We start from the raw sequence: 114273 nt of genomic DNA on the forward strand, positions 1-114273 counted from the left end.
TGGAGATGGGCGGACGATTTGCGGGTGGGGGCGAGGCGGCGTCGCCACAACCGGGCCGGTCGCGCGGACAATCGCGGCCCTGCGCCGCGACGGTCCACGCAACCGTCACGTCACCCGCCCGCGGCCTGGGCGCCTGACGCCCCTGGCAGCGTCTCCACCGCGCGCGAGGCGGCCCGGGCGGCGGCCCTCAGCGCGTCGGGCTCGAAGCCGGCGAAGCCGACCACGAGGCCGGGGCGCGCGGGCGGCGCGAAGCTCGCGCTGGCGAGCGGGCGGGAGGAGAGGCCGGCCGCCTCGGCCGCCGCATGGACCCGCGCCTCGTCCGCGCCCGGCGGCGCCCAGGCGATCAGGTGCAGCCCCTGCTCCGGCGCGCGGACCGCGAAGGGGCCGCACGCGAACCCCTCGACCAGGGCGTCGCGCGCGGCCCGCAGGCGCTTGCGCGCGCGCCGCAGGTGGGCGGCGTAGTGACCTTCGGCGAGGAAGGCGGTCATCACCGCCTGGGAGAGCGCGGCGGGGTAGCGGTCGATCGCGTCGCGCAGCGCCAGCGCGCGGGGGGCGAGGTCGGGGGGCAGCACCGCGAAGCCCAGCCGCAGACCCGGCGCGATCGCCTTGGAGAAGCTCGCGAGGTAGATCACCCGCCCCGCCCGGTCCATACCCTGCAGCGCCGCCAGCGGCTGGCCGGTGTAGCGGAACTCGCTGTCGTAATCGTCCTCGAAGATCCAGGCGCCCGTGCGCGCGGCCCAATCGAGCAGCGCGAGCCGCCGGGGCATGGTCATGGTCACGCCGGTGGGGAACTGGTGGGAGGGGGTCACGTAGGCGGCCCGCGCTCGCGCGCGCAACGCCTCGGCCCGCGCGACGTCGAGGCCCTGGTCGTCGACCGGCGCATGCGTCAGCTCCAGCCCCGCGGCCTCCAGGCAGCGGCGCGCCATTGGGTAGCAGGGATCCTCGATCCACGCCGGGTCGCCGGGCCGCAGGGTGGCGCGCACCGCGAGGTCGAGGGCCGCCTGCGTGCCGCCGGTGACCAGCACCTGCTCGGGCGCGACGCTCATCCCGCGGGCCGTGCGAAGGTAGGCCGCGATCTCGACCCGCAGGGCGAGGTCGCCGCGCGGATCGCCGTAGTGGAGGAAGCTGTCCGGCGGCCGCTCCAGCGCGCGGCGATAGAGGCTGCGCAGCACCTGCATCGTGCGCGCGTCGGCCGTGCCGCTGCCCAGCTTGCCGGGCTGCGGGCGGGGCGGCGCGGGCTCCCGCCGCGGGGCGGCGGCGTCGGCGGGGGCGGCGGGCACGGCGTGGGCGACGAAGGTGCCCGCGCCCTGGCGCGCCTCGACGAAGCCCTCGGCGGCGAGCTGCTCGTAGGCCGCCACCACCGCGCCCCGCGCCACGTCCAGCCGCGCGGCGAGCTCCCGCGTCGGGGGCAGCTTGCCGCCCGGCGGGAAGCGGCGCGCCTCGATCAGGCGGCGCAGCTCGGCGTAGACGGCCCGGGTCCGCGGCCCCTCCCCCGGGGCGATGGGGGCGAGGGCGGACCAGTCGGGCGAATTGGTCTGTCGTTTCGGCATGGGAATGGACCTTTCGCGGACCATTCTGCCGGGCGAAGAGGCGGCGAGCAACCGGAGATCCCGCCATGAACGAACAGACCCTCCCCGAGGCCGCCTATCCCGTCGACGTCCGCAACCGGGTGAAGCGCCGCCACGACCGGGGCGCCTACGATCACGCCTCGGTCCACGCGGTGCTGGATGCGGGGATGCTGGCCCACGTCTCCTACGTGATCGACGGCCAGCCCTACTGCACCCCCACGATCCACTGGCGGGAGGGGACGCGCCTCTACTGGCACGGCTCGTCGGCCAGCCGGATGCTGCGCGCGCAGGCCGGCGGCGTGCCGGTCTGCGTGACGGTGGCGATGCTGGACGGGCTGGTGATGGCGCGCACGGGCATGAACCATTCGGCCAACTACCGCTCGGTCATGTGCTTCGGCGAGGCGGCGCTGGTGGAGGGCGCGGAGGAGAAGTCCGCCGCCCTGCTGGCGATGATCGACCGCTACTTCCCGGGCCGGAACGCGACGCTGCGCGAGTTCTCGGCGCAGGACATCAAGGCCACCAAGGTGGTGGGGATGGAGATCGCGGCGGCCTCTGCCAAGGTTCGCGCCGACCTCAACCACGACGAGCCCGAGGACCTGGATAACCCCACCTGGGCCGGCGTGATCCCGGTCTCGACGGTGATCGGCGCGCCGGAGCCCTGCCCGCACAACGGGCCAGAGGCGATCCGCTCGGGCCTCGACGCCTATGCGCCGGGACGGCGGCTGGACGAGGCGATGGTCGAGCTCGCCCATCTCTACGAGGGCGCCGCGCGCTGAGGCGCCGGCGGAGCGGGGCCGCCCGGCCCCGCGCCGCCGCGGCCGGCCCTTCGCGCGGGGGCCCGGGGGCGGGAAAAACCGTGGCGGGCGGGGCGCCTGCGGGACGAAGCGCAGGCGGGATCGTATCCGAACCGTGACGCGCAAACGCGCAAGTCGATTGCACAAATTTTAGGCGATCCGGCGCTGCGCCGGCGTCGGTCCGCCGATCCGGCGCCGGCGCGGGCGCCTGTTCCGCAGGCGCCTTCCACGAGCGCCGGGCGGCATCGTCGCCGCCATGCCCGCCCCGCAGGCGCCCGCCGTCGAAGGCCGGAGGCCGGGCCAGGCCTCGGCGCCCCTCGTTCACGGAACCGTCAGGCGGGCGCTACGTCACCCCGCCCGTTCCCGTCGCCCGGAGCGCCCGCGCCGGGCGACGGGAACGGCGCGCCGGGCCGGCCATTCCAAGCGTCGAATATCCATGCCGCAGGCCCCTCCCGCGAAGTTGGCACGCGCCTTGAATGAGGAGGGGTCGATGCAACCTGTCGCAATCACTACCGGGGACGCAGGATGAAGCTGATCATCGCCGTCATCAAACCCTTCAAGCTCGAGGAGGTGCGCGAAGCGCTGACCTCGTCGGGCGTGCAGGGGCTCATGGTCTCGGAGGTCAAGGGGTACGGGCGTCAGTCCGGCCACACCGAGATCTACCGCGGCGCCGAATATGTCGTGAACTTCGTGCCGAAGATCAAACTCGAGATCGTCGTGCCCGACGCCGCCGTCGACAAGACGGTCGAGACCATCGCCTCCACCGCCAAGACCGGAAAGATCGGCGACGGCAAGATCTTCGTCCTGGACGTCGAGCAGGCCCTGCGGGTCCGCACCGGCGAGACCGGCGAAGACGCGCTCTGATCGCGGCAAGGCCAAGCAGACAAAGAGGGATCGAGAAATATGAACCGACGCTTTCTTGAAACCGCGGGCCTCGCGCTGGGCGCGACCGCGCTGGTCGCGCTGCCCGCGCTGGCCCAGGACGCGGAGCCGGCCGCGGGGGCCGTGCCCGAGCAGTCCGTGTGGGTGTTCAACACGCTGCTGTTCCTCGTCGCCGGTTTCCTGGTGATGTTCATGGCCGCGGGCTTCGCCATGCTCGAGGCCGGCCTGGTCCGCACCAAGAACGTGACCATGCAGCTGACCAAGAACGTCGCGCTGTTCGCGATCGCGGCGATCTTCTACTACCTGATCGGCTACAACCTGATGTACCCGCTGGGGAACTGGTCGATCGGCTCGGACGAGACCGGCGGCTACCTGGGCGCCTTCGGCGTCGCGGTGATGGAGGCCGTGGGCATCGGCGCCGACGGGGCGGACGACCTCTCCTACGCTTCGACCGGCTCGGACTTCTACTTCCAGCTGATGTTCTGCGCGACCACCGCCTCGATCGTCTCGGGCACGCTGGCCGAGCGCATCAAGCTGTGGCCGTTCCTGATCTTCACCATCGTCCTGACCTCGCTGATCTACCCGATCCAGGCCTCGTGGAAGTGGGGCGGCGGCTTCCTGGACAGCCAGTACGGCTTCCTCGACTTCGCCGGCTCGACCGTCGTGCACTCGGTGGGCGGCTGGGCCGCGCTGGCCGGCGCCCTGGTGCTGGGTCCGCGTCTGGGCAAGTACAAGGACGGCCGCGTCACCCCGTTCCCGGGTTCGAACCTGCCGCTGGCCACGCTGGGCACGTTCATCCTGTGGCTGGGCTGGTTCGGGTTCAACGGCGGCTCGCAGTTGGCCATGGGCTCGATCGGCGACGCCGCGGACGTGTCGCGCATCTTCGTGAACACCAACACCGCCGCCGCCGGCGGCGCGGTGGCCGCGCTGATCCTGACCCAGGTGGTCTACGGCAAGATCGACCTCACCATGGTGCTCAACGGCGCCCTGGCGGGCCTGGTCTCGATCACCGCCGAGCCGCTGACCCCCACGCTCGGCATGGCCACGATCATCGGCGCCGTGGGCGGCGTGATCGTCGTCTTCGCCGTCCCGATGCTGGACCGCATGAAGATCGACGACGTGGTCGGCGCGATCCCGGTGCACCTGTTCTGCGGCATCTGGGGCACGCTGGCGGTGCTGATCACCAACCCGGACGCGACCTTCATGGGTCAGATCATGTCGATCATCATCGTGGGCGTGTTCGTCTTCGTGGTGTCGCTGGTGATCTGGTTCGTCCTGAAGATGGTGATGGGCATCCGCGTCTCGGCCGAGGACGAGATCGCCGGTCTCGACAGCGCCGAACTGGGCATGGAGGCCTACCCCGAGTTCGGCAAGGGCTCCCAGATCTCCTGATCGGGCCCTGCCCGCCGGGACGGCGCCTGCGCCCGTCCCGGCCCCCAAGATCGCGGGAGGCGCGCGCAACGACGCCTCCCGCTCCGGATCCTCCCCGGGGCGGCCCGTGTCGCCCGACCTTCGCCCGGCGCTTCGGCGTCGGGCTTTTTTTGTCCGCCGCGCGGGATTTCGCGCGGCCGCCGGGGCGTGGCGCGCACGCGGACGTTGACCGGCAGGCCGCGACGCGGAACAACCCGGGGATGACCCAACGCGTTCCCCGTCCGCGCCGCTTCTCCCGCCGTCGTTCCGGCGCCTGCGCCCTGCCCCTGCTGGCGATGCTGGCGGGCGTCGCCCTGCCGCCGCCCGCGGCGACGGCGCAGGACGCGGCCACCAGCCGGGGGCTGCCGGGAAGCTCGGGCGGGGTGACGGTGCGCCGGGGCCTGCAGACGCAGCCCGGCGGCGGGCCGGGGGCCCATGTCGCGCCGGCGCCGCCCGCGGGGCCGGGCGTGCGGACGGGACCCGGCGCCGGCTTCAGCGCGCCGGGGTCCAGGGCGCTCCTGAACCTCGACGCCGCCGTGCCCTGCGTGCAGGCCGCCCGGCCCGACATGTCCAAGGCGATCCTGTGCTACCGCCCCCTGCTCGAGGCCTGCGACGCCCAGGTCGGGGCCGAGGCGCGGCTCGACTGCAACCGGCGGGCGGAGGCGGAGTGGACCGCGCTGTCGCGCCGCTACGCCGACCAGCCGATGACCCGCCTGCTGGCCGGCGCCTTCGACCCGTCGGCCTGCGAGGCGTTCTCGCCCCCCGACGCCGGCCAGTCGCGGGAGGAGGCGCGCCTGCAATGCCGGATCACCGCCCGCGCCACCCAGACCATCTACGGCCATATCGAGAGCCTGTGGGGCTCGCTGGGACGGGGACTGTGAGGCGCCCGGCGTTGACCGCGACCGCCGCCCGGGCGCATGCTCGCGCCATGATCGCCCGCGCCCCCCTCCGCCGCCTGCTCCTCGCGCTCCTGCTCGCGACGCCCGCCGTGGCGTCGGCGCAGGCGCCGGAACGTCCCTTGCAGGGCTGGGCCGTGGTCGACGCCCTGCCCGCAGGCGAGACGCTGAACGTGCGCGCCACGCCCTCAGGCGAGGCCGAGGTGCTGGGCGCCCTGGCCGAGGGCGCGCTGGTCGTGGCCTCCGGCGAGCGGGCCGAGAGCTCGGTCCCCTGGCTGCGCATCGGCTCGGGCGAGCTGCAGGGCTGGGTGGCCGAGCGCTTCCTGCGCGCCGCCCCGATCCGCACGCTGGACGGGACCACGCCCGTCGCCGGCGCCTGCGGCGGGTTCGAGCCGATGTGGTCCCTGCGCTGGAGCGCGCTGGAGATGACCTACGAGCGCATCGACGCCCCGGCGATCTCCCGCCCCGTCACCCGGGTCGTGGCCGCCGAGGGCCGCCCCTACGCGCTGCTGGAGGCCGGCGCCGATCCCGCCGAGCGCTGGCTGTTCCGCTACGAGGACGCCCAGTGCATCGACACGCCCCTCGACACCCCCGTCTGGGGCCGCGGCACCCTGATCGTGACCGAGGGCGGAACCACCCGCTGGCTGACCGGCTGCTGCCGCCCCGCGCCGGGGGCGCTGGAGGCGCGCTGAGGGCGCAGGCCTCGCGGCCGACGCCGGTTCCCGACGCTTCATGTGACGTTCACGTCATCGGCCGCCACGTCGTCTCGTCGCCCCGGACGATCCCCCGTTGACGCTCCCGTCGGGGCGTCGCAGGCTCGGCCGCGGGAACAAGATCACTTCAGGGAGACCCCATATGTCCCGCAAGACCCTCGCCGGCGCGTTCGCCGCCGCGGCGATCGCCCTTTCGGCCGGCGCCGCCGCGGCCGAGGACCTCAAGATCTGCGTCGAGGGCGCCTACCCCCCGTTCTCCGAAACCACGGCCGACGGCCAGGTGGTGGGCTTCGACATCGACATGGCCAACGCCATGTGCGCCGCGATGGGCGTGAGCTGCGAGATGGTGAAGACCGACTGGGACGGCATCATCCCCGCCCTGATCGAGCGCAAGTGCGACGCCATCGTCGCCTCGATGTCGATCACCCCGGACCGCGCCAAGGTCATCGACTTCTCGGCAAAGTACTACAACACCCCCGCGGCCTTCGTGGCCAAGGAAGGCACCGACATGACCACCACCCCCGAGGGGCTGGCGGGCAAGACCGTGGGCGTGCAGCGCGGCACCATCCACCAGCAGTTCATGGAGGGCGAGTTCCCGGACGTGGAGCTGAAGCTCTACGGCACCCAGGACGAGGCCTATCTCGACCTGCAGTCGGGCCGCGTCGACGCGCTGGTGGCGGACTCGATCGCCATGGACGAGGGCTTCCTGAAGACCGAGGCCGGCACGGGCTACGCCTTCTTCGGCGACACCTACTCGATCCCCAAGTACCACGGCGAGGGCGCGGGCGTGGGCGTGCGCAAGGGCTCGGACCTGGCCGGCAAGTTCACCGACGCGATCGCCAAGATCCGCGAGTCGGGCGAGTATGACGAGATCCAGAAGAAGTACTTCGACTTCGACGTCTATGGCGGCTGATCCGGGCCGTCGCGCGGCCGCCCCTGCGGGGGCGGCCGGCTGAGCGCATGGACAAGCTTCTCGACTACCTGCCGCTCCTGATGGGGGGCGCGCTGACGACCGTGGCGCTGGCGGTCTGCTCGGCCCTGCTCGCGACCTCGCTGGGCCTGCTGGGGGCCTGGGGCAAGGTCGGGGGCGGGCGGATCGCGCGCGGCGCGGTCTTCGTCTACACCACGCTCGGGCGCGGCATTCCCGACCTGGTGCTGATCCTGCTGGTCTATTTCGGCGGCCAGCGGCTGATCAACGACGTCGGCGAAGGCCTGGGCCTGCCGTTCATCGAGATCTCCAAGTTCTGGGCCGGCGTGGCCGCCATCGGCATCCTCTACGGCGCCTACCTGACCGAGACCTTCCGCGGCGCCTGGATGGCGGTGCCCCGCGGCCAGGCCGAGGCCGCCCGCGCGCTGGGCATGCCGCTGCGGGGCGAGTTCCTGCGCGTGACCGGCCCCCAGGCGCTGCGCCACGCCCTGCCCGGCTACGGCAACGTCTGGCTGGTGCTGGTGAAGTCCACCGCGGTCGTGTCGGTCATCGGGCTCGACGACCTCGTCGGCCTCGCCGACAAGGCGGGCAAGTCCACGCGCGAGCCGTTCCTGTTCTTCGTGGTGGTGCTGCTGGTCTACCTCGCGATCACCGCGGTCTCGGACAAGCTGCTGGCGCGGGCGGAGCGCTGGGCCAACACCGGCCAGGACCTCGGGCGCGGCGACGGGCCCGGCAAGGGCGGCGCGGGCCTGCCGCCCACCCCCGCGCAGGAGGCGGCCGCCTGATGGACCTGTCGCTCCCCCTCCAGCACTGGGACATGTTCCTGCACGGGGTCTGGGTCTCGATGCTGCTGACGGTGCTGTCGGTGGCCGCGGGCTTCCTGCTGGCCCTGCCCGGCGCGCTCGCGCAGCAGCGCCGCTCGCGCCTCGCCTTCATCCCGCGGGGCTACGCCTATTTCTTCCGCGGCACGCCGCTGCTGGTGCAGACCTTCCTGATCTACTACGGCCTGGGCCAGTTCGAGTGGGTCCGCGAGTCCTGGGCCTGGGTCTTCCTGAAGGAGGCCTGGTGGTGCGCGCTGATCGCCTTCTCGCTCAACTCCGGCGCCTACCAGACCGAGATCCTGCGCGGCGCCTTCGCGATGACCCCGAAGGGCGAGCTGGAGGGCGCCAAGGCGCTCGGCCTCTCCGAGCGGCAGACGACCTGGCTGGTGCTGCTCCCCTCCTCCCTGCGCCGGGCGCTGCCGCAGTACGGCAACGAGGTGGTGTTCCAGCTGCATTCCTCGGTGGTCGCCTCGGTCATCACCATCCAGGACATCCTGGGCGCGGGGCGCACGCTGAACGCGCGCTACTACGTGGCCTACGAGGGGTTCGTCACCGCGGCCGTGCTCTACATGGCGTTGACCTTCCTGCTGGTGGGCCTGTTCCGCCTGCTGGAGCGGCGCTACCTGCGCCACCTGCTGCCGCCCGAGGAGCTCAAGAAGCTGCAGAAGGGCACGGCGGCGGGCGCCGCCTTCGGAACCGCGCGGGTCTGAGGCGCGTGACGTTGCGTCCCGCGCGGCGGACGCGGGGTCTTCTCGCCCGCCCCCCCTTGCGACTCCGCCCTGCCACGGCTATACGCAGCGCCGGAATTGACTGATCAAGACGGCCGCCCCCGCGGCGCCGCGGGAGAAGAGACGATGAAGATCAAGAACTCGCTGCGGTCCCTGAAGCAGCGCCACGCCGATTGCCGCGTCGTGCGCCGGAAGGGCCGCGTCTACGTGATCAACAAGACCCAGCGCAAGTTCAAGGCCCGCCAGGGCTGAGGGCTGCGCGCCCCGCGTGCGACGCGGGGGGTCTTGCAGGGATCTGGAGGGGGCCGCGCCGGCAAGGCGCGGCCCCCTTCGTCATGTCCGCTCGCCCGCGGCTCCGCGCCAGCAGGGCGATTCCCCGCCCGTCCGACTCGGCGCTTGGCGGGGCCGCCATGCTCAACGCTCTGTGAACATCGCGCCGGATTCGGCGAGGGATTCCGTGGGCTTGCCTAACAGCTTCTGACGATTCCCCGCCCCGCGCGGCCCCGGTTCGCGCTTGGGCGCAGGGCGGCTCTGTGGGAAATCGAGACGCCGCGGCCCCTTGGGAATTCGCGTCGAATTGCGCTGCCGAAAATCGTGTCTTTGACCGCTCGAAAACCGCGCCGGGCGATATTGGCCATGTCGAAGGCGAGACCCTTCGGCGGGCGGAGCGGCCAGGGGTGGACGCAAGGCCCGGACGGCGCGGCGAAGCGGCCGGGGGTGGGCGCGACGCCGCGAGACGGCGCGGGAGAGGCGGCCAGGGGTGGGCGCGGCTCCCGATCCGGCAAGACCCGGACCCGGCCTGCGAGGAGCGGGCGCAGGCCATGGGACCGGGAGCGTGGAGCGAGGGCCGCGGCGTATCGCGGCCGGGGTGGGCGAGACGAGCGTAGGACGAAGGCCCCCGCGTATCGGCGGCCGGAGCGGAGCGGGCGGAGGCGCGGGGTTTCGCGGTCTTCGTCGGGGTGACGAGCGTGCAGGACGATCCGGGGCGTGCCGCGTGCAGGTTCCGCAGGCCCAAGGATCGAAGCGTAAGGCGTGAGCGAGGCCCGGCGTGCGTGTGACGGGCGACCCTTCGGCGAGACGGCGAGCGTATCGCGGGCCTGGCGTTCAGGCCCGGCCGGGCGCCGGAGACGGGGCGGGACGTGCCCGCCCGAGGCGTAGCGGATGGCCCGGGGTGGGCGCGTATCGAAAGGAGCGGGAGATGATTTTCCCGATCGCGGCCTTCGACCCGGAGGCCTGGTTCGACCGGCTGGTCGCCGCCCTCGCGGGCGAGCCGACCCGCCGCCAGGGGCGGGAATGACCCCCGCCGCGAAAGCCGGCCGCCGCGCGTGAGCGCGGCGGCCGCAAGGCGTCCGTAAAGGCGCCGCCCGTCGCCGGCGGCAAAGACGAGGCCCCGGGTCGAGCCCGGGGCGCCTGCGTAGCCAGCGAGGCGCCCGCACCCCCAATGTCGCCGCCTGGGGCGCGCGCCCAGGAGGCGGGCGGCGCGCCCGGACGACGGTCAGTCGTAGCTGCGCGCGTCCTCGATCACCTTGCCGTCGTTGGGCAGGCTGCCGGGGGCGACCAGCTCGACGCGGCCCTTCAGCTTGAGGACCGAGGCGACGCTCTCGGCGACCCGGGCGGCGAAGCCCTCGCCCTCCACGGTCTCGACCTTCACGGTCATCGCGTCGGCCTCGCCCTCGCGGGTGGCGATCACGCGGACCTTGGCGATCTCGGGGTGGCGTTTCGCCAGCTCGGCCACCTGCTCGGGGCGCACGAACATGCCCTTGATCTTGGTGGTCTGGTCGGCGCGGCCCATCCAGCCCTTGATGCGCATGTTGGTGCGCCCGCAGGGCGAGACGCCCGAGAGCACCGCCGACATGTCGCCGGTGGCGAAGCGGATCAGCGGGTAGTCGCGGTTCAGCGTGGTCACCAGCACCTCGCCGACCTCGCCCTCGGGGACCGGGTCGCCGGTGCCGGGGCGCACGATCTCGACGATCACGCCCTCGTCCACGATCATGCCCTCGACGGCGCCGTCCGGCCCCGGGCTCTCGTAGGCGACCGAGCCGAGGTCGGCGGTGCCGTAGCCCTGCAGGCAGGCGATGCCGCGGTCGGCGTATTCCTGGCGCAGGGAGGGGAACAGCGCCCCGCCCCCCACGCAGGCCTTCTTCACGGAGCTCACGTCCAGCCCCATCTCGGCCGCCTTGTCGAGGATCACCTTCAGGTAGTCCGGCGTGCCGGTGTAGGCGGTCACCCCGCAGTCGGCCATGGCGCGGGCCTGCAGCTCGGTCTGCCCGGTGCCGGCGGGCAGGACCGAGGCGCCCACGGCACGCGCCGCGCTCTCGAACATCATCCCCGCGGGGGTGAGGTGGTAGGAGAAGCAGTTCTGCACCAGGTCCCCCTTGCCCACGCCCGCGGCGTGAAGCTGCCGGCCGCCGCGCCACCAGTCATGGGCGTCCCCGCCCGGCTCGTAGATCGGCCCGGGGCTCTGGAACACGTGGCGGATGCCGGTGGGGGTGACGGCCGCGAAGCCTCCGAAGGGCGGCGTCTCGGCCTGCCTGGCGGCGAGCTCGGACTTGCGCAGCACCGGCAGCTTCGCCAGCGCCGCCCGGTCGCGCACGTCCGAGGGGTTCACGCCGGCCAGATGCGCGGCCATGGCGGGGGCCTTCTCCAGCGCATGGCCGATCACCGCGGGCAGGTCGCGCGCGAGGTCGGCGGCGCGCTGGTCGGCCGAGCGGGTTTCGAGGTCGTCGTAGTAGCGGCTCATATCGCGTCTCCCGTGGGGGGAAGGGTCAGGGGCGGTCCCATGGCGGCTGGAGGCCCAGCGGACGCTCCATCTGGAACATGCCCTCCTCGGCCCAGCCGTTGCGGCGGAAGCCGAGGGAGAGGTAGAGGCGTTCGGCCCGCAGGTTGCCGGTCGAGACGTTGAGCGTCATGCGCTCCGATCCCGGCAGCAGCGCGCGGCCGGCGGCGGCGGCGAGGCGGACGAGCGGACGGGCGAGCCCCTCGCCCCGGCGGGCGGGGTCCATCACCAGGAAGCACAGGTGGACCGCGTCGTCGTTGGGGCGCAGGCCGAAATGGGCGAAGGGGACGCCGTCCTTGTCCGCGTAGAAGAACGCGGGGCTGGGGCGGGTCAGCAGCTCCTCCCACTCCTCCGCGTCGAAGGGGAAGCGGGCGAAGGGATGGGCGAAGGCCATGTCCTGCGCGTCGGCGAACCAGCCCGCCAGGGGCGCGAGCGCCACGGGACGGTTGCGCCGCCACACCAGGCCCTCGGCCTCGCCGCAGGGGATCGGATCGCGATCGGAAAGCGCCGCCAGAGCCATCGCCGTCAGCCCCGCGCCCGGCGGGCGGGACCGCGGAGGCGGCGATCGAGGGCGAGGCGAAGCGGGCGGCGGGACATCGGGGGATCTCCGGCGGAGGCGGGGGTCGGGACGCGGGGCGCGCGGCGGCGCGCCTAGTCCTGCGCCGCCGACTCGCAGTCCTTCCATAGCATCGTCCGGGACAGAGCACGCTCGCCATCCTGGTATCGCGCGCCCTGGGCGAGCTGCGCCTCGGCCAACACCGCCTCGTAGTCGCCCAGCGGACGGCAGGCGTGGGCGCGGATCGCCTCGGCGTCGCACAGGCCCTGGTCGTAGCAATAGGCGGCGGCGCGCAGATGCGCCTCCAGCGGGGCGAGATCGGCGGGAAGGGTCGCGCTCCCCTGCCCCGCGATCGCGCTCTCCAGCGTGCGCAGCGCGCCGGCCACGGCGGGCGAGGCCGCCTGGCTGAGGATCGCGAGCGTATGGGCCGGCGCCACGCCCGACGTCTCCGACGAGGACGCATCGTCGTCGGGGATCAGGAGGAAGAGCTGGACGTTCGCCGCCAGCAGGCCCGCGAAGACGACGGCCGCCATGGCCCAGCTCGCCGCAGGCGTTCCCCGGCCCGGTCCCGCCCGGCGTCCGCCGGCGCCGCCCGCTTCGCCGCCCGCCCGCGGCGCGGCCACGCCCTGGGGGCTCGCGCCGAGGCGACTGCGGCGCAGCAGCCTGCCGCCCGTCATCGGCTCAGCTCAGCCAGCGCTTGCGGCGGCGGTAGGAGCGCACATCGCGGAACGACTTGCGGCCCTGGTCGGACATGCCGAGGTAGAACTCCTTCACGTCCTGGTTCTCGCGCAGGGCCTTCGCCTCGCCGTCCATCACCACGCGCCCGCTCTCGAGGATGTAGCCGTAGTGGGCGTAGCGCAGGGCGACGTTGGTGTTCTGCTCGGCCAGCAGGAAGGACACGCCCTCCTTCTCGTTGATCGACTTCACGATCTCGAAGATCTGCTCGACGAGCTGGGGCGCGAGGCCCATCGACGGCTCGTCCAGAAGCACCGTCTCGGGGCGGGACATCAGCGCCCGGCCGATGGCGCACATCTGCTGCTCGCCGCCCGAGGTGTAGCCGGCGAGCGAGGTGCGCCGCTCCTTCAGGCGGGGGAAGTAGGTGTAGACCATCTCCAGGTCGCGGGCGATCTCGGCGCGCCCGCCGGTGCGGGTGTAGGCGCCGGTCATCAGGTTCTCTTCGACCGTGAGATGCTCGAAGCAGTGGCGGCCTTCCATCACCTGGATGACGCCGGACTTCACCAGCTCGGCCGGATCGCCCGCGGCCACGTCGCGGCCACGGTAGAGGATGCGGCCCTTGGTGACCTCGCCGCGCTCGGACTTCAGCAGGCCCGAGATCGCCTTCAGCGTGGTGGTCTTGCCGGCGCCGTTGCCGCCCAGCAGCGCGGTGATGCCGCCCTTGGGCACGGTCAGCGAGACGCCCTTCAGCACCAGGATGACGTGGTTGTAGATGACCTCGATGTTGGAGACGCGCAGCAGCGGCTCGCCGGGCGCGGGATCGGCCTTCAGGTCCTGATCCGTGGTGGCCACGGCGGCGGCGGCTTTGGCTTCCGCGAGGGCGGCGTCGGTCATCGTCGAAGCGCTCCGGCTGGGACGGCCGCGGGCGCGGATGCGCGCGGGCGGCCGGGAAATTCATCGGGGGGGTGGGCGGGGGCCCGAAGGCCCCCGCCCCGCATTTCAGGCCGCGATCACTGGCAGGTGCGCGGGGTGATGTTGTTCTCGGCGGCGAAGGCCATCGAGTCCTCTTCGATCAGCGGGCCCACGACGTCGTTGTCCGGCGTCATGAAGTCCGAGACCAGGCTCCAGGTCTTGTCCTTGGCGTTCCACTGCTGGATCGCGCCCATGTGGGGCGCGCCGTGGTCCTCGCACGAGGCCTGGAGGGGCTGGGCGAACTCGGGCAGGCCGATCTCGGCCCACCGCTCGGCGGTGATGGTCAGCGTCTCGTAGGCGTCGCGCATGTCGGCGGCGGTGATGTTCGACTTGCCCGTCGCCTCCTGGGCGGCCTTGATCGCCTCGGTCACGATGACCGCCGCGTAGACGCCGCGGTTGTAGCCGACCTGGCCGATCGTGGTGCCGTCGCCGGCGGCCAGGCCCTTGTCGTGGACCATGGTCTTGATCTGCTCGAAGGCGGGGAAGTCGGCGCCGGGCTTGTGCCAGGTGATCGACTTGTAGCCGTCAGCGCCGGCGCCCGCGGGCAGCACGTCCGCCTCGGAGCCCGACCACCACACGCCGATGAACTTGTCCATCGGGAAGCGGATGTTGGCGGCCTCCTGCACGGCGACCGAGTTCATCACGCCCCAGCCCCACATGAAGACGTAGTCGGGACGCTCGCGCCGGATCTGAAGCCACTGCGACTTCTGCTCCTGGCCGGGGTGGTCGACCGCCAGCAGGGTCAGCTCGTAGCCGTGCTTCTTGGCCAGCTCCTCCAGCGTGCGGATCGGCTCCTTGCCGTAGGCGGAGTTGTGGTAGACGAGCGCGATCTTCTTGCCCTCGAGCGACCCGCCCTCCTGCTCCATGGCGTATTTCACCATCATGGAGGCGGCGTCCCAGTAGGTGCCGGGCATGATGAAGACCCACTCGAACACCTTGCCGTTCACGGCCGAGGTGCGCCCGTAGGCCATCGAGTGGACCGGGATCCCGTCGGCCGAGGCCTTGGGGATCAGCTGGTAGGTGATGCCGGTCGACTGCGGGATGAACACCAGCGGGTTCTCGCCCTTGAGCGCCTCGTAGCACTCGACGCCCTTCTGGGTGTTGTAGGCGGTCTCGCACTCCATGACGTTGATGCGCTCGCCGCCGACGCCGCCGTCGCGCTCGTTGAGGAGCGTCATGTAGTCGGAGAACCCGTCGGCGTAGGGGATGCCCGAGGGCGCGTAGGGGCCGGTGCGGTAGTTCAGGGCCGGAACGTTCAGATCGGCGAGCGCGGGGCTCGCGGCGATCATCGCGGCCGCGGCGAGCGCGGCCAGGCGGGACAGTTTCATGCGGTTAGCCTCCCTAACTGTCGGAATTCGATCTCCCCGCCCCGTGGTCCGGGGTCTTGGCGGTCTTGCCGGTCCGCCGTCGCCTCCCAGGACGGCGGACCGGAGCGTTTCCCCATGGCGTCCGCTCAGTGCGGGAAGGGCCACAGGCGCAGCTTCTCCTTCATCAGGCGCCACAGCTGCGCGAGGCCGTGCGGCTCCAGGATCAGGAAGGCCACGATCAGCCCGCCCACGATCAGGAACTCGAAATGCGTCGCGATCGTGGTCGACCAGCCGAGGCCGCCGACCATGACGTTCTTCAGCAGCACCGGCATCATGATCATGAAGGCCGCGCCCGCGAAACACCCGAAGATCGAGCCCAGGCCCCCGATGATGATCATGAACAGCACCAGGAACGACTGGTTGATGCCGAAGGCCTCGGTCGGCTCGGCCGCGCCGAGGTAGACCGAGAAGAACAGCGCCCCCGCGATGCCCACGTAGAAGGAGCTGACGGCGAAGGCGGTCAGCTTGGTGCGCAGCGGGTTCACGCCGATGATCTCGGCGGCGATGTCCATGTCGCGGATCGCCATCCACTGCCGCCCGACGCGCCCGCGGGTGAGGCTGCGCATCAGCCAGGCGAGGCCGAAGACGAAGACCGCGCAGAACAGGTAGGCGCTCCAGGCCGGCACCTCGGCCCCCGTCACCTCGACCCCCAGGACCGAGCGCGGCGGCGCGGTGATCTGGCCGGTGGCCGAGTAGTTGAAGAACCACGGCACCTTGTTGAACAGCCACACCAGGAAGAACTGCGCGGCGAGCGTGGCGACCGCGAGGTAGAACCCCTTGATGCGCAGCGAGGGCAGCCCGAACAGCGCCCCCACCGCCGCCGTCACCCCACCCGAGAGCAGGATCACGAAGAAGATGTTGAGCTCCGGGAAGGCGGTCATCAGCTTGTAGGAGGCGTAGGCCCCCACCGCCATGAAGCCGCCCGTGCCGAGCGAGACCTGCCCGCAGTAGCCGGTCAGGATGTTGAGGCCCATCGCGGCGATGGCGAAGACCAGGAAGGGGATCATCACGGACTTGGCGAAATAGTCGGTGATGAACAGCGGCAGGATCAGGAACGCCACCACCAACACGACGTAGTAGCGCCAGCGGTCGAAGGCGATGGGGAAGGTCTGGGCGTCGTCGACGTAGGACGTCTTGTAGTCGCCGGCCTCACGGTAAAGCATCGGTCTAGACCCTCTCGATGATCTTGTCGCCGAACAGGCCCTGGGGACGGAACACCAGGAAAATCAGCGCGAGCACGTAGGCGAACCAGTTCTCGGTGGCGCCGCCGACATAGGGGCCGATGGCGAACTCGAAGAGCTTTTCGCCCACCCCGATGATCAGGCCGCCCACGATGGCGCCGGGGATCGAGGTGAAGCCGCCCAGCATCAGCACCGGCAGCGCCTTCAGCGCGATCAGCGACAGCGAGAACTGCACGCCCGACTTCGCGCCCCACATCGCGCCCGCGACCAGGGCCACGAAGCCCGCGATGGCCCAGGTCACCACCCAGATGAACCGCAGCGAGATGCCCACCGACAGCGCCGCCTGGTGGTCGTCGGCCACCGCCCGCAGGGCGCGGCCGATGCGCGTGTACTGGCTGAAGGCCGTCAGCGCGACCACCAGCGCCACCGCCACGCCCGCCGCGATCAGGTCGAGCTTGTCGATGTACATCCCGTAGAAGCCCGAGTCCTCGGCCGCCCAGCCGATGGTCATGTCCTCGATCCAGAAGCTGCCGCCCTGCGGCAGGCCCAGGTCCAGCGCCTTGATGTCCGAGCCCCACATCAGGTCGCCGAACCCCTCGAGGAAGTAGGCGAGGCCGATGGTGGCCATGAACAGGATGATCGGCTCCTGGTTCACCAGGTGCTTGAGGATGATCCGCTCGACCAGGATCGCGAACAGCAGCATCACCGCCAGGGCGAAGAGGATCGCGAGGAAGGTCGGCATCTCCCAGCCGAAGCCGTGGATCTCGGTGCCCAGCACCGCGTTGATCAGCTCGGCGAAGGGCACCTGCCCGTTCTGGAAGCCGACCAGCGTCAGCGCCGCGAACAGGGCCATGACGCCCTGCGCGTAGTTGAAGATGCCCGAGGCCTTGAAGATCAGAACGAAGCCAAGGGCGACGAGCGAATACATCACGCCCGTCAGCAGCCCGTTCACGATCACCTCGATCGTGTAGAGAATTTCGGCGCTCATGCCGCGAACCCCTCCCTGTTGGATCGCGTCGATGGAATGGGTTCAGTCGTGGCTCACGCCCAGATAGGCGTCGATCACGTCCTGGTTGGCGCGCACCTCGTCGGGGGTGCCGTCGCCGATCTTGCGGCCGTAGTCCAGCACCACCACCCGGTCGGCGATGTCCATGACCACGCCCATGTCATGCTCGATCAGGGCGATGGTGGTCCCGAACTCGTCGTTCACGTCGAGGATGAAGCGGCACATGTCCTCCTTCTCCTCGACGTTCATGCCGGCCATGGGCTCGTCGAGCAGCAGGAGCTTGGGCTCGGCGGCGAGCGCCCGGCCCAGCTCGACCCGCTTCTGCAGGCCGTAGGGGAGGCGGCCGACGGGGGTCTTGCGGATCGCCTGGATCTCGAGGAAGTCGATGATCTCCTCGACCCGGCGGCGATGCTCGACCTCCTCGCGCTGGGCCGATCCCCACCACATGCAGTGCTGCCAGAAGTTCGTCTTCATCATGGTCATGCGGCCCGTCATGATGTTGTCGAGCGTCGTCATGCCCTTGAACAGAGCGATGTTCTGGAAGGTGCGGGCGATCCCCTGCTGGGCGATCTCGTAGGGCTTCATCGGGCCGCGCTTCTGCCCGTGGAAGAAGATCTCGCCTTCCTGCGGGTGGTAGAAGCCGTTGATGACGTTGAGCATCGAGGATTTCCCGGCCCCGTTGGGGCCGATGATGGCGCGGATCTCGTGCTCTTTGATGTCGAAGGAGATGTCCTTGATCGCCGTCACGCCGCCGAAGCGCAGCGTGATGTTCTTCATCTCCATCACCGTGCCGCCGATGCGCCGCGGCTCGATGCCGTGGGCCTGTTCCTGGCGGGCGTAGGCGGCGTCGTCCGACGCCGCCTCGGCTGCATGAATGCTCACTCGCGCCTCCCTTCGCGAGCGGCCGATGGACCCTCCCGTCCGATCAGCCGCTGCCGTTGATGCACTCGCCGACGCCGATCGGTTCCTCGACGGCGGCGAAGAAGAGGAAGGCGTTTCCGGCGCCCGCCTCGATGACGATGGACACGTTCACTCCCGGGCGGGTCTCGCCGCGGGTCTTGATCTTGCGCGCGTAGATGCGGTTGTCCCCGAAGGGGCAGGCCACGTCGCGGAACGTGCGGTTGTCGGTGTTGTTCTCGATCCAGCTCTCGAAGGACGAGATGGCCGCCGCGACGTCGATCGGGACCGTGGTCGCGGTGGTCAGCGGAAAGGCCACCCGGCAGCCGAGGTAGGTCTCGGTCCCGGCCTGATGCTCCATGTGCACCAGGATCGGCATGCCCGCCGCGTTGGTCCAGGCGATCCCGGCCGAGCGGACGTCGATCCGGTTGGCGGTCAGGGCGGGCAGCGGCACCAGGCTTCCGGTGACGATCTGGGCGGCGCGCATGATCGGCTCGGCGCAGCGCGCGAAGGCGAAGTCGTACCAGTCGTCCTCGATCTGGCCGGCGGCGGCGGGCGCGGCCAGACCCAGCGCGGCCGCGCCGGCGACGCTCAGCGCAAGGACCAGCCGTCGCAGGCCCCCGCGCGCGGTTCCGATGGTTTCGGGGCGCATCTCGTTACTCCGACACAGGCGGCGGAAGGTCCGCCGCGTACGCAAACGCGACCTCCGAAGCCCCCCGCCGGCCTCGGCCCCCTCCCGGTTCCGATCCCGGCCCGGGGCGCGCCCGGACGTCATGAACGCGAAGTTTACGCTATTCCCTGAATTTGAAAAACGACTGATTGCGCCGCACTCCGCGGGGCGCGCCGCTGCGGAAAGGGCCGCGCGCGGCCCCCCGCACGCGGTTGCGCGCAGCCCGCGCGCGCCGTCCCCCCGGGGGGAGACGGCCGAAGCCGCGGCGCGATGGCTCATTCGGCGGCGACCTTGTGGGCCGAGGGGAAGACCTTGGCGTCGCGGATCTTCAGCGTGCCGGTGATCGCGCCCTTGCGCCCGTCCTCGTAGGTCACCTCGACCGAGGCGAAGACCTCGTCCGAGCCGTCGTAGAGCGCCTCGATCAAGGGCGCGTAGCGCTCCTCGACGATGCGGCGGCGGACCTTGCGGGTGCGGGTCATCTCGCCGTCGTCGGCGTCGAGCTCCTTGTGCAGCACCAGGAAGCGATGCACCTGGCAGCCCGAGAGCATGTCGTCCTGCGCCAACGAGGCGTTCACCTCCTCCATGTGCTCCTGGATCATGTCGTAGACCTTGGGATGGCCCGCGAGCTCCTGGTAGGAGGCGTAGGAGATGTTGTTGCGCTCGGCCCAGTTGCCCACCGCCGAGAGGTCGATGTTGATGAAGGCCACGCAGCGGTCGCGATCGGCGCCGAAGACGACCGCCTCGAGCACCGAGGGGAAGAACTTCAGCTTGTTCTCGACGTACTTGGGCGCGAACAGCGCGCCGGAGGCGAGCTTGCCCACGTCCTTGGCGCGGTCGATGATGCGCAGGTGGCCGGTGCCTTCCTCGAAGAAACCCGCGTCGCCGGTGGCGACCCAGCCCTCGGCGTCCTTGGTGTCCGCCGTCGCCTCGGGGTTCTTGTAGTATTCCTGGAAGACGCCGGGAGAGCGGTAGTAGATCTCCCCCGTCTCGCGGATCTGGATCTCCACCCCCGGGGCGGGCACGCCCACGGTGTCGGCGCGCACCTCTCCATCCGGCTGGATGGTGATGAAGACCGAGGCCTCGGTCTGCCCGTAGAGCTGCTTGAGGTTGATCCCGAGCGAGCGGTAGAACTGGAAGATCTCCGGCCCGATCGCCTCGCCCGCCGTGTAGCCCACGCGCACGTTCGACAGGCCCAGCGCGTTCTTCAGCGGCCCGTAGACCAGCAGCTCGCCCAGCGCGTACTTGGCCTTGTCGCCCGAGGAGACCGGCTTCCCGTCCAGGATGTCCGCGCCCACCTTGCGCGCATGCGCCATGTAGTGGTCGTAGAGCTTCTTCTTGGTGGCGCCCGCGTCCTCCATCCGGATCGAGACGTTGGTCAGCAGCGTCTCGAAGATCCGGGGGGGCGCGAAGAAATAGGTCGGCCCGATCTCCTTGAGGTCGGACAGCATCGTGTCCGGGCTCTCGGGGCAGGAGACGCAGAAGCCCGCGACGTAGGCCTGGCCCATCGAGAAGATGAAGTCCCCGACCCAAGCCATCGGCAGGTAGGCGAGCACGCTGTCGGTCTCGACCAGCTTGTCGAACTCGACCGTCGCGCGGGCGGTGACGATGATGTTGTCGTTCGACAGCACCACGCCTTTCGAGCGCCCGGTGGTGCCCGAGGTGTAGAGCATCACGCAGGTGTCCGGCCCGGTCTGGGCGGCGCAGATCGCGTCGATCTTCGGGCCCAGCTCGGCGGCGGCGGCCCGGCCGGCGGCCACGACCTCGGTCATCGGGTGCAGGGCCGTGTGGTCGTATTTGCGCAGGCCGCGCGGGTCGAGATAGATCATCTGGCGCAGGTTCGAGGCCTGCTCCATCTCCATCACCTGCAGCAGCTTGTCGACCTGCTCCTGGTCCTCGACGATGGCGAAGGCGGCGCCGGAATGGTCGAGCACATAGGCCATCTCGTCGGCGGCGGCGTCGGAATAGACCGGCACCGGGATCGCCCCGCACATCTGGCACGAGACCATCGACCAGTAGAGCTGCGGGCGGTTCTTGCCCACGATCGCCACCCGCTCCCCGGGCTGGAGCCCGAGGCCCATCAGCCCCATGGCGAGCGCACGGGCCTCCTCGCGCAGCTCCTTCCAGGACCAGGTCTGCCAGATGCCGTACATCTTCTCGCGCGCCGCCGGCTTGTCGCCGCGGGTCCGCGCGTTGTGGTCCAGGAGCTTCGGAAACGTGTCGAGCGCGCCGTTCGGCGCGGGCGAAGTGCTCACCGGCGATGTCCTCCCTACGATCCGCCGCGGTGCGCGGCGGGTCACACCTCCCTGAATGCGCTCTTGTCGTCCGTCGACGGGGTTGCGGCCGGGTCTCCCAATCCGGTCGCGGTCGGCGGGGCGGCTCTACGGCCGCGCAACATTCGAACGCTGGCGAATCTCATACGGCAAGCAGCCGGGCGACGCCAGACCCGGACCGGCCCAAAACGCCCCTGCGGCGGCATTTCACGCAAGTTTCTTGCGGTTCCTTCGCAGCGGAAATGCTCGGCGCCTGAAACGGTTGCAGGGCGTGCGCCCGGGGGCGGGCCGGGCGGTGCCGCCCTGCCCCGCCCGGCGCCCGACGCTCACTTGGTGCCGAACATCCGGTCGCCGGCATCGCCCAGGCCCGGCACGATGTAGCCCTTCTCGTTGAGCTTCTCGTCCAGCGCGGCGGTGACGATGCGCACGTCGGGATGCGCCTCCTTCATCCGGGCCACGCCCTCGGGCGCGGCCAGCAGGCACAGGAAGCGGATGTCGTGGGCGCCGCGCTCCTTCAGCAGGTCCACCGCCGCGGCCGAGGAGTTGCCCGTCGCCAGCATCGGGTCGACCACCAGCACCGGGCGGTCGGCGAGATCGGCGGGCACCTTGCAGTAATACTGCACGGGCTTGAGCGTCTCCTCGTCGCGGTAGAGGCCCACGAAGCCGACGCGGGCGGCGGGCGCGAGCTCGAGGATCCCGTCGAGCAGGCCGTTGCCCGCGCGCAGGATCGAGACCAGCGCCAGCTTCTTGCCCGCCAGCACCGGGGCGCGCATCTCGCACAGCGGCGTGTCGATGACGATCGAGGTGGTGGGCAGGTCCTTGAGCGCCTCGTAGCCCAGCAGCAGCGAAATCTCGCGCAGCAGCTGGCGGAAGGAGGCGGTCGAGGTCGACTTCTCCCGCATCAGGGTCAGCTTGTGCTGCACAAGCGGGTGATCGACGACGGTGAGATGCTCGGACGCTGTAAGGTCGGACATGGGGCGCGCTCCTGCGGACTGGCTCGGGTCTACATGCCAGCCCGCGCGGCCCCCGTCCATCGCGCGGCCGGACGCGGGGGTCAGGCGTCGCGCCGCCGGACGGAGCCGCGCCGGGCGCGGCGCATTGAAATGCGCCCTACAGGCGGGCGGCGAGCTCGGCGCGGGTCGCCTCGTCGCAGAAGGCGGCGGCGAGCGCGTCGCGCGCGATGGCGGCGAACTCCGCCTCCCCCCAGCCGAAGGCCGAGGTCAGCTCGACGTATTCGCGCGTCATGTCGGTGTGGAAGAAGGGCGGGTCGTCGGTCGAGACCGAGGCCTTCGCCCCCATCGCCCGGAGCTGGCCGATGGGATGCTCGCGCCAGTCGCGATAGGTCATCAGCGCGACGTTGGAGCCGGGACAGGTGGCGAGGTGGATCTCCTCGTCGATGATCCGGGCGAGCAGCGCGGGATCCTCGATCGCGCGCACGCCATGATCCACCCGGTCGAGCTTCAGCGCGTCGAGCGCGTCGCGCACGCTTTCCGGCCCGCAGGCCTCTCCGGCATGGGCGGTCAGCTTCAGCCCGCCCTCGCGGGCGATGTCGAAGGCGGGGGCGAAGTCGGCGGGGTGGAACAGGCGCTCGTCCCCCGCGAGGCCCAGGCCCGTCACGCGGGGGTGCGCGCAGTCCACCGCCAGCCGCGCGGCCTTCGCGGCGCGCTCGGGGCCCAGGTGGCGGATGGTGGTGGCGATGAAGTTGGCCTTGATGCCGACCGCGGCCTCCGCCGCCTCGGCCCCCTCGGTGATGGCGGCGAGGTATTCGGCCCAGCGCGCCGGATCGCCCTGCGCCACGTGGTCGGAGGAGATCGCGAGCTCGGCGTAGATCACCCCATGCTTGGCGCATTCGCGCAGCACCGCCTCGGCGAGCTGGCGGTGATCCTCGGGCGTCGTGAACAGCGCGGCGACCCGGTCGTAGGCGCGCAGGAAATCGGAGAAATCCTCCCAGGCGTAGCCGCCGTCGGGGGCGAACATGCCGGCGGTGTCGATCCCCTTGCGGGCCGCGACCTCGCGCGCCAGCGCGGGCGGGGTCGCGCCCTCGATATGCAGGTGAAGTTCGATCTTGGCGGTCATCTCGGACTCTTCCGTGACAGGGTTACAGGAACGACGCCCCGTGCCGGCCGGGCGCGAGGCCCAGGTGCGCGGCCAGCGTCTCGGCCACGTCGGCGAAGCGGACCACGCCGTGATTGCCGGGCGAGAGCTCCGGCCCGGCGCAGAGCACCGGGACCCGCTCGCGCGTGTGGTCGGTGCCGGTCCAGGTGGGGTCGTTGCCGTGGTCGGCCACCACCATCAGCAGGTCGCCGGGCTGCAGGAGGGCCAGCGCCTCCGGCAGGCGGGCGTCGAAGGCCTCGAGGTGGCGGGCGTAGCCGGCGGGGTCGCGGCGGTGTCCGAAATCGCTGTCGAACTGCACGAAGTTCGCGAAGACGAAGTCGCCGGGCCGGGCGTCGCGGATCGCGCCGCAGGCCAGCGTGAACAGCGCCATGTCGTCGGGACCCTTCAGGTTCTCGGGCACCCCCTGCCCTGCGAAGATGTCCTGGATCTTGCCGATCCCCACGGTGCGCCCGCCGGCGGCGACGACGCGGTCGCACAGCGTCGGCTCGGGCGGGGGCACGGCGTAGTCGTGGCGGTTCGGGGTGCGCTGGAAGGTCTTCGCGTCGGCGCCCGTGAAGGGGCGCGCGATCACCCGGCCCACCCGCAGGCCCATGTCGTCGAGGATCGCCCGCGCGTCGGCGCAGAGCGCGTAGAGCCGCTCCAGCCCGAAGGCCTCCTCATGGGCGGCGATCTGCAGGACGCTGTCGGCGGAGGTGTAGACGATGGGCCGGCCGGTCGCCACGCTCTCCTCGCCCAGGCGCGCGATGATCTCGGTGCCCGAGGCATGCTCGTCGCCCAGGATCCCCGGCAGCTCGCCCGCCTCGATCAGCCGCTCAACGAGGGCGCCGGGGAAGGCGGGCCGCGTGTTGGGGAAGTAGCGCCAGTCCTGCGAGAGCGGCGCGCCCGCCAGCTCCCAGTGGCCGGTGATCGTGTCCTTGCCGGCGGAGACTTCCTCGCCGGCGGCGAAACAGGCCGCGGCGCCCTTGCTCAGCCCCGGAGGCACGGCGCCCGAGGCGACCTCGGCCGCGTCGCCGATCCCCAGCGCGCAGAGGTGGGGAAGCGAGAGGGGGCCGGAGCGGCCCTGGTCCGCGCGCCCCTCGGCGCATTCGCGGGCGATGTGGCCCAGCGTGTTCGCGCCCTCGTCCCCGAAGGCGGCGGCGTCGGGGGCGCCGCCGATGCCGACCGAGTCCATCACGAACAGGAAGGCGCGGGCCATCAGGCGTCCCCCGTCACGTCCGCAGGCCCGATGCGGCCGAGGATCGCGTCGGGAACCTCGGGCGCGCCCTCGCCCACGCTGTAGGCCGCGATCACCCGCTCCGCCGCGCGGCGGGCGTCGTCGTGGCTGCGGGCGTGGACGCGGGCGAGCGGAAAGTCGCCGTCGACCACCGCCCCGATGGGCGCGCAGTCCGACAGGCCCACGGCCGGGTCGATCGCATCCTCGGGCTTGCGCCGGCCGCCGCCCAGCTCCACCACCGCGTTGCCGAGCGCGCGGCCGTTCACCGCCTGCACGACGCCCTCGGAGGGGGGCGGGATGTCGAGGACGACGGGAGCGTCCTCGAGATACAGGGAAAAACTCTCCACGAAGTCGTTGGGGCCGCCGAGGGCGGAGACCATGCGCGCGAAGGTTTCCGCCGCGCGGCCGTTCTCGAAGACGCGGGAGATGCGGGCCTGCCCGTCCTCGGCGTTCGCGGCGATGCCCGACAGGGCCAGAAGCTCGCCCCCCAGCGCCACGGTCACGTCCCACAGGCGCGGGTCGACCTCGGCCCCCGTCAGGAAGCGCACCGCGTTGGCGACTTCGAGGGCGTTGCCGCAGGCCGTCGCCAGCGGCTCGTCCATGTCGGTGATCAGGGCGGAGGTCGAGCAGCCCGCCCCGTTGGCGACGCCGACCAGCGAGCGGGCCAGCGCCTCCGCCTCCTCGCGCGTCGCCATGAAGGCGCCGGAGCCGCATTTGACGTCGAGCACCAGCGCGTCGAGCCCGGCGGCCAGCTTCTTCGACAGGATCGAGGCGGTGATCAGGTCGAGGCTCTCGACCGTCCCGGTCACGTCGCGGATGCCGTAGAAGCGCTTGTCGGCGGGGGCGATCTCGGCGGTCTGGCCGATGACGGCGCAGCCGACCTCGCGCACCACCCGCTCCAGCGCCTCCGGGCCCGGGGCCACGTCGTAGCCGGGGATCGAGCCGAGCTTGTCGAGCGTGCCGCCGGTATGGCCGAGGCCTCGGCCTGAGATCATCGGCACGTAGACCCCGCAGGCCGCCAGCGCCGGCGCCAGCATCAGCGAGACGTTGTCGCCCACGCCCCCGGTGGAGTGCTTGTCGGCGACCGGCCCCGGCAGGTCCCATTTCAGGACCTCGCCGGAATCGCGCATCGCCTCGGTCAGGACCACGCGCTCGGGCAGGCTCATGCCCTGGAAATAGATCGCCATGGCCAGCGCCGCGACCTGCCCCTCGGAGACCGCGCCCGAGGTCAGGCCCTCGACGAAGAAGCGGATCTCCTCGGCGTCCAGCGCCTGGCCGCCGCGCTTCTTGAGGATGACTTCCTGCGGCAGCATTCAGTAGCCCTCGGCGGCGACCACGGGGGCGGCGCCCTGCAGGGTCGCGAGCAGCGCGTCGAGCAGGCCCGAGGCGCCGAAGCGGAAGGTCTGGGGGCTCGCCCAGCCCTCGCCCATGATGCGGTCGGCGATGTCGAGATAGGCCCAGGCCTCGGAGGTGGTGCGGATGCCCCCCGCCGCCTTGAAGCCGATCGAGCGGCCGGAGTCCGCGATCGCGCTCAGCAGGATCTCGGCCGCGCCGAGCGTCGCGTTCACCGGCACCTTGCCCGTCGAGGTCTTGAGGAAGTCGGCGCCCCCGTCGATGGCGACGTCGGCGGCGCGGCGCATCAGCTCGGCGCTCTCCAGCACCCCGGTCTCGAGGATCGCCTTCACCGGGGCGTCGCCGGCCGCGCGCTTCACCCGCTCGATCCGCGAGCGCACGGCGCTGTCGCGGCCCTCCATCAGCTCGCGGTAGGGGATCACCATGTCGATCTCGTCGGCGCCCTCGAAGACGGCGTGGCGCGTCTCCTCCATCGCCTCCTCGTCGGTGGCCTCGCCGGTGGGGAAGACCACCACGGTCGCGATCTTCACGTCGGGGGCCGCGATCTCCCGCGCGAGGCGCGCGAAGCGGGGCCAGACGCACAGCGCGGCGACGGTCCCGTGGGGCGTGACGGCGCGCGCGGCGAGTTCGCGGATCGCGTCCTCGTCGCAATCGTCGTTGAGGTTGGTCAGGTCCAGGCAGCGCAGCGCCAGGCGGGCGGCGTCCTGTTCGGCGAGAAGGTCGGTCATGCGAAGCTCCGCACGAAGGCGCGGACCAGGGCGCGGAAGCGCGTCTGGGCCTTGGCGGCCTCCGATTTCGTTTCGGCGTGGGAGAGCGGCTTGCCCGTCATCCCCGCCCCGTAGTTGGTGATGACCGAGACGGCCGCGACCTCGAGCCCGAGGAACCGCGCCAGGATCGTCTCGGGGACGGTGGACATGCCCACCGCGTCGGCGCCCAGGATGCGCGCGGCGCGGATCTCGGCCGGGGTCTCGAAGCTGGGGCCCGAGAACCAGGCGTAGACGCCTTCGTTCAGGTGCTCGTCCGCCGCCTTCAGCCGGGCGCGCAGGTGGGGCGCGTAGGCGTCGACCATGTTCACGAAGCGGTCGTCCGTCGCCTCGCCGATCAGCGGGTTCAGGCCCGAGATCGACATGTGGTCCATCAGGCTCATCAGCGATCCCGGCGGCATCTCGTCCCGGAGCGAGCCGGCGGAGTTGGTCAGCAGCAGCGTGTCGGCACCGAGCGCCTTCACCGTCTCGAGCGCGGGGCGCATCACCGCGGCCTCGCCCTTCTCGTAGTAATGCGCGCGGCCCGAGAGGAGCGCGACGCGCACGCCCTCCAGCTCTCCGATCACCAGCGCGCCGGCGTGGCCCGAGACGCCGGAGACGGGGAAGTCGGGCAGCTCGGCGAAGGGGAAGCTCGTCGCGTCCTCCAGCTCCTCGGACAGCGCGCCGAGGCCGGAGCCGAGCACGAGCCCTAGGCGCACCGGCGCCCGGCCGGCGCGGTCGCGGATGATGTCGGCGGCTCGGGTCATGGACGCTCCTCGGCGCAGGAAGGTGTCGGCGGGCCCCGGAGCCCGGGTCCCGTGCCATCTAGGCTTCGCGCACCCGGCGCGCCAGTGCAATCGCGGATGGCCGAAGCGTCGAAGGGAGCGGTCGGCGGACCCCGGGAGGCCCCGGGTCAGGCCCCGGGCGCGTCCTGGCCTTTGCTGGCGAGTCGAGAGCCGGCGGGCGTAGGGCGCATTTCAATGCGCCGCGACGCGCTCCCCCCGAAGCCTCCGCCGCGGAACGACCCGAGCGGAGGAAGGCGCATTGAAATGCGCCCTACGGGTCGAGGGCGAAGCCTGCGGGCAGGAGTTCGGCCAGCGTCCAGCTCGCGCGGATGCCCTCGGCGTTGGCAGAGTGGACCACGGTGTCGGGGCGCCCGAACTCCGCCAGCCGCTGGCGGCAGCCGCCGCAGGGGGTGAGCGGGGTCGAGAGCTCGCCCGCCACCACCACCTCGACGATCACCCGATCCTCGGGGCGTTCGGCCGCCATGATCATGTGGCCGATGGCGGTGGTCTCGGCGCACCAGCCCTCGGGGAAGGACTGGTTCTCGATGTTGGCGCCCGAGAAGATCCGCCCCGACTGCGTGCGCAGCGCCACCCCCACCGCGAAGTTCGAGAACGGCGCGTAGGCCTTGGCGCGGGCCGCGAGCGCGGCGCGGAACAGGTCCTCGGGTCCGGTCATCGCGCCCTCATGCGTGGATCGAGGCGGGGGTCAGCCCCTCGACCTCCAGGATCTTCCAGTCGCCCCGGTGCACATGCATCGCGGTGGGCTGGTCGACCAGCTTCCAGTGCTTCGGCCCGAACGTGTCCGTCAGGTGCATCGTCGCGATGGAGAGGACCCCGAAATGGCAGGCCAGCGCCGGCTTCTTCGCGCCCGAGGCGCGGATCGCCTCCAGCGCGGGAACGAGCCGCGCCCAGACCTCGTCCATCGTCTCGGACCATGGCGCGCGGTAATGGCGGTTCTCCATGATCCGGGGCGCGTGGTCCTTCATCGCCTTCATCGCGGTCGGCGAGATCTGCCATTCCTGCAGCCGGCCGTCCACGACGATCTCCAGCCCGGCGGCCTTCGCGAAGGGGGCGATCGTCTCCTGGCTGCGGCGGTAGGGGGAGGCGAAGATCGCGTCGATCCCCTCCCCCGCCAGCCGCGTCGCCAGGCGCTCGGCGTCGGCCGCGCCCTTCGCGGTCAGCGGATCGCACAGGCCCTCGCCCGACTTCTCGCAATGGCGCAGGATCACGAGGTCCATCTCGCGCAGGCCGGGATCGGGGGGAAAGGCCATCACCGCTCCTTCACATAGGGCGTGCCGCCGGCCTTCGGCGGGATCGCCTTGCCGATGAAGCCCGCCAGCAGCACCACGGTCAGGATATAGGGCAGCGCCTGGATCAACTGAACCGGCGCCTCGCCGATCAGCGGCAGGTCCTTGCCCTGCAGGCGGATCGCGGCGGCGTCGAGGAAGCCGAACAGCAGGCAGGTGCCCATCACCTGCATCGGGCGCCACTTGGAGAAGATCAGCGCGGCGAGCGCGATGAAGCCCTTGCCCGCGCTCATGTCCTTCACGAAGCCCGCCGACTGCGCGATGGCGAGGTAGCTGCCCGCGAGCCCGCACAGCGCGCCGGCGCAGACCATCGCGAGATACCGCAGCCCGGCGACCGAGATGCCGGCGGTGTCCACCGCCGCCGGGTTCTCGCCCACCGCGCGCAGGCGAAGGCCGAAGCGGGTGCGGTAGAGCACCCACCACGAGAAGGGCGCGGCCAGGAACGCCACGTAGACCAGCAGGTAGTGGCCCGAGAGCAGCTCGGAATAGATCGGGCCGATCACCGGCACGTCGCGCAGGGTCTCGGCGAAGGGGAAGGTGATCGTCTCGAACCGGCCGTCGCCCATCAGCGGCGGGGTGCGCCCGCCCTGCTGGAACCAGCTCTGCCCCAGCAGCACGGTCAGGCCGGCGGCGAGGAAGTTGATCGCCACGCCCGAGACGATCTGGTTGCCGCGGAAGGTGATGCAGGCCGCCCCGTGGATCAGCGCGAAGCCGATCGAGACGATCATCCCCGCCAGCGCCCCCAGCCAGGCCGAGCCGGTGACCGCCGCCGTCGCCGCCGCCGCGAAGGCCGCCGCCAGCAGCTTGCCCTCGAGCCCGATGTCGAAGACGCCCGAACGCTCGGCGTAGAGCCCGGCGAGCGCGGTCAGCAGAAGCGGCGTCGCCAGCCGCACGGTGGAGTCGAGGATCAGGATGACGTCGAGGAACATCTCAGGCCGCTCCCGCCCCGGCCGCGCCGGGCCGGCGCGCGAAGAAGCGCGCCACCACCGGGCGGAACATGAATTCCAGGGCGCCCGCGAACAGCACCACCAGCCCCTGGATGACCACGATCATGTCGCGGGTGATGGCGGGCATCTCGAAGCTCAGCTCCGCGCCGCCCTGGTAGAGCACCCCGAAGAGCAGCGCCGCCAGCGCCACCCCCACCGGGTGCGCCCGCCCCATCAACGCGACCGCGATGCCCACGAAGCCCGCGCCGCCCGCCAGTTCCAGGAACAGCCGGTTCTGGTCGCCCATCACCGGGTTGAGCGCCATCATCCCCGCGAGCCCGCCCGAGATCATCATGGTGATGACGGTGATCCTGACCGGGTTGATGCCCGCGTAGACGGCCGCGGTAGGGTTGGCGCCGAAGGTGCGGATCTCGTAGCCCAGCTTGGTGCGCCAGATCAGCAGCCACACGCCCACGCACGACAGCAGCGCGAGGAAGAACGACAGGTTCAGCGGCGCGCCCCCGATGTTCTGGCCGAAGAGCTCCATGAACCAGCCGATCTTGGGCAGGCGCCCGGCCTCGGCGAAGGTCCGGCTCTCGGGCGCCATGGTGCCGTCGACCTTCAGGACGTTGACCAGCAGGTAGACCATCAGCGAGGCCGCGAGGAAGTTGAACATGATCGTGGTGATCACGATGTGGCTGCCGCGCTTGGCCTGCAGGTAGGCCGGCACGAAGGCCCACCCCGCCCCGAAGGCCGCCCCCGCGCAGATCGCCAGCGGCGCGATGAGCCACCAGGGCATGACCGTGTCGAAGGCCAGGCACACCAGCGCCACCCCCAGGCCCCCGATATAGGCCTGCCCCTCGCCCCCGATGTTGAACAGCGAGGCGTGGAAGGCGACGGCGACGCAGAGCCCGGTGAAGATGAAGTTGGTGGCGTAGAACAGCGTGAAGGCGATGCCCTCGCCGAAGCCGAAGGCCCCGTAGAGGATATGCTCGACCGCCTCGACCGGGTTCTCCCCGATCAGCATCACCACCCCCCCGGCGACGAGGAAGGCCACGATCAGGTTCAAGATCGGGATCAGGCCGAGATCGACCCAGCGGGGGAGTTGGGCGTTCATTCCACCGCCTCCGTTAGGGAGACTTGGTAGTCTTTCAAGGTCTGCCCTCCTTCCTTCAGACGCCACGCGGTTCTGCCATTCGCGTTGCGCGCATAGATGACCGCAGCCGCTTGGCTGGGGCTCGAGAACGCCACGTCGCGGGTGAAGAGCAGCAGCTTGCCGTTGGTCGCAGGATCGGGAGCGAGGGAGCCGTCTGCGACGAGGGCATCGCGAAGCGTCTCGACGGGGTTGGAAGCATGATCCGCATGAGCGTCAGCGGTCGAGCCTGCGCGAACCACGACTTCGCCGTCCATCAGAACCGCGTCCGCCTCCATTCCCCGCTGAACGGCCCGAAGGCGGAGTTCCAGAGCCGCCGGACTGCCGGCCATTTCGTTGGAAGGACCTGCTGCGTCACGGCTAGTCGCTTCGCTCAGCCGGGTGGTGGCCGAAGGCCTCAACACATCGTATCCAAGTACGGGAAGGATTATCTCCACCTGCGAGAGAAAAAACTCCATGTCGGACACATCGGACTCGGGCAGCACGCCCTGCGTCGGCTCGGTCCGGTTCAAAATCTCGGCCCGGCCTGCTCGCCTGGCCACGTCGGTGATCCTGTTCTCGAGATAGCGAGCATGCGCTTTCGTGAGGTTCTGGTCTTTGCTGGTAAGCAAACAGAACGTCTCGAAAAAGTCCTTATCGTCGTCCTTGTTGTGCTGCGATAGCCGCTTCCCGACATCGTCAGACTCGCCGACATAGACCTCCCTGCGCCCAGATGCGTCGAGAGGATCACCGAACAAAATATAGACCCCCGTCCGCTTCGCCTCCTGACGCTTCAGCACTTCCGGCAACCGTTCGCGGGGCGCACTCAGAGCATGGCCGGACCAGTTCATGATTTCCGCTGTGACGACACCCTTTGAACTCCCATCCACCAGGAACATCCGAACCGTCCGACCGAGGGGCGTCACGCCGCGTCCTCCTGCTCCACGCCGCTCATCAGCAGGCCGATCTCGCGCTCGTCGGCGCCCTCGGAGAGCTCGCCCATCACGCGGCCGTCGAACATCACCAGGATACGGTCCGACAGGGCCCGGATCTCGTCGAGCTCGACCGAGACCAGCAGGATCGCCTTGCCGGCGTCGCGCAGCTCGATCAGGCGGCGGTGGATGGCCTCGATGGCGCCGACGTCGACGCCGCGGGTGGGCTGGCCGACGATCAGGACGGCGGGGTCCTGCTCGATCTCGCGCGCCAGCACGATCTTCTGCTGGTTGCCGCCCGAGAAGTTGGCCGTCTTCAGGTCCGGGTTCGGCGGGCGGACGTCGAAGTCCTTCATGTGCTGCTCGCAGGCCTTGCGGATCGCGCCGCGGTCGAGCAGCAGGCCCGGCGCGTAGCGCTCCTGCCCGTGGTAGCCCAGGATCACGTTCTCCTTGGCCGAGAAGGCGGTGACGAGGCCCATGCGGTGGCGGTCCTCGGGCACGTGGGCGAGGCCCATGCGGCGCAGCTCGGCGGGGTCGGCGACCGTGCGCTCGTGCCCGCAGACCTCGATGGCGCCCGAGGCGAGGGGTCGGATGCCGGCGATGGCCTCCAGCAGCTCCGACTGGCCGTTGCCGGCGACGCCGGCGATGCCCACGATCTCTCCGGCGCGCACGTCGAAGGAGACGCCGCGCAGACGCTCGACGCCCAGGCCGTCGATCACCTGGGCGCGGTCGACCCGCAGGCGCACCTCGCCGGGGTTCGCGGGGCCCTTCTCGACCCGCAGCAGGACGCGGCGGCCGACCATCAGCTCGGCCAGCTCCTCGACCGAGGTCTCGGCGGTGCGGCGGGTGGCGACCATCTGGCCCTGGCGCATCACCGAGCAGCTGTCGGTGATCGCCATGATCTCGCGCAGCTTGTGGGTGATGAGGATGACGGTCTTCCCCTGCGCCTTGAGCTGGGCGAGGATGCGGAACAGCTGGTCCGCCTCGTCGGGGGTCAGCACGCCGGTGGGCTCGTCGAGGATCAAGATCTCGGCCCCGCGGTAGAGGGCCTTGAGGATCTCCACCCGCTGCTGCTGGCCCACGGGCAGGTCGCCCACCACCGCGTCGGGATCGACGCGCAGCTGGTATTCCTTCTCGAGCGCCACCAGCTCGCGCCGCGCCGCGGCCCGGCCGCGGTTGAGGAGCGCGCCCCCCTCGGCCCCGAGCATCACGTTCTCGAGCACCGTGAAGGGCTCGACCAGCATGAAATGCTGGTGGACCATGCCGATGCCCAGCGAGATCGCGGCCTGGCTGTCGGGGATCGAGACCTTGCTGCCGCCCACGAAGATGTCGCCGGAGTCGGCCTGGTAGAAGCCGTAGAGGATCGACATCAGCGTCGACTTGCCGGCGCCGTTCTCGCCGATGATGCCGTGGATCGTGCCCGGCTCGACCTTCAGGGCGATGTCCTTGTTGGCGTGGACCGGGCCGAAGCTCTTGTTCACCCCGACCAGCTCGATCGCCGGCGCCCCCGTGGTCGTCGCGGTCATCCGCGGCCCTCCCTCGCCTCGTCCCGCGGCCCGCCCGTCGGGGCCGCGGCCCTCGCCGCCGCGGTCGTCCCCGCCGCCGTCACTGCACCGGGCACGGCCCGTCCACGGTGCTGTCGTGGACCTTGATCTCGCCGCGCGCGATCAGGTGGGCGGCCTCGTTCGCCGCCTTCTCCATCTCGGGAGAGATGAGGTCGCGGTTGTGTTCGTCCAGCGCCCAGCCGATGCCGCCCTCGGCGATGCCCAGCGAGACGACGCCGGGCTTGAAGCCGTCCGCGCCGGCGCGGAAGGTCTCGTAGACGGCGACGTCGACCTTCTTGAGCATCGTGGTCAGCACGTGGCCCGGATGCAGGCCGTTCTGGTTGGAGTCGGTGCCGATCCCCAGCACGCCCGCGTCGGCCGCCGCCTGCAGCACCCCGATGCCGGTGCCGCCGGCGGCCTGCATGATGACGTCGGCGCCCTGCTCGATCTGGGTGCGGGCGATCTCGGCCCCGCGGGCGGGATCGGACCAGGCGGCGGGCGTGTCGCCGGTGTAGTTGACCAGCACCTCGACCGTGGGGTCGGCGGCCCGCGCGCCCTGGATGTAGCCACAGGCGAACTTGCGGATCAGGGGGATGTCCATGCCCCCCACGAAGCCCAGCTTGTGGGTCCGGGAGGCCATCGCCCCCAGCATCCCCACCAGGAAGCCGCCCTCGTGCTCGCGGTAGACCATCGAGCGGATGTTGCCGCCGGTGACCGCCATGTCGACGATGGCGAAATGGGCGTCGGGAAACTCCGGCGCCACCTTGGCGAGCGCCGCGGCATGGGTGAAGCCGATGGCCACGATCGGGTCCTTGCCGTCGCGCGCGAAGGCGCGCAGCGCCTGCTCGGACTGGGCGGGGCTGTCGATCTGGAACTCGGCGAAGCTCTCGTCGGTCTTCTCGGCCCAGGCGCGGGCGCCGTTCCAGGCGCCCTCGTTGAAGCTTTTGTCGAACTTGCCCCCGGTGGAATAGATCAGCGCCGGCTCCGCCTGCGCGTCGGCCCCGCTGAGGGCGAAGAAGGCGACGAGGCCCGCGGCGACGAGACCGGCGAGCACCGCGTCGCGCTGCGCACGGGGCGGCGGCGGAGAGGGGGGCCGCGTCACGGCCCCGATCAGAACCGGCGCGACAGGCGCGAAGACGCGGCCGACGCGGGGGCGTCTCGATCCAGCGTTCATGGCATTGATCCGAAGCTGCGAGGTCGTCCTGGGGGGCGACCGGCGGGGCTGCGCCCGCCGGTCGAGGTCGTGTCGCCGATCAGTACGGGCAGGCGCTGTCGGACATGTAGTCGTGCACCTTCACGTCGCCGGCGATGATCTTGGCCTTGGCGGCCTCGACGGCGTTCAGCATCTCGGTCGAGACGAGCGAGGCGTTGTTGTCGTCCATCGCCACGCCCACGCCGTCCTCGGCCAGGCCGAAGACCTCGAAGCCCGAGGTCCACTCGCCGTTCTTGACGTCCATGAAGGTGTCGTAGACGGCGACGTCGACGCGCTTGAGCATCGAGGTCAGGACCGAGCCCGGCACCAGGCCGTTCTGGTTGCTGTCCACGCCGATGGCGAGCTTGCCCTCGTCGGCGGCGGCCTGGATCACGCCGATGCCGGTGCCGCCGGCGGCGTGGTAGACCACGTCCGCGCCCTCGGCGAACTGCGACTTGGCGAGCTCGGTGCCGCGGGCGGGGTCGTTCCAGGCGGCCGGGGTGGTGCCGGTCATGTTGGCGAGCACCTGGGTGTCGCCGACCGAGGCGACGCCGCCCTTGTAGCCGCATTCGAACTTGCGGATCAGGGGGATGTCCATGCCGCCGATGAAGCCGACCTTGCCGGTTTTGGAGGCCATCGCCGCCATGATGCCCACGAGGTAGGAGCCCTCCTCCTCCTTGAACACGATCGAGCGGACGTTGGGCTGGTCGACGACCATGTCCACGATCGCGAAGTGGCTGTCGGGGAACTCCGGCGCCACCTTCTCGAGCGCGGCGGCGAAGGAGAAGCCGATCGCCACGATCGGATCCGCGCCGCGCTGGGCGAAGCGGCGCAGGGCCTGCTCGCGCTGGGCGTCGTTCTGGATCTCGAACTCCTGGTACTCGATCCCGGTGTCGGTCTTGAACTTCTCGGCGCCCGTGTAGGCGGCCTCGTTGAAGGATTTGTCGAACTTGCCGCCGTGGTCGTAGATGACCGCGGGCTTCAGCTCGGCCTGCGCGGCCACGACGCCGAGCGCAAGCGCGGAGGCCGCGGCGAGAAGGGTGCGGATCATTCCTGGTTTTTCCTTTGCCTCGCGGGCCGCGGACGGCCCTCCTGTCGGTGTGCGCGGGTCCCGCCTGCTCCGCCCCCCCGGGCGCGCCTGCCGCCGAACGTGGACCGGACCTCGCTGCGACGCACACGGTCGCGCGGATTCGAAACGCTTGCAAGAGCGGACGCGGTGTCGTCCGCGCCGGGAAAACGTTGCGCCGGACAGGTTCGCGCACATTCCGGCCGCGGATGCCGGACCGCCGGCGCGACGCGGAGCAGGTGACGCCACGGCCGGCCCGCGTCTAGGATCGCCCCGGCCGGCGCGCCCCGCGCCGTCGAGAGGGAGACCGCCGATGACCCCCAGCCCCGCCCGACGCCAGTTCAGCAGACCCGGGGCGGCGCGCCTCGCGGCCGCCCTGCCCCTCGCGCTCGCGCCGCTTCTCGCGGGGCCGGCGAGCGCCCAGGACGCCTATCCCCCGCTGGAGCCGCTGCTGAGCACGGAGGTCGACGTGCTGGGCGCCCCCATCGCCTGGCCCGAGGGCAAGGCGCAGACCACGGCGGCGATCGTGACGATGAAGCCGGGCGAGGCCACGGGCCTGCATCGCCACGAGGCCCCGATGTTCGCCTGGGTGATGCAGGGGGAGATCACCGTCTCCTACCAGGACGCGGCGAAGACCGTGCGCACCTACCGCGCGGGCGAAGCGATCGTCGAGGCGCATGAGGTCCCCCACCGGGGCGTGAACTCCGGCGAGGTCCCGGTGCGCATCCTGGTGGTGTTCTCGGGGGCCGAGGGGCTGGCGAACACCGTCTCCCTGCCCGACTGAGCGCGACCCCTGGCGCGGGCGCCGCGGGAACCCGCGCGCCCGGGGCCGGCCCGCCGCCCGCGGCGCGGCCCGGCGTCGGCGCAGGCCGCGGGCGCCCCCCCGGCGCCGGGCGCCCCCGCGCCGGGCGCCCCCACGTCACGCTCGCCTTTCGCGGGAAACGTTTCCGTGCGGGTCAGCGCCGGTGTATCCTGCGCGCCGAACCAGGAAGGGCCGGCCACGAAGCCGGCCCCCGCAGGCGCCAGGGAGGAAGCCATGCTCAAGATCGCCGACGACGCGCTCGCCGCCGCGGAGGAGGAGGCGCGCACGACGCCGCTCGAGGATTTCGACGTCTCGCGCTCGTCGCTGTTCTCGGCCGACGTCCACCGCCCGTTCTTCGCGCGCCTGCGCCGCGAGGCCCCGGTGCACCTGTGCCGGCAGAGCGAGTTCGGCCCCTACTGGTCGATCTCGTCCTACGAGCAGATCATGAAGGTCGACACCGACCACCGCCGCTTCTCCTCGCTGGGCGGCATCTCGCTGGGCGACCGCAACGCCGAGTTCAACCCGCGCAGCTTCATCTCCGAGGACGCGCCCGTGCATCCCAAGTGGCGCAAGCCCGCGATGCCGGCCGTGGGCCCCGACCGGCTGGGCGAGCTGGAGGCGCTGATGCGCGGCCGCATCGCCTCGGTGCTGGACGAACTGCCGGTGGGCGAGGAGTTCAACTGGGTCGAGAAGGTCTCGATCGAGATCACCACCCAGATGCTCGCCACCCTCTTCGACTTCCCGTGGGAGGAGCGCCACCTGCTGCCGTTCTGGTCGGACGTGGTGACCTCGAACCCCGGCATGGGCAACAACACGCTCGACGAGATGGAGCGGCGCAAGATCCTGCTCGAGTGCCTCGCGGCCTTCCAGGGCCTGTGGGCGGCGCGCAAGGACGGCCCGCCGGCGATGGACTTCATCTCCTTGATGTCCCAGCACCCGGACACGAAGGACCTCGCCGACGATCCGTTCACCCTGCTGGGCAACCTGATGCTGCTGATCGTGGGCGGCAACGACACCACCCGCAACTCGATCTCCGGCGGGGTGCTGGCGCTGAACCGCTACCCCGACCAGTACGCGAAGCTGACCGCGGACCCCTCGCTGATCCCCAACATGGTCTCCGAGATCATCCGCTGGCAGACGCCGCTCGCCTACATGCGCCGCACCGCGCTCGAGGACGTGGAGCTGGGCGGCCAGACCATCCGCGAGGGCGACAAGGTCGTGATGTGGTACGTCTCGGGCAACCGCGACGAGGCGAAGTTCGAGGACGCGGACGAGTTCGACATCACCCGCAGGAACGCGCGCAACCACGTCTCCTTCGGCTACGGCGTGCACCGCTGCATGGGCAACCGGGTGGCCGAGATGCAGCTGCGCCTGGTGTGGGAGGAGATCCTCAAGCGCTTCTCCCGCGTCGAGGTGGTGGGCGAGCCCGTGCGCGTGACCTCCAACTTCGTGCTCGGCTACGAGGAACTGCCGGTGGTCCTCCACCGCTGACCCCGAACGGGAGGGCGTCGCCCGCGCGCCCCGCCCTCCCCCCTCCTGCCGCGCCGCCTGCCCCAGGCGCCCGGCGCGACGCCCGCAGGCCCGCGCAAAGCGCCTGTTCTTCGGAGCCGTCCGTCGCTGATGCCGATCAGAGCGAGTCGGCGGGAGGGGTCAGGGATCGCGAAGCGACCCCGCGCTTGCGCGGGCTTGTCCTTGACCCCTCCCGCCGACTCGCTCAGGCATCTTCAGCGATGGACGGATCCGAAGGACAGGCGCGGCCCTGTTCTTTGGTGAGCTCCCGAAGCGGCCTTCCGGGCGCGAACGCGCCCCCGCGCAGCGGCCAGCCGACGAGCCCCGCCTCGGAGGCCCCCGCCCGCCCCGGGCGCGCCACCCGCCTCTTGCCCCGCCGCCCCCCCGGCCCTACACATCCGCGCGAAAATGCGCAGGCCCGAGGTCCGCGCAACGCCGCCCTGGCGAGACGCCGCGACACGACACGGAGTGCTGCACGCATGATTTCCGGCAACCAGATCCGGTCCGACTTCCTGGGCTTCTTCGGGAGCCGCGACCACCAGGTCGTGCCCTCCTCGCCCATCGTGCCGCGCAACGATCCCACGCTGATGTTCACCAACTCGGGCATGGTCCAGTTCAAGGACGTGTTCACCGGGCTGGAGACGCGCCCCTATTCCCGCGCCACCACCTCGCAGAAGTCGGTGCGCGCGGGCGGCAAGCACAACGACCTCGACAACGTCGGCTACACCGCCCGCCACCACACCTTCTTCGAGATGCTCGGCAACTTCTCCTTCGGCGACTACTTCAAGGACGTCGCCATCGAGCAGGCCTGGACCGTCTCGACCCAGGTCTTCGGCCTGCCGAAGGAGAAGATCCTCGTCACCGTCCACGCGACCGACGACGAGGCCGCGGAGCTGTGGAAGAAGATCGCGGGCCTGCCCGACGAGCGCATCATCCGCATCAACTCCGACGACAACTGGTGGCGGATGGGCGACACCGGCCCCAACGGCCCGTGCTCGGAGCTCTTCTACGACCACGGCCCCGAGGTCTGGGGCGGCCCTCCGGGCTCCCCTGAAGAAGACGGCGACCGGTTCATCGAGTTCTGGAACCTCGTCTTCATGCAGTTCGAGACGCATGCCGACGGGTCCTCGACGCCGCTGCCCAAGCCCTCGATCGACACCGGCATGGGGCTCGAGCGGGTCACGACCATCCTGCAGGGCAAGCACAACAACTACGACACCGACCTGTTCACGCCGATCATCCAGGCCTCGGCCGACCTGACCGGCCAGGCGGCGGACGGGCCGATGGTGACCTCGCACCGGGTGATCGCCGACCACCTGCGCTGCGCGAGCTTCCTGATCGCCGAGGGCGTGCTGCCCACCAACGAGGGCCGCGGCTACGTCCTGCGCCGCATCATGCGCCGCGGCATGCGCCACGCCCACATGCTGGGCGCGCAGGACCCGCTGATGCACCGGCTGGCCCCCGCCCTGATCGACCTGATGGGCGGCCACTACACCGAGCTGCGCGAGGCCGAGGGCCTGATCAAGGAGACGCTGCGGGCGGAGGAAGAGCGCTTCAAGGCCACCCTCGACCGCGGCCTGAAGCTGCTCGACGCCGAGATAGAGGGTCTGGCCGAGGGCGAGAAGCTGCCCGGCGACACCGCCTTCAAGCTCTACGACACCTACGGCTTCCCGCTGGACCTCACCGCCGACATCCTGCGCGGCCGCGACCGCGAGGTCGACCAGGACGGCTACGACATGGCCATGGCCGAGCAGAAGGCCAAGGCCCGCGCCGCCTGGTCGGGCACCGGCGACGCCGGCAACCTGAAGGTCTGGTACGACATCCGCGACCGCGCGGGCGCGACCGAGTTCCTCGGCTACGCCGACACCCGCGCCGGCGCCACGCTGGTGGCCCTGGTGAAGGACGGCCAGGAGGTCGAGGCCGTCTCGGGGACCGAGCCCTTCGAGGCCGTCTTCAACCAGACCCCGTTCTACGCCGAACAGGGCGGCCAGCAGGGCGACCGTGGCGAGGCGATCACCGCCAAGGGCGTGAAGATCGAGATCACCGACACCCAGAAGCGGGCCGACGGGGTCTACGTCCACGTCTGCCGCATCGTCTCCGACGACGCCCATGTGGTGAGCGCGGGCGAAAGCGCGACCCTGCAGGTCGGCCGCGACCGGCGCGAGGCGCTCTGCGCCCACCACTCCGCCACCCACCTGCTGCACGAGGCGCTGCGCCGCCGTCTGGGCGACCACATCTCCCAGAAGGGCTCGCTGGTGGCGCCCGACCGTCTGCGCTTCGACATCTCCCACGGCGGGCCGATCTCGGCCGAGGAGATGGCCGACATCGAGCGCGAGGTGAACGCCCGCATCCGAGCCTGCAGCGCGGTCGAGACCCGCGTGATGCCCATCGACGAGGCCCGCCAGTCCGGGGCCCGCGCCCTCTTCGGCGAGAAATACGGCGACGAGGTCCGCGTGGTCTCGATGGGCGGCACCGACGCCGGCGAGAACCACCCCTGGTCGATCGAGCTCTGCGGCGGCACCCATGTGAAGAACACCGGCCAGATCGGCTTCTTCAAGGTGCTGCGCGAGGAAGGCGCCGCCGCCGGCGTGCGCCGGATCGAGGCCGTGGCCCACGAGGCCGCCGAGGCCTTCGTCGCCCGCCAGTCGGCCATCGTCGCCGAGGCCGGCGCCGCCCTGCACGCCACCCCCGACGAGATCGCCGGCCGCATCGAGGCGCTGACCGCCGAGCGTCGCGCGCTGGAGCGCGAGCTCGCCGAGACCAAGAAGAAGCTCGCCACCGGCGGCGGGGCCGCGGCGGTCGAGATGATCGGCGACGTCGCCCTGACGCTGCGCGAGGTCGAGGGGCTGAACCCCAAGGAAATGAAGTCCGCGGTGGACGAGCTCCTCGCCCAGGCCCCCGGCGTCGCGGCGCTGGCGGCGAAGGCGGACGGCAAGGGCTCGATCGTGATCGGCGTCTCGCGCGCCTTCACCGACCGCATCGACGCGGTGACCCTGGTGCGCGCCGCGGCCCCCTGCGTGGGCGCCAAGGGCGGCGGCGGCCGGCCCGAGATGGCCCAGACCGGCGGCCCCGACGGCGAGGGCGTGCCCGCCGCGCTGAAGGCCGTGGAAGAGGCGGTGCGCGCCGCGCTCGCCTGACGCAAGGCCGTCTCGCACGGCTGACGAGACTCCCTGAAGCGCCCCGCCGTTGCAGAATGGCGGGGCGTTCATCTTTTTGAATACTTCCTGAACAAATCCGCTGGACGCCGGGGCGCCGCGTGCGCAACGTCGCGGCGATTGACGCCGCATTTTCCAGGAGAGTCGCCGCATGACCGATATCGTCAGCGAGGGTCCGTTCACCGACGACAACATCGCGCCGGGCGTCCAGACGCTCGGGCGCATCGACACCGAGACCGACGCCGACTGGTATCGCTTCGTCGGCAAGCTCGACGTCGACTACACGCTGTACGTCGCGCAATGGACATTGGACGGCGATGCGCTCCCCAGCGCCACGATCGTCATCTACGGCCTGGGAGAGACCGGCGCGGAGCCCCTTGCGACGGGCGCCGTGAACCAGGGCATCAGCTTCTCCCCGGAGAGCGCCGGCGAATTCTACGTCGCGGTCGAGGGCGACGGCGCCGTCGGCGACTTCCGCGTGCTCCTGCTTTCGACGGAGAAGACCTACAAGGGCACGGCCGGCGACGACGCCATGTATGGATCCGACGCGGACGACGTGATGAAGGCGGGCGCCGGCGACGATGAGATCTACAGCAACCCCGGCGACGACAAGATCCTCGGCGGCGCCGGCGACGACACGATGCTGGGGGGCCTCGGCGACGACCTGCTGATCGGCGGCGGCGGCGATGACACCATCCACTTCCGCCCGGGCGACGGCCATGACCGCATCAAGGGCTTCGGCGGCGGCGACCAGGTGAACCTCGCCGCCTTCGATTTCTCGAAGAAGCAGTTCAAGAAGCTCCTCAACAAGATCGACGACCACGGCAAGCACGCGGAGCTTGAGCTGGGCGACGACTCGCTGACCTTCCTCAAGCGCGACGCGGACGACCTGCACCTGTCCGACTTCATCCTCTGATCCGTCGCCGTGCGATCCGACCGTGCGCCCGGTTGGCAACCGGGCGCGCGCATGCTCATCTCCCCTCCCGCAGGCACGGCCGCAGGAGACAGGACGATGACCGACGATTTCTTCCCCCCCGACATCATGGAGCTGGCGGCCGAGGTGCTCGACGCGGCCAAGGCCAAGGGCGTGATGATCGTCACCGCCGAAAGCTGCACCGGCGGGCTGATCTTCGGGGCGCTGACGGCGGTGGCGGGCTCGTCCTCGGTCGCCGAGCGCGCTTTCGTCACCTACTCCAACCACGCCAAGATGGAGGTCCTGGGGGTGCCGAAGGCCGTGCTGAAGGAGCATGGCGCGGTCTCCGACGCGACCGCGGCGGCGATGGCCTCGGGCGCGCTGGAGCGGGCGCGCGCCCAGCTCGCGGTGGCGGTGACGGGGGTGGCGGGGCCCGGCGCCTCGGGGCCCAAGCCCGAGGGGATGGTCAGCTTCGCGGTCGCCGACGCCTCCGGCGCGCGGCCCCACACGATGCAGTTCGGCGCGCTCGGCCGCGGCGCGGTGCGCGCGGCGACCGTGCGCCATGCGCTGGCGATGCTGAAGGAGGCGCTCGGCTGAGGCCCGCGCCGCCCGCCCCGCGGCGCCCCGCCGGGCCTGCGCCGCGGGCGGGCGGCCTGCGAGGGGCGGGCGCGGGGCGCGGCGCCCCCGGGTCGTCGGAAGATCAGCCCTGCGGGCCGTAGAGCGCGGCGGCCCGCTGCTCGAAGGCGCGCACGATGCGCTGCATGGCCTCGTTGAAGACCACGCCGATCAGCTTCTGCAGCACCATCGACTTGAACTCGAAGTCCACGAAGAAATCGACCTCGCAGCTCCCTTCGTCCACCGGGGTGAACTTCCAGTGGTTGTTGAGGTAGCGGAACGGGCCGTCCAGGTAGGCGACGTCGATCCGCTTCTCGTCCGGGAACAGGTCGACCCGGCTGCCGAAGCGCTCCCGGAACACCTTGAACGAGATCACCAGGTCCGCCTCGATCTGCTCCGCCCCGTCGCCGCCCTCGGGCAGCGGCTCGCGCTTGCGGATGCGGCAGGCGGAGCACCAGGGCAGGAACTCGGGATAGGCGCGCACGTCCGCGATCAGCGCGTACATCTGGTCGGCGCTGTAGGGCATCACGCGTTTTTCGGCATGCGTCGGCATGGACCGCAGTCCTAGTTGCCGCCGCGGTCCGAGAGAGGGGGGCGGATCGTCGCGGCGGGCCGGCGCGCGCCGCCCCTGCCCCTGCGCGAGGATTTGCGCCCGGCCCCCGCCCCGCGTAGCGTGCGCCCCGCGCGAGCGAGGAGCGAGACATGACCCAGAGCCAGACCGGCGCCGAGGCGACCGGCCAGCGGACCCAGGCCGGCCCCGACGGCAAGCCCTACGTGATCGACCAGCTGATCTCGGCCAAGGCGATCGCCGCCCGGGTCGAGGCGATGGCCGACGAGATCGAGGCCCATTTCGCGGGCACCGAGAAGCTGATCGTCGTGGGCCTGCTGCGCGGCTCCTTCGTGTTCATCGCCGACCTCGCGCGCGAGCTGGACCTGCCGCTGGAGGTCGACTTCATCGAGGCGTCCTCCTACGGCAACGCCATGTCGTCCTCGCGCGAGGTGCGCATCCTCAAGGACCTGCGCGGCGAGATCGAGGGGCGCGACGTGCTGGTGGTCGAGGACATCGTCGACACCGGCTTCACGCTCCACCACGTCCTGCACATGCTGCGGGCGCGCAAGCCGCGACGGCTGGAGGTCTGCGCCCTGCTCGACAAGCCCTCGCGGCGCGAGGCGGACGTGAAGGCGCGCTTCGTGGGCTTCACCATCCCCGACGAGTTCGTGGTGGGCTACGGCATCGACTACGCCCAGCGGAACCGCAACCTGAGCTTCATCGGCAAGGTCCGCTTCGTCTGAGGGCCTCTCCGCGACGGGGGCGCTTCAGATCGGCATCCCGGTGCGCCGGCACAGGCGCACCGCAGGCCCCGCGAGCGCGAGGGAAAGCGCGACCGTCGCCAGGAACTCCCCCGTCGGGGAGAGGTCCGCGAACAGGCGCAGCTGCAGCAGGATGCCCGCGTGGATCAGGTAGACGGCCGTCGCGTAGTCCGCGAGCCAGGCCGTCGGCGTGGTGCGCGGGGAGCGCAGGACCAGCGCGGTCAGCGCGACCGAGACCGCCGGCAGCCCCAGCAGCAGGTCGAGCGGGCGGTCCGGCGGGATTGGGGTCAGGAGGGCCTCCGCCAGCACCGCGGCGAAGCCGAGCGCCAGCACGGCCCCCAGCGCCGGCCCGCCCGCGCGGCGCGGCAGGTCGACCTCCGCCAGGATCCAGCCCGCGGCCATGAACGGCAGGCCCGCGAACAGCGCGTTGCGGTAGATCCAGAGCTGCGCCTCGTGGGTCGTCTCGACCCCGAAGACGAGGAAGGTCCCCCCCGGCAGCTCCGGCGCCGTGATCACCGCGTATTGCAGCGCCCAGCCCGCCAGCAGCAGCGCCGCCGCCAGCAGGCCCAGCGCGCGCGGCGACAGGCGGCGGCTCAGGAGCAGCAGCGCGACGCCGGCCTGCGCCGCCGCCGCGAGATACCACAGGTGCCACCAGCCCAGCGCAAGCCGGGCGAGCCCGGTGGCCAGGCCCCCGGCGTCGGGGGCCAGGTCGAAGATCCACCAGGTCGCGTAAAGCACGCTCCACGCCGCGTAGATCGCGCCCAGGCGGCGCAGCCAGCGCCGGCCGCCGTCGGGGCGCGCCGCGGCCGCGTGCAGGAACACGCCGCTGAGCACGAAGAAGGTGGGCACCGCGATTCGGGTCACGCCCTCGCGGAACAGGTGCGCGCCCGCCGGCCAGATCTCGGTCAGCGGATAGGCGTGGATCCCGATCACGAGGAGGGCGAGGACCACCCGCAGCCGGTCGACGTCCAGGTTCCGCTCGGCCGCCACGCGCGCCCTCCCCCCGGCGCCTGCCGCGACTCGCCCGCGGGCGGGACGCCGCGCGCCGCTTTCGGCCCGCCCCCTCGGCGCGCCTCGTCCCCGCCTGCATCGCCCGCCGCCGCAGGCGCGTCAACCGCCGGAGAATTCCCTGTTTTCGGCCGGATTCCGCCCCGCGCGGCCCCCCGTTCGATTGCCCTTCTCCCCCCCGGTCGCTACAACGTCGGGATCAAGAGCAGAGCGACGGCAGGAACCCTTTGACCGACACTCCGGAACCGCCCGAGGACGCCCCCGAAAACGGGCCCGAGAACGGCGGCGAGCCCCCTCGCCGGCCCGCCTACGACGGCCCCGTGATCGCCGTCGAAGAGGAGATGAAACGCTCCTACCTCGACTATGCGATGAGCGTCATCGTCAGCCGCGCGCTGCCCGATCTGCGCGACGGTCTGAAGCCGGTGCACCGGCGCATCCTCTACGCGATGCACGAGACCGGAAACACGCACGACAAGCCCTACCGCAAGTCCGCGCGCCCCGTCTCCGACGTGATGGGCAAGTATCACCCGCACGGCGACGCCGCGATCTACGACGCCCTGGTCCGCCTCGCGCAGGACTTCTCGATGCGCATGCCCCTGTTGGACGGACAGGGCAACTTCGGCTCCATGGACGGGGACAAGCCCGCGGCCATGCGCTACACCGAAGTGCGCATGCAGAAGATCGCGCTGTCCATCCTCGACGACATCGAGAAGGACACCGTCGACTTCGTCGCCAACTACGACGGCCAGGACCGCGAGCCGACCGTCCTGCCCGCGCGCTTCCCCAACCTGCTGGTCAACGGCGCGGGCGGCATCGCGGTGGGCATGGCCACCAACATCCCGCCCCACAACCTGGGCGAGGTCATCGACGGCACCCTGGCGCTGATCGACAACCCGGATCTCGAGATCTCGGACCTGATCGAGTACATCCCCGGGCCCGATTTCCCGACGGGCGGCCTGATCCTCGGCCGCGGCGGCGCGCGCAAGGCCTATCACACGGGCAAGGGCTCGGTCCTGATGCGGGCGAAGACCCGCATCGAGGAGATCCGCAAGGACCGCTACGCCATCGTCGTGGACGAGATCCCCTACCAGGTGAACAAGGCCACGATGATCGAGCGCATCGCGGAGCTCGCCCGCGACAAGCGCATCGAGGGCATCGCCTCGGTCGCCGACGAGTCGGACCGGCAGGGCATCCGCGTGGTGGTCGAGCTGAAGCGCGACGCGACGCCCGACGTCGTGCTCAACCAGCTGTTCCGCTACACGCCGCTGCAGACCTCCTTCGGCTGCAACATCCTGGCGCTGAACGGCGGCCGGCCCGAGCAGCTGGACCTGAAGAAGATCCTCGCCAGCTTCATCCAGTTCCGCGAGGACGTGGTGGCGCGCCGCACGGCGTTCGAGCTTCGCAAGGCCCGCGACCGCGCCCATATCCTGTGCGGCCTCGCCGTGGCGGTGTCGAACGTGGACGAGGTGGTGCGGATGATCCGCTCCTCCCCCGACCCGGCGACCGCCCGCGCCCGCCTGATGGAGCGCGACTGGCCCGCGCATGAGATCGCGGAATACCTGCGCCTGATCGACGACCCGATCTACAAGGTCGGCGACGACGGCACCTATCGCCTGTCGGAAGTGCAGGCCCGCGCCATCCTCGACCTGCGCCTGCAGCGCCTGACCGCCATCGGCGTGCAGGAGGTGACCGACGAGCTCGAGGAGCTGGCGGCCAAGATCCGCGAGTATCTCGAGATCCTCGGCTCGCGCGAGCGCATCCTCGACATCATCCGCGAGGAGCTGCGCGAGGTTCAGCAGGCCTTCCCCTCGCCCCGCCGCACCCAGTTCGTGGACTACGACGGCGAGCTCGACGACGAGGACCTGATCGAGCGCGAGGACATGGTCGTCACCATCACCGCGCAGGGCTACATCAAGCGCACGCCGCTGGTGGACTACCGCTCCCAGGCGCGCGGCGGGAAGGGCCTGTCCTCGATGTCCACCAAGGACGAGGACGTGGTGACCACGCTGTTCGTGGCCAACACGCATACGCCGCTCCTGATCTTCACGACCGACGGCATGGTCTACAAGCTCAAGACCTGGCAGCTGCCCTCGGGCGGCCGGGCGGCGCGCGGCAAGGCGATCGTCAACGTGCTGCCGATCTCGCCCGGGACCGGCATCGCCGCGGTGATGCCCGTCGACAAGCCCGAGGCCGAGTGGGAGAACCTGCAGATCGTCTTCGCGACCTCGGCGGGCGACGTGCGGCGCAACGCGCTGAGCGACTTCACCAACGTCATGCGCAACGGCAAGATCGCCATGCGCGTGCCCGAGGGGGTCAGCCTGGTCCGCGCCCATATCTGCGACGAGGGCTTCGACTTCTTCCTGGTCACGGCGATGGGCAAGGCGATCCGCTTCCCCGTCACCGAGGTCCGCGTCTTCAAGGGCCGCGAGTCCACCGGCGTGCGGGGCATCAAGCTCGCCGACGGGGACCGCGTGGTCTCGATGGCGGTGCTCCGCCACTTCGAGGCGACGCCCGAGGAGCGGCAGGCCTACATCAAGTGGAAGCGCGCCACCGCCCAGGCCGACGCCGAGGAGCCCGGCGACGAGAGCGACGAGGAGGCCGTGGCCGACGTCGCCATCTCGGCCGACCGGATCACCGAGATGTCGGCGGCCGAGGAGATCATCCTCACCATCACCGAGCGCGGCCAGGGCAAGCTGAGCTCGTCCATGGACTATCCCACCCGCGGCCGCGGCGGCCAGGGCGTGGGGGCGATGGACAAGGCGCAGCGCGGCGGGCCCATCGCGGCGGCCTTCCCGGTGCAGATGGACGACCAGATCATGCTGGCGACCGACAAGGGCCAGTCGATCCGCTGCCCGGTCAACGGCATCTCCCTGCGCTCGCGCACCGCGGGCGGCGTGCGGGTGCTCAACGCGGCCCCGGACGAGACCGTGGTCTCGGTCGCCTGGATCGCCGAGGCGAACGAGCCCGAGCCGGAAGCGCCCGGGGGTCCCGCCCCCGACGCCGGCGACGGCCCCGCGCCGCAGGCGCCCTCGGACGAGGATTGATCCCCGCGCCGAGCCGCGGATCCGAAACGCAGAACGCCGCCCGACATCCGTCGGGCGGCGTTTTTCTTTCGCGGGCTTCATGCGGGGGCCACGCGCGCTCCCTTCGCTCAGGCGGCGAACGGGCGGCGCGGACGGGCCCCGGGGCTTCCCCGGAGCCGCGCCCTTTCCGCGTGCGCCGCGATCTTGACGCCGGCCTGCGGCGTCCGTCGCGGCGTCGGCGTCAGATATGCCCCAACAGCACCAGGATGATCACGATCACCAGGATCAGCCCCAGGCCGCCCGACGGCCCGTAGCCCCACCCGGCGCTGTAGCCCCAGCGCGGCAGCGCGCCGATGAGGATGAGGATCAGGACGATGATCAGAATAGTGCCCAGCATGGTCGCCTCTCGTCTTGGTCCGCCGGCGTCGGCGCGCAAGGCGCCGGCGGGCGCGCGACGTCGCGCCCGGTCCGGGGAGGTTCTGCATTCGCGTCGGTCCCGGGCCGCGACCCGCGACGCCCGAAGACGGCGCCTGTCGCGGCGGTGAAGGTCAGTTAGCGCGGTTTTGCGAAGGCCAAACGATTGCGGCCGAGATTCCACGGTTGCGGCCGGCCCGCCCGCATTCGGCCGGAATCGACCGCCGCGGACACCTTGAATCCGCCCGCTTTCCGGCGGCCGCTCGCGCCCCGAGCGCAGCGAGTCGCCCGATCCGCCCCCGCCCTGCGTTTCCCCTTCGTCAGCTAATCGCCCGGATCGAAATAATTCGTTTCCATGCGTCGGCCTTTCCCGATTCCGCCTGCCGCTCCAGATTCCCCGGCGGAAGGCGGCTCGGACCGGGCCGCCCAGCATCTTGAAAGGACTGCGCCATGAGGCTCGACCTCCCCTGGCTCGCGCCCGTCGCCCGGGTTCTGCTCGCCCTGATCTTCATCGTCTCGGGCTTCGGCAAGCTGATGGATCCCGCCGGCGCGGCCGGCTACATCGAATCCGGCGGCCTGCCGGGCGTGCTGGTCTGGCCGACCATCGTGGTCGAGCTCGGCGGCGGCCTGCTGCTGGCGCTGGGGCTTTTCGCCCGCATCTCGGCGCTGGTGCTGGCCGGCTTCTCGGTGGTGGCGGGCGTGCTCTACCACTTCCTCCCCGGCCAGGGGATGGAGGGGATGGAGGCGATGATGCAGCAGATCATGTTCATGAAGAACCTCAGCATCGCCGGCGGCATGCTGCTGGTGACCGCGATGGGACCCGGGCCCTATTCGCTGTCGAAAGGCGGGCTCTGACCCCCGCTTGCGCGCCCGCGCCGCCGCAAACCGGCGCGCGGGCGCTTCCCTGCCGGCGCGCGGACGTGTAGACCCCGCGCCATGACCCAGATCGACCCCATCCACGTCGTCGGCGGCGGCATGGCCGGCTCCGAAGCCGCCTGGCAGATCGCCGCCATGGGCGTGCCCGTGGTGCTGCACGAGATGCGCCCCGACCGGAAGACCGACGCCCACCAGACCGACGGGCTGGCGGAGCTGGTCTGCTCGAACTCCTTCCGCTCCGACGATCACGAGACCAACGCCGTGGGCCTCCTGCACTGGGAGATGCGCCAGGCGGGCGGTCTGATCATCGGGGCGGGCGACCGCAACTCCCTGCCCGCGGGCGGCGCGCTCGCTGTCGACCGCGACGCCTTCTCGGCCGAGGTCACCGCCACGCTCGAGGCGCACCCGCTGGTGACGATCGAGCGCGGCGAGATCCCCGGCCTGCCGCCGGCGGAGTGGGATTCGGTGATCGTCGCGACCGGGCCGCTGACCTCGCCGGCGCTCGCCGATGCGATCCGCGGGCTGACCGGGGACGACGGGCTCGCCTTCTTCGACGCCATCGCCCCCATCGTGCACGCCGACAGCGTCGACCTCTCCAAGGCCTGGTTCCAGTCGCGCTACGACAAGGGCGAGACCGAGGAGGAGCGCACCGCCTACCTCAACTGCCCGATGTCGCGCGAGCAGTACGAGGCCTTCCTCGACGCCCTGCTCGCCGCCCCCAAGACCGAGTTCAAGGAGTGGGAGGGCACCCCCTATTTCGAGGGCTGCCTGCCGATCGAGGTGATGGCCGAGCGCGGCCGCGAGACCCTGCGCTACGGTCCGTTGAAGCCGGTCGGCCTGACCAACCCCCACGACCCGACCGTGAAGCCCCACGCCATCGTGCAGCTTCGCAAGGAGAACGCGCTGGGCACGCTGTTCAACATCGTGGGCTTCCAGACCAAGATGAAATACGCGGCCCAGACCGAGGTGTTCCGGATGATCCCGGGCCTCGAGGAGGCGCGCTTCGCCCGCCTGGGCGGCATCCACCGCAACACCTTCCTCAACTCGCCCCGCCTGCTGGACGGGCGGATGCGCCTGAAGGCCGACCCGCGCCTGCGCTTCGCGGGCCAGGTGACGGGCGTCGAGGGCTATGTCGAGAGCGCGGCCATGGGCCTGCTCGCCGGCCGCCTGGCGGCGGCCGAGCGGCTGGGCGTCGCGCTCGACACGCCCCCGCCCACCACGGCCATCGGGGCGCTGCTGAACCACATCACCGGCGGGGCCGACGCCTCGACCTTCCAGCCGATGAACGTGAACTTCGGCCTGTTCCCGCCGCTCGACGCCCCCCTGAAGGGCGGCCGGCGCGGCAAGCGGGACCGCGCCCGCGCCTATGCCGAGCGCGCCAAGGCGCACTGGGTCGACTGGCTGGGCCAACGCGCGGCGGCCTGAGGCCTGTTCCGGGGGGCCGCGCAGGCCCCCCGAACCGGTCCAATGCCGACATCATTTGACGCTTTCGTCTCGCCGCCCCATCATCGGGGCGGGAGGAAGGCCGATGACCCGAGACTATCCGACCGCTGAAGCCGCGTTCCGCAGCGACGTCTACGAGTTGCGGGATTCCGCTGCCACGCAAGCGCTCTACCGCGACTGGGCCGAGAGCTACGACGCCGACCTGGCCGCCAGCGGATACGCCGCGCCCGCCCGCTGCGCCGAGGCGCTGGCCCGCGTGGTCGAGGATCGCGCCGCGCCCCTGCTCGACGTCGGCTGCGGCACGGGCCTGTCGGGCGAGGCCTTCGCGGCGGTGGGGTTCACCACGCTCGACGGCTCCGATTTCTCGCAGGAGATGATGGAGGTGGCGGCGCGCAAGGGCGTCTACCGCGCCCTGCTGCTGAGCGACCTGAACGATCCCCTGCCCGTCGACCCCGGCGCCTACGCCCATGTCGCGGCGGTGGGCGTGTTCAGCCCCGCCCACGCCCCCGCCAGCCTGATCGACCAGGTGGTGCGGCTGCTGACGCCCGGCGGCTGCTTCGTCTTCACGCTCAACGACCACGCCCTGTCGGACCGCAGCTACGAGGGCCGCCTGCGGGAGTGGTGCGACAGCGGCCAGGTGGAGCTCGCGTTCAAGAAGCACGGGCCCCACGTGCCGGGACAGGGCCTCGGCTCCACCGTCTACGTGCTGAAGCGGCGCTGACGCGCCGGAGAGCGGGCCCATAGGCGCCCTGCGGGCGGGCTTGGGCCCGTCGCGGGCGCGTTCGCCCGGACGACCGCCGGAGGCGCCCCGGGGCGTTCAGAAGCCGCCGAAGAGCACCTTGCGCGCCAGCCGGCCGCGCCGGGCGAATTCCGACGGGATCGCCTGAGCGAAGACCTCGAAGCCCGGACGGGCGGCGGGGCGCAGCGTCTCCTCCGCCCGCCAGGCGCCGAGCAGCGCGGGACGGATCGCGGCGGCGGGGCGGAGCGCGCGGGCCTGCGAGAGCTTCTCCAGGCCGTCGGCGGCGATGGCGCGCAGCGCCTCGCGGAGCTCGGGCGGGGTGATCCCCTCGGCCAGCGTGTTGCGCTCCAGCTCCCCCTCGGTCGGGATCGGGTCGCCGCCGCGGGCGTAGAGCGCGGGCAGCGCCCGGATCAGCGCCGCCGCCCCCGCCGCCCAGCCGGCGAGGCGGGCGGCGCGGTCGTCGCGCGCCTCCAGCTCGCCCCCCGCGCAGATCCCCGCGGCGAGGCGCATCAGCGCCCCGGCGGTGCCGTCCACGTAGGCGTCGAACAGCGCCCGATCCCCGATCGAGGGCCCGTGCGTATCGTAGGAGCGCGCGTCCAGCAGCGCCTCGAACAGGTCCCGCGGCAGGCGGGCGCCGGCGACGGCCTCGGCCAGCGGCTCGACCACCTCGTGCCGGCGGGGAGCGGCGCCGTCGTAGATCTCGGCGATCGCGTCGCGCCACCATTGCAGGCGGATCTCGCCCAGCATCGGTTCGGAGACGACCGAGGGGATCCGCGCCACCTCGAGGTTGAAGGCGTAGAGCGCGAACAGCCGCCCCGCGGCCGGCGGCGGCGCCAGGCGCGCGGTCGCCCAGCGGTCGCGGTCATGCTCGCGGACGAGGGATTCGCAGGCGGATTCGAAAGCGGGCTCGGTCATGCCCGTCCAGTGGCCCAGCCGCGGCCCCGGCGCAACGGGGGGGCGTCCTTCCGCGGTCCTCCGCAGGGCGCAGGACCGCGCGTCGCGGGGGCGATCCGGCCGGGGCGCGCCGGGCGCCCCCGCCGGGCTCACGCCGCCGCGCCGGCGCCCTGCCCCGGCGCGCGCGACTGGCCCTCGGCCCCGTCGCGGATCAGCTTCCACTGGATCGCGTCCAGCAGCGCCTGGAAGGAGGCGTCGACGATGTTGGGCGAGACGCCCACCGTCGACCAGCGCCGCCCCTCCCCGTCGGTCGAGTCGATATGCACGCGGGTCACGGCCTCGGTGCCGCCCGAGGTGATGCGCACCTTGAAGTCCACGAGCTTCAGATCCTCGATGAAGCTCTGGTAGCGGCCGAGGTCCTTGGCCAGCGCCCGGCTGAGCGCGTTCACCGGGCCGCGGTCGTCGTCGGTGGCGAGATCGCGGGACTCGGAGACGGACATGATCCGCTCCCCGTCCACCACGCAGACCACGACGGCCTCCGACACCGTGATCGCGTCGCCGCGGGCGTTGATCCGCTTCTCGACCATCACCCGGTAGCGCTCGACGTCGAAGAAGCGCGGCAGCAGGCCCAGCTCCTTGCGGGCCAGCAGCTCGAAGCTCGCCTGGGCGCCGTCGTAGGCGTAGCCGGCGTCCTCGCGGGCCTTCACCTCCTCGAGGATGCGGCCGAGGCGCGGGTCGCCCTTCTCCACCGTCAGGCCCATGTCGAGCAGGCGCTGGCGCAGGTTCGACTGGCCGGCCTGGTTGGACATCGGCACCACGCGCTCGTTGCCCACCACCTCCGGGGGCACATGCTCGTAGGTCGACGGGTCCTTCAGGATCGCGCTCGCGTGCAGGCCCGCCTTGTGGGTGAAGGCGGCCTCGCCGACGTAGGGCGCATGCCGGTTGGGAGTGCGGTTGAGGATGTCGTCGAGCATCCGGCTGGCGCGGGTCAGCTTCGGCAGGTCCTCGCGCTTCACCCCGGTCTCGAGCGTGTCGGCATAGGGGGCCTTCAGCAGCAGCGTGGGGATCAGCGAGGTGAGGTTGGCGTTCCCGCAGCGCTCCCCCAGCCCGTTCAGCGTGCCCTGGATCTGGCGCGCGCCGGCGTCGACGGCGGCCAGCGACCCGGCCACCGCCATGCCGGTGTCGTCATGGGTGTGGATGCCCACGTTGGCGCCGGGGATGCGCCTGCAGACCGCGGCGACGATCTCCCCGATCTCCGCCGGCAGCGTGCCGCCGTTGGTGTCGCACAGGACCACCCAGCGGGCGCCCCCTTCCATCGCCGCCTCGAGGCAGCTGAGCGCGTAGTCGGGGTTCGCCTTGTAGCCGTCGAAGAAATGCTCGGCGTCGAACAGCGCCTCCCGCGACAGGGCGCCCAGGTGGCGGACCGAGTCGCGGATCGCGTCGCGGTTCTCCTCCAGCGTGACGCCGAGCGCGGTTTCGACCTGGTAGTCGTGGGTCTTGCCCACCAGGCAAACGGCCGGCGTCGCGGCGTTGGTCACCGCGGCCAGCACGTCGTCGTTCGCGGCCGACCGCCCCACCCGCTTGGTCATCCCGAAGGCGGTGAAGGTGGCGCGCTTCAGCCCCGGCGCGCGGGCGAAGAAGTCGCTGTCGGTGGGGTTGGCGCCGGGCCAGCCCCCCTCGACATAGTCGAGCCCCAACGCGTCGAGCGCGCGGGAAATGCGGATCTTGTCCTCGATCGAGAAGGTCACGCCCGAGGTCTGCTGACCGTCGCGCAGGGTCGTGTCGAAGAGGAAGAGCCGCTCGCGGGTCATTTCAGGGCCTCCAGCGCCGCGGGGTCGAAATCGACGCCGCGTTCGGCGGTCGTGCCGCCCTTGCCGGTCTGCACCACCAGGCCGGCCTGGTTCATCAGCGCGCGCAGCGCATCCGCCGCGGCGAAGTCCTTCGCCGCCCGGGCCGCGTCCAGCCGGGCGCAGGCGTCGGCGATCACCGCGTCATGGTCCTGCGCGTCGCCCTGCCCCGCGCCCTCGGCGAAGGAGAGGCCAAAGCCCAGGAACACGGCCGTGTCGACCACCTGCTGCAGGTCCTCGACCTCGGACTCCGGCCGCGCCAGGACCTCTCCCGCGAACCGGTGCAGGGCGCGCAGGGCGCCGTGGGTGTCGAGGTCGTCGCACAGACGCTCGATCACCTCCTCCAGCACGTCGGGATCGTCCGCGTCGGGCGAGACGCCCGCGCGCCGCGCCCGATCCGCGAGCCGGTTCAGGCGGTTCAGGATCGCGCGGGCCTGGTCGACCACGGCCTCGGTCCAGTCGAGCTCGTCGCGGTAGTGGGCGTTGAGCAGGATGGCGCGGATCACGTCGGCGGGAATCTCGGCCAGCTTGTCATGCGCCGTGAAGAAGTTGCCGAGCGACTTCGACATCTTCTTGCCGTCCACGCGGATCATGCCGTTGTGCAGCCAGACCTCGGCGAACCCGTGGTCGGGCGCGGCGCAGCAGGACTGGGCGATCTCGTTCTCGTGGTGGGGGAACATCAGGTCGGCGCCGCCGCCGTGGATGTCGAAGTCCTCGCCCAGCAGCTCCTTGGACATGGCCGAGCACTCGATGTGCCAGCCCGGGCGTCCGCGGCCCCAGGGGCTGTCCCACCCCGGCTGCTCGGGGCTAGAGGGCTTCCACAGCACGAAGTCCATCGGGTTCTTCTTGTAGGGCGCGACCTCGACCCGGGCGCCGGCGATCATGTCCTCGACCGAGCGGCCCGAGAGCTTGCCGTAGGCGGGATAGCTGTCGACCGAAAACAGCACGTGGCCCTCGGCCTCGTAGGCATGGCCGGAGGCGACCAGGGTCTCGATCATCGCGACCATGCCGGGGATGTGGCCGGTGGCGCGGGGCTCGTGCGTGGGGCGCAGGACGCCCAGCGCGTCCATGTCCTCGTGATACCACTCGGTCGTCTCGGCGGTCAGCTTCGCGATCGCCTCGAGCGGGGGCATCTCCGGGTAGAGCTGCGCGGCCCGGTCGTTGATCTTGTCCTCGACGTCGGTGAAGTTGCGCACGTAGTCGACCCGGTCGGCGCCGTAGACCAGGCGCAGCAGGCGAAACAGCACGTCGAAGACCACCGCGGGGCGGGCGTTGCCGATATGGGCGCGGTCGTAGACCGTGGGGCCGCAGACGTACATGCGCACGCGCGGGCTCTCGGCGCCCAGGCGCCAGTCGCGGGGGGTGAAGGGGGCCTTCTCGCCGGTCGCGGAATTCCGCAGCTTCAGCGGGTGGTCGGTCATGTCGGCCTCGCGGTCGCGCGTGGATGCAGCGGGGCCCGCGGCCGGCCGTTGGTCTTTCTTGGATCGGGGAAAGAGCGAACGCCGCCGCGGACTGTCGTCAGCGGGTAATGCAGATCCCGATGCAGATCGGGGCGGTGAGGGGCGTCGCGGTCATGGCCGGGTGTATGAACCCTGCGCGGGCGCATGGCAAGCGCCCTTTGCGCCGCCGCGCCGCCGACCTCGCCTCGCCCGCGCCGCCTGCTGCCCCTGCCCCCGGGGGCCGGCGCAATCCCGGCCGCGTCCATGCCCTACGGGCCCCGGCGGTGCCGCCGGGCGAGCCGGCGCAGACGCCGCGACCGCCAGAGCCGGCGCACGCGCCGATCCAATGGTCTGGCCCCGGGGTCCGGGGAGCGCCTGCCCCCTCCCCGTCCTCGCCGCACCAGGGCGCATGCGGACCCGTTCCCGCGTCCCGCCCGCGGCCCGGACGCCCGCCGCTCAGTTGGCCGCGGGGGCCGAGGCGCGGTCGGCGGCGGGGCCGCCCTGGCGACGCTCCATCAGGCGGCGCGCCTCCTCCAGCGGCATCGGGCGGCCGAAGTAGAAGCCCTGCGCCTGTTCGCAGCCGTGCCGGCGCAGGCGATCGAGGTGGGCGGCCTCCTCCACCCCCTCGGCCATCACCGGCATGTTCAGGGCGCGCGCCTGCAGCAGCGTCGCCTCGACCATCGCGGCGGCGGCCGGGTCGCGGTCCATCGCGTCGATGAAACCGCGGTCGATCTTGAGCCGGTCGAAGGGGAACGAGCGCAGCGCGCCCAGCGAGGCGAGCCCCGCCCCGTAGTCGTCCATCGCCACGCGCACGCCGGCGGCCTTCAGCTCGACCATCACCTCCAGCAGGCGGCCGTGGTCGGCGATCAGGCTCGCCTCCGTCAGCTCGATCTCCAGCCGGTCGGGGGCGAGGCCGGCGGCGAGCAGCGCGTCGGCCACCTGCTCGGCGAAATCCGCCTGGGTGAGCTGGGCGGGCGAGGCGTTGACCGACACGCCGTACTCCTGCGGCCAGCGCGCCGCGGCGCGGCAGGCCTCGCGCAGCACCCAGGCGCCGATGGGGCGGATCAGGCCGGTCTTCTCTGCCACCGGCACGAAGTCGCCCGGCAGCACCAGGCCATGACCGGGCCGCCGCCAGCGCAGCAGCGCCTCGAACCCGGTGATGCGCCCGTCGGCGAGCAGCGCCTGGGGCTGGAACCAGAGCTCGAACTCGCTGCGCTCCAGCGCCTCGCGCAGTTCCATGGCCAGCGCGGAGCGGGCGCGGCCGGCCTCGTCCATGCGCTGCTCGTAGAAGCGCGGCGCCTCCCCCGCCTCGCCCTTGGCGCGGTAGAGGGCGAGGTCGGCGCGCGACTGCAGAAGCTCGGGCGTGTCGGCGTCGTGGGGAAAGATCGCGATCCCCAGCCCGCAGCCGACCGAGAGCGAGAGCCCCTCCCAGTCGACGGGGGTGCGCACGGCGGCCATGATGCGCTGGGCGAAGAGCTCGGCCTCCTCCCGGTCGGCGAGGCCGGTCTTGAAGGCGACGAACTCGTCGCCGCCGGCGCGGGCCACGAACTCCCCCGGTCCCATCGCCGCGGCGAGCGCATCGGCCACGCCGCGCAGCAGCGCGTCGCCCGCGGCATGGCCGTGCACGTCGTTGATCGGCTTGAAGCGGTTGAGGTCGATGGCGGCGAGCGCCAGGCGCGCGTTCAGCGCGCGCGAGGCCTCGACCGCGCGGGCGAGCTCGTCGCGCAGGCAGGCGCGGTTGGGCAGGTCGGTCAGCGGATCGTGCAGCGCCATGTGCCGGTAGCGCGAGCGCGCCTCCTGCTCGGCGGAGCGGTCGATCAGGACGAAGGCCGCGCCCAGCACCAGGACGATCGCCGTCAGCGTCACCACCAGCAGCGCCACGCCCAGGTCGTCGAGCATCCCCTGGGGGATGGCGACGCCGGCCTCGTGGCGGAATTCGGCGACGTTCAGGCCGATCCCGAACATGCCCGCGATGCAGACGATGAAGATCGCCGCCCCCTGCCAGGGCGCGCGGGCGCCCCGGCGGGCGCGCAGCGCGGCCGAGGCCAGCGCGCAGACCGGCGCCGCCCAGATCAGCAGGGCCGCCACCATCTCGGGCCGCCAGATCGTGCGGCCCTCGGCGGCGACGGAGGCGATGTTGGAGATCTGCACGCCCGCGGTCAGCAGGCCGTAGCCGACGCCGACCAGGATCGCCGCGCCCAGGCCTCGGCGCCCGAAGGCGAACTGCAGCAGCGCCACGCCCCCCGCGACCGCGGCCACGAAGGACAGGATCACGATCGTCGGATCGTGCCCGTGCGGGGCGCCCTCGATGTAGCCCAGGCTCAGCAGGGTCTGCATAGCCCAGATGTCGGCGCCCGAGGTGATCCCCGTCAGCACCAGCCACCAGCGCCGCCGCTCCCGCGATTCGGAGCAGGCGCGCAGGTAGAACCGGACCGACAGCGCCACCCCCGCCGCGCCGACGAGCAGCGCGGCGGCGATCATCGCCGGGTCGTGATGGGAGCCGCCGCTCTCAAGCATCGGGCCGTCTTCCGTCCTGAACCGCCCCCGGCCTAGACGAGGCGGGTGAAGAAAGACCGAACGGCGGGAGCGGAGCGGGCCTGCGCCCCTCGCGGCGTGACGGATCGGAGGCGCCCCGCGCATGCCCCGCGGCGGGGATCGCGTACGGAACCGCCGCGGACGCGATGCGGGACGGCATCCGCGGCTCAGCCGGCGGCGCGGCGGGCGGGCGGCCCGCCGTCGGTCGCGACGCCGGCGCCCGGCGGCGGGAGGGCGAGCGTCTGGGGCGCGGTCGCCTCGCGATCCGCAGGCGCTGCGCCGGAAGGCGGCGGAGCGGCGGCGTCCGGGACCGGCGCGGCGCGCCCGGGCATGCCCATGCTCCGGCGCACGGCCTCGGCCTCCATCGGGCGGCCGAAAAGGAAGCCCTGCCCCTCGGCGCAGCCTTCCTCGCGCAGGAAGCGCAGCCCTTCCTCGGTGGAGACGCCCTCCGCCAGCACCGGGATCGCCAGCGCCCGGCCCAGCAGCAGGGTCGAGCGCACGATGGCCAGCGACTGGGGATCGCGGCCCAGGCTCTCGACGAAGCCGCGGTCGATCTTGATCTTGTCGAAGGGGAAGCTGCGCAGCGCCGCCAGCGAGGCGTAGCCGGCCCCGTAGTCGTCCATCGCCACCCGCACGCCGAGGGCCTTCAGCTGGCCCATCACCGCGCGCAGCTGGGCGTGGTCGGCGATCATCGAGGCCTCGGTCACCTCCAGCTCCAGCCGCTCCGCCGCGAGGCCGGAGACCAGCAGCGCGTCGCGCACCAGCTCGACGAAATCGGACTGGGCGAGCTGCGAGGGGGCCACGTTCACCGCCACCCCCACCGGATCCGCCCAGCCCGCGGCCTCGCGGCAGGCGGCGTGCAGGACCCAGGCGCCGATGTCGCGGATCAGGCCCGTGCTTTCGGCCACCGGGATGAAGGCGTCGGGGGGGAGCAGCCCGCGCGCGGGGTGACGCCAGCGGATCAGCGCCTCGTAGGCGAAGACGCGCCCGTCGCCGAGCGCGGTCTGGGGCTGGTAGCGCAGTTCGAACTCGTCGCGCTCCAGCGCCCGGCGCAGTTCCATCGCCAGCGCCGAGCGGTCGCGCGAGGCCTCGTCCATGCGCCGGTCGTAGAAGACGATCTCGTCCCCCGTCTCCTTCTTGGCCCGGTAGAGCGCGAGGTCGACGCGGGTCAGCAGCGCGCCCGCATCCTCGCCGTCGCGCGGGTGCAGGGCGATGCCCAGCGAGGCGCCGACGCCCAGGCTCGCGCCCTGCCAGTCGATGGGGGCGACGATGGCGTCGTGCAGGCGGCGGGCGAAGCGCTCGGCCTCCTCCCGGGTGCAGGGATGCTTGAGGGCGACGAACTCGTCCCCGCCGGTGCGCGCGAAGATCTCGCCCGGGGCCAGCGCCGCCTCGACCCGGCGGGCGATCCCCTGCAGCACCGCGTCGCCGGCGGCGTGGCCCTGCACGTCGTTCACCGGCTTGAAGCGGTCGAGGTCGACGCCCACCACCGCCAGCAGCGCGCCGCCGTGGCCGATGCCGTCGGCCTCCCGCTCCGCCCGCGCCTCGGCCAGGCGGCGGTCGAGCTCGGTGGTCAGCAGGGCGCGGTTGGGCAGGCCGGTCAGCGGATCGTGCAGCGCCAGGTGGCGGAACCGCGCCTCCGCCGCGCGGTTGGAGGCGAGGTCGATGGAGGAGAACAGGAAGGTGGTCGCCGCGCTCAGCGCCGAGAAGGCGAGCACCATGTAGCCCAGCGAGGCCCGGTCCACGAGCCCCTCGGGGATCGGCAGCCCGGGCTCGGGCGCGAACACGGGCGCGAAGGCCGCGAACAGGTTCAGCCCCACGATCGAGACATGCAGCGCGATCGTCCCCTGCACCGTGCGCCGCGCCCCGGCGGGGCCGTTCAGGCGCAGCCCCGCCCAGCCGAGCCCCCCGAGCGCGAAGGCCGCGGAGAGCGCCGCCGGCAGGGGATCGAGCGAGAAGCGCCCCGCGGCATGCAGCGACGCGAAGACCGTGGCGTAGACCGCCAGCACCGCCGCGCCGGAGCCCGCCCCGATCAGCGCGCCCTGCAGACGGCTGCGCTCCCCCTCCACGCCCGCGTTGAACGCGGCCGTGAAGAGGATCACCGAGACGAGCAGCCCCAGCGCCAGCGGCGCCACGTCGTAGGAGACCGCGACCGGCGCGCCGTCCGCCTCCTGCCAGCGGCGGCCCAGCGAGATCAGCAGCGTGCTCGACCACCCCATGACCCCGACGGTGGCCCCGACCAGGGTCTGCCACAGGCGCCGCCGCTCCCGCGGTTCGCCCTGCATGCGCACGAGGAATCGCGACACGGCCATGGCGTTGAGCGCCACGAACAGCAGCCCCCCGCCCAGATAGAGCGGGTCGAAACTGCCCAGAGCTTCGCCCAGTCGGACGATCATGCCGCCTCTCCCGCATGCCTCGCGGCTCCGCGGTAAGGGAAAGGCGTGAACAAAGCGGAAATGGGCGGGTCCGCAGGGCGGCTCGGCGTTGACCGTCCGGGCCTCGGGCGGCTAGATGCCCCGGCGCATCGGCAGGGCCCCTTAGCTCAACTGGATAGAGCAGCGGACTTCTAATCCGCAGGTTCCGGGTTCGAGTCCTGGAGGGGTCGCCAACCGCGGCGCGCGGTCACCTGCGCGCCGCGCGCCGGAGCCCGACGGCGAGATTCGCCAGCGCCAGCAGCCCGCTCGCCGCCAGCACCACCGACGGACCCGCGGGCGCGTCCCAGGTCCAGGAGGCGCCGAGCCCGCCCAGCACCGAGGCCGCGCCGATCAGCGCCGCCGCCGCGGCCATGCGCTCGGGCGTGGGGGAGACCGCGCGGGCGGCGGCGGCGGGGATCACCAGAAGCGCGGTGATCAGCAGCGCCCCCACCACCTTCAGCGCCGCGGCCACCAGGAAGGCCAGGGCCAGCATCAGGATCAGCCGCTCGCGGTCGGGATCGCGCCCCTCGGCGGCGGCGAGGTCGGGGGAGAGCGTGGCGCTGAGCAGCCCCGTCCAGCGCCAGGCGAGCAGCGCCAGCGCGGCCGCGGCGCCCCCCACGATGGTCCACAGGTCCGCGCGCGAGACCGCGAGGATGTCGCCGAAGAGATAGCCCATCAGGTCCAGCCGCGCCCCCGGCAGGAAGGCCATCGCCACCAGCCCCCCGGCGAGCGCGGTGTGCGCCGCCACCCCCAGCAGCGTGTCCGCCGCGTAGGAGCGCCCGGAGGCGAGCGAGACGCCGGCGGCGGCGGCCGCCGCCACCGCCAGAACGCCCGCGAAGACCGGGATCTCGAGCGCCAGCGACATCGCCACGCCCAGGATCGCGGCATGGGCGATGGCGTCGCCGAAATAGGCCATGCGCCGCCAGACCACGAAGCAGCCCAGCGGCCCCGCCGCCAGCGCCGCCGCCACCCCCGCGACGCCCGCGCGGACCAGGAAATCGTCGAGCAGGCTCATCGCGCGGCCCCCTCCCCCACCGCCGTCGGCGCTGGGTCGTGGGGATGGTCATGCGCGTGGTCGTGACCGTGGCCGTGCCCATGCGCATGATCGTGGTGGTGGTCGTGATCGTGGCGGTAGAGCGCCAGCGCCCCGCCGGTGCCGTAGCCGAACAGGGCCCGGTACTCGGGCGCCGCGGCCACCACGGTGGGCGTGCCCTCGCAGCAGACGTGGCCGTTGAGGCAGATCACCCGGTCCGAGGCCGCCATCACCACGTGCAGGTCGTGGCTGACCATCAGCACCGCGCAGCCCAGCTCGTCTCGCAGCTCCGCCACCAGCCGGTAGAAGGCCGAGGCGCCGGGCTGGTCGAGGCCGGTGGTCGGCTCGTCCAGCACCAGCAGCTCCGGCCGGCGCAGCAGGGCGTGGGCCAGCAGCGCCCGCTGGAACTGGCCGCCCGACAGCTCCGAGAGCTGGCGGCGCGACAGGCCCGTGGCCCCGGTGCGCGCCAGCGCGGCCTCGCGCACGGCGCCGTCGCGCTCGCCCGCCAGCGCCAGGAAGCGGTCGACCGTCATCGGCAGCGTGCGGTCGAGCGCCAGCGACTGCGGAACATAGCCCACCCGCAGCCCCTTGCGCCGGCGCACCGCGCCCGCGGCGGGCTTCAGCGCCCCCGCCAGCGCCCGCGCGAGGCTGGTCTTGCCCGAGCCGTTGGGCCCCACCAGCGTGACGATCTCGCCCGCGCGCAGGCTGAGGTCGACGTCGCGCAGCACCTCGACCCCGTCGTAGCGGATCGAGACGCCCTTCGCCTCGACCAGCGGCTCGGCCGACGGTTCGGTCTCGGGGCGGGAGAGGGGGGCGAGGACGCTCATGCCTCGCCCTCCCGGTGGCGGCAATCGGGGCACACGCCCTCGACCTCGACCACCGTGCGCTCGACCTCGAAGCCCAGGTCCCGCGCGGCGTCGGCGACGGAGGCGGCGGCCGGGGCGGCCGAGGTCTCGGCCACCCGCCGGCAGCCGCGGCAGATCATGAAGGCGGGCGCATGGGCCGCGGGGCCCGCGTCGCCGGGATGGGCGCAGGCGACGAAGGCGTTGAGCTTCTCGATCCGGTGGGCGAAGCCGTTGGCCACCAGGAAATCCAGCGCGCGGTAGGCGACGGGGGGCTGGGCGGGATGCCCCCCCTCGCGCAGCCGCTCGAGCACGTCGTAGGCGCCCAGCGCCTCGTGGGAGGCGAGCAGGATCTCGAGCACCCGCGCCCGCGCCGGCGTCAGGCGCAGCCCGCGCTCGGCGCAGGCGGCCTCGACCGCCGCGCGCGCGTCGGCGACGCAGCGGCGATGGTCGTGGCGCCGGAAGGCCGCGGGCGCGGGCTCGCGCGGGGCGGCGGGGGCGGAGGGGGTCTGATCGCTCATGCGTTACACTATAACATTTCACTTGTTATGTTGTAACGGCCTTGCTACCTCCTGCCGCACGAACTGGCAACCGCCCTCGCGACCGGGCGGTCGCATCCCGCCCGGCGGCGGGCGAACAAGACGCGCCCGGCGACGGGCGACCACGACACGCCCGGCGGCGGGCGATCAGAACACGCCCGGCGACGGGCGGGAAAGGGCGAGAGGCATGAAGGCGATGCGCTGGGCGATGGCGGGGATGCTCCTGGCGGGCGGAGCGGCGGGGAGCGCGGGCGCCCAGACGGCGCCGCGCGTGGTGGCCGACATCCCGCCCGTGCAGTCCCTCGCGGCGATGGCGATGGCAGGCGTGGGCGAGGTCGAGCTGATCGTGCCGCCCGGCGCCTCGCCCCACGGCTTCACCCTGCGCCCCAGCCAGGCCGGCGCGCTGGAGCGGGCGGACCTGGTGATCTCCATCGGCCCGGCGCTCGCCCCCTGGCTCGACGAGGCCGCCGACGCCCTGGCCCGGCCCGAGGCGGTGCGCCTCGACCTGCTGGACCTGCCCGGGACCCACGCCCTGCCCTTCCGCGAGGCGGCGGTCTTCGCCGGCGGCCACGATCACGACGACGACCATGCCGCGCATGACGAGGACGGCCACGACGACCATGACCCCGCCGACGCGGCGCACGCCGGGGAGCATGAGGGCGAGGGGCATGACGACGCCGGGCATGACGGCCACGACCATCACGGCCTCGACCCGCACGCCTGGCTGAACCCCGACAACGCGCTCGTCTGGCTCGACGCCATCGCGGATGCGCTGGCGCGCATCGACCCGGCCCGCGCCGAGACCTACGCCGCCAACGCCGCCGCCGGCCGCGCCCGGATCGAGGCCGCGGCGCGCACGGCCGAGGAGCTGCTGGAGCCGGTGCATCACCGCCCCTACGTCGTCTTCCACGACGCCTACCGTCATTTCGAGGAACGCTTCGACATGCCCGCCTCGGCGGCCGTGTCGCTGGGCGACGCGGCCTCGCCCGGCGCGCGCCGGGTGGCCGAGGTGCGCGAGGCGATCGAGACGACCCGGGCGCTGTGCGTCTTCGCCGAGCCGCAGATGCCCGCCCGCCTGATCGACTCGGTCGCGGGCGACGAGGTCCGCCGCGGCGTGCTCGACCCGCTGGGCGCCACGCTGACCCCGGGGCCGGAGCTCTACCCCGCCCTGATCGAGGCCATGGCCAAGAGCCTGCTGGAATGCCTGGGCGACCGCGCCTGAGGCCCCCAGACGTTGAAACGCAGAACGCCCCGGACCGAGGTCCGGGGCGTTCGCGCATCCAGGGCCGCGGCGGGCCGGATCAGAAGCCGTATTCGGCCTCCCACACGTAGTCCGCGTAGTTCTTGATCGAGCGGTCGGAGCTGAACCGCCCCATGCCGGCGATGTTGATCGCCGACTTGCGCAGCCAGTCGCGCCGGTCCTTCCAGGCGTCGTCGATGCGGCGCTGGACGGTCCAGTAGCTGGAGAAATCCGCCGTCACCATGAACCAGTCGTGGTGGCGCAGCGTGTCGGCGATGCCCCGGAAGCGGCCGGGATCGTCGGGCGAGAACACGCCCCGCTCGATCTGGGTGATGACGCGGGCCAGCCGCTCGTCCGCCTCGATGGCGGGGCGGGAGTCGTAGCCCCGCTCGCGCATCGCGTGGACCTCGTCGGCGGTCTTGCCGAAGATGAAGATGTTCTCGGGTCCCACCGCCTCGCGGATCTCGACGTTGGCGCCGTCGAGCGTGCCGACCGTCAGCGCCCCGTTCATCGAGAGCTTCATGTTGCCGGTGCCCGACGCCTCCATCCCCGCGGTGGAGATCTGCTCGGACAGGTCCGAGGCGGGGATCAGCCGCTCGGCCATCGAGACGTTGTAGTTGGGCGGGAACACGATCTTCAGCCGGTCGCCGATCGCCGGATCCTCGTTGATCTTCCGGCCGATGTCGTTGATCAGCTTGATGATCAGCTTCGCCTGCTGGTAGCCCGGCGCGGCCTTGCCGCCGAAGAGCTTCACCCGCGGCGTCCAGTCCTTGCCGGGATTGTCGCGCATCTCGTTGTAGAGCGCCGCGGCCTCGAGGATGTTGAGCAGCTGGCGCTTGTATTCGTGGATGCGCTTGATCTGCACGTCGAACATGGCGTCGGGGTCGACGCCCACGCCGGTATGCTCCAGCAGCCAGTTCGACAGGGCGGCCTTGTTGATCCGCTTGGCGTCCCACAGCGCGTCCTGGAACGAGCGCTGCGTGGCGTGCGGGCGGATCCGCTCGAGCTTGTCGAGGTCGGTGATCCAGCCCTCGCCCACCGTCTCGTTCAGCAGGTCGCGCAGGCGCCCGTTGCAGGTGTTGATCCAGCGCCGCGGGGTGACGCCGTTGGTGACGTTCACGATGCGGTCGGGGTGCAGCTCATGCAGGTCCTTGAAGACCGTCTTCTTCATCAGGTCGGTGTGCAGGGCCGAGACCCCGTTCACCTTGCACGAGCCGACGAAGGCGAGGTTGCCCATCCGGATCTCGCCATGGTCGATGATCCGCGTCGCCTCGGGGCGGTCGGGGAACTCCTGCTCATGGCGGCGGTTGATCTTCTCGATGATCTGCAGGTGGCGCGGCAGCACGCGGGACATCAGGTCCCACGACCAGCGCTCCAGCGCCTCGGGCATCAGGGTGTGGTTGGTGTAGTGCAGCGTCCCGCGGGAGACCTCGAACGCCTCGTCGAAGCTCAGCCCGTGGCGGTCGATCAGCAGGCGCACCAGCTCCGCCACCGCGATGGCGGGATGGGTGTCGTTGAGCTGGATGGCGACCTTGTTGGGCAGCTCCCGCACGTCCTGGTGATCGGAGACGAAGCGGCGCAGCAGGTCGCGGACCGAGGCGGCGGTGAAGAAGTATTCCTGCTTCAGCCGCAGCTCCTTGCCCTGCGGGGTGGTGTCGTCGGGGTAAAGGACGCGGGAGATGGTCTGCGCCAGGATCGCCGGCGCGGCCGCGCCCACGAAGTCGCCGCGGTTGAAGCGGTCGAGCTCGAACAGCCGCTCGGGCTTGGCGGACCACAGCCGCAGGGTGTTGGTCCAGCGGCCGCCCCAGCCGGGAACGGGCGTGTCGTAGGCGGCGGCGATCACCACCTCCTCGGGCTCCCACTCGGCCGCGTCGCCCTCGCCCTGGCGGACCGAGCCGCCGAAGCCGATGCGGTGCTGCACCTCGCGGCGCTGGAACTCCCACGGGTGGGCCTGGCGAAGCCACTCCTCGGCCTCCTCCACCTGCCAGCCCTCGTGGAAGCCCTGGCGGAACAGGCCGTGATCGTAGCGGATGCCGTAGCCGTGGGCCGGCAGGCCGACGGTGGACATCGAGTCGAGGAAGCAGGCCGCCAGCCGGCCCAGGCCGCCGTTGCCGAGCGCCGCGTCGGGCTCGTCGTCGAGCACCTCGCGCCAGTCGATGCCGTGCTTCTCGACGGCCTTGCGCGCCATCTCGCCCAGCCCGAGGTTGTCGATCGCATCCTCGAGCAGGCGGCCGATGAGGAACTCCATCGACAGGTAGTAAACGCGCTTGCGGTCTTCCTTGTAGACCTGGCGGACGCTGTCGAACCAGGGCGCGACGACCATGTCGCGGATCGCGTGCGTCAGCGCCAGCCGCCAGTCCGAGAGCGTCGCGGTGTCCGTGGTCTTCCCGATCGTGAAGGTCAGGTGGTTGAGAACGGCGTCGGCGAGCTCGTCGGCGTCGGTGGGGCGCGAGACGGCGTGGCGGAAGTTCATGGCCTGGTCCCTGTGCTGCTCGAACGAGGCTATTGCACGATAGATTGACGAAGGGCAACGAACAGGGGGCGGGTTCGTCGCAGGTTCAACTCGATCGCTCGAATTCTAGGCGCTGAGCAAGGGCCCGCAGCACCTCGGCGCCGCCGATTTCGGCAGCGGCGACGGGGTGGCGGCGGCGCCAGTTGGGGGCCTCGGTGGTGGTTCCGGGCACGTTCTGGGGCTCGCGCACGCCGAAGGCGTCGTCGATCTGCACCGCCATCAGCGCCGAGGATCCGCGGGCCAGAAGCGCATGGATCGCCTCGCGCAGCGCCGCGTCGGCGAGCGCGGGCGGCGCCTCGGGGTCCAGGCCCTCGGGCAGCAGATCCTCCTCCGCCAGCAGGCGGCACATGGCGACGCGGCAAGCCGCGCGCTCCTCGCGCACCGCCTCGGCCCCCTCGGCGTCGATGTGGCCCAGCGACAGGCGCAGGTCGGCGTCGTCGGCCGCCCACCAGCCCGCGAGCGTGGGCGTGTCGTGGGTGCCGAAGGCCGCGAGGCTCGCCTCGGCGAAGTCCTTCGGGTTGCGATAGCCGTGCGGCCCGCCCTCGAACTGCAGGATCGCGCAGCCGTGCAGGTTCGACTCGGCCAGGCTCTCCCGCAGCCCGTCGGGGACGGTGCCCAGGTCCTCCCCCACCACCACGCAGCCATGGCGCGCGGCCTCGATGCGCACCAGCGCCATCAGCATCGCGGTGGGGTATTTCACGTAGCCGCCGGGCGCGCCGTCCTCGGGAACCCAGAAGCAGCGGTCGAGGCCGATGACGTGGTCGATGCGCACCGCCCCCGCCGCCCGCATGGCCGAGCGCAGCATCTCCCGGAACGGCGCGTAGCGCAGGCGGCGCAGGCCCTCGGGGCTGTAGGGGGCGAGGCCCCAGGCCTGCCCCTGGCTGTTCAGCGCGTCGGGCGGCGCGCCGAGACTGACGCCGCGGGCGAAGGCCGTGGGGTTCGCCCAGGTCTCGGCCCCGCCCGGGCGCACCCCGACGGCGATGTCGAGGTAGAGGCCCAGGGCCATCCCCGCCTCGGTCGCCGCGGTCTGGGCGGCGGCGAGCTGCGTCTCGGCCAGCCATTGCAGCCAGGCGTGGTAGCGGATCGCCTCCGCATGGCTCTCGCCGAAAGCCGCGACGGCGGGCGAGGCGGGGTCGCGCAGCGCCTCGGGCCAGGCGCGCCAGTCGTCGCCGTGCAGCTCCGACAGCGCCTCGTAGACGGCGAAGGCGACGCGGTGGGCGCCGGGATCCGACAGCCAGTCGTCGAACGCCTCCGCCCCCGGCGCGCCGGGATGGGACCAGGCGGCGTCGAAGAGCGCGCGCAACGCAGGCTCGCGCTGGCGGGCGTGAAGCTCGGGGTCGGTCAGCGGCTCGGGCGCCCAGGCGGCCAGCGCCTCGGCCGCGCCCTCCGGCAGCAGGTCGGGCGAGAAGCCGGGGACCAGCCGCGGCGCCACCCGGCGCGCGTCGAGCGCCACGCGGGTCGAGGGCGAATAGGGGCTGGTCCCGCGATAGGCGACGCCCAGCGCGTGGATCGGGTTCACGCCGAGGAAGGCCGCCCCCAGCCCGGCGGCGGAGGCGGCGGCCTCCGCGAGATCGGCGAAGTCGCCCTCGCCCAGGCTCCGCGGCCCGGTCAGCGCATAGACCGCCCCGGTCAGGCCCCAGACGCGCGCCTGCCCCGCGACCGCCTCGACCGAGGGCGCGGCGGGGGGCGCGGCGGCGAGCAGCACCTCCTCGCCCCCCGCCTCCAGCAGGTGCAGGCCGGCGGGGAGCGGGGGCACGGGCTCGCCCACGCCGCCGCTCAGGCTCTCGCCATCCTCGAGGTGCAGGGTCCAGCCGAGGGGCGCCGGCAGGGGCCAGGGGGCGCCGCCGCCCTGCCCGTCCGCGGCCTCGACCACCGCCTCGCGCGGCAGGCGCCGGGCGCGGGCGGCGGCATGGCGCGCGTCCAGCGCCGCCTCGGCCTCGGCCGCCTCGGTCGGCAGGTCCATGGCGGCCAGCAGCCGGTCGCGGGTGGCGTCGGAGGCGACGCGCTCGGTCCCCGTGATCTCGTAGTACCGCGCGAAGATCCCGACCTCGCGCGCCAGGCGCGTGGGCGCGGGATCGGCGGGCACGGCCTCGAAGACCAGCGCGTGGTCGGGGCCGATCTCCAGCGGCGGCGCGCCCGAACCCAAGGGCGTCCCGTGCGGATGCGCGGTGTCGAGCGCGAGGCGCCAGCGCAACCCTTCCCCGGGCGCCGGCAGCTCGAGGGGCGAGGGCGCCGCGCCTGCGTTCAGCGCCAGCGCCACGGGGGCGGGGTCGGCCTCCGCGGCGGGCGTCGCGGCGGCGCCGCGCAGGACCAGCACCAGGCCCGGCAGGCCGTCGTCGTCCCAGGCGGGCGCGCCGCCCGCCAGCGCGGCCCACTCGATCTCGGGCGCGCCGTCGGCGCGGGGGTCGCCATGCAGGAACAGGGGCTGGCGCAGGGCCGGCAGGCGCGCGCGCAGACGGGCTGCGGCGGCGGCGAAGGCGGCGAGGTCGTCGTCGCCGCGCAGCCAGTCGATCCAGGTGGTCTCGTTGTCCTGGCAATAGGCGTTGTTGTTGCCGCCCTGGCTCTGCCCGATCTCGTCGCCCGCGCGCAGCATCGGGGCGCCTTGGGCTGCGAAGACCGTCAGCAGCAGGTTGCGCCGGCGCCGCGCGCGCGCGGCCTCCTGCTCCGGCGCGCCGGGACCCTCGGGGCCCATCGGGTCGCTGTCCTCGTGGGCGTGGCCGTCGCGGTTGTCCTCGCCGTTCGCCCAGTTCCGCCGCTCGGCGTACATCGTCAGGTCCGCCAGCGTGAACCCGTCGTGGGCCGAGACGAAGTTGACCGACGACCAGGCCGGCCGGCCGTCATGGTCGAAGGCCTCGGCCGAGCCCAGCAGGGCCGAGGCCAGGTCCTGCGCCCCGCGCGCGTCGTTCTTCCAGAAGCGGCGGACGGCGTCGCGGAAGCCGTCGTTCCAGTCCCGCCAGCCCGGCGGGAAGGCCCCGGTCTGCCAGCCGCCGGGGCCGATGTCCCAGGGCTCGGCGATCAGGTGCAGCTCGGCCAGCGCAGGGTCGGCGCGAAGGGTGGCGAGGAAGTCGGAGGTCATGTCCACCTCCCCGTCCCGTCCCCGCGCCAGCACCGGGGCGAGGTCGAAGCGGAACCCGTCCACGCCCATCCGCTCGGCCCACCACCGCAGACTGTCCAGCGCCAGCCGCTGGGCGAAGGGTTTCGAGAGGTCCAGCGTGTTGCCGCAGCCCGTCTCGTTCGAGTAGCCGCCGGGCGCGTCCGGGTGGTGGCGATACCAGCTCGCGTCGTCGAGCCCGCGGAACATCACGCAGGGCCCGTCCTCGTCCCCCTCGGCCGAGTGGTTGTAGACCACGTCGAGGATCACCTCGATCCCCGCGCCATGCAGCGCCGCGATCGCCTCGCGCAGCCCGTCGGCCCCCTTCGGCCCCATGTAGCGGGGCGAGGGCGCGAAGAACCCGTAGGTGTTGTAACCCCAGTAGTTCGTCAGCCCGAGACGCACGAGGTGCGGCTCGTCCGCGAAGGCGTGGACCGGCAGCAGCTCCAGCGCGGTGACGCCCTGGCGCTGCAGGTGGGCGAGGATCGCGGGATGGCCCAGCGCCTCGTAGGTTCCGCGGATCGGCTCGGGGATCTCGGGGTGCAGGCGGGTCAGGCCGCAGACGTGGGCCTCGTAGACCACCAGCTCCCCCGGCGCGCGGCGCGGACGCTCGGCCGGGTCGACCTTCGGCCGGTCGGGCACGGCGATGCAGCGGGGCATGACGGCGGCGCTGTCGCGCGGATCGGGGGCGAGCGGGTCGTCCGGCGCATGGGCGCACAGGACCTGGTCCCAGGCCGGATCGCCGGTGAAGGCCAGCGCCCAGGGGTCGAGCAGCAGCTTCGCGGGGTTGAAGCGATGCCCCGCGGCCGGATCCCAGGGCCCGTGGGCGCGCAGGGCGTAGAGCTGACCCTCCCCGATCCCCTCGACATGGGCGTGGTGCATGTCGCCGGTGCGGTACGGCAGCGGCAGGCGCGCGCTCTCCCGCCCGTCGGGATCGAACAGGCACAGCTCGATCCGCTCGGCATGAGCCGAGAGCACGGCGACGTTCGCCCCGGTCGCGGTCAGGCGCAGGCCGGGCGCGGCGGGGCTGCCTTCGGCGATCGTCCAGCTCATGCGGCCGCCGGGGCGAGACGGCGGTAGAGGGCGGCGTAGCGCTGGGCGCTCTCGTCCCAGCCGACGGGCTGGGCCATGGCGTTGCGGGTCAGCTTCCCCCAGGCCTTCGGATCGCGGTGGACCGCGCAGGTCCGCCGGATCGCCTCGGCGAGATCCCCCACGTCGTCGGGGGCGTGCACGAAGCCGGTGGCGACGCCCGTGCGCAGGGCGGCGGCGTTGGCGTCCACCACCGTGTCCGCCAGCCCCCCGGTGCGCGCCACCACCGGCGCGGTCCCGTAGCGCAGCCCGATCAGCTGGGTCAGGCCGCAGGGCTCGAACCGCGAGGGGATCAGGATCGCGTCGGCGCCGGCCTGCAGCAGGTGGGAGGCGGGCTCGTCATAGCCGATCTCCACCCCCACGCGCCCGGGATGGGCCTGGGCGGCGGCGCGGTAGGCCTGCTCCAGGTCCTCGTCGCCCGAACCGATGACGGCCAGCGCCGCCCCCTCCTCCAGCAACGCCGGCAGCGCCTCGATCAGCAGGTCGAGCCCCTTCTGGCGGGTCATGCGGGAGACGACGCAGAACAGCGGCGCCCCCTCCGCCGGCGCGACGCCGAAGCGCTCGCATACCGCGGCGCGGTTGGGGGCCTTCTGCTTCGGCCGCTCGTAGTTGGCCGCGAGGTTGGGGTCGCTCGCCGGATCCCAGACGCCGGTGTCGATGCCGTTGAGGATCCCCTCGAGGTCCCCCGCCCGGTGGCGCAGCAGCCCGTCGAGCCCCCAGCCGAAGGCCGGCGTCAGCAGCTCGCGCGCATAGGTCGGCGAGACGGTGGTGATCCGCTCGGCATGGGCGAGCCCGGCCTTGAGGAAGCCCACCAGGCCGTGGAACTCCACATGCTCGGGCGTGAACATCGCCTCGGGCAGGGTCAGCGCGCCCAGCGCCTCGCGCCCGAAGACGCCCTGGTAGGCGATGTTGTGGATGGTCAGCACCGCGCGCGGCGCCTCGGGGCCCAGCAGGCGCAGGTAGGTGGGGGCGAGGCCCGCCTGCCAGTCGTGGGCATGGACCACGTCCGCGGTCCAGCCGTCCAGCCCCCAGGCGGCGACCCCCGCGCCCAGCCAGGACAGCAGGCCGAAGCGCAGGTGGTTGTCGGGCCAGTCGCGCCGGTCGGGACCGGTGTAAGGCCCGCCGCCGGCGCGGTCGTAGAGGGGCGACTCGATCAGGATCAGGTCCAGCCCCTCCGCCTCCCCCTCCAGCAGACGCACGGGGCCGAAGGGCGTGCTCCACGCGTGCGCCCGCGGGCGGGAGAGCCGCGCGGCCAGCCCCGGATAGGCCGGCAGCAGGGTGCGCATCCGCACGCCCAGCGGCGCCAGCGCGCCGGGCAGCGCGCCCGCGACGTCCGCGAGCCCCCCGGTCTTCACCAGGGGCGCGCATTCCGAAACGACCGAGAGGATCTGCAAGGGGCGGCTCCGGCGCAGGGGGGCGTCAGGGTCGGGCGCGTCGGGAGGGGACGCGCCAGGATGGGACGGGCGCAGGATGCACGCCCCCGCCCCGGCGTTCAATGAACGGGAGGCCGCAGGAGGCGCCGGCGTCCCTCGCCGCGCATCCCCTGTTGAACCCGGCAAGGTTGACGAACCGTTGACCGTCCCGCGGCGACGCGGCGGCGCGCGGCCCCGCTCAGGCGGCCAGCGCCGCCGGCCGCGGCGGGCTCTGGAACAACGAGGCGACGGCCGCTCCCGCCAGCAGCACCGGCGCGATCCACAGGCCCATGGCGACGTCGCCGGTGACGTCCGAGACCCAGCCCGACAGGATCGGCCCCGCCGACTGCCCCACCGCGAAGCAGATGGTCATCGAGGCGACGGCGGGCGCGATGGACTCGGGCGCGAGATGCCGCTGCGCCACGATCGACATCGCGATCGGCCCCGCCATCACGCTGCCCCCGTAGATCGCGGCCGAGGCGAAGGCCCCCGCCGGTCCCGGCCAGATCAGCGCGGGCAAGGAGCCGACCAGCGTCGTCGCATAGGCGATGGCGCCGCCGCGGTTCGCGGGCAGCCGCCCCAGCATGCGCCCCCAGCCGACGGCCGAGACCACGCCCACGCCGCCCATCACGATCCAGAAGCGGGCGGCCAGCGCCTCGGACTCGCCCTGGGCCTTGAGCATCGCGATCACGAAGGTGGTCCACCCCGCGTAGCCCGCGCCGAAGCAGGTGTAGGCGACGGTGGTGGGCAGGATGTGCAGGAAGTCCGCCCGGCTCAGCCGTCCGCCGCGCCGCGGGGGGCCGGGCGGGGTCGCGGCCCGCGCCGCCGGCAGCGCCGCCGCCGTTCCGAGCGCGGCGAGCGCCGCCAGCGCCAGCCAGCCCGCGCGCCAGCCGCTCTCGTCCAGCCCCGCCGCCGCGGGCGCGGCGAGGCCCGACAGCACGATCCCCGCCGCCGGCCCCGAGGAATAGATCCCCAGCAGGATCCCCCGCCGCTCGGCCGAGAGCGTGGGCGCCGCCGCCCCTGCCAGAGCCGCGCCGAGGATGTAGGCGAAAGCCCCGAAGAACCCGCCCAGCGCCCGCAGCGCCGACAGCACGTCGAGGCTCGCCGGAAAGGCGGTGGCGGCGAGCGCCAGGGTGCTCAGCGCGACCCCCGCCATGAACGGGCGCGTCACCCCCCAGCGTCGCGCCGCCCAGGCCGCGCCGAAGGCGCCGGCGAGGTAGCCGACCGCGTTGAACGTGTTCAGCGCCCCGGCCTCGACGTAGCTCAGCCCGAGGTCTTCCTGCATCGCAGGCAGCAGCAGCGAATAGGCGAAGCGCGAGAAGCCCAGCGCGATGGTCGCGGCGGCCGAAAGCCCCAGCGCCGTCAGCAGGGCGCGCCGCCAGGCGCGGCTCTCGTCGGTCATGAAGGCGGCCTCCCCACCTGCCCGCGCCGGCGCGTCTGCGGCGCCGATCGTCGTTCTTCCGGGGAAGGTCTAGCCGAGCGCGGGCGCAGAGGGAATGCAGGACGCGCCCAGATTTCGACCGACCGGCCGGTCAGAGCGCTTCGCCCCGCTCGACCGCTCCGCGCGCCCTCGCCGCCGGAGACGGCCGGGCCCCGGCGCCCCGGCGACCGGCCGCGCGGGCGCGACGGCGGGGCCGGGCGAACGCGCGACGCGCGGCCCGATGTCGGGCCGCGCGCCGGGTCTCGCGTCGATGCCGGGGAGCGCGCCGGGCGGTCAGGCCGCCTCGGTCTCCCCGTCCTTGGGCTCGCTCTTGGAGACGAGGTCGAACAGGCGCTGCTGCTCGGCCGCCCAGGCCTTGATGTCGTACTTGGCGACCTTGCGGCGGAGCTGGAGCATCCGGGCGCGCCGCTCCTCCTCCTCCATGTCGAGCGCCTGGTCGATGGCCGAGTCCATCGCGCGGTGCGAGAACGGGTTGGTGATCACCGCGTCCGACAGCGCCACCGCGACGCCCGCGAACTCCGAGAGCACCAGCACCCCGTCGCCGTCGGTGCGCGCGGCGCAGAACTCCTCGGCCACCAGGTTCAGGCCGTCGGCCAGCGGCGTGATCCAGCACACGTCGGCGGCCTGGTAGTAGGCGATCAGCTCGTCGAAGGGGATCGCTGTGCCGATCAGCGACACGGGCTGCCACTCGAAGCTGCCGAAGCGGCCGTTGATGCGCCCGGTGATCCCCTCGATCTCGTTCTGCACCGTCTCGTAGGCGGTCATGTTGCGGTTGGCGGTCACCGAGACATGCATCAGCCGCACCTTGCCGCGCAGCTCCGGCCGCCGCTCCAGCAGCCGCTCGAAGGCCTGCAGCTGCTCGATGTTGCCCTTGGTGTAGTCGGTGCGGCTGACCGAGACGATCAGCTTGCTGTCGTCGCCCAGCTCCTCGCGGATCTGGTAGCGCGACACCGCGGTCTCGGGCGAGCGCGCCCGCTCCTGGATGAACTCCACGTCCACGCCCACTGGGAAGGCGCCGATGGCGATCTTGCGGCCCTCGTGGTTGAGGTAGGTGGGGGTGATCCGCTCCTGCAGCGCCATGCCGCCGGCGGGGACGAAGTCGGGGTTCGACTTCTCCTCGTCCACGCCCTCGATGTCGAAGAGCGAGCGGGCGACGTGGATGAAGTTCTGCGCGTAGCGCGGGATGTGGAAGCCCACCACGTCGCAGGCGAGCAGCGACTGCACGATCTCCGCGCGCCAGGGCAGCACGTTGAACATGTCGGCCGAGGGGAAGGGCGTGTGGTGGAAGAAGGCGATCTTCACGTCCGGGCGCAGGGTGCGCAGGTAGGCCGGCACCAGCCACAGGTTGTAGTCGTGGACCCAGACCACCGCGCCCTGCGCGGCCTCGTTGGCGGCGGCCTCGGCGAAGGCCCAGTTCACCTCCCGGAAGGTCGGCCAGTCGACGGGATCGTAATTGTACTTGTCCTTGAAGGAATGGAGGATCGGCCAGAAGGCCTCCTTCGAGGTCACGTGGTAGAAGCTCGAGACCTGGTCCTCGCGCAGCGGCAGGCGCGAGACGTTGTAGGTGCCGAAGTTGTCGGTGATCTCGACCACCGGCTCGAAGTCGGGCTCGTTGGGATCGTCGGCCAGCTTCCAGGCCACCCAGGCGCCCTTGCCCACGCGGCCGAAGAAGCTCTTCAGGGTCGGCACGATGCCGTTGGGGCTCTTGTTCGCGCGTCGCTCGACCTTTCCGTCGACCACGACCTCCTCATAGGGCTGGCGGTGGTAGACGATCACGAGATCGGAGGACATCTGGCTTCTCCCGGTCGGGTCATTGAAACGGATCTTGATCTTTCGCCCGGGCGCCCCTGCGCCCGGACCTGTCGGGTCGGGGCGCTCAGCCGCCGCGTCGTTCGGGCTCGGGCGGCGAGGGGTGCAGCCCCAGCGCCGCGATCGCCTCGAGGATGCCGCCCGCGCCATGGGCCTGCGCGCGATGCAGCGTGTCGCGGTCGCGCAGGCGCCGGGTCAGGCCGGGCTCGGAATTGCCCACCGCCACCGCCGGCACGTCCATGTCGAGCATCGAGAGATCGTTGAGCGTGTCGCCCGCGGCCAGCGTCTTGTGCTCGGGCACGCCCAGGAAGGCGAGCAGCCGCAGCAGCGACGGCCCTTTCGAGACGCCGCGCGGCAGCACGTCGAAGAAGATGTCGGCCGAGATCAGCGGGTCGTGGCCGATCTCCTTGACGATGTCGATGGCCGAGGGATCGAAGCTCTCGGGGTCGTAGTCGTAGGAGACGCGGTAGCGGAACGGCGTCGGCTGCAGCGTCAGGCCGGGGTGGCCGTCCAGCGCCGCGCGCACCTTCGGGCCGGCGTCGTCCCAGATCGCGGCGATCTGCTCCTCCAGCGCCTCGATGGGCTTCACGCGGCCCTGCCCCGGCTCGTCGTCGGGAAACTCCATGCGCGCGATGGTGGTGCCGACGTCGCCGACCACGTAGTCGGGCCAGGGCACCGGGCCGCGGCACAGCTCCTCCAGGAACTCGGGGTCGCGGCCGGTGACGAAGATCAGCCCCACCTCGTCGCGGTTCGCGTCGATCCATTCGTAGAGCCTGCGCCGGTCCGCCTCGGACCCGCCCAGGAAGGTCCCGTCCAGGTCGGTCGCCAGCACGAAGCGGCGCGAGGCGAAGTCGCGATGCTCGGCCGAGGGGGTGCCCTCGGGCGGGTGCAGGGACTTCACTTCCGGCAGCGCCGGGTCCACCAGGGGGCTGTCGCTCTTCTTCGCCAGGTTCTCGCCGCTCACGACAGGATCTCCTCGAAATGCCACCGGGCGCGGCGGGCGTGGGGGTGGCCGATCTCCAGCTCGACCAGCGCGCGGGGCTCGCCCTCGATGGGCCGGCCCCAGAGCATCGCGAAGGCGTCGGAGACGGCGTGCCCCTCATGCAGGATGCCGCGCACCGCCTCGCAGATCGGCAGGTGGACGCCGTGCTTGCGCGCAAGGTCGGTGACCGACAGGGCGTTGCGGTCGCCCTCGACCACCACCGGCTTGCCGTCGAACGTCTCCTCCCGCGGGATGCCCTTCCCGAGCTGGAGGCCGAAGCTCATGTTGCGCGAGGCCTCGGACGAGCAGGTCAGCGTCAGGTCGCCCACGCCGGCGAGGCCGGTGACCGTCTCGCGCCGGCCGCCCAGGGGCTCCGCCAGGCGCTTCATCTCGTCGAGGCCGCGGGTGATCAGGGCCGCGCGGGTGTTGGCGCCGAAGCCCGCGCCGGTGGCGATGCCGCAGGCGATGGCGATGACGTTCTTCAGCGCGCCCCCGACCTCGACGCCCGGAAGGTCGTCGGAGATGTAGGGGCGGAAGCTCTCGGTCCCCATCGCCACCGCCATGCGCGCGGCGACGGTCTGGGCGGGGGCGGTGTCGAACAGCTCCCCGCAGTCCGAGGCGATGGTGCAGGCCGTGGGATGGCCGAGCGCGGCCTCCTCGGCGAAGTTGGGGCCCGAGAGCGCGCCCATCGGGTTGCCCTTCAGCTCCTCGGCCGCGACGTCGGACATCAGCAGGCCCGAGCCGGGCTCGATCCCCTTGGCCGCCAGGATCACGGGGATCGAGGGGTCGATCAGCTCGCTCAGCTTCTTCGCCGTCTCGCGCACCGCCGAGGACGGGACGACCATCAGGATCGCCTCCGCGTCGTCCACGGCCTTGGCGAGGTCGGAGGTGATGCGGATCGAATCCGGCAGGCTGACGTTGGGCAGGTAGCGGGCGTTGCGGCCGTCCTCGCGCAGGGCGCGGGCGTGATCCTCGCGCCGCGACCACAGGGTCACGCCGCGGCCCGCCTTGGCGGCGATAACCGCCAGGGCCGTGCCCCAGGAGCCGGCGCCGACCACGGCGATGCGGCGGAAGGGGGCTGGAACGGGGGCGCGGTCGTCGGACGCGCCGATGTCGAATGCGCTCATGATATCACCTCGAATCGGTCGGACGGGCCGGCCGGCGGTCTTCGCGTCGCCATGTCTGGGGAGATAGGCGGTTTTCCGGCCGTGTCCCGCGCCTGCGCGCTTCGGTTCGCGACGGATCCGACCGCCCTGGGGCGGCGGCGGATGCGATCGACGATGTTGCGGCAGCGCGGCATGTCCCGAAAAAGAATAGAGCACGGGAGCCCCGCGTTCAACCGCGCCTTTCGGCGCCGCAGCGAATCGCGACGGTGCAGAAGAGATGAGTTCGAATACTTGCAGTTCGCGAGGCCCGCGAAGTGCTCGCACGCCGGATGCCATGTTTCTGCCCCATTTATCCGCGCTGGCGCGAAGGGAGTTCTGGACATCCCGTCGCATCACTTGCGGAACGCGCATCCAGTTGGGCGATCAGCCGAAAATCGGGGCCGCGCCGCCCCCGGCCGCAGGGGCGCGGCGGAGAAATGCGCTGCGCCGCAACAAGAATGCCTTGAAAACGGGAGACTTTCGCTAAACCTTGATGAGCATGAGCGCACGAGTGAACAGATCGCACGCATCGAATGCATTCGCCGCCCCGGGCGCAGCCTCGCTGCCTCGAAAGCAGGCGCCGATCCCCTGCTCGGCGCGCCGACCCATCGTCGTTCCCCAGCACGCCCCCCGACAGACACCCCGACAGACAAGGAGCCTGCGATGACCTCGCGCATCCGCACCGTCGTTTTTCCCGTGGCCGGTCTTGGAACCCGCTTCCTGCCCGCCACCAAGGCGACCCCGAAGGAGCTGCTGCCGGTCATCGACAAGCCGCTGATCCAGTTCGCGATGGACGAGGCGCGCGCCGCCGGCTTCACCAGGATGGTCTTCGTCTCGCACCCCACCAAGGGCGCGATCGAGGACTACGTGCGCCACGACCACGACCTGCATGAGACGCTGTGCGCCCGCGGCAAGGACGACCTCGCCGAGATGCTGCGCGAGATGGCCGAGAGCGAGCACGAGGAGATCGAATTCGTCATGCAGCCCGAGCCGCTGGGCCTGGGCCACGCGGTGCTGATGGCCCGCGACCACGTGAAGGAAGAGGCCTTCGCCGTGGTCCTGCCCGACGACCTGATCCTGGGCGAGCCCGGCTGCCTGAAGGAGATGGTCGAGGCCCATGCCGAGACCGGCGGCCACCTGGTCGCCGCCATGGAGGTCGCCCAGGCCGAGACCAAGTCCTACGGCGTGCTCGACCCGCTCGAGCGCAAGGGCCGCTTCACCCGCGCCCGCGGCATGGTCGAGAAGCCCGCCCCCGAGGACGCGCCCTCGCGCCTCGCGGTCGTGGGCCGCTACGTGCTCGACAGCTCGATCTTCGAGGACCTGGCGAGCCAGGAGCCCGGCGCGGGCGGGGAGATCCAGCTCACCGACTCGATCGCCACCGGTCTGAAGCGTGTGGGCCTCGCGGGGTTCGAGTTCTCGGGCAAGCGCTTCGACTGCGGCTCGAAGGCCGGGATGCTGGCCGCCAAGCTGCACCTTGCCGCCTCGCACCCCGAGTTCCGCGACGTGCTCGCGGCCCACGGCCTCGTCACCGAGGAGCCGGATCGCATCGCCGCCGAGTGAATTCGACGCGAAATCAGGGCGCCGCGGGCCGGGGGACGGGTGGTCCCCCGGCCCGCGGCGCCCTACTCTTTCGCGAGGTACGCTTTCGACACCCTTCGCGGCCCCGCCGCGCCCAGCAATGGAAGAGAACGTCGTGACCTATCGCCCGCACCGGATCGAAACCGGGGCCGGCCCGCTGATTCCGACGGAGTTGGCCGAGCGCATCGCTCAGGGCCGCCAATCCTCCCTGTTCGACGTGCTCGGCGCCCATCCGCAGGACGGCGCCTGGCGCATCGCCACCTTCATCCCCGGCGCCGAGCGCGTCGAGGTCATCACCCTGACCGGCGAGACCATCGCCGAGCTCGCCCCGCAGGGCTCCGACGTCTTCGCCGCCCTGCTCGACGACCGCCCCGACGCCTGGAACTTCCGCGCCTGGCGCGGCGAGACCGACTGGGAGGTGAAGGACGCCTACCGCTTCGCCCCCCTGCTGGGCGAGATGGACGAGCACCTGTTCGCAGAGGGCACCCATGGGCGCCTGTGGGACGTGCTCGGCGCCCACGTGACGACCCATGAGGGCGTCGACGGGACCTCCTTCGCGGTCTGGGCCCCCTCGGCCCGGCGCGTCTCGGTCATCGGCGACTTCAACGACTGGGACGGGCGCAAGCACGTCCTGCGCCCGCGCGGCTCGACCGGCGTGTGGGAGATCTTCGTGCCCGGCGTCGGCGACGGCGCGCGCTACAAGTACGAGCTGCTGGGCCCGAACTGGGAGCTTCTGCCCCCCAAGTCCGACCCCGTCGGCTTCGGCGCCGAGATGCGCCCCGACAACTGCTCGGTGGTGCGCGACCTGCGCGGCCACAGATGGTCCGACGGCGCCTGGATGGAGAGCCGGGCGAAGCGCCAGTCGGTCGACGCGCCGATCTCGATCTACGAGGCGCACCTGCCCTCGTGGAAGAAGAAGAACGGCTGGGAGTGGCTGACCTGGCGCGACCTGGCGCAGGAGCTGGTCCCCTACGTCGCCGACATGGGCTTCACCCATATCGAGGCGCTGCCGATCACCGAGCATCCGTTCGACGGCTCCTGGGGCTACCAGCCCGTCGGGCTCTACGCCCCGACCTCGCGCCTCGGCGGTCCGCACGAGTTCCGCGAGTTCGTCGAGGCCTGCCATGCCGCGGGCCTGGGCCTGATCCTCGACTGGGTGCCCGCGCATTTCCCCTCGGACGCGCACGGCCTCGCCCAGTTCGACGGCACCCACCTCTACGAGCATGCGGACCCGCGCCAGGGCTACCACCCCGACTGGAACACGCTGATCTACAACCTCGGCCGGCGCGAGGTGGCCAACTTCCTCGCCGCCAACGGCCGCTACTGGCTGACCGAGCATCACGTGGACGGGCTGCGCGTGGATGCGGTCGCCTCGATGCTCTACCGCGACTACTCGCGCAAGCCGGGGGAGTGGATCCCTAACCAGGACGGCGGCCGCGAGAACTGGGAGTCGGTCGAGTTCCTGCGCCGGGTGAACACCGAGGTCTACGGCGACGACCCCTCGATCATGACCATCGCCGAGGAATCGACCGCCTGGCCCGGCGTCTCGAAGCCCGCCGACGCAGGCGGCCTCGGCTTCGGCTTCAAGTGGAACATGGGCTGGATGCACGACACGCTCCAGTACATCGAGCGCGATCCCATCCACCGCCGCCACCACCACGGCGAGATCAGCTTCGGCCTGCACTACGCCTTCTCGGAGAACTTCGTGCTGCCGATCAGCCACGACGAGGTGGTGCACGGCAAGGGCTCGATGCTGGCCAAGATGCCCGGCGACATGTGGGAGAAATTCGCAAACCTCAGAGCCTATTACGCCTTCATGTTCGGACACCCCGGCAAGAAGCTCCTGTTCATGGGGCAGGAGTTCGGCCAGGCGACCGAGTGGAACCACGAGACCTCGGTCGACTGGGACCTGCTGGCCAATCCGCGCCATGACGGCTTGCGGAAACTCGTTCGCGATCTCAATCACTTGTACCGCGACGCTCCGGCGCTGCATGAAGGCGACTGCCGCGAGGACGGCTTCCGCTGGGTCGACGGCTCGGCCGAGGCGCAGTCGGTCTATGCCTGGCTGCGCCTGTCGGAGGGGGGCAAGCCGGTGCTGTGCGTCTACAACTTCTCCGGTGCGGAGCATTCGGACTGGCGGATCGGCGTCCCGGCCGCGGGCGACTGGATCTGCCGTGTGAACTCCGACGCGCAAGTCTATGGCGGCGCTGGCAGAGGCCCCTCGGGCACGGTCCCGGCCGACGCCGCCCCGGCGCACGGCTTCGACCACTCGCTCAAGCTGTCCCTGCCGCCCCTGAGCGGCCTGATCTTCGAGCTCGCCTGACCCGCGCACGCCTGGGCCGAGGGCGCGAAAGCGCCCCGCCCGCCCCCCCGGTTCCACCCGAAAGGAGACCCTCCCGGATGATCCTTCGCGACGACGCCGCCACCGAGGCGCTCGCCGACCACTGCCGCGTGGTCCACGCCTCGGCCGCCTCCAACTACGAGGCCGCGAGGCAGACCGCGAGACGGATGGGCGCCTGCGTCAGGGACGAGATCGCCGAGTTCGGCTTCTGGGCGCCCGAACTGCTCGAGATGCGGATCCCCGACGGCGACGTCTTCCTCGAGGTGCTCCAGCCCGACCCGCAGGTCAGCCTGACCGTCTCGCGCCAGAACGCCCGCTTCCGGCGCACCCGCGTGCCGGTGATGCGCCACGACGCCTGGGTCTACTGCGCGGTGCGCGGCATGCGCGCCGGCACGCGGGAGCGGATCGGCGACTTCTACTGCCTCGCCTACCGCGACCCGGACGGCTACTGGCGGCGGATCTTCGACCCGATGGCGATCTCGGTCCCCTTCGGCGTCTTCGCGCCGGCCGAGCTCTACGACGTCGCCGCCATGCAGGCCGCCCGCGCCGACGCCGACTATTTCAAGGCGTTCGAGCCCGGCGAAGGCGGCGCGCCGACCAAGCTGGGCCCGCCGGTCAACATCCTGCAGATCCACACCTCCACCGCTACGGTCGGTCGCACGCTGGCGAGCCTCGCGCGCCAGATCGAGCATATCGCCGACCGCGTGCGCCACGGCGGCGCGCTGGAGCCCGCGGACCGGCTGTTCCTGGGCTACGACGCCGTGCAGCTGCTGCCCGTCGAGCCCACCACGGTCTACGAGGCCGGCCCCGCCTTCTGGCATGACGACGCCGACTACGGCGACGTGGTGACGGTCGACCTGCGCCGTCCCGACACCACCAACTGGGGCTACGACAACGTGCTGGCCGGCATGGCCGCGGTGAACCCCGCCATCCTTGAGACCGGGCGCCCGGACGAGCTGGTGGACGTGGCCGCCGCGCTCCACAACTTCCCCGGCAAGCCCAAGAAGCTGATCTTCGACGTGGTCTACGGCCACTCCGACAACCAGGGGCTCGAGCTTCTGAACCGCCACTGGTTCGCCGGGCCCAACATGTACGGCCAGAACGTCAACTACCGGAACTGGAACGTGCGCGCGATGCTGCTGGAGATGCAGCGCCGCAAGGGCGACTTCGGCGCCGACGGCATCCGCGTGGACGGCGCGCAGGACTTCAAGTGGTGGGACTCCGACGAGGAGGTGATGCGCCACGACGACGACTACCTCCAGGAGATGGCGGACGTCGTCCAGGAGGTCGCCGGCGCGAAGTACCGCCCCTGGTTCGTCTTCGAGGACGGCCGCCCCTGGCCGCAGGAGGACTGGGAGCTGTCGTCCACCTACAAGGCGGTGATCGAGAAGCAGCGCGACGACGACGTGTTCCAGTGGGGCCCGCTGACCTTCGCCCACAACACGCCGTTCCTCTACACGTTCTGGCTGTCGAAGTGGTGGCGCATCCGCGAGATCGTCGAGGGCGGCTCGAACTGGATCTCGGGCTGCGCCAACCACGACACGCTGCGCCGGGGCACCCAGGTGAACCCCAAGCTCAACGTGAATACGCGGCTGGGCGACACGCGGATGGACATCCTCGACCACGCCTACGACAACCCCGCGATCTCGATGCTGACCTATGCGGCCTTCCCGGGCGTGCCGATGGATTTCCTCAACGCGGTGGCGCGCGCGTCGTGGGGCTTCATCCGCAACCAGGACGACAAGTACGGCGTGAAGATCATGGCCGAGGAGGCGATCAGCTTCGACTGGCAGGTCGACGACTACGCCTTCTCGATGCCCTCCTCCTTCGCGCGGCTGAAGGCGCTGGGGTTCGAGACGCGCGAGGATCTCGACCGCTACCTCAAGGTGCTGCCGGCGCTGGTCGAGGTGACGGACTACGACCTCGACGTGATCTCGAACCTGCTCAACGGGGTCGATCCGCCGCTGAACGGGCCCACGCCCTTCACGCCCGCGGGGCTGAAGACCATCGCCCGGGCCTGGATGGACGACATGCACGACTACTGCAACGTCGCGGGCTACCTCGACCGGCTGTCGGAGGCGCAGACGGCCTTCGGTCTGAGCCTGCGCGAGTTCCGCCGCGACCGGCCCTGGCTGCGCAACAACTTCGGCCCGCGCGACAGCTTCTCCTACGCGCAGCCGGTGGACGGGACGGTGCTGTTCACCTCCTTCCGCCACGGCCCGGACGGGGAGCAGGTGTTCATGGTGGTGCATATGGAGGGGGGCGAGACCAAGGATTTCGATCCCCTCACCCTCGACCACCAGGCCTGGACCCAGGAGGGGTGGGAGCTGGCGCTGCGCACGCCCTCGATCGGGCCCGACTACACGGGCGGTCCGATCACGCTGCGCGACTCGATGGGGGTTGTGTTCACCCGCCGTCCCGGCTGAGGCTGGCGAGCGCTGCGCCCCGCGCCGGCGGCGCGCGGCAGGACATCCGCGGACGGCGCAGGATCAAGGCGCCGGCGCGGGCGATCGTCCAGGATCCGCGCCGGATCCTGCGATGGAATGGGAGGACCGCATGAACGGCACGCAAAAGGGCCCATCCGATACCGGCGGCCTCGCCCGACAGTCGATGGCCTTCGTCCTCGCCGGGGGCCGCGGCTCCCGCCTGCGGGAGCTGACCGACCGGCGCGCGAAGCCGGCGGTCTATTTCGGCGGCAAGGCGCGGATCATCGACTTCGCGCTGTCGAACGCGGTCAACTCCGGCATCCGCCGGATCGGCGTGGCCACCCAGTACAAGGCCCACTCGCTGATCCGCCACCTGCAGCGGGGCTGGTCGTTCTTCAACGCGGGCCGCGGCGAGGGGCTCGACATCCTGCCCGCCTCCCAGCGGGTGGACGAGCGCAACTGGTATCTCGGCACCGCCGACGCGGTGTTCCAGAACGTCGACATCATCGAGGGCTACGAGCCCAAGTACATGGTGATCCTGGCCGGCGACCACGTCTACAAGATGGACTACAGCCGGATGATCGCCCAGCACGTCGAGAGCGGCGCGGACGTGACAGTGGGCTGCATCGAGGTCTCGAAGGCCGAGGCCTCGGCCTTCGGGGTGATGGCGGTGGGCGCGGGCGGCAAGATCACCGAGTTCCTCGAGAAGCCCGCCGACCCGCCCGAGATCCCCGGCCGCCCGGGCCGCTGCCTCGCCTCGATGGGCATCTACGTCTTCGAGACCGCGAAGCTGATCGAGATGCTGCAGGCCGACGCGGCCGACCCGAAGTCCGAGCACGACTTCGGCAAGGACGTGATCCCGGCGCTGGTGGCCTCGGGCGGGGCGCATGCGCACAGCTTCTCCGACAGCTGCGTGATGACCGGCGACGAGACCGAGCCCTACTGGCGCGACGTGGGCACGGTGGACGCCTTCCACCAGGCCAACATCGACCTCACCCAGTTCGAGCCCTCGCTGGACATCTGGTCGAACGACTGGCCGATCTGGACCTATTCGGAGCTGACGCCGCCGGCGAAGTTCGTGCACGAGACGGACGGGCGGCGCGGCTCGGCCTTCAATTCGCTGGTCTCGGGCGGGTGCATCGTCTCGGGCAGCCAGGTGCGCGAGAGCCTGCTGTTCACGGGCGTGCGGGCGCATTCCTATTCCGAGCTCTCGGGCGTGGTCGCCCTGCCCTACGTGACGGTGAACCGCTACGCGCGGCTGCGCGACGTGGTGATCGACTCGGGCGTCGAGATCCCGCGCGGCCTGGTGGTGGGCGAGGACCGGGCCGAGGACGCGCGCTGGTTCCGCGTCTCGGAGGGCGGCGTGACGCTGATCACCGCCGACATGCTCCGCCGCCGCGCCGAGGCGCTGGGCGGCGAGCTCGCCGGCGTGGTCTCCTGACCGCGCGCCCGCGCCCCTCTCGCCCCTCCCGCCCCCGTCGCCGCAGGCGCCGCGTCCCCCGCCGCGCCTGCGGCCGCCCCTCCGCCCGCGGCGCACCCCCGCCGCCGCGCCCGTGACCCCCGTCTCCCCGCCCGCAGACCGCACGCCCCGGCGCGACGCCCGCACGGGTCGCGAAGCGCCTGTTCTTCGGAGCCGTCTCTCGCGGATGCCGACAAGAGCGAGTCGGGGGGAGGGGTCAGGGATCGCGAAGCGACCCCGCGCAAGCGGGGCTTGTCCTTGACCCCTCCCCCCGACTCGCTCAGGCATCGCAAGCGAGAGACGGATCTGAAGAACAGGCGCGGCCCTGTTCTTGGGTGAGTCAGGAGCCCGCCGGAGGCAACCACGCCCGCCCTTCCAGGCGCTCCAGATCCCAAGGGCCCAAGCCCGCCCGCAGGGCGCCTCCGTCCCCGCCTCCCCGCCCCGCGCTCAGTCGGGGATCGCCACCACGTCGTAGATCGCCTCGATCTCCGGGCTGATCTGCACGCGTCCCAGCGCCTCGTGGATCAGCTCGTATATCTCGCCGCTCTCGTAGATCCGGCTCAGCTCCCGGTCCACCGCCAGCCGCAGCCGGCTCTCGCCGCGCCGCATCGCCAGCGCGTAGGGCTCGCGCGAGAGGGTGCGGCGCGCGATCACCGGCTGCACGGTGGGGCGCATCCGGCCCAGCTGGTAGAGCAGGATCGACTGGTCGCCGAGGTACGCCTCGACGTCCCCGCGCTGGAGGGCCTCCAGCCCCTCGACATGGCTCTGGAACAGCACCAGCTCCGCCTTCGGCGCGTGCTCGGCCAGCACCCGGCGAGCCAGCGCCTCGGTGGTGGTGCCGGCGAGCACGCCGACGGGCTCGTCGGTCAGCCGCTCCAGCGCCTCGGGGCCGCCCTTGCGGAACACGATGCCGGCGCCGTCGACGTAATAGGGGATCGAGAAATCCATCGTCGCGCGCCGCTTGAGGGTCTGGGTGGTGGGCCCGCACAACAGGTCGATGCGTCCTTCGTCGAGCGCGGCGAAGCGGGTCGAGGCGGTGACGGGCACCCATTGCACCGCGACGCCCCCGCCCGCGGCCTCGACGATGCCCGGCGCCGCGGCGGCGCAGAGCAGCACCGCGAGCCCCGCGGGCGCGCCCGCGTCGTCGGCGTAGGAGAAGGGCGGCGCGTCGAGCCGGTAGCCCATGCGCAGGGTCCCGCGCGCCTGCGCCTCGTCGAGCGCGTCCGCGCCGGCCGGCATCGGAGCCAGCCCCAGCGCCCCGCCCGCGAGGAGCAGCAGCGCCGCGAGGCCTGCGCGGATCCCCCGGCCCCGGCCCCTCCGGCGGGTCTCCGCCCGGGCGTTCGCCCGTCCGCTCCCCGCAGCCCCGATGCTCGCCCCTGGTCCCGACACGTTTCGCCCCCGATCAATCCGGCGCTCACTCTTGCGTAGGGGCGCAGACGAGGCAAGCGGCCCGCCGGGCGCGGCGCGAGGGCCGGCGAGAGCGCCACCGCCGAAGCCTCGATCGCGCCCCGGATCGCCGCCCGGACCGATGCAGGCGCGGCGGCGGCTCCGGCCGCCGCCCGCAAGGCTCAGGCGGCGTCTGGAAATCCCGCGCCCGGCGCGCTATCCCCCGCACGAGAGATCCGCCGCGCCCGCGCCCCGGGCGCGGATCCCCCCGCGCCCCGCCCGCGCGCGCCCTCCGCGCGCCGGCCCCCGAAAGAGGCCCCGACGAAGCATGGAAGCGCTCGACTACCGCGAACCGCAGGCGAAGGTCCTTCACGGCGCCCAGGGCGACTGGGAGATCGTGATCGGCATGGAGGTGCACGCCCAGGTCACCTCGAACTCCAAGCTCTTCTCCGGCGCCTCGACCGCCTTCGGCGCCGAGCCCAACACCAACGTCTCGCTGATCGACGCGGCGATGCCCGGCATGCTGCCCGTGATCAACGACTTCTGCGTCGAGCAGGCGGTGCGCGCGGGCCTCGGCCTGAACGCGCAGATCAACCTGCGCTCGGTCTTCGACCGCAAGAACTACTTCTACCCGGACTCGCCGCAGGGCTATCAGATCTCCCAGTTCAAGCACCCGATCGTGGGCGAGGGCGAGGTGCTGGTGGACATCGAGCCCGGCGTCGCGCGCCGCGTGCGGATCGAGCGCATCCACCTCGAGCAGGACGCCGGCAAGTCGATCCACGACATGGACCCGTCGCTGAGCTTCATCGACTTCAACCGCACCGGCGTGCCGCTGATGGAGATCGTCTCGCGCCCCGACATCCGCGGCCCCGAGGAGGCGGCGGAATACGTGCGCAAGCTGCGCCAGATCCTGCGCTACCTCGGCGCCTGCGACGGCAACATGCAGGAAGGCTCGCTGCGCGCGGACGTCAACGTCTCGGTCTGCAAGCCCGGCGACTACGAGCGGTTCCGCGAGACGGGCGACTTCTCGGTGCTGGGCACGCGCTGCGAGATCAAGAACATGAACTCAATGCGCTTCATCCAGCAGGCCATCGACTACGAGGCGCGCCGCCAGATCGCGATCCTCGAGGACGGCGGCGTGGTGGAGCAGGAGACGCGCCTTTACGACCCGGCGAAGGGCGAGACCCGCTCGATGCGCTCCAAGGAGGAGGCGCACGACTACCGCTACTTCCCCGACCCCGACCTGCTGCCGCTGGAGTTCGACGAGGCCTACGTGCAGCGCGTGCGCGACAGCCTGCCCGAGCTGCCCGACGCCAAGAAGAAGCGCTTCGTAGAAGCCTACGGGATGACCGAGTACGACGCCTCGGTCCTGACCGCCGAGCATGAGAACGCCGCCTTCTTCGAGGCGGTGGCCGAGGGGCGCGACGGAAAGACCGCCGCCAACTGGGTGATCAACGAGCTGTTCGGCCGCCTCAACAAGGAAGGCCTCGCCGTCGCCGACAGCCCGGTTTCGGCCGCGCAGCTGGGCGGCGTGATCGACCTGGTCGCGAAGGACGTGGTCTCGGGCAAGGGCGGCAAGGACGTGCTCGACCTGCTGTGGTCCGAGGAGAAGGGCGCCGACCCCGCCGAGCTCGTCGAGCGCAAGGGAATGAAGCAGGTCTCCGACACGGGCGCGATCGAGGCGGCGGTGGACGAGGTGATCGCCGCCAATCCCGACAAGGTCGCCCAGGCGAAGGAGAAGCCCTCGCTGGCCGGCTGGTTCGTGGGCCAGGTGATGAAGGCCACCGGCGGCAAGGCCAACCCCAAGGCGGTGAACGAGATCGTCAAGGCCAAGCTCGGGATCTGAGCGCGACGCCGGGCGCAGGGGGAGCGGGCGCGCCCGCCCTGCCCCGCCCGCCCCTGCCCCGCAGGGCTTGCCTCGAAGGGCCTTGCCCCGCCCGACATTGCCTCGCGACGCCGCGCGGGGCGCCTGCGGGGCCGCATCGACGCTGCGTCAGGCGCGCTCCTGTTGGAAACCGCCCGCGGTCGAGCTACCGTCCCCGCCGAACTGCAACCGGGAATCCAGCCGCATGAGCGCATACGAGTACAAGACCGTCGCCGCCCCTCGCCGCGCGGGCCGCTATCGCGGCGTGGCCAAGGGCCCCGACAGCTTCGCCCGCACCCTCGAGGAGGCGCTGGCCGACGAGGCGGTGGACGGCTGGGAGTTCCTGCGCGCCGAGAACCTGCCCTGCGAGGAGAAGCGCGGCTGGCTCTCCCGGCGGGAGACGGTGTTCCACGCGGTGCTGGTGTTCCGCCGGATGCGCGAGCAGGTGCGCCCCGTCGCGGCCCCCGGCGCCGCCCGCGACTGGTCCGACCCGGGCTTCGACGAGCCCTCCCCCGCCTTCCAGCGCCCGCCGCCCGCGCAGCCGCAGGCCCATCCTCAGCCCCAGGCCCAGACCCACGCCCAGGCGCCGGTCGCCGATCCGGACGCGGCGCTGATGCGCCTCGAGCCCGAGATGCGCGATCCCACCGGCGACGCCCCCCGCCTCGGCCCCGCCGACCGCTGAGCCGACCGGCGTCGGCGGCTCCGCGGATCGTCGCCCGTCGCGCTCGAACGACACGGGGCCGGCGAGATGTCGCCGGCCCCGTCGCCTGTCCGCCCTCCGCCGGCGCCTCCGCCGCCCGGACGCCGGCTCAATCGTCGTCGTCGTCGTCCCCGCCGACCACCGCGCTGACGCCCGCGCCCACCACGTCCGCGGTGGTCGAGACCGCGGTGCCCGCGACCGAGACGGTGGTCGAGACGACCGTGCCCGCCACGCTGGCCACCGCGCAGCCCGACAGGGCCGCGAGCGCCAGCAGCGCCGCCAGCCGGCTCATCCGTCCGCCTCCCCGGCCAGCGACAGCGACAGGGCGTGGACGCGCGCCTCCATCTCCGGCTTGAGGAGGGTCATCACCAGGCGTTGACGTTGCACCCGGCTCTTGCCGTCGAAGGCGGCGGACCTCACATGGACGCGGAAATGGGTCTCGCCCCCGTCGCGATACCCGCCGTGTCCACGATGGCTTTCGGATTCGTCCACGATCGCCAGCTCGCTGGGGTTGAACTCGGCGACCAGCTTCTCCCGCATGCGGCGCGCCCAGGGGCCCTCGGCCCCGGCCTCCGCTTCCGCTCCTGCGTCGTTCCCGCGCATCGTCGCGATCCTCCGGCTGTTCCTGGGGCGTGCGCGGGCTAGACTGTCGGGTCCCGAGTCGACCCGCAAGCCAAAGGAAAGACCCGCGTGCCGCGCCGCTCGTTCCTCGACTACGACGTCTCCGTGTCCGCCGACAAGGCGCGCCGCGCCCGCCGCCGCGGGCATACCGGCGCGTTCGAGGGGGGCGAACGCCAGTGCGAATGCGAAGGTTGCGAGGAGGCCGGCCTCTACCGCGCCCCCCGCGCGCCGGACGACCTGGAAAACTTCCACTGGTTCTGCCTGGAGCATGTGCGCGAGTACAACCGCGCCTGGAACTACTTCCGCGACCGCTCGGAGGAGGAGGTCGAGGACTACCTGCGCCACGCCACGGTCTGGGACCGCCCGACCTGGCGGATCGGCAAGGACGGCAAGCCCCATGTCTCGGCCAACGGCCATGCCGAGGGCCAGGCCTGGCGGCGCTTCGGCTACAACGACCCGTTCCAGGTGCTGGGCGAGAACGCCACGATCAACCCCGGCAAGGCGCAGCCGGACGCCCCCGTCCGCCCGCGCCGCCGCCTGCTGCCCGCGAACGAACGCCGCGCGCTGGAGATCCTGGGCGTCGAGGACGAGGCCGGGCGCGACGCGATCCGCACCCGCTACAAGTCTCTGGTCAAGGACCTGCACCCCGACATGAACGGCGGCCGCCGCGACGCCGAGGACCGCCTCTCGAAGGTCATCTGGGCCTGGGAGCAGATCAAGACCAGCCGCAACTTCCCCGCCTGACCGCGCCGCTCCCCGCCCGCCTCCAAGCGCCCCGGCGCGACGCCCGCAGGCCCGCGCGAAGCGCCTGTTCTTCGGAGCCGTCCGTCGCTGATGCCGTGAAGAGCGAGTCGCCCGCCGGGGTCCAGGATCGCGAAGCGACCCCCGAAAGGGGGCTTGTCCTTGACCCCGGCGGGCGACTCGCTCAGGCATCAACAGCGACGGACGGATCCGAAGGACAGGCGCGGCCCTGTTCTTTGGTGAGCTCCCGAAGCGACCTACCGGGCGCGCAAGCGCCCCCGCGCAGCGGCCAGCCGACGAGCCCCGCCTCGAAGGCCCCCCCTCGCCCCCCGGGCGCCCCCCCGCTTCAGACCGCCGCCGCGACCGCCCTCGAGAACTCCGCCTTCAGCGTCTCCACGTCCTCGATCCCGACCGAGACGCGGATGAACCCCTGGGTGATCCCCAGCGCGTTGCGCCCCTCCTCGCTCAGCGCGCGGTGGGAGGAGGAGGGCGGGTGGCTCAGCAGGGTCTGCACGTCGCCCAGCGAGGGCGCGAAGGGCAGCGTCTCGGCCGCGCGGATGAAGGCGTTCGCCACCTTGCGCCCGCCGGCGAGGCGGAAGGCCACCATGGTCCCGAAGCGCCCCTGCAGCAGGTCGCCCGCCCGGTTGTGGTCGGGGTGATCCGGCCGGCCCGGGTAGATCGCCGCCTCGACCCCCGGCAGCCCCGCCAGGTGGTCGGCGAGCGCGGCCGCGTTCGCCTCCGCCCGGTCGTAGCGGAGCGCGAAGCTCAACAGCCCCCGCTCGGCCAGCCAGCAGTCGAAGGGGCTCGCCGTCGCGCCGATCGAGCCCTGGGCGGCGAAGAGCTGTTCGCGCACCGCGGCCTCGCGCGCCGCGACCCAGCCCAGGGTGGCGTCCGAATGCCCCGACAGCAGCTTGGTGACCGAGTGCAGAACCACGTCGGCGCCATGTTCGAACGGCCGCCAGCCGCGGGGGGTGGTGAAGGTGTTGTCGACCACCAGCAGCGCCCCGCATTCCCGCGCCGCCGCGCGCGCCGCGTCCATGTCGGCGATACGCAGGGTGGGGTTCGAGACGACCTCGGCGAAGACCATCGCCGCGGGCGTCTTCGCGGCCTGCGCCCAGGCGGCGGCGTCGGTGGGGTCGATGAAGTCGACCGAGATCCCGAAGCGCGGCAGGTCCTGGGTCATCAGGCGCAGGGTGCGGCCGTAGAGCTGGTTCGAGGCGATCACCCGGTCGCCGGACTTCAGCAGCCCCAGCAGCACCGCCGAGACCGCGCCCATTCCCGAGCCGAACATCAGCCCGCCGCCGCCCGAGGCCGGCGCCCCCTCGAGCGCATCGATGGCCGCGGCCAGCATCTCGGCGTTGGGATGGGACTCGCGGGCGTAGGCGTAGCCCCGGGTCCGCCCCTCGTACTGGTCGTCGAGCGCGTCCGCATCCTCCGCCCGCCAGACCACCGAGGGCCAGATCGGGCTCGCCACGGGCCGGGAGACGGACGCGGGCGGCGCGACGCGGCGGGCGGGGTCGGAGGGGGGCTGGTCGGTCATCGCGCGCTCCACGCAGGGGTCGATCTAGGGGTAGGCGAATGGATAGCGGAGGCGGGGAGGGACGGGAAGCGGGGGACTTGGGAAGGGACGCTTCGGGAGCTCACCAAAGAACAGGGCCCGCGCCTGTTCTCCGGAGCCGTCCGTCGCTGAAGATGCCTGAGCGACTCGCGGGGAGGGGTCAAGGACAAGCCCCGCTTGCGCGGGGTCGCTGCGCGATCCTGGACCCCTCCCCGCGAGTCGCTCTTATCGGCATCAGCGACGGACGGCTCCGGAGAACAGGCGCTCCGCGACGGGGCTCAGCGTTTCGCCCGGCGCCAGCCGGCGGCGCGCGCGTCGGCTTCGGAGCAGAACCAGCGCTCGCCCTTCTCTTCCGAGATGCGGGTGCGCGCGTAATCGGCCTGGCCGGGCATGTGGTAGATGCGCCCGGAGCCGGAGATGTTGCCCTTGATCTCGCAGCCGGGGGCGGGGCCCTTCTCGGCCGCCAGCGCCGCGTCGAGGGCGGCCCCGGTCTTCGCCGTCGCGGCCGAGGGGCCGTTGCGCCGCCAGTCCCAGGGCGTGTCGAACGGACCCGACCACATGCCCAGCTTAGCGGCCTTGGCCTGCGCCTCGGCGTCGCCGTAGAGCTCCGGGCGCCCGCGGTAGATCACCGCCTGGCCCGCGGCCACCATCGCCCGGCCCAGGTCCCGCCCCCGCGCCGAGCAGCGCGCCAGCGGGCGCTTGTAGACGTCGATCTCGTCCCAGGCGCAGGCGACCGGAGCGCCGCCGACCAGCGCCTCGAGCGCCTGCGTCGAGACCTCCCCGCAGGGGTAGAGCGCGCCCTGCGCGTCGCGGCAGGCCTGCGCGGCCTCGGGCGCGTCGATCTCCAGCAGGCGGATGCGTTCGTCCCCGATCACCAGCGTGTCGCCGTCCACCACCCGGGCAGGCCCCTCGATGCGCCCGGCCTCGCCGGCCCCGGAGGGGGACGGCGCGGCGGCGGCGAGGAGCGCGAGCAGCGGCAGGACGACGGCGCGGAGGATCGGGGGCATGGGGCCTCGGGGTGCGTTAACGAAATCTTAGGATCTCTTAACGCATCGATCCGGCCGGCGCCTCCCCCGGCCGCCCGCCTGCCGGCGGCAGGTTCCCCGCCCTGCGCCGCGGCGCCGCGCGGCGCGTATCGCGACGCGGCGCCTCGCCGCTGGCGCCCTTGCGCCTGCAGATCATATGCTGCACGAAACAAGCGCATGGACAGACCGGACCCGGACCGGCGGAAAGCGAGCGATACATGGCCGACGGCGCAACCCTCGATACGATGACCCCCACCCTGGATATCTCGGTGCGCGAGGCCTTCGGCATCGATTCCGACATGAAGGTCAAGGGCTTCGCCCAGGCCACGGACCGCGTGCCGACGCTGGACCCGACCTACCAGTTCGATCGCGACACCACGATGGCGATCCTGGCCGGGTTCAGCTTCAACCGCCGCGTGATGATCCAGGGCTACCACGGCACCGGCAAGTCGACTCACATCGAGCAGGTCGCCTCGCGCCTGAACTGGCCCTGCGTGCGCGTGAACCTCGACAGCCACATCTCCCGCATCGACCTGATCGGCAAGGACGCGATCAAGATCCGCGACGGCAAGCAGGTCACCGAATTCCATGAGGGCATCCTGCCCTGGGCGCTGAAGAACCCCGTCGCCATCGTCTTCGACGAGTACGACGCCGGCCGCCCGGACGTGATGTTCGTGATCCAGCGCGTGCTGGAGGTCGACGGCAAGCTGACGCTGCTCGACCAGAACGAGGTCATCCACCCCCACCCCTACTTCCGCCTCTTCGCGACGGCGAACACGGTGGGCCTGGGCGACACGACCGGCCTCTACCATGGCACCCAGCAGATCAACCAGGGCCAGATGGACCGCTGGTCGCTGGTGGTGACCCTGAACTACCTGCCCCACGACGCCGAGTGCGGCATCGTCCTGGCGAAGAACAAGGACTACGACACGCCCGAGGGCCGCACGACCATCTCGCGGATGGTCACGGTGGCGGACCTGACCCGCTCGGCCTTCATGAACGGCGATCTCTCGACCGTCATGTCGCCGCGCACGGTGCTGGCCTGGGCCGAGAACGCGCGCATCTTCGCGGGCGACATCGGCTTCGCCTTCCGGGTGACGTTCCTCAACAAGTGCGACGAGCTCGAGCGCCAGACGGTCGCCGAGTTCTACCAGCGCTGCTTCGGCAAGGAACTGCCCGAGAGCGCGGCCAGCGTGGCGCTGGGGTGAGACGGCTGGGCGGCGCCGCGAACCCGGTCCGCGTCGCGGCGCGCGTCGCGGCGGCCGGGATCGTGGCGACGCTCGCCGCCGGCCCCGCCCTGGCCGCGGCCGAGCCCTTCACGCGCACGCTGGAGGCCTGGACGCCCGCCAACGACGACGAGGCGTTCGAGATCGTCACCCGCTGCGCCGTGGTCAGCCAGCTGGTCGTGCAGGCCACCCAGGGCCAGCCCGACGCGCAGCGCGAGGTCACCGTCGCCATCGCCACCTTCTTCGCCCGCCTGATGGGCACGGCCGAGAGCGAGCGGGCGATGATGGACGGGCGCGAGCCGCGCGAGCTGGGCCCGATCGCGACCCAGGCGAACGCGCGCTACAACGCCAACAACGCGACGGGCGAGTTCCTCGGCCAGGGCGATTTCAACACGCTGCTGACCCGCGACTACGACGTCTGCGTGCAGATCGCCCAGGAAAGCGGCCGCGTCGGCGAGACCGACTGACGCGAACGGACCGAGCGGCCCCGCGGCCGCGACACGAACCAGGGCCTCGCGCCGCCCCCCCGAGGGACGCCGCCGCGAGGCCGCCACGAGAACCAGACGGGGAGCCGTAAGACATGGCCGCCAACGACCGGGACAATCCCGCGGATCCCTTCAAGAAGGCGGTGGCCGAGGCGACCCGCGCCATGGCCAACGACCGCGACCTGCAGGTGACCTTCTCGGTCGACCCGCCGGGCATGTCCAACGACAGCCTGCGCCTGCCCCAGGTCTCGCGCCGCATGTCGAAGGAGGAGGTCATCGCCGCCCGCGGGGCCGGCGACGCCTACGCCCTGCGCATGCGCTTCCACGACGACGCGCTGCACAACCGCTACCTGCCCCAGGGCGACATGGCCCGCGCGCTCTTCGAGGCGATGGAGACCGCGCGCTGCGAGGCGATCGGCGCCAAGGCGATGCCCGGCGTCGCCCAGAACCTCGACGCGCGCATGGCCGAGACGGCGCGCAAGATGGGCTACGCCGAGATCACCGACGCCGCCAAGGCGCCGCTGGCCGAGGCCGCGGGCTACATGCTGCGCCAGATGGCCACCGGCCGCCCCCTGCCCGCCGGCGCCGAGAACGTGCTGGGCCTGTGGCGCGGCTTCCTCGAGCAGCAGTCGGCCGAGAGCATGGCGGCGGCCACCGAGAACCTCGAGGACCAGGCCGCCTTCGCGAAGCTCGCCCGCCAGGTGATCGACCAGCTCGGCTATGGCGAGCAGCTGGGCGAGGACCCCGACGAGCCCGACGAGCAGGACGAGGACAACCAGGAGGAGGGCGAGGAGGCCGAGCCCGACACCGACGAGGGCGGCGACGAGGAAGGCGACGACCAGCAGGACTACGCCCCCGACGACCAGTCCTCCGAGGCCCCGGACAGCACCGCCGCCCAGGCGCAGCTCGACGAGAACGACGACGCCGACCTGACCGAGGAGGCCGCCGAGGACGAGGGCGATCCGCCCGACAGCCCCCCGCGCCCGCCGTCGGCCTCCGAGGCCGACCCGCTCTACAAGGTGTTCTCCTCGGCCAACGACGAGGAGGTGGCCGCCACCGACCTCGCCGAGCCCGAGGAATTGGAAAGGCTGCGCGCCTATCTCGACCAGCAGCTGGAACCGCTGAAGGGCGCCGTCTCGCGCTTGGCGAACAAGCTTCAGCGCCGGCTGCAGGCGCAGCAGAACCGGTCCTGGGACTTCGACAAGGAGGAGGGCGTGCTCGACGCCGCCCGCCTCGCGCGCGTGGTCGCCAACCCGACCACGCCGCTGAGCTTCAAGGTCGAGAAGGACGCCAAGTTCCGCGACACCGTGGTGACGCTGCTGATCGACAACTCCGGCTCGATGCGCGGCCGGCCGATCTCGATCGCCGCGATCTGCGCCGACATCCTCGCCCGCACGCTGGAGCGTTGCGCGGTGAAGGTCGAGGTGCTGGGCTTCACCACCCGCGCCTGGAAGGGCGGGCAGAGCCGGGAGCAGTGGCTCCAGGCCGGCCGTCCGCAGGCGCCGGGTCGCCTCAACGACCTGCGCCACATCATCTACAAGCCCGCCGACGCGCCCTGGCGGCGCGTGCGCGACAACCTCGGGCTGATGATGAAGGAGGGGCTCCTGAAGGAGAACATCGACGGCGAGGCGCTGGAATGGGCGCATCGCCGGCTGGAGAAGCGACCCGAGCAGCGCCGCATCCTGATGGTGATCTCCGACGGCGCGCCGGTGGACGACTCGACCCTGTCGGTCAACGCCTCGAACTACCTCGAGAAGCACCTGCGCGACGTGATCGCGATGATCGAGCGCAAGAAGCAGGTCGAGCTTCTGGCCATCGGCATCGGCCACGACGTGACCCGCTACTACAACCGCGCGGTGACGATCACCGACGTCGACCAGCTCGCCGGCGCGATGACCGAGCAGCTGGCGGCGCTGTTCGACACCGACCCGATGGCGCTCGGCAAGGCCGCGCGCCGGGGCAAGATGCGCCGGGTGGCCTGACCCCCGGCCGACGCCCCCGCCCGCGATGCGCGCCCCGGAGTCCCGCTCCGGGGCGCGGTCGTTTCGGCCGCGGCGCAGGAGGCCCCGCGCATGGCGGCGGCGTCCGTACCCCGATCGGGCCTCGAGGCGCGACCATTCGCGCGGCGACGGCGTTCACGCTTCTGAACGACGCTTCCGTCACGCGGGGCCGAGGTCGGCCGCGCTTAGTGCACCTGCGTCCGCGCCCCGCGCGGCCCCTGCTTCGGAGCGGCGTCATGCTCAAGCGCGTTCTCATCCCGGCGGCGGCCCTGGCGCTCGCCGCGCTCTCCGCCCTGCCCGCCCAGGCCTATTTCACCACCCTCGTCCCAGGCCCGGGATCCGACCTTCCCGCGGACCGGCTGGTGATCTCCTGGACGACGGACCTGACCTCCGGGACGGTGACCACGGCCGACCTGACCAGCCTGCAGTTCGAACTCTACGGCAATCCCACCTTCGTCATCGTCGAGGACGTGGCGATCGTGGGCGGGGTGGTGCAGGCGCTGGCCGGCAATGCGCGGGCGCTCGGCGACATCGACTTCAGCTTCGATCTCGACCTGTTCAACCTCGGCGGCGGCCAGGGCCTGCTGAGCTTCGACAACAACGTCGCCGATTTCACGCCGCCGACCGACCAGTCGATGCTCGACGCCTGGGGCACGAGCGACACGCTGGGCGCGACGGTCTGGGTCCCGGCCGAGTCGCCGCCTAACATCATCATGTCCGGCTCCGGCCCGGCCGCGTCCTCGACCGTGGTGCCGCTGCCCGCGGCGGCGCCCCTTCTGGCCGGCGCGCTGGGTCTGCTGGGCCTCGTCGCTCGCCGGCGACGCGCCGCGCGGGGCTGAGCCACCCTCAGCCCCCCTCCAGCCGCCGCGCCGCCGCCAGGCCCGCGTGGCGGCCGGTGGCGAGGCACGCGGTCAGCAGCCAGCCGCCCGTCGGCGCCTCCCAGTCCAGCATCTCGCCCGCGCAGAAGACGCCGGGAATCGCCCTCAGCATCAGCCCCTCGTCCAGCGCCGCGCGCGGCACGCCGCCGGCGGTCGAGATCGCCTCGTCCATCGGGCGCAGGCCGGCGTGGCGCACCGGCAGCGCCTTCAGCAGCGCCGCCAGCGCCGCGGGCTCGGCGGGCGCGGGGCGCGCGAACTCCATCGCCAGCGCCCGGCGCGCGGGGTCGAGGCGCAGCGCCTTGCGCAACCGGTTCGCCAGGCTCTCCCCCTTGCGCGCGCGGGAGAGCCGGGCGGCGACCTCGCCAAGCTCCAGGTCCGGCAGCAGGTCGAGCGTCAGCGCCGCCCCCTCGCGCACCGCGGCCGAGACGGCGTAGATCCCGCCCCCCTCGAGCCCCCGGGCCGAGATCGCGAACTCGCCCCGGCTGCGCAGCGGCCCGGCCTGAAGCGCCGCCGCCTTCACCGGCGCCCCGAAGCGCGGCGCCATGGCCGGCGACCAGTCCACCCGCAGCCCCGCGTTCGCCGGGCGGAAGGGCGCGAGCGGCACGCCCCGCGCCGCCAGCGCCTGCGCCCAGGCGCCGTCGGAGCCGAGCCGCGCCCAGCTCGCCCCGCCCATCGCCAGCACCGCGACGGCGGGCGTCTCCAGCCGCGGGCCGTCGGGCGTCTCGAAGCGCAGCGCCTCGCCCTCCCACCCGGTCCAGCGCCAGCGGCGATGCAGCACCGCGCCCCGCCCCTCCAGCCGCGCCAGCCACGCGCGCAGCAGGGGCGAGGCCTTCATCGCCTTCGGGAACACCCGGGCCGTGGAGCCCGCGAAGGTCTCCTGCCCCAGCCCCTCCACCCAGGCGCGCACCTCGGCCGGGCCGAAGGCCTCGATCATCGGGGCGAGCCAGCCTCGCGCCTCGGCATAGGCGTCGAGGAAGGGCGCCGTCGGCTCGTCGCGGGTGATGTTCAGGCCCGAGCGGCCCGCCATCAGGAACTTGCGCGCGGGCGAGGGCATCGCCTCGGCCAGCGCGACCGCGTGACCGCGCGACGACAGCGCCTCGGCCGCCATCAGCCCGGCGGGGCCGGCGCCGACGATCAGGGCGGGGGCTTGGGTCATGGCGGCCTCGGCTGGGTCTGGCGGCGGGAGCGCCCCTCGAATGGCGCGCCCGGGGCGCGAGAGCAAGGGCGCCGCGCGCCTCCGGCCCCCGGGACCAGAGGCCGGCGGTCGCATCCGCCGGTCGGTTCCGCACGGGGCGATGGGCTTGGCCGCGCGTCGGCGCTATGGTCCCCCGCGAACGGCCCTACCGGCCGCACGACAGGAGGAACACCGTGACCGACGCCTATATCTGCTCCCCTCTGCGCACGCCGGTCGGCGGCTTCGGCGGCTCGCTCCGCGACGTCCCCGCGCACGAGCTGGGCGCCGCCGTGGTCAAAGCGCTGATGGAGCGCACCGAGATCGCGCCCGAGGACGTGGACGACGTCCTCTTCGCCCAGTGCTACCCGTCGATGGAGGCGCCCGCGCTGGGCCGCGTCGTCGGCCTCGACGCGGGCCTGCCCGAGACCGCGGGCGGCCTCCAGCTCGACCGCCGCTGCGGCTCGGGCCTGCAGGCGATCATCTACGGCTGCCTGCAGGTCGCCTCGGGCGGCTCGGACCTGGTGATCGTGGGCGGGGCCGAGTCGATGTCCAACGCCTCGTTCTTCACCCATGAGGGCCGCTACGGCGCCAAGGGCCAGGGCATCATGCTGCACGACAGCCTGACCCGCGGCCGCGTCACCGCCGGCGGCAAGAACTTCCCCGTGCCCGGCGGCATGATCGAGACGGCCGAGAACCTGCGCAAGGACTACGCCATCCCGCGCGAGGAGCAGGACGAGTTCGCGGTCGAATCCCACGCCCGCGCCGTCTCCGCCCAGCAGGGCGGCCTGTTCCGCGAGGAGATCGTCCCCGTCACCTACAAGACCCGCAAGGGCGAGGTCACGGTCGACACGGACGAGCATCCCCGCCCCGACGCGAACCTCGAAAAACTGTCGAAGCTGCGCCCGATCATGGGCCGCCAGGACCCCGACGCGACGGTGACCGCGGGCAACGCCTCGGGCCAGAACGACGGCGCCTCGGCCGCGATCGTGGCCTCGGCCGCGATGGTGGCGAAGTACGGTCTGACCCCGCTCGCGACGCTCAGCGGCTGGGCGGTGGCGGGCGTGGCCCCCAACCGCATGGGCATCGGCCCGGTGCCGGCGGTGGCCAAGCTGCTGACCCGCGCCGAGATGGAGATGAAGGACATCGACCTCATCGAGCTCAACGAGGCCTTCGCCGCCCAGGCGCTCGCCTGCACGCGGGAGTGGGGCTTCCAGAAGTCGGATTTCGAGCGGATGAACCCACTGGGCTCCGGCATCTCGCTGGGCCATCCGGTGGGCGCGACCGGCGGCCGGATCCTGGCGACGATGCTCAACCAGATGAAGCGCTCGGGCGCGAAGACCGCGATCGAGACCATGTGCATCGGCGGCGGCCAGGGCCTCGCGGCCCTGTTCAAGGCCGCCTGAGGCCCGCGGCGGGGGGAGGCGATCCCCCCCGCCCTTCCGCCCCCGCGGGCGCGCCCCTCAGCCCAGCGGCACGCCCGCGCCGGCGGCGAAGGCCAGCAGGTGATCGACCACCGCCTCGGGCTGCTCCTGCTGCACCCAGTGGCCCGCGCCCTCGATCAGGCGCACGCCCTCGAAGCGGGCGAAGCCACGCTCGTCCATCGCGCGGATGTCGCCGCCGGGCTTCTGGTAGATCCCCCAGTCCTTCGCGCCCGCGAGGAAGATCGCCGGCCCCTCGATCCGCCGCCCCGCGAACAGGCGATGCTCGCGCGTCTCCTGCGCCGACAGGCTGCAGCGATACCAGTTCAGCGCCCCCTGGAAGCCGGTCCGCGCGAAGGCCTCCGCATAGGCCGCGAGCTCCGCGTCCGGCAGCCAGCGGTTGGCCGCGATCGCCTCGGCCGAGGGCATGTGCGGCGCCACCGTCTGCGCCATCCCCTCGGCCAGGTCCATCACGTAGTAGGTGGGCATCCGCGCCAGCTCCGTCGCCTCCCACGCCGCCAGGGGCTGGGGGTCGTTCTGCGGCCAGTCGGCGCTTTTCATGTGGTAGTAGGCGCGCAGGAAGGCGTGCAGGCCCTGCGGCGCCTCGCGCATCTCCCGGTCCGCCTCGCGGGTCGAATAGTGGCTCTGATAATGCTTGCGCGGCCGGGGCAGCGCGGCGAGCGCGGCGTCGATGTCGGGCGCGGGCGCGGGCGGATCGCCCAGCGGCAGGGCGGGCGGGCCCGCGAAGGGCGCGCTCATCAGCGCCACCCGCTCGAACACGTCCGGCCGGGTCAGCGAGGCCCAGGCCGCGACCGGGGAGCCGAAGTCGTGCCCCACCAGCAGCTCCACCCGCTCCCGTCCCAGCCGGCGCACCAGCGCCAGCGCGTCGGTCGCTAGGTTGAGCATCCGCGAGGCCGAGAGGTCGCCGTCGTAGCGCCCGTCCCAGCCGGTGGTGCCGCCATAGCCCCTCTGGTCCGGCGCGACGACATGGAACCCCGCCGCCGCCAGCGCCGGCATCACCTTGCGCCAGCTGTAGGAGAGCTCCGGGAACCCGTGCAGCAGCAGCGCCAGCGGGCGCTCCGGCCACTCGGCCCCCGCCTCCAGGATCTGCATCGAGAGGCCGTTCACCCCCTCGATCCGCCGCACGCGGATGCCGGGGGGAAGCGGCGCGCCCCCATAGGTCGAGGTCATCGGGGCCCTGCCTTCTTCATCGTCTCGGGTCCGGGCATGGAGCGTGCCCGATGCCTCCCTGTCAACCGGCCGGTCAACGAAACCGCAGGCCCCCGCGCCCTGCTCCGCCTCCCGTCGCGGCCGGATGCGCGCGGCGTCTTGACGGGCGCGGGGCGGACACGTAGATCAGCTCTCAAGGCGGGTGTAGCTCAATGGTAGAGCAGAAGCTTCCCAAGCTTACGACGAGGGTTCGATTCCCTTCACCCGCTCCAACCGCCCTCTGATCCGGACAGCCCCGTAGGGCGCATTTCAATGCGCCTGTCGCGTGCTTGCGCGCCCCGTCGCCATGATGAAAGGGGCGCCCGCCGGACGCCCCCTCCCCGCACGCGTTCTGCGCCGCTCACGGCTCGTCGCGGCCCTCCTCGAGGGTCCGGTCCATCTGCATCTCGGTCCACATCGCGTTGACCACCGCGAACAGGGCGGCCAGCGGCAGGCCGAGCATCCAGGCGAAATACCACATCGTCTCGTCCTCCGGTCAGTACAGGCTCTCGCCCTTCTCGCTCACCTCGGCCTCGGTCACCTTGCCCCACAGCACCCGGTAGACCCAGGCGGTGTAGACCAGGATCAGCGGCAGGAAGATCACCGTCGCCCCCAGCATCACGAACAGCGTCAGGTGCGAGGACGAGGCGTCCCACACCGTCAGCGACGAATTGGGATCGACTGTCGAGGGCAGGATGAAGGGGAACATCGTCAGCCCGACCGAGGAGACGATCCCCAGGATCGCCATCTTCGACCAGCCCAGGGTCGAGAGCTCGCGCCCCGCGCGCAGCCCCCGCACCGCCATGGCGATGCCTACGAAGCCCATCAGCGGCGCGAGCGCGATCCACGGCCGGTCGAGATAGGCGACCAGCCAGGTCCCCTCGCGGACCACCTCCGACAGCAGCGGGTTCGACGGCCCGTCGGGAACCGGCGCCCCGACGAAGCGGTAGCCGTCGATCCCCACCAGCAGCCACAGGCCCGCCAGCGCATAGCCCCCCGCCGCGACCAGCCCGGCGACCGAGCCGTAGCGCCGCGCCCGCGCCGCGATCGCGCCCTCGGTCTTCAGCCCCAGCCAGGCCGCCCCGTGCATCAGCAGCATGGCCATCGAGACCCCGCCGCAGAGCAACGAGAACGGGTCCAGCAGCGCGAAGAATTTTCCCAACGCCGAGCCGTCGTAGATCGACATCAGGTCCGGCGTCAGGTGGAAGGGCGCGCCCTGCAGGACGTTGCCCACCGCCACGCCGAACACCGTGGCCGGGACCGCGCCGCCCACGAACAGCGCCCGGTCCCAGTTCCGCCGCCACCGCGCGCCCTCGCGCTTGGAGCGGTACTTGAAGCCCACCGGCCGCAGGATCAGCGCCGCCAGCACCGCGAACATCGCCAGGTAGAAGCCCGAGAAGCTGACGGCATAGAGCGGCGGCCAGGCCGCGAAGATCGCGCCGCCGCCCAGGATGAACCAGACCTGGTTGCCCTCCCACACCGGGCCGACGGTGTTGATCACCACCCGCCGCTCGAGGTCGGTCTTCGCCACGAACGGCAGCAGCGCGCCGGTCCCCATGTCGAAGCCGTCGGTCAGCGCGAAGCCGATCAGCAGGACGCCCAGCAGCGCCCACCAGATCACCCGCAGGGTCGCGAAGTCGATGAAGTCGTGAAGGATCATGGTCTCACTCCGCCGGCATCGCAGAGGGGGCGTCGTCCGCCGCCCGTCCCGCCCTCAGGCGGCGGCGGCGCCGGGCGATCCAGGCCTCGGTCTCCTCGACGTCCTGGTGGGGGCCGAGGCGGATGTACTTCAGCATCAGCCCCATCTCGACGACGAAGAGCGCGGTGTAGAACAGGGCGAAGCCCGCGATGGTGATCAGCAGGTCGGTGGCCGACAGGTGGCTGACCGACAGCGCCGTGGGCAGCACCCCGTCCACCGTCCAGGGCTGTCGCCCGTACTCGGCGACGATCCAGCCGCACTCGGCCGCGATCCAGGGCGTGGGAATGATGACCACCGCCAGCCGCAGCGCCCACCGCGGATAGCGCCCCTTCCCGAAGCTGTTGAGGAAGAAGAACAGCGCCATCACCGCGATGAACATGAAGCCCAGCCCGACCATGATCCGGAAGGTCCAGAAGATCGGGAACACGGTCGGCGCCGTGTCCCAGGCGGCCTTCTGGATCTGCTCCTCGGTCGCGTCCCGCGGATCCTCGACATAGCGTTTCAGCAGGAAGGCGAAGCCGAGGTCGGGGGAGTGATCCTCGAACGAAATCAGCGTCTCGGCCGAGGCGCCGTCCCGCTTCTCGCGGATCTCCATCAGGTCGTCGTAGGCCACGAGGCCCGAGCGGATGCGCCCCTCCGCCTCCGCCACCAGCTCCTTGATGCCCGGGATCTCGGTGGTCAGCGAGCGGGTGCCGATCAGGCCCATCAAGTAGGGGATGTGGACGGCGTAATGCGTCTCGCGCGCCTCCTGGTCGGGAAGGCCGAACAGGGTGAAGGAGGCCGGAGCGGGCTCCGTCTCCCACATCGCCTCGATGGCGGCCATCTTCATCTTCTGGGAGTGGGAGGCGTTGTAGCCCGACTCGTCCCCCAGCACGACGACCGACAGCGCGGACGCCAGCCCGAAGGAGCACGCCACGGTGATCGAACGCCGCGCCAGCTGCTCATGCCGCCCCTTCAGCAGGTACCAGGCCGACACCCCCAGCACGAAGACCGAGGCGCAGACGTAGCCGGCCGAGACGGTGTGCACGAACTTCGCCTGCGCGACCTCGTTGAACAGCACCTCGTAGAAGGAGGTCATCTCCATGCGCATGGTCATGGGATTGAACTCGGCCCCCACAGGGTTCTGCATCCAGCCGTTGGCGATCAGGATCCACAGGGCCGAGAAGTTGGAGCCGATGGCGACAAGCCAGGTCACCAGCAGGTGCACCCGCGGGGTCAGCTTGTCCCAGCCGAAGAAGAACAGGCCCACGAAGGTGGCCTCGAGGAAGAAGGCCATCAGGCCCTCGATCGCCAGCGGCGCGCCGAACACGTCGCCGACGTAGTGGCTGTAGTAGCTCCAGTTCATGCCGAACTGGAATTCCATGGTTATGCCCGTGGCGACGCCGAGGACGAAGTTGATGCCGAACAGCGTGCCCCAGAACTTGACCATCTGCCGCCAGATCGGGCGGGCGGTCATCACGTAGACCGTCTCCATGATCGCGATCAGGACCGAGAGGCCCAGCGTCAGGGGCACGAAGAGAAAGTGGTAAAGGGCCGTCAGCGCGAATTGCAGGCGGGAAAGGTCGACGACGTCCAGCTCCATGCGGAGTCTCCTTGTATGGCGGAGAGGCCGAGCGAGGCGGCGCAGCGGCGCGCCGTCGCGACTCGCATGTCGAATGCGAGATGTATTCCCTGAAACGAATTTGATTGGGAATGCGGCATATCGTTGCTTTCGTTGGGTTAATTGCGATCGCAACGGATGGGGCGGGCCAGGCACCCTGCCGCATGCTCCCTGACCGGGCGCGATCAGTCCAGCGAATGCAGCCGGTCGGCGAAGGCCCGCTCGGCCGGGCGGTGGGAGGCGAGCAGGATCGCGGCCTCCGGCAGCAAGGCCCAGATCCCAGCCAGCGCCCGGCGGGCGGTGGGCTCGTCCAGCCCCTCGGTCGGCTCGTCGAGCAGCAGCAGCGCCGGGCGGCGCAGCAGGGTGCGGGCGAGCGCCAGCCGCCGGGATTCCCCGCCCGAGAGCCCTGCGCCCCCCTCGCCCAGCCGCGAGTGCAGGCCGCCGCGCGCCTCGACGGTCTCGCGCAGCGCGGCGGCGTCGAGCGCGGCCCAGGCCTCGGCCTCCTCCAGCCCGTCGCGGGCGAGGGCCAGGTTCTCCAGGATCGTGCCCGCGACCAGCGCGCTGCGCTGGGGGAGGAAGGCGAGCTCCGCGCGCAGCGCCGCCTCGGGCCAGTCGGCCAGCGCCCGGCCCCGCCAGCTCAGCCGCCCGGCGTCGGGGCGCTCGAGCCCCGCGGCCAGCGTCAGAAGCGTGGACTTGCCGACGCCCGAGGGGCCGGTCAGCGCCACCGCCTCCCCCGCCGCGACGCGCAGCGAGACGTCGCGCAGGATGGCCCGGTCGGCGCCCGGGCGATGGAGGGAGACGCCCTCGATCTCCAGCATCGCGGGAGCGGCGGCCGGCAGGGCCGGCGCGGTCGCGGGGCGCGCGGCCTGCGTCCCCTCCGGTTCCGCCATCACCCGCGCGGCGGCGTCGCGCATCCGCCCCAGCTCCACCGCGCCGCGGCGCAGGGGGCCCAGCACCTCGGCGAGGCCGAGCGCCGCGAAGACCGCGAGCGCGGCGACGGCGGCGGAGACGCGGCCCTCCGCGACCAGCCCCGCCCCCAGCGCCAGCGCGCCCGCGGTCACGCTCGCCGCGATCAGCTGCAGGTGCAGGCCCGCGCGCCGCTCGATCCGGTCGACCTCGCGCAGGGCGCGCCGGGTCTCGGCATCGATGGCCGCGGCATCGGCGCGCGCGGCCTCCATGCCCCCGAAGACCACCAGGTCGCGCCGCCCGCGCGAGAGGTCGATCATCCGCCGGCGCAGGCGCTGCGCCCCCGCCTCGGCCCGCGCCGAGGGGGCGAAGGCCGCCCGCCCCGCCCGCGCCAGCGCCACGGCGCCCCCCGCGCCGAGCCCCAGGCAGATCAGCGCCGCCGCCCCCGGATCCACCAGCCAGGCGAGCAGCGCGAAGGCCAGCGCCAGCGTCAGCCCCCCCGCCGCCAGCGGCAGCGCGAGGCGCAGGTAGAGCCCGTCGAGCGCGTCCACGTCCGCCGTGATCCGGGTCAGCGCCGCCTCCCCCCGCAGCCGCCCCAGCGCGGACCACGACGCCGCGGCCTGCCGGCGCAGCAGGTCCACCCGCAGCCCCGCCAGCGCGCGCAGGGTGGCGTCATGGGTCGCCAGCCGCTCGCCATAGCGCGCGGCCGTGCGCCCCAGCGCCAGGAAGCGCACCCCGGCCGCGGGGCGGAAGACGTCGAAGACGAGCCCGGCCCCCGCCAGGCCCGCCGCGCCGGCCGCGGTGACGAACCAGCCCGACAGGCCCAGCAGCGCCCCGCCCATCGCCAGCACGCAGACCGACAGCGCCAGCCCCAGCAGCAGCGGCCCCCGCTGGCCGCGCCACAGGAGGCGCAGGGCGGCGAGCAGCGGCCTCATGCCCCGCCCTCTCCGGCCAGAGCGTCGGCCTCGGCATCAGGCGCAGGCGCGGCGGGGGCGAGGGTCAGCTCCGCCCCCAGCGCCGCCACTACCGCCGGATCGTGGGTCGCCGCGATCACCGTGGTTCCCCGCGCCGCCAGCAGGCGCAGGCCCGCGATCACCGCCGCGGCGGTGGCGGGATCGAGGTCGGCGGTCGGCTCGTCGGCCAGCAGCACGTCGGGCCGCGCGGCCAGCGCGCGCGCCACCATCAGCCGCCGCGCCTCCCCGCCCGACACGCCGGCGCCCCGCTCGCCCAGCCGCGTCTCCAGCCCCTCGGGCAGCGCGGCGACGACCGCGGCGGCGCCCGCGGCCTCGAGGGCGGCGTCGAGGTCGGCGGTCCCGCGCGGATCCAGCACGTCGCGCAGCGGCGCGTCGGGGAAATGCGGGGTCTGGGGGATCCAGGCGAGGCGGGCGCGCCAGGCATCCGCGCTCTCGTCGTCCAGCGCGCGCCCTGCGACCTCGATCCGCCCCGCCTGCGGGGCCGACAGCCCCGCGAGCAGCGCCAGCAGCGTCGACTTGCCCGCGCCCGAGGGGCCGGTGATCGCAAGCGAGGCCCCCGGCGCGACCTGCAGGTCCGGCAGCGCCCGCCCGCGCGCGACGACGCCGCTCAGGCGGATCCCGGCCGGGCCCGGCAGCGGCGCGGAGGGCGCACCGCGGCCGAGGATGCGCGGGGGGGCGGCGGTCTCGGCCTCCGCCAGCTCCCCCGCCACCGCCACGGCGGCGGCGCGGTCGTGCCAGGCGGCCGCGAACTCCCGCAGCGGCTGGAAGAACTCGGGCGCGAGCAGCAGCAGGAACAGCCCCTCGACCAGCGTCAGCGGCGAGGACCAGGCCCCGAAGCCGATCTGCCCCAGCAGCGAGAAGCCCACGTAGACCGCCGCTATCGCGATCCCCAGCGCCGCGAACAGCTCCAGCACCGTCGAGGACAGGAACGCCACCTTCAGCACCGCCATGGTCCGCGCCCGCAGCCCGTCCGAGCGGGCGGCGAAGTCCCGCTCCAGCCGCGCGCCGGCATCCAGCAGGCGGATGTCGGGGAGCGCCGCCAGACGCTCCATCAGCAGGGCGTTGAGGTCGGAGATCTCGTCCAGCTGCCGCCGGCTGGCCTTGGACGCGGCGACGCCGATCAGGGCCATGAACACCGGGATCAGCGGCCCCGCCACCAGCAGGATCAGCCCCACCGCCCAGGAGATCGGCAGCGCGACCGCCAGGATCGCCAGCGGCCCCACCACCGCGCGCAGCGCAGCGGGACGGTAGCGGGTGAGATAGGGCGCGAGCATCGGCAGCTTCTGCGCCGCCATCGCGGCGGACGCGGCGGCGGAGGCGCCTTTCGCTGCGCCCTCCGGCGCGCCGGGCGGCGCCCCCGCCTCGCCCCTCAGGCTCTCCGCCTCGACCAGGCGGGCGCGCTCGGCGGCCAGCGCCCGGTCCGCGGCCTCGAAGGCGAGCGCGCCGGCGCGGTGGTCGAGCGCGGCGCGGATCGCGGCGGCGAGGAGGAAGACGAGCGCGGCCAGCAGGCCGTTCTCCAGCGAGGCGCGCGCCTCCACCCATCCCGCCACCGCCCAGGCGAGGGCGCCCGCCTGCACCGGCCACAGCAGCGCTGCGGCCGCGGTCAGCCGGGCCGAGCGGCGCAGGAACGGCGCGACCGGCCCCTCGATCGCCGCCAGCCGCATCGCGGCGGGCGAACGCGGGCGACGGCCGCGGCGGGTCTTCCGGCGGGCGCCGGGGTCTCGAGATTCGGTGACGTCGGAGGGCCCGATGCCGCCGCCGGAACAGCCGGCCTCCGCCTGCGTGGCGCGATCGCCGCGCGCGTCCCCGGGACGCGCGGCGCTCACGCGCCCGGCCTCCCGGCGGAGCGGGATCGCGGGCGCGCCCCCGCGGCGGTCGTGCAGGCTCGGTCCACCCCTGCCCTCGTCGTTCGTTCGGCCGGTCGTGGCCGGCTCCCCGGCGCGGCGCTCCTGCCGTCCGCGGGCGTCGGACCCCGCGGGCGGGAGGCGGGCCGCGCCTCTCCCTGGGGTCCGATCAAAGCGACCGGGGCCGGATGCGCAAGCGGGTCGCGCCGTCGCATGCGCCTCGCCGGCCCCCACGGCGGGGGGCCGGGGAGGCGCCGCGGCTCAGCGCCAGGGCGGCGTGCGCTTCTCGACGAAGGCGGTCAGGCCGTCCTGGGTCTCCTGCGTCTGGGAGACGTTGATGAAGGTCTCGGTCACGTCCGCGACCTCGCGCCGGAAGTCCATGTCCTGGGCGCGCATGAAGGCGGCGTGCGCGATGCGGGTGGCGCCCGGGGGCTGGCGGGCGAAGCTCTCGGCCAGCTCCATGGCGCAGTCCATTACGCCCTTGCCCCTGGCGACGCGCGCCACCAGGCCCATGCGCTCGGCCTCCTCGGCCTTGAAGCTGCGGCCGGTGAACAGCAGGTCGAACGCCCGGTGGCGACCGATCACGCGAGGCAGATGCACGAAGTGGATCGCCGGGATCAGCCCGTTGTCGAGCTCGGGGTAGCCGAAGGTCGCGCTCTCGTCCGCCACGATCACGTTGCAGGTGATCGACAGCGTCATGCCGCCGCCGCGCGCCGCGCCCGAGATGGCGGCGATGGTCGGCTTGCCCATCGTGTGCTGGGTGTCGAGCATGTCGAGGTAGAGCTTCTGGAGCAGGCGGCGCACCCCCTCGGCCCCTTCCTCGCGCAGCAGCTTCAGGTCGAGGCCGGCGCAGAAGATCTTCTCCAGCGCGCTGCACAGGATCACGGCGCGCACCGCGTCGTCGGCCGCGGCGGCGCGGTAGGCGGCCAGGATCTGGTCCAGCATCGGCAGCGTCAGCGCGTTCAGCGGCGGCGCGTCCATGACGATGCGCGCGATGCGCCCCTCCCTCTCGGTGCGCACCAGCTTGGCGTCGGACATGGGCGGGTTTCCTCCTGGTTTCTGGTTGTCGGCGCGGACCCTAGGCCCTGAACGAGCGGCGCGCCAGCAGGGCCAGCAGCGCCAGCGCCGGCGTCAGCGCCGCGGCGGCGAGGAAGGCGCCCGCGTAGCCCCAGGTCTCGGCCGCGGGCTGGGACAGCAGCGGCGAGACGAACTGGCCCAGGAACACCGCCGAGGTCATGCCCCCCGTCGCCCGCCCCCGGATCCGCGCGGGCGCCAGCGCCACGACGGTGCCGAAGAGGTTGGGCATCGTCAGCCCCATCGCCGCGCCCGCGACCGCCCCGCCCAGGCAGATCGAGACCAGCCCCGAGGACAGCGAGACCCAGGCGAAGCCCGCGCCCAGCATCAGGAACGAGACGGCGAACATGCCCCCCGGCCCCATCCGCCCGCGCAGCCGCGCCGCCCCCAGCGCCGAGACCGAGGACATCAGCGTGAACACCCCCAGCGCCAGCCCCGCCTGGGAGGGGGCGTCGAGCCCCATCTCCCGCAGGCGGAAGGGCAGCTGCACGGGCATCACGTACATCGTCACCATCGTGCCCAGCCCCAGCGCGTAGAGCACGGCGAGCGTCCCCCACGGCGCCGGCGCCCCGTCGTCCTCGGCCGCGGCCTGCGCCCGCGCCTGGGCGTTGCGCGTCTCGGGCAGCAGCACGAGGGCCGCGAGCAGCACCAGCAGCGCGATGCCGTAAAGGCCGAAGGGCGCGCGCCAGTGCAGCTCGGCCAGCAGGCCGCCGCCGGTCAGGAACACCAGCCCCGCGGCGCCCATGGCCGAGGCCTGGCGGCCCATGAAGCGGGCCTGCGCCTCGCCCCGGAACAGGTCTCCGGCCATGGCCGAGGCCGAGGTCAGCACCCCCGCCACCGCCACCCCCAGCATCGCCCGCCCCACCAGGATCGCGGGCAGCGTGTCGAGCAGCAGCCCCGACATGCCCGACAGCACATAGAGCACCATGGCCGAGATCAGGATCCGCCGCCGCCCCAGCCGGTCGGCGAGCGCGCCGGCCACGGGGGCGAAGATCGCCACCAGCAGCCCCGGCAGCGTCACCGCGAGGCGCGTCAGCATCGCCGCGTCGGGCGTGTCGGCGAAATGCGCCTCCATCCCCGGCAGGCCGGGCGAGATCACGGTCGAGGCCATGATGGTCAGCGACGAGGCCGCCAGCAGGGCCAGCATCGTCGCCGTCCCCGGCTCGGCCGGCGCCGCGGCCCGGGACGGGGCGGAGATGTCTGCGCGTGCGCTCATGCGGCGTCCTTTCTGGGAGACGCGCCCGCGGAGGCCGCCACGTCGGGAGAGGCTGCCGTGGAGGCCGTCGCGTAGGGAGAGGCGGCCGTGGGGGCCGCCGGGGCGCGCGGCGCACCCGAGGCGGTCGCCGCGGCGTGGAGCGCGGCGCCGGCGCGTGGAGTATGGGGGGCGGACATGGAGGCATCCCTTGAACGGATCGGCGATGCGGGGTCAGCTAGGCCCTCGACTATGGTTGAGGTCAAGAATGGTCATGAAACCGGACGATCCGACGCAGGACGATACGGGTCCCGCGTCGCGCCGCAAGGGGCGCCGCTACGAAGCGTTGAGCGTGGGGCAGCTCTCGGCCCGGTCCGGGGTGCCGATCTCGACCCTGCATTTCTACGAGGCGCAGGGCCTGCTCGAGGGCTGGCGCACGCCCTCGAACCATCGCCGCTACTTCCGCGCCTCGCTGCGCCGGCTGGCGCTGATCCGGGTGGCGCAGCGCGCCGGCGTGCCGCTGCGCGAGATCCGCGCCCAGCTCTCCACCCTGCCCCATGACGAGGTCGCCTCGGCCGAGGACTGGGAGCGGCTGGCCGAGAACTGGCGCGCGGGCCTGACCGAGCGGATCGAGCGGCTGACGCGCCTGCGCGACCACATGGAGGGCTGCATCGGCTGCGGCTGCCTCTCGGTCAGCCGCTGCCCCCTGCGCAACCCCGACGATTCCCTCGCCGCCGACGGCCCCGGCGCCCGCCTGCTGGACCCGGAGGGGGAGGCGGCGGAGGGCTGAACCGAACGCCCGGCGCCCGGCCGAGCCTTCGCCGCGGCGCTCGTCGGCAGGCCACGGCGCGGGCGGCGCGAGGCTCCGGGTCGAGCCCGGGGCGCCCCTCCAGTGCAGCGCGCCCACCCCAAGCAAAACCCTGCCCACGAAAAAGGGCCGCCCGGCGGGCGGCCCTTCGCGTTCGGCGGCGCTCAAGCGCGCAGGCGCTCAGGCGCCCGGCTGCTTGACCATGCGCAGGTAGGGCAGCTTCGCGTCGAAGGAGCCGTGCTGCGCCTTGGCGTCCTCGTCCGAGACGGCGGGGACCACGATCACGTCCTCGCCCTTCTTCCAGTTCGCCGGCGTCGCCACCTTGTGGCCCGCGGTCAGCTGCAGGGAATCGATCACCCGCAGCAGCTCGTCGAAGTTGCGGCCCGTGGTCATCGGGTAGGCCATCATCATCTTGATCTTCTTGTCCGGCCCGATCACGAACACCGTGCGCACGGTGGCGTTGTCGGCGGCCGTGCGGCCCTCGGCCGTGCCGTCGAGCTCGGAGGGCAGCATCCCGTAGAGCTTCGCGACCTTCAGCTCCGGGTCCCCGATCATCGGGTAGCTGACCGAGGCGCCGGTGGCGGTGGCGATGTCGGTCTTCCAGCGGTGATGCGCCTCGACCGGATCGACCGAGATGCCGATCACCTTGGTGTTGCGCTTGGCGAACTCGTCCATCAGCCCGGCCATCGCGCCCAGCTCGGTGGTGCAGACGGGGGTGAAGTCCTTGGGGTGGCTGAACATGATCGCCCAGCCGTCGCCGATCCAGTCATGGAACCTGATCGGGCCCTCGGTGGTGTCGGCCTCGAAATCGGGCGCGGCGTCGTTGATCCGAAGCGTCATCTCTCTCTCCCAGCGTTGAGGCGGGCGGCATCGAGGCGGGTCGCCTTTCCTGCGCTGCGTGGTACATTGGTCGTCCGCGGCGCCCTGTGCAACCGGACGCCTCGATCCGGAACGTCGCAAACCGCGGAATCCCGATCTATCCCCGTTCTTCACAGGCCGGGGATAACCGCATTCAGGCGTAGACTGCCGGGCCTTCGAGCAGGGAGACCCCCGACCATGCATGACGGTTCGCCCCCCCCCGGCGACCCCGGCCCCTATCCCGAGGGGCCCCCGCACGACGGCCCCTATTCCGAGGGGCCGCGACCCGACCATCCCGGCGGCCCCGAGCCCCTCGCGCCCCCCTCGAACATCGAGGCGGAGCAGGCGCTGCTGGGCGCGATCCTGATCAACAACGAGGTCTACGACCGCGTCTCGGGCCTGCTTCAGCCCGCGCATTTCTACGACCCGGTCCACGCCCGGATCTACGAAACCGCAGCGCGGCGCATCCAGAAGAACTTCCAGGCCAACGCCGTCACGCTGAAGACCTTCCTCGAGGACGACGAGGGCCTGAAGGAGCTGGGCGGCGCCCAGTACCTCGCCCGCCTCGCCGGCGCCGCGGTCTCGATCTACTCGGCCAAGGACTACGCGCAGGCGATCTACGACCTCGCCATCCGGCGCGAGCTGATGCGGATCGGCGTCGAGATCCGCGACCGCGCCCAGCGCGCGGACGTCGACCTGGAGCCGACCGAGCAGATCGTGCAGGCCGAGCAGCAGCTCTACGGCCTCGCGGAAAAAGGCCGCTCCGACGGGGGCTTCGTCAGCTTCCTCAAGGCGGCGACGGAGGCGATCGAGGTCGCCAACGCCGCCTACCAGCGCGACGGGGGCCTGGCCGGCATCTCCACCGGCCTGATCGACCTCGACAAGCGGCTGGGCGGCCTGCACCCCTCGGACCTCCTGATCCTCGCCGGGCGCCCCTCGATGGGCAAGACCTCGCTCGCCACCAACATCGCCTTCAACATCGCCAAGGCCTTCCGCGAGGGCGAGCGCCCGGACGGCACCTTCGGCACGCTCAACGGCGGCAAGGTGGGGTTCTTCTCCCTCGAGATGTCGGCCGAGCAGCTCGCCACCCGAATTCTCTCCGAACAATCCCGCATCGCGTCCGAGAAGATCCGCCGCGGCGACATGGAGGAGGAGGAGTTCCGCCGCTTCGTCGAGGCCGCGCGCGAGCTCGAGAAGATGCCCTTCTACATCGACGACACGGCGTCCATCCCGATCGCCACGCTGGCGGCGCGGGCGCGGCGGCTGAAGCGCACCCACGGGCTCGACGCGCTGGTCATCGACTACCTGCAGCTGATCCGCGGCTCCGGCCGCTCCGACAACCGCGTGAACGAGATCGCCGAGATCTCGATGGGTCTCAAGGCCATCGCCAAGGAGCTCGACATCCCCGTCATCGCCCTCTCCCAGCTGTCGCGACAGGTGGAGAGCCGGGAGGACAAGCGGCCGCAGCTGTCGGACCTTCGGGAATCGGGCTCCATCGAACAGGATGCCGACGTGGTGATGTTCGTGTTCCGCGAGGAGTACTACAAGGAACGCGAGAAGCCCTCGGAGACCGACGTCGAGGCCACGATGAAGTGGCAGGAGGTGATGGAATCCGTGCGCGGCAAGGCCGAGGTCATCATCGGCAAGCAGCGCCACGGCCCCATCGGCACCGTCGAGCTGTCGTTCGAGGGCAAGTTCACCCGGTTCGGCAACCTGGCGCGCTCGGAAGGCTACGTTGAGCA

The 114273-nt window shown here is 72.2% G+C and carries 93 protein-coding genes and 2 tRNA genes (2 of these 95 cut by a window edge); 37 read left to right on the forward strand and 58 right to left on the reverse strand.

Features of this window, described 5'->3' with window-relative positions:
- Positions 1-110: 110 nt before the first annotated feature.
- Positions 111-1550 carry a MocR-like pyridoxine biosynthesis transcription factor PdxR gene (pdxR, locus tag P2H44_RS05050; RefSeq protein ID WP_275762356.1) on the reverse strand — a complete coding sequence of 480 codons (1440 nt, stop codon included), beginning with the start codon at positions 1548-1550 and terminating at the stop codon, positions 111-113.
- A 65-nt stretch (positions 1551-1615) separates the two neighbouring features.
- Here pdxR and P2H44_RS05055 point away from each other — a divergent pair, with 65 nt between their 5' ends.
- From P2H44_RS05055 to ykgO, 9 genes are all read left to right on the forward strand, one after another.
- Complete coding sequence (locus tag P2H44_RS05055; protein ID WP_275762358.1) at positions 1616-2344, forward strand: pyridoxamine 5'-phosphate oxidase family protein; 729 nt, start codon at positions 1616-1618, stop codon at positions 2342-2344.
- A gap of 543 nt (positions 2345-2887) precedes the next feature.
- A complete protein-coding gene (locus P2H44_RS05060; protein ID WP_092861899.1) occupies positions 2888-3226 on the forward strand; it encodes a P-II family nitrogen regulator in 339 nt (112 codons plus the stop codon).
- A gap of 39 nt (positions 3227-3265) precedes the next feature.
- Positions 3266-4636: an ammonium transporter gene (locus tag P2H44_RS05065; protein ID WP_275762360.1), complete on the forward strand. Its 1371-nt coding sequence runs from the start codon at positions 3266-3268 to the stop codon at positions 4634-4636.
- Positions 4637-4875: 239 nt separating this feature from the next.
- Positions 4876-5535 (forward strand): hypothetical protein, encoded by a 660-nt coding sequence (locus P2H44_RS05070; protein WP_275762361.1) that lies wholly within the window; start codon positions 4876-4878, stop codon positions 5533-5535.
- Positions 5536-5672: 137 nt separating this feature from the next.
- On the forward strand, positions 5673-6242 hold the full coding sequence (locus P2H44_RS05075; protein WP_275762362.1) for an SH3 domain-containing protein: 570 nt from the start codon (positions 5673-5675) through the stop codon (positions 6240-6242).
- A gap of 163 nt (positions 6243-6405) precedes the next feature.
- The gene (locus P2H44_RS05080; protein ID WP_275762363.1) at positions 6406-7176 is read left to right on the forward strand and encodes a transporter substrate-binding domain-containing protein; all 771 of its coding nucleotides are present in this window, start codon (positions 6406-6408) and stop codon (positions 7174-7176) included.
- A 47-nt stretch (positions 7177-7223) separates the two neighbouring features.
- A complete protein-coding gene (locus tag P2H44_RS05085; RefSeq protein ID WP_275762364.1) occupies positions 7224-7976 on the forward strand; it encodes an ABC transporter permease in 753 nt (250 codons plus the stop codon).
- Positions 7976-8722, forward strand: coding sequence for an ABC transporter permease (locus P2H44_RS05090; protein WP_275762365.1), 747 nt, complete (start codon positions 7976-7978; stop codon positions 8720-8722). Before P2H44_RS05085 ends, P2H44_RS05090 begins: the two co-directional genes overlap by 1 nt.
- A 144-nt stretch (positions 8723-8866) precedes the next feature.
- Positions 8867-8992 carry a type B 50S ribosomal protein L36 gene (ykgO, locus tag P2H44_RS05095; protein ID WP_092861885.1) on the forward strand — a complete coding sequence of 42 codons (126 nt, stop codon included), beginning with the start codon at positions 8867-8869 and terminating at the stop codon, positions 8990-8992.
- Between the two features lie 1243 nt (positions 8993-10235).
- On the opposite strand, the gene P2H44_RS05100 is transcribed toward ykgO, so the two are convergent.
- From P2H44_RS05100 to P2H44_RS05215, 24 genes are all read right to left on the reverse strand, one after another.
- Entirely contained in the window at positions 10236-11480 is a 1245-nt protein-coding gene (locus P2H44_RS05100; protein ID WP_275762366.1) for a phenylacetate--CoA ligase family protein, read from the reverse strand.
- Between the two features lie 25 nt (positions 11481-11505).
- Positions 11506-12036 carry a GNAT family N-acetyltransferase gene (locus P2H44_RS05105; protein ID WP_275762367.1) on the reverse strand — a complete coding sequence of 177 codons (531 nt, stop codon included), beginning with the start codon at positions 12034-12036 and terminating at the stop codon, positions 11506-11508.
- A 131-nt stretch (positions 12037-12167) separates the two neighbouring features.
- Positions 12168-12605, reverse strand: a complete 438-nt coding sequence (locus tag P2H44_RS05110; RefSeq protein ID WP_275762368.1) for a hypothetical protein — start codon at positions 12603-12605, stop codon at positions 12168-12170.
- Positions 12606-12753: 148 nt separating this feature from the next.
- A complete protein-coding gene (locus tag P2H44_RS05115) occupies positions 12754-13641 on the reverse strand; it encodes an ABC transporter ATP-binding protein (RefSeq protein WP_275762369.1) in 888 nt (295 codons plus the stop codon).
- A gap of 116 nt (positions 13642-13757) precedes the next feature.
- The gene (locus P2H44_RS05120; RefSeq protein WP_275762370.1) at positions 13758-15047 is read right to left on the reverse strand and encodes an ABC transporter substrate-binding protein; all 1290 of its coding nucleotides are present in this window, start codon (positions 15045-15047) and stop codon (positions 13758-13760) included.
- Between the two features lie 125 nt (positions 15048-15172).
- Complete coding sequence (locus tag P2H44_RS05125) at positions 15173-16249, reverse strand: branched-chain amino acid ABC transporter permease (RefSeq protein WP_275762371.1); 1077 nt, start codon at positions 16247-16249, stop codon at positions 15173-15175.
- Positions 16250-16253: 4 nt separating this feature from the next.
- On the reverse strand, positions 16254-17255 hold the full coding sequence (locus P2H44_RS05130; RefSeq protein WP_275762372.1) for a branched-chain amino acid ABC transporter permease: 1002 nt from the start codon (positions 17253-17255) through the stop codon (positions 16254-16256).
- A gap of 42 nt (positions 17256-17297) precedes the next feature.
- Entirely contained in the window at positions 17298-18056 is a 759-nt protein-coding gene (locus tag P2H44_RS05135) for an ABC transporter ATP-binding protein (RefSeq protein WP_275762883.1), read from the reverse strand.
- Positions 18057-18198: 142 nt separating this feature from the next.
- Positions 18199-18822: a hypothetical protein gene (locus tag P2H44_RS05140; protein WP_275762373.1), complete on the reverse strand. Its 624-nt coding sequence runs from the start codon at positions 18820-18822 to the stop codon at positions 18199-18201.
- Positions 18823-19115: 293 nt separating this feature from the next.
- Positions 19116-21092, reverse strand: coding sequence for an AMP-binding protein (locus P2H44_RS05145; protein WP_275762374.1), 1977 nt, complete (start codon positions 21090-21092; stop codon positions 19116-19118).
- Positions 21093-21436: 344 nt separating this feature from the next.
- Entirely contained in the window at positions 21437-22084 is a 648-nt protein-coding gene (upp, locus tag P2H44_RS05150) for a uracil phosphoribosyltransferase (RefSeq protein ID WP_275762375.1), read from the reverse strand.
- Positions 22085-22220: 136 nt separating this feature from the next.
- The gene (locus tag P2H44_RS05155) at positions 22221-23186 is read right to left on the reverse strand and encodes an adenosine deaminase (RefSeq protein ID WP_275762376.1); all 966 of its coding nucleotides are present in this window, start codon (positions 23184-23186) and stop codon (positions 22221-22223) included.
- Positions 23187-23208: 22 nt separating this feature from the next.
- Positions 23209-24420, reverse strand: a complete 1212-nt coding sequence (locus tag P2H44_RS05160; RefSeq protein WP_275762377.1) for a phosphopentomutase — start codon at positions 24418-24420, stop codon at positions 23209-23211.
- Positions 24420-25751: a thymidine phosphorylase gene (deoA, locus tag P2H44_RS05165; RefSeq protein WP_275762379.1), complete on the reverse strand. Its 1332-nt coding sequence runs from the start codon at positions 25749-25751 to the stop codon at positions 24420-24422. The genes P2H44_RS05160 and deoA overlap by 1 nt, the downstream gene beginning before the upstream one ends.
- A complete protein-coding gene (gene deoC, locus P2H44_RS05170) occupies positions 25752-26519 on the reverse strand; it encodes a deoxyribose-phosphate aldolase (RefSeq protein WP_275762380.1) in 768 nt (255 codons plus the stop codon). It lies immediately after the preceding gene.
- Positions 26516-27301, reverse strand: coding sequence for a purine-nucleoside phosphorylase (locus P2H44_RS05175; protein WP_275762381.1), 786 nt, complete (start codon positions 27299-27301; stop codon positions 26516-26518). Before P2H44_RS05175 ends, deoC begins: the two co-directional genes overlap by 4 nt.
- A gap of 289 nt (positions 27302-27590) precedes the next feature.
- Entirely contained in the window at positions 27591-27995 is a 405-nt protein-coding gene (gene cdd / locus P2H44_RS05180) for a cytidine deaminase (protein ID WP_275762382.1), read from the reverse strand.
- A 7-nt stretch (positions 27996-28002) separates the two neighbouring features.
- Positions 28003-28590 carry a histidine phosphatase family protein gene (locus P2H44_RS05185; RefSeq protein ID WP_275762383.1) on the reverse strand — a complete coding sequence of 196 codons (588 nt, stop codon included), beginning with the start codon at positions 28588-28590 and terminating at the stop codon, positions 28003-28005.
- Complete coding sequence (locus tag P2H44_RS05190) at positions 28590-29555, reverse strand: ABC transporter permease (RefSeq protein ID WP_275762384.1); 966 nt, start codon at positions 29553-29555, stop codon at positions 28590-28592. The genes P2H44_RS05185 and P2H44_RS05190 overlap by 1 nt, the downstream gene beginning before the upstream one ends.
- Before the next feature lies 1 nt (position 29556).
- Positions 29557-30669 carry an ABC transporter permease gene (locus P2H44_RS05195; RefSeq protein WP_275762385.1) on the reverse strand — a complete coding sequence of 371 codons (1113 nt, stop codon included), beginning with the start codon at positions 30667-30669 and terminating at the stop codon, positions 29557-29559.
- Complete coding sequence (locus P2H44_RS05200; RefSeq protein WP_275762386.1) at positions 30666-31583, reverse strand: GIY-YIG nuclease family protein; 918 nt, start codon at positions 31581-31583, stop codon at positions 30666-30668. The genes P2H44_RS05195 and P2H44_RS05200 overlap by 4 nt, the downstream gene beginning before the upstream one ends.
- A 23-nt stretch (positions 31584-31606) precedes the next feature.
- The gene (locus tag P2H44_RS05205) at positions 31607-33142 is read right to left on the reverse strand and encodes an ABC transporter ATP-binding protein (protein ID WP_275762387.1); all 1536 of its coding nucleotides are present in this window, start codon (positions 33140-33142) and stop codon (positions 31607-31609) included.
- 79 nt (positions 33143-33221) lie between these two features.
- The gene (locus P2H44_RS05210) at positions 33222-34214 is read right to left on the reverse strand and encodes a BMP family lipoprotein (RefSeq protein ID WP_275762884.1); all 993 of its coding nucleotides are present in this window, start codon (positions 34212-34214) and stop codon (positions 33222-33224) included.
- 199 nt (positions 34215-34413) lie between these two features.
- The gene (locus tag P2H44_RS05215) at positions 34414-35403 is read right to left on the reverse strand and encodes a BMP family lipoprotein (RefSeq protein ID WP_275762388.1); all 990 of its coding nucleotides are present in this window, start codon (positions 35401-35403) and stop codon (positions 34414-34416) included.
- 328 nt (positions 35404-35731) lie between these two features.
- On the opposite strand from P2H44_RS05215, the gene P2H44_RS05220 reads away from it, so the two are divergent.
- The 5 genes from P2H44_RS05220 (at position 35732) to P2H44_RS05240 (ending at position 42394) form a co-directional block, all read left to right on the forward strand.
- Positions 35732-36202, forward strand: a complete 471-nt coding sequence (locus tag P2H44_RS05220; protein ID WP_275762389.1) for a cupin domain-containing protein — start codon at positions 35732-35734, stop codon at positions 36200-36202.
- Positions 36203-36454: 252 nt separating this feature from the next.
- Positions 36455-37711, forward strand: a complete 1257-nt coding sequence (locus tag P2H44_RS05225) for a cytochrome P450 (protein ID WP_275762390.1) — start codon at positions 36455-36457, stop codon at positions 37709-37711.
- 497 nt (positions 37712-38208) lie between these two features.
- A complete protein-coding gene (gene alaS, locus P2H44_RS05230) occupies positions 38209-40866 on the forward strand; it encodes an alanine--tRNA ligase (protein WP_275762391.1) in 2658 nt (885 codons plus the stop codon).
- 169 nt (positions 40867-41035) lie between these two features.
- The gene (locus P2H44_RS05235; protein ID WP_275762392.1) at positions 41036-41800 is read left to right on the forward strand and encodes a calcium-binding protein; all 765 of its coding nucleotides are present in this window, start codon (positions 41036-41038) and stop codon (positions 41798-41800) included.
- Between the two features lie 96 nt (positions 41801-41896).
- A complete protein-coding gene (locus P2H44_RS05240) occupies positions 41897-42394 on the forward strand; it encodes a CinA family protein (protein ID WP_275762393.1) in 498 nt (165 codons plus the stop codon).
- A 103-nt stretch (positions 42395-42497) separates the two neighbouring features.
- Here the strand turns inward: P2H44_RS05240 and P2H44_RS05245 are convergent, their stop codons facing one another.
- On the reverse strand, positions 42498-42965 hold the full coding sequence (locus tag P2H44_RS05245) for a type II toxin-antitoxin system RatA family toxin (protein ID WP_275762394.1): 468 nt from the start codon (positions 42963-42965) through the stop codon (positions 42498-42500).
- Between the two features lie 149 nt (positions 42966-43114).
- Between P2H44_RS05245 and hpt the strand changes: the two genes are divergently transcribed.
- A complete protein-coding gene (gene hpt / locus P2H44_RS05250) occupies positions 43115-43705 on the forward strand; it encodes a hypoxanthine phosphoribosyltransferase (protein WP_275762395.1) in 591 nt (196 codons plus the stop codon).
- A gap of 24 nt (positions 43706-43729) precedes the next feature.
- Here the strand turns inward: hpt and P2H44_RS05255 are convergent, their stop codons facing one another.
- Positions 43730-44713 (reverse strand): acyltransferase family protein, encoded by a 984-nt coding sequence (locus tag P2H44_RS05255; protein ID WP_275762396.1) that lies wholly within the window; start codon positions 44711-44713, stop codon positions 43730-43732.
- 245 nt (positions 44714-44958) lie between these two features.
- On the opposite strand from P2H44_RS05255, the gene gyrA reads away from it, so the two are divergent.
- Positions 44959-47775: a DNA gyrase subunit A gene (gyrA, locus tag P2H44_RS05260; protein WP_275762397.1), complete on the forward strand. Its 2817-nt coding sequence runs from the start codon at positions 44959-44961 to the stop codon at positions 47773-47775.
- A 220-nt stretch (positions 47776-47995) separates the two neighbouring features.
- Here the strand turns inward: gyrA and P2H44_RS05265 are convergent, their stop codons facing one another.
- On the reverse strand, positions 47996-48151 hold the full coding sequence (locus tag P2H44_RS05265; RefSeq protein WP_275762398.1) for a DUF3309 family protein: 156 nt from the start codon (positions 48149-48151) through the stop codon (positions 47996-47998).
- 467 nt (positions 48152-48618) lie between these two features.
- Between P2H44_RS05265 and P2H44_RS05270 the strand changes: the two genes are divergently transcribed.
- The 3 genes from P2H44_RS05270 (at position 48619) to P2H44_RS05280 (ending at position 51208) form a co-directional block, all read left to right on the forward strand.
- Positions 48619-49023, forward strand: a complete 405-nt coding sequence (locus P2H44_RS05270) for a DoxX family protein (protein ID WP_275762399.1) — start codon at positions 48619-48621, stop codon at positions 49021-49023.
- Between the two features lie 81 nt (positions 49024-49104).
- Positions 49105-50469, forward strand: a complete 1365-nt coding sequence (gene trmFO / locus P2H44_RS05275) for a methylenetetrahydrofolate--tRNA-(uracil(54)-C(5))-methyltransferase (FADH(2)-oxidizing) TrmFO (protein ID WP_275762400.1) — start codon at positions 49105-49107, stop codon at positions 50467-50469.
- 103 nt (positions 50470-50572) lie between these two features.
- Positions 50573-51208: a class I SAM-dependent DNA methyltransferase gene (locus tag P2H44_RS05280; protein ID WP_275762401.1), complete on the forward strand. Its 636-nt coding sequence runs from the start codon at positions 50573-50575 to the stop codon at positions 51206-51208.
- Positions 51209-51304: 96 nt separating this feature from the next.
- Here P2H44_RS05280 and P2H44_RS05285 read toward each other — a convergent pair whose 3' ends face one another.
- From P2H44_RS05285 to P2H44_RS05305, 5 genes are all read right to left on the reverse strand, one after another.
- The gene (locus P2H44_RS05285) at positions 51305-52141 is read right to left on the reverse strand and encodes a phytoene/squalene synthase family protein (RefSeq protein ID WP_275762402.1); all 837 of its coding nucleotides are present in this window, start codon (positions 52139-52141) and stop codon (positions 51305-51307) included.
- A 128-nt stretch (positions 52142-52269) separates the two neighbouring features.
- Complete coding sequence (gene cimA, locus P2H44_RS05290) at positions 52270-53931, reverse strand: citramalate synthase (protein WP_275762403.1); 1662 nt, start codon at positions 53929-53931, stop codon at positions 52270-52272.
- Positions 53928-55388, reverse strand: a complete 1461-nt coding sequence (gene cysS / locus P2H44_RS05295; RefSeq protein WP_275762404.1) for a cysteine--tRNA ligase — start codon at positions 55386-55388, stop codon at positions 53928-53930. Before cysS ends, cimA begins: the two co-directional genes overlap by 4 nt.
- A gap of 474 nt (positions 55389-55862) precedes the next feature.
- Positions 55863-57923, reverse strand: a complete 2061-nt coding sequence (locus P2H44_RS05300; RefSeq protein WP_275762405.1) for a putative bifunctional diguanylate cyclase/phosphodiesterase — start codon at positions 57921-57923, stop codon at positions 55863-55865.
- Between the two features lie 185 nt (positions 57924-58108).
- Complete coding sequence (locus P2H44_RS05305) at positions 58109-60334, reverse strand: putative bifunctional diguanylate cyclase/phosphodiesterase (protein ID WP_275762406.1); 2226 nt, start codon at positions 60332-60334, stop codon at positions 58109-58111.
- Between the two features lie 135 nt (positions 60335-60469).
- Between P2H44_RS05305 and P2H44_RS05310 the strand changes: the two genes are divergently transcribed.
- A tRNA-Arg gene (locus tag P2H44_RS05310) sits at positions 60470-60546 on the forward strand.
- 14 nt (positions 60547-60560) lie between these two features.
- Here P2H44_RS05310 and P2H44_RS05315 read toward each other — a convergent pair.
- From P2H44_RS05315 to P2H44_RS05325, 3 genes are read right to left on the reverse strand one after another with little or no spacing between them, the layout of a single operon-like run.
- The gene (locus P2H44_RS05315; RefSeq protein WP_275762407.1) at positions 60561-61367 is read right to left on the reverse strand and encodes an iron chelate uptake ABC transporter family permease subunit; all 807 of its coding nucleotides are present in this window, start codon (positions 61365-61367) and stop codon (positions 60561-60563) included.
- Positions 61364-62212: a metal ABC transporter ATP-binding protein gene (locus tag P2H44_RS05320; protein ID WP_275762408.1), complete on the reverse strand. Its 849-nt coding sequence runs from the start codon at positions 62210-62212 to the stop codon at positions 61364-61366. The genes P2H44_RS05315 and P2H44_RS05320 overlap by 4 nt, the downstream gene beginning before the upstream one ends.
- Entirely contained in the window at positions 62209-62748 is a 540-nt protein-coding gene (locus P2H44_RS05325) for a transcriptional repressor (protein WP_275762409.1), read from the reverse strand. The genes P2H44_RS05320 and P2H44_RS05325 overlap by 4 nt, the downstream gene beginning before the upstream one ends.
- A gap of 205 nt (positions 62749-62953) precedes the next feature.
- On the opposite strand from P2H44_RS05325, the gene P2H44_RS05330 reads away from it, so the two are divergent.
- Positions 62954-63988 (forward strand): zinc ABC transporter substrate-binding protein, encoded by a 1035-nt coding sequence (locus P2H44_RS05330; protein WP_275762410.1) that lies wholly within the window; start codon positions 62954-62956, stop codon positions 63986-63988.
- A 79-nt stretch (positions 63989-64067) separates the two neighbouring features.
- Here P2H44_RS05330 and P2H44_RS05335 read toward each other — a convergent pair whose 3' ends face one another.
- The 7 genes from P2H44_RS05335 to P2H44_RS05365 form a co-directional block, all read right to left on the reverse strand.
- Complete coding sequence (locus P2H44_RS05335) at positions 64068-66479, reverse strand: glycogen/starch/alpha-glucan phosphorylase (RefSeq protein WP_275762411.1); 2412 nt, start codon at positions 66477-66479, stop codon at positions 64068-64070.
- Between the two features lie 85 nt (positions 66480-66564).
- On the reverse strand, positions 66565-70662 hold the full coding sequence (gene glgX / locus P2H44_RS05340; protein WP_275762412.1) for a glycogen debranching protein GlgX: 4098 nt from the start codon (positions 70660-70662) through the stop codon (positions 66565-66567).
- Positions 70659-72092, reverse strand: coding sequence for a glycogen synthase GlgA (gene glgA, locus P2H44_RS05345; protein WP_275762413.1), 1434 nt, complete (start codon positions 72090-72092; stop codon positions 70659-70661). The genes glgX and glgA overlap by 4 nt, the downstream gene beginning before the upstream one ends.
- Before the next feature lie 217 nt (positions 72093-72309).
- Positions 72310-73512, reverse strand: coding sequence for a YbfB/YjiJ family MFS transporter (locus P2H44_RS05350; RefSeq protein ID WP_275762414.1), 1203 nt, complete (start codon positions 73510-73512; stop codon positions 72310-72312).
- 312 nt (positions 73513-73824) lie between these two features.
- Positions 73825-75342, reverse strand: a complete 1518-nt coding sequence (ggpS, locus tag P2H44_RS05355) for a glucosylglycerol-phosphate synthase (RefSeq protein ID WP_275762415.1) — start codon at positions 75340-75342, stop codon at positions 73825-73827.
- Positions 75343-75427: 85 nt separating this feature from the next.
- Positions 75428-76252, reverse strand: coding sequence for an HAD family hydrolase (locus P2H44_RS05360; protein WP_275762885.1), 825 nt, complete (start codon positions 76250-76252; stop codon positions 75428-75430).
- 68 nt (positions 76253-76320) lie between these two features.
- Positions 76321-77469: an NAD(P)H-dependent glycerol-3-phosphate dehydrogenase gene (locus tag P2H44_RS05365; protein ID WP_275762416.1), complete on the reverse strand. Its 1149-nt coding sequence runs from the start codon at positions 77467-77469 to the stop codon at positions 76321-76323.
- 681 nt (positions 77470-78150) lie between these two features.
- Here P2H44_RS05365 and P2H44_RS05370 point away from each other — a divergent pair.
- The 4 genes from P2H44_RS05370 to glgC all read left to right on the forward strand — a co-directional run bounded on the left by P2H44_RS05370 (position 78151) and on the right by glgC (position 85273).
- Positions 78151-79047, forward strand: a complete 897-nt coding sequence (locus tag P2H44_RS05370) for a UTP--glucose-1-phosphate uridylyltransferase (protein ID WP_275762417.1) — start codon at positions 78151-78153, stop codon at positions 79045-79047.
- A 118-nt stretch (positions 79048-79165) separates the two neighbouring features.
- Positions 79166-81388: a 1,4-alpha-glucan branching protein GlgB gene (glgB, locus tag P2H44_RS05375; RefSeq protein ID WP_462976260.1), complete on the forward strand. Its 2223-nt coding sequence runs from the start codon at positions 79166-79168 to the stop codon at positions 81386-81388.
- 77 nt (positions 81389-81465) lie between these two features.
- A complete protein-coding gene (gene gghA, locus P2H44_RS05380) occupies positions 81466-83832 on the forward strand; it encodes a glucosylglycerol hydrolase (protein WP_275762419.1) in 2367 nt (788 codons plus the stop codon).
- A 130-nt stretch (positions 83833-83962) separates the two neighbouring features.
- The gene (gene glgC / locus P2H44_RS05385; RefSeq protein ID WP_275762420.1) at positions 83963-85273 is read left to right on the forward strand and encodes a glucose-1-phosphate adenylyltransferase; all 1311 of its coding nucleotides are present in this window, start codon (positions 83963-83965) and stop codon (positions 85271-85273) included.
- A 465-nt stretch (positions 85274-85738) separates the two neighbouring features.
- Here the strand turns inward: glgC and P2H44_RS05390 are convergent, their stop codons facing one another.
- Entirely contained in the window at positions 85739-86530 is a 792-nt protein-coding gene (locus tag P2H44_RS05390; RefSeq protein ID WP_275762421.1) for an amino acid ABC transporter substrate-binding protein, read from the reverse strand.
- A 475-nt stretch (positions 86531-87005) separates the two neighbouring features.
- Here P2H44_RS05390 and gatB point away from each other — a divergent pair, with 475 nt between their 5' ends.
- Positions 87006-88523 (forward strand): Asp-tRNA(Asn)/Glu-tRNA(Gln) amidotransferase subunit GatB, encoded by a 1518-nt coding sequence (gatB, locus tag P2H44_RS05395; RefSeq protein WP_275762422.1) that lies wholly within the window; start codon positions 87006-87008, stop codon positions 88521-88523.
- 223 nt (positions 88524-88746) lie between these two features.
- Complete coding sequence (locus tag P2H44_RS05400) at positions 88747-89223, forward strand: hypothetical protein (RefSeq protein WP_275762424.1); 477 nt, start codon at positions 88747-88749, stop codon at positions 89221-89223.
- Positions 89224-89350: 127 nt separating this feature from the next.
- Here the strand turns inward: P2H44_RS05400 and P2H44_RS05405 are convergent, their stop codons facing one another.
- Positions 89351-89533 (reverse strand): hypothetical protein, encoded by a 183-nt coding sequence (locus P2H44_RS05405; protein ID WP_275762426.1) that lies wholly within the window; start codon positions 89531-89533, stop codon positions 89351-89353.
- On the reverse strand, positions 89530-89844 hold the full coding sequence (locus tag P2H44_RS05410; protein WP_462976261.1) for a BolA family protein: 315 nt from the start codon (positions 89842-89844) through the stop codon (positions 89530-89532). The genes P2H44_RS05405 and P2H44_RS05410 overlap by 4 nt, the downstream gene beginning before the upstream one ends.
- 87 nt (positions 89845-89931) lie before the next feature.
- Here P2H44_RS05410 and P2H44_RS05415 point away from each other — a divergent pair, with 87 nt between their 5' ends.
- Positions 89932-90606, forward strand: a complete 675-nt coding sequence (locus P2H44_RS05415; RefSeq protein WP_275762427.1) for a J domain-containing protein — start codon at positions 89932-89934, stop codon at positions 90604-90606.
- A gap of 343 nt (positions 90607-90949) precedes the next feature.
- Here P2H44_RS05415 and P2H44_RS05420 read toward each other — a convergent pair whose 3' ends face one another.
- Complete coding sequence (locus P2H44_RS05420) at positions 90950-92143, reverse strand: trans-sulfuration enzyme family protein (RefSeq protein WP_275762428.1); 1194 nt, start codon at positions 92141-92143, stop codon at positions 90950-90952.
- A gap of 296 nt (positions 92144-92439) precedes the next feature.
- Positions 92440-93168 (reverse strand): thermonuclease family protein, encoded by a 729-nt coding sequence (locus tag P2H44_RS05425; protein WP_275762429.1) that lies wholly within the window; start codon positions 93166-93168, stop codon positions 92440-92442.
- Between the two features lie 236 nt (positions 93169-93404).
- Here P2H44_RS05425 and cobS point away from each other — a divergent pair, with 236 nt between their 5' ends.
- The 4 genes from cobS to P2H44_RS05445 all read left to right on the forward strand — a co-directional run bounded on the left by cobS (position 93405) and on the right by P2H44_RS05445 (position 97736).
- Positions 93405-94394, forward strand: coding sequence for a cobaltochelatase subunit CobS (gene cobS / locus P2H44_RS05430; RefSeq protein ID WP_275762430.1), 990 nt, complete (start codon positions 93405-93407; stop codon positions 94392-94394).
- On the forward strand, positions 94391-94879 hold the full coding sequence (locus tag P2H44_RS05435) for a hypothetical protein (protein WP_275762431.1): 489 nt from the start codon (positions 94391-94393) through the stop codon (positions 94877-94879). Before cobS ends, P2H44_RS05435 begins: the two co-directional genes overlap by 4 nt.
- Before the next feature lie 113 nt (positions 94880-94992).
- A complete protein-coding gene (gene cobT / locus P2H44_RS05440) occupies positions 94993-96879 on the forward strand; it encodes a cobaltochelatase subunit CobT (protein ID WP_275762432.1) in 1887 nt (628 codons plus the stop codon).
- Positions 96880-97133: 254 nt separating this feature from the next.
- On the forward strand, positions 97134-97736 hold the full coding sequence (locus P2H44_RS05445; RefSeq protein WP_275762433.1) for a hypothetical protein: 603 nt from the start codon (positions 97134-97136) through the stop codon (positions 97734-97736).
- A 7-nt stretch (positions 97737-97743) separates the two neighbouring features.
- On the opposite strand, the gene P2H44_RS05450 is transcribed toward P2H44_RS05445, so the two are convergent.
- The gene (locus P2H44_RS05450; protein WP_275762434.1) at positions 97744-98931 is read right to left on the reverse strand and encodes a TIGR03862 family flavoprotein; all 1188 of its coding nucleotides are present in this window, start codon (positions 98929-98931) and stop codon (positions 97744-97746) included.
- A gap of 212 nt (positions 98932-99143) precedes the next feature.
- On the opposite strand from P2H44_RS05450, the gene P2H44_RS05455 reads away from it, so the two are divergent.
- The gene (locus P2H44_RS05455) at positions 99144-100352 is read left to right on the forward strand and encodes an acetyl-CoA C-acetyltransferase (RefSeq protein ID WP_275762435.1); all 1209 of its coding nucleotides are present in this window, start codon (positions 99144-99146) and stop codon (positions 100350-100352) included.
- 57 nt (positions 100353-100409) lie between these two features.
- Here the strand turns inward: P2H44_RS05455 and P2H44_RS05460 are convergent, their stop codons facing one another.
- A complete protein-coding gene (locus P2H44_RS05460) occupies positions 100410-101558 on the reverse strand; it encodes an alpha/beta fold hydrolase (RefSeq protein ID WP_275762436.1) in 1149 nt (382 codons plus the stop codon).
- Positions 101559-101735: 177 nt separating this feature from the next.
- On the opposite strand from P2H44_RS05460, the gene P2H44_RS05465 reads away from it, so the two are divergent.
- Positions 101736-101809, forward strand: a tRNA-Gly gene (locus tag P2H44_RS05465).
- Positions 101810-101937: 128 nt separating this feature from the next.
- Here the strand turns inward: P2H44_RS05465 and cydX are convergent.
- The 7 genes from cydX to P2H44_RS05500 form a co-directional block, all read right to left on the reverse strand.
- A complete protein-coding gene (gene cydX / locus P2H44_RS05470) occupies positions 101938-102057 on the reverse strand; it encodes a cytochrome bd-I oxidase subunit CydX (protein ID WP_275762437.1) in 120 nt (39 codons plus the stop codon).
- A 15-nt stretch (positions 102058-102072) separates the two neighbouring features.
- On the reverse strand, positions 102073-103236 hold the full coding sequence (gene cydB / locus P2H44_RS05475) for a cytochrome d ubiquinol oxidase subunit II (RefSeq protein WP_275762438.1): 1164 nt from the start codon (positions 103234-103236) through the stop codon (positions 102073-102075).
- Positions 103237-103240: 4 nt separating this feature from the next.
- Positions 103241-104857, reverse strand: a complete 1617-nt coding sequence (locus tag P2H44_RS05480) for a cytochrome ubiquinol oxidase subunit I (protein ID WP_275762439.1) — start codon at positions 104855-104857, stop codon at positions 103241-103243.
- A 203-nt stretch (positions 104858-105060) separates the two neighbouring features.
- A complete protein-coding gene (locus P2H44_RS05485) occupies positions 105061-106716 on the reverse strand; it encodes an amino acid ABC transporter ATP-binding/permease protein (protein WP_275762440.1) in 1656 nt (551 codons plus the stop codon).
- A complete protein-coding gene (locus P2H44_RS05490) occupies positions 106713-108581 on the reverse strand; it encodes an ABC transporter ATP-binding protein/permease (RefSeq protein WP_275762442.1) in 1869 nt (622 codons plus the stop codon). The genes P2H44_RS05485 and P2H44_RS05490 overlap by 4 nt, the downstream gene beginning before the upstream one ends.
- A 279-nt stretch (positions 108582-108860) precedes the next feature.
- Positions 108861-109637 (reverse strand): enoyl-CoA hydratase/isomerase family protein, encoded by a 777-nt coding sequence (locus tag P2H44_RS05495; protein WP_275762443.1) that lies wholly within the window; start codon positions 109635-109637, stop codon positions 108861-108863.
- Between the two features lie 40 nt (positions 109638-109677).
- Positions 109678-110889, reverse strand: a complete 1212-nt coding sequence (locus P2H44_RS05500; RefSeq protein ID WP_275762444.1) for an MFS transporter — start codon at positions 110887-110889, stop codon at positions 109678-109680.
- Positions 110890-111133: 244 nt separating this feature from the next.
- Here P2H44_RS05500 and soxR point away from each other — a divergent pair, with 244 nt between their 5' ends.
- The gene (soxR, locus tag P2H44_RS05505; RefSeq protein WP_275762446.1) at positions 111134-111655 is read left to right on the forward strand and encodes a redox-sensitive transcriptional activator SoxR; all 522 of its coding nucleotides are present in this window, start codon (positions 111134-111136) and stop codon (positions 111653-111655) included.
- A 198-nt stretch (positions 111656-111853) separates the two neighbouring features.
- Here soxR and P2H44_RS05510 read toward each other — a convergent pair whose 3' ends face one another.
- Positions 111854-112513 (reverse strand): peroxiredoxin, encoded by a 660-nt coding sequence (locus tag P2H44_RS05510; protein ID WP_275762447.1) that lies wholly within the window; start codon positions 112511-112513, stop codon positions 111854-111856.
- A 216-nt stretch (positions 112514-112729) separates the two neighbouring features.
- Between P2H44_RS05510 and P2H44_RS05515 the strand changes: the two genes are divergently transcribed.
- Positions 112730-114273 carry the 5' portion of a replicative DNA helicase gene (locus tag P2H44_RS05515; protein WP_275762448.1) on the forward strand. Its footprint extends 13 nt past the window's final position, so only the first 1544 of its 1557 coding nucleotides appear in the window; its start codon is at positions 112730-112732; its stop codon lies off the right edge, out of view.
- Position 114273, forward strand: partial view of an alanine racemase gene (alr, locus tag P2H44_RS05520; protein ID WP_275762449.1) — a 1-nt sliver only. It continues 1193 nt past the right edge of the window; just 1 of its 1194 coding nucleotides falls inside the window; the start codon is cut by the window's right edge — 1 of its three bases falls inside, at position 114273; its stop codon lies off the right edge, out of view. The genes P2H44_RS05515 and alr overlap by 14 nt, the downstream gene beginning before the upstream one ends.

The organism is Albimonas marina, assembly GCF_029223255.1.
Lineage (GTDB): Bacteria > Pseudomonadota > Alphaproteobacteria > Rhodobacterales > Rhodobacteraceae > Albimonas.

Bases quoted from the DNA above. Each gene is read 5' to 3' on its own strand.
- pdxR (WP_275762356.1), bottom strand. From the start codon at position 1,550: ATGCCGAAACGACAGACCAATTCGCCCGACTGGTCCGCCCTCGCCCCC.
- P2H44_RS05055 (WP_275762358.1), top strand. From the start codon at position 1,616: ATGAACGAACAGACCCTCCCCGAGGCCGCCTATCCCGTCGACGTCCGC.
- P2H44_RS05060 (WP_092861899.1), top strand. From the start codon at position 2,888: ATGAAGCTGATCATCGCCGTCATCAAACCCTTCAAGCTCGAGGAGGTG.
- P2H44_RS05065 (WP_275762360.1), top strand. From the start codon at position 3,266: ATGAACCGACGCTTTCTTGAAACCGCGGGCCTCGCGCTGGGCGCGACC.
- P2H44_RS05070 (WP_275762361.1), top strand. From the start codon at position 4,876: ATGACCCAACGCGTTCCCCGTCCGCGCCGCTTCTCCCGCCGTCGTTCC.
- P2H44_RS05080 (WP_275762363.1), top strand. From the start codon at position 6,406: ATGTCCCGCAAGACCCTCGCCGGCGCGTTCGCCGCCGCGGCGATCGCC.
- P2H44_RS05085 (WP_275762364.1), top strand. From the start codon at position 7,224: ATGGACAAGCTTCTCGACTACCTGCCGCTCCTGATGGGGGGCGCGCTG.
- P2H44_RS05090 (WP_275762365.1), top strand. From the start codon at position 7,976: ATGGACCTGTCGCTCCCCCTCCAGCACTGGGACATGTTCCTGCACGGG.
- ykgO (WP_092861885.1), top strand. From the start codon at position 8,867: ATGAAGATCAAGAACTCGCTGCGGTCCCTGAAGCAGCGCCACGCCGAT.
- P2H44_RS05100 (WP_275762366.1), bottom strand. From the start codon at position 11,480: ATGAGCCGCTACTACGACGACCTCGAAACCCGCTCGGCCGACCAGCGC.
- P2H44_RS05105 (WP_275762367.1), bottom strand. From the start codon at position 12,036: ATGGCTCTGGCGGCGCTTTCCGATCGCGATCCGATCCCCTGCGGCGAG.
- P2H44_RS05110 (WP_275762368.1), bottom strand. From the start codon at position 12,605: ATGGCGGCCGTCGTCTTCGCGGGCCTGCTGGCGGCGAACGTCCAGCTC.
- P2H44_RS05115 (WP_275762369.1), bottom strand. From the start codon at position 13,641: ATGACCGACGCCGCCCTCGCGGAAGCCAAAGCCGCCGCCGCCGTGGCC.
- P2H44_RS05120 (WP_275762370.1), bottom strand. From the start codon at position 15,047: ATGAAACTGTCCCGCCTGGCCGCGCTCGCCGCGGCCGCGATGATCGCC.
- P2H44_RS05125 (WP_275762371.1), bottom strand. From the start codon at position 16,249: ATGCTTTACCGTGAGGCCGGCGACTACAAGACGTCCTACGTCGACGAC.
- P2H44_RS05130 (WP_275762372.1), bottom strand. From the start codon at position 17,255: ATGAGCGCCGAAATTCTCTACACGATCGAGGTGATCGTGAACGGGCTG.
- P2H44_RS05135 (WP_275762883.1), bottom strand. From the start codon at position 18,056: ATGGAGATGAAGAACATCACGCTGCGCTTCGGCGGCGTGACGGCGATC.
- P2H44_RS05140 (WP_275762373.1), bottom strand. From the start codon at position 18,822: ATGCGCCCCGAAACCATCGGAACCGCGCGCGGGGGCCTGCGACGGCTG.
- upp (WP_275762375.1), bottom strand. From the start codon at position 22,084: ATGTCCGACCTTACAGCGTCCGAGCATCTCACCGTCGTCGATCACCCG.
- P2H44_RS05155 (WP_275762376.1), bottom strand. From the start codon at position 23,186: ATGACCGCCAAGATCGAACTTCACCTGCATATCGAGGGCGCGACCCCG.
- P2H44_RS05160 (WP_275762377.1), bottom strand. From the start codon at position 24,420: ATGGCCCGCGCCTTCCTGTTCGTGATGGACTCGGTCGGCATCGGCGGC.
- deoA (WP_275762379.1), bottom strand. From the start codon at position 25,751: ATGCTGCCGCAGGAAGTCATCCTCAAGAAGCGCGGCGGCCAGGCGCTG.
- deoC (WP_275762380.1), bottom strand. From the start codon at position 26,519: ATGACCGACCTTCTCGCCGAACAGGACGCCGCCCGCCTGGCGCTGCGC.
- P2H44_RS05175 (WP_275762381.1), bottom strand. From the start codon at position 27,301: ATGACCCGAGCCGCCGACATCATCCGCGACCGCGCCGGCCGGGCGCCG.
- cdd (WP_275762382.1), bottom strand. From the start codon at position 27,995: ATGACCGGACCCGAGGACCTGTTCCGCGCCGCGCTCGCGGCCCGCGCC.
- P2H44_RS05185 (WP_275762383.1), bottom strand. From the start codon at position 28,590: ATGGCCTTTCCCCCCGATCCCGGCCTGCGCGAGATGGACCTCGTGATC.
- P2H44_RS05190 (WP_275762384.1), bottom strand. From the start codon at position 29,555: ATGTTCCTCGACGTCATCCTGATCCTCGACTCCACCGTGCGGCTGGCG.
- P2H44_RS05195 (WP_275762385.1), bottom strand. From the start codon at position 30,669: ATGAACGCCCAACTCCCCCGCTGGGTCGATCTCGGCCTGATCCCGATC.
- P2H44_RS05200 (WP_275762386.1), bottom strand. From the start codon at position 31,583: ATGTTCCTGGTGGATGGGAGTTCAAAGGGTGTCGTCACAGCGGAAATC.
- P2H44_RS05205 (WP_275762387.1), bottom strand. From the start codon at position 33,142: ATGACCGCGACGACCACGGGGGCGCCGGCGATCGAGCTGGTCGGGGTG.
- P2H44_RS05215 (WP_275762388.1), bottom strand. From the start codon at position 35,403: ATGATCCGCACCCTTCTCGCCGCGGCCTCCGCGCTTGCGCTCGGCGTC.
- P2H44_RS05220 (WP_275762389.1), top strand. From the start codon at position 35,732: ATGACCCCCAGCCCCGCCCGACGCCAGTTCAGCAGACCCGGGGCGGCG.
- P2H44_RS05225 (WP_275762390.1), top strand. From the start codon at position 36,455: ATGCTCAAGATCGCCGACGACGCGCTCGCCGCCGCGGAGGAGGAGGCG.
- alaS (WP_275762391.1), top strand. From the start codon at position 38,209: ATGATTTCCGGCAACCAGATCCGGTCCGACTTCCTGGGCTTCTTCGGG.
- P2H44_RS05235 (WP_275762392.1), top strand. From the start codon at position 41,036: ATGACCGATATCGTCAGCGAGGGTCCGTTCACCGACGACAACATCGCG.
- P2H44_RS05240 (WP_275762393.1), top strand. From the start codon at position 41,897: ATGACCGACGATTTCTTCCCCCCCGACATCATGGAGCTGGCGGCCGAG.
- P2H44_RS05245 (WP_275762394.1), bottom strand. From the start codon at position 42,965: ATGCCGACGCATGCCGAAAAACGCGTGATGCCCTACAGCGCCGACCAG.
- hpt (WP_275762395.1), top strand. From the start codon at position 43,115: ATGACCCAGAGCCAGACCGGCGCCGAGGCGACCGGCCAGCGGACCCAG.
- P2H44_RS05265 (WP_275762398.1), bottom strand. From the start codon at position 48,151: ATGCTGGGCACTATTCTGATCATCGTCCTGATCCTCATCCTCATCGGC.
- P2H44_RS05270 (WP_275762399.1), top strand. From the start codon at position 48,619: ATGAGGCTCGACCTCCCCTGGCTCGCGCCCGTCGCCCGGGTTCTGCTC.
- trmFO (WP_275762400.1), top strand. From the start codon at position 49,105: ATGACCCAGATCGACCCCATCCACGTCGTCGGCGGCGGCATGGCCGGC.
- P2H44_RS05280 (WP_275762401.1), top strand. From the start codon at position 50,573: ATGACCCGAGACTATCCGACCGCTGAAGCCGCGTTCCGCAGCGACGTC.
- P2H44_RS05285 (WP_275762402.1), bottom strand. From the start codon at position 52,141: ATGACCGAGCCCGCTTTCGAATCCGCCTGCGAATCCCTCGTCCGCGAG.
- cimA (WP_275762403.1), bottom strand. From the start codon at position 53,931: ATGACCCGCGAGCGGCTCTTCCTCTTCGACACGACCCTGCGCGACGGT.
- cysS (WP_275762404.1), bottom strand. From the start codon at position 55,388: ATGACCGACCACCCGCTGAAGCTGCGGAATTCCGCGACCGGCGAGAAG.
- P2H44_RS05300 (WP_275762405.1), bottom strand. From the start codon at position 57,923: ATGCTTGAGAGCGGCGGCTCCCATCACGACCCGGCGATGATCGCCGCC.
- P2H44_RS05305 (WP_275762406.1), bottom strand. From the start codon at position 60,334: ATGATCGTCCGACTGGGCGAAGCTCTGGGCAGTTTCGACCCGCTCTAT.
- P2H44_RS05315 (WP_275762407.1), bottom strand. From the start codon at position 61,367: ATGAGCCTGCTCGACGATTTCCTGGTCCGCGCGGGCGTCGCGGGGGTG.
- P2H44_RS05320 (WP_275762408.1), bottom strand. From the start codon at position 62,212: ATGAGCGTCCTCGCCCCCCTCTCCCGCCCCGAGACCGAACCGTCGGCC.
- P2H44_RS05325 (WP_275762409.1), bottom strand. From the start codon at position 62,748: ATGAGCGATCAGACCCCCTCCGCCCCCGCCGCCCCGCGCGAGCCCGCG.
- P2H44_RS05330 (WP_275762410.1), top strand. From the start codon at position 62,954: ATGAAGGCGATGCGCTGGGCGATGGCGGGGATGCTCCTGGCGGGCGGA.
- P2H44_RS05335 (WP_275762411.1), bottom strand. From the start codon at position 66,479: ATGAACTTCCGCCACGCCGTCTCGCGCCCCACCGACGCCGACGAGCTC.
- glgX (WP_275762412.1), bottom strand. From the start codon at position 70,662: ATGAGCTGGACGATCGCCGAAGGCAGCCCCGCCGCGCCCGGCCTGCGC.
- P2H44_RS05350 (WP_275762414.1), bottom strand. From the start codon at position 73,512: ATGACCGACGAGAGCCGCGCCTGGCGGCGCGCCCTGCTGACGGCGCTG.
- ggpS (WP_275762415.1), bottom strand. From the start codon at position 75,342: ATGTCCTCCGATCTCGTGATCGTCTACCACCGCCAGCCCTATGAGGAG.
- P2H44_RS05365 (WP_275762416.1), bottom strand. From the start codon at position 77,469: ATGAGCGCATTCGACATCGGCGCGTCCGACGACCGCGCCCCCGTTCCA.
- P2H44_RS05370 (WP_275762417.1), top strand. From the start codon at position 78,151: ATGACCTCGCGCATCCGCACCGTCGTTTTTCCCGTGGCCGGTCTTGGA.
- glgB (WP_462976260.1), top strand. From the start codon at position 79,166: ATGGAAGAGAACGTCGTGACCTATCGCCCGCACCGGATCGAAACCGGG.
- gghA (WP_275762419.1), top strand. From the start codon at position 81,466: ATGATCCTTCGCGACGACGCCGCCACCGAGGCGCTCGCCGACCACTGC.
- glgC (WP_275762420.1), top strand. From the start codon at position 83,963: ATGAACGGCACGCAAAAGGGCCCATCCGATACCGGCGGCCTCGCCCGA.
- P2H44_RS05390 (WP_275762421.1), bottom strand. From the start codon at position 86,530: ATGCCGGCCGGCGCGGACGCGCTCGACGAGGCGCAGGCGCGCGGGACC.
- gatB (WP_275762422.1), top strand. From the start codon at position 87,006: ATGGAAGCGCTCGACTACCGCGAACCGCAGGCGAAGGTCCTTCACGGC.
- P2H44_RS05400 (WP_275762424.1), top strand. From the start codon at position 88,747: ATGAGCGCATACGAGTACAAGACCGTCGCCGCCCCTCGCCGCGCGGGC.
- P2H44_RS05405 (WP_275762426.1), bottom strand. From the start codon at position 89,533: ATGAGCCGGCTGGCGGCGCTGCTGGCGCTCGCGGCCCTGTCGGGCTGC.
- P2H44_RS05410 (WP_462976261.1), bottom strand. From the start codon at position 89,844: ATGCGCGGGAACGACGCAGGAGCGGAAGCGGAGGCCGGGGCCGAGGGC.
- P2H44_RS05420 (WP_275762428.1), bottom strand. From the start codon at position 92,143: ATGACCGACCAGCCCCCCTCCGACCCCGCCCGCCGCGTCGCGCCGCCC.
- P2H44_RS05425 (WP_275762429.1), bottom strand. From the start codon at position 93,168: ATGCCCCCGATCCTCCGCGCCGTCGTCCTGCCGCTGCTCGCGCTCCTC.
- cobS (WP_275762430.1), top strand. From the start codon at position 93,405: ATGGCCGACGGCGCAACCCTCGATACGATGACCCCCACCCTGGATATC.
- cobT (WP_275762432.1), top strand. From the start codon at position 94,993: ATGGCCGCCAACGACCGGGACAATCCCGCGGATCCCTTCAAGAAGGCG.
- P2H44_RS05445 (WP_275762433.1), top strand. From the start codon at position 97,134: ATGCTCAAGCGCGTTCTCATCCCGGCGGCGGCCCTGGCGCTCGCCGCG.
- P2H44_RS05450 (WP_275762434.1), bottom strand. From the start codon at position 98,931: ATGACCCAAGCCCCCGCCCTGATCGTCGGCGCCGGCCCCGCCGGGCTG.
- P2H44_RS05460 (WP_275762436.1), bottom strand. From the start codon at position 101,558: ATGACCTCGACCTATGGGGGCGCGCCGCTTCCCCCCGGCATCCGCGTG.
- cydX (WP_275762437.1), bottom strand. From the start codon at position 102,057: ATGTGGTATTTCGCCTGGATGCTCGGCCTGCCGCTGGCCGCCCTGTTC.
- cydB (WP_275762438.1), bottom strand. From the start codon at position 103,236: ATGATCCTTCACGACTTCATCGACTTCGCGACCCTGCGGGTGATCTGG.
- P2H44_RS05480 (WP_275762439.1), bottom strand. From the start codon at position 104,857: ATGGAGCTGGACGTCGTCGACCTTTCCCGCCTGCAATTCGCGCTGACG.
- P2H44_RS05485 (WP_275762440.1), bottom strand. From the start codon at position 106,716: ATGAGGCCGCTGCTCGCCGCCCTGCGCCTCCTGTGGCGCGGCCAGCGG.
- P2H44_RS05495 (WP_275762443.1), bottom strand. From the start codon at position 109,637: ATGTCCGACGCCAAGCTGGTGCGCACCGAGAGGGAGGGGCGCATCGCG.
- P2H44_RS05500 (WP_275762444.1), bottom strand. From the start codon at position 110,889: ATGAGCGCACGCGCAGACATCTCCGCCCCGTCCCGGGCCGCGGCGCCG.
- soxR (WP_275762446.1), top strand. From the start codon at position 111,134: ATGGTCATGAAACCGGACGATCCGACGCAGGACGATACGGGTCCCGCG.
- P2H44_RS05510 (WP_275762447.1), bottom strand. From the start codon at position 112,513: ATGACGCTTCGGATCAACGACGCCGCGCCCGATTTCGAGGCCGACACC.